This is a genomic window from Paraburkholderia sp. DHOC27, from assembly GCF_003429005.1.
Classification (GTDB): Bacteria; Pseudomonadota; Gammaproteobacteria; order Burkholderiales; family Burkholderiaceae; genus Paraburkholderia.
Map to the genome: position 1 here is coordinate 629,847 of NZ_QVQV01000003.1, position 115,343 is coordinate 745,189.

Annotated in this window: 95 protein-coding genes, 1 tRNA gene and 2 riboswitches (2 of these 98 cut by a window edge); of the genes, 54 read left to right on the top strand and 42 right to left on the bottom strand. The window is 61.3% G+C overall.

The window, feature by feature from the left end; translation table 11 throughout:
* Both gspE and gspD read right to left on the bottom strand, forming a co-directional pair.
* Positions 1–1,445 carry the 5' portion of a type II secretion system ATPase GspE gene (gene gspE / locus D0B32_RS14875; RefSeq protein ID WP_117334706.1) on the bottom strand. It extends 112 nt beyond the left edge of the window, so only the first 1,445 of its 1,557 coding nucleotides appear in the window; its start codon is at positions 1,443–1,445; its stop codon lies off the left edge, out of view.
* Entirely contained in the window at positions 1,442–3,823 is a 2,382-nt protein-coding gene (gene gspD / locus D0B32_RS14880; protein WP_117334707.1) for a type II secretion system secretin GspD, read from the bottom strand. Before gspD ends, gspE begins: the two co-directional genes overlap by 4 nt.
* Before the next feature lie 574 nt (positions 3,824–4,397).
* On the opposite strand from gspD, the gene D0B32_RS14885 reads away from it, so the two are divergent.
* Both D0B32_RS14885 and D0B32_RS14890 read left to right on the top strand, forming a co-directional pair.
* Positions 4,398–4,847, top strand: coding sequence for a lytic transglycosylase domain-containing protein (locus D0B32_RS14885; protein WP_117334708.1), 450 nt, complete (start codon positions 4,398–4,400; stop codon positions 4,845–4,847).
* A 163-nt stretch (positions 4,848–5,010) separates the two neighbouring features.
* Positions 5,011–6,330 carry a GTP-binding protein gene (locus D0B32_RS14890; protein ID WP_117334709.1) on the top strand — a complete coding sequence of 440 codons (1,320 nt, stop codon included), beginning with the start codon at positions 5,011–5,013 and terminating at the stop codon, positions 6,328–6,330.
* A 159-nt stretch (positions 6,331–6,489) separates the two neighbouring features.
* Here D0B32_RS14890 and D0B32_RS14895 read toward each other — a convergent pair whose 3' ends face one another.
* The gene (locus D0B32_RS14895; protein ID WP_074262967.1) at positions 6,490–6,768 is read right to left on the bottom strand and encodes an HU family DNA-binding protein; all 279 of its coding nucleotides are present in this window, start codon (positions 6,766–6,768) and stop codon (positions 6,490–6,492) included.
* 514 nt (positions 6,769–7,282) lie between these two features.
* Here D0B32_RS14895 and mnmC point away from each other — a divergent pair.
* Positions 7,283–9,250, top strand: a complete 1,968-nt coding sequence (gene mnmC, locus D0B32_RS14900) for a bifunctional tRNA (5-methylaminomethyl-2-thiouridine)(34)-methyltransferase MnmD/FAD-dependent 5-carboxymethylaminomethyl-2-thiouridine(34) oxidoreductase MnmC (RefSeq protein ID WP_117334710.1) — start codon at positions 7,283–7,285, stop codon at positions 9,248–9,250.
* A 463-nt stretch (positions 9,251–9,713) separates the two neighbouring features.
* On the opposite strand, the gene D0B32_RS32280 is transcribed toward mnmC, so the two are convergent.
* Positions 9,714–10,031 (bottom strand): hypothetical protein, encoded by a 318-nt coding sequence (locus tag D0B32_RS32280; protein WP_147329529.1) that lies wholly within the window; start codon positions 10,029–10,031, stop codon positions 9,714–9,716.
* Between the two features lie 117 nt (positions 10,032–10,148).
* Between D0B32_RS32280 and D0B32_RS14905 the strand changes: the two genes are divergently transcribed.
* The 6 genes from D0B32_RS14905 to D0B32_RS14930 all read left to right on the top strand — a co-directional run bounded on the left by D0B32_RS14905 (position 10,149) and on the right by D0B32_RS14930 (position 16,697).
* Positions 10,149–11,351: a cation:proton antiporter gene (locus D0B32_RS14905; protein ID WP_117334711.1), complete on the top strand. Its 1,203-nt coding sequence runs from the start codon at positions 10,149–10,151 to the stop codon at positions 11,349–11,351.
* Positions 11,352–11,450: 99 nt separating this feature from the next.
* On the top strand, positions 11,451–12,566 hold the full coding sequence (locus D0B32_RS14910) for a YbdK family carboxylate-amine ligase (protein WP_117334712.1): 1,116 nt from the start codon (positions 11,451–11,453) through the stop codon (positions 12,564–12,566).
* 621 nt (positions 12,567–13,187) lie between these two features.
* Entirely contained in the window at positions 13,188–13,826 is a 639-nt protein-coding gene (locus D0B32_RS14915) for a MarR family winged helix-turn-helix transcriptional regulator (protein WP_117334713.1), read from the top strand.
* A 133-nt stretch (positions 13,827–13,959) separates the two neighbouring features.
* On the top strand, positions 13,960–14,682 hold the full coding sequence (locus D0B32_RS14920) for a glutamine amidotransferase (protein WP_117334714.1): 723 nt from the start codon (positions 13,960–13,962) through the stop codon (positions 14,680–14,682).
* Positions 14,683–14,839: 157 nt separating this feature from the next.
* On the top strand, positions 14,840–15,952 hold the full coding sequence (locus D0B32_RS14925) for an NADH:flavin oxidoreductase/NADH oxidase (protein ID WP_117334715.1): 1,113 nt from the start codon (positions 14,840–14,842) through the stop codon (positions 15,950–15,952).
* A 259-nt stretch (positions 15,953–16,211) separates the two neighbouring features.
* The gene (locus tag D0B32_RS14930) at positions 16,212–16,697 is read left to right on the top strand and encodes an SET domain-containing protein (protein ID WP_117334716.1); all 486 of its coding nucleotides are present in this window, start codon (positions 16,212–16,214) and stop codon (positions 16,695–16,697) included.
* Positions 16,698–16,759: 62 nt separating this feature from the next.
* Here the strand turns inward: D0B32_RS14930 and D0B32_RS14935 are convergent, their stop codons facing one another.
* Both D0B32_RS14935 and D0B32_RS14940 read right to left on the bottom strand, forming a co-directional pair.
* Positions 16,760–18,256, bottom strand: a complete 1,497-nt coding sequence (locus D0B32_RS14935) for a sensor histidine kinase (RefSeq protein ID WP_117334717.1) — start codon at positions 18,254–18,256, stop codon at positions 16,760–16,762.
* A 175-nt stretch (positions 18,257–18,431) separates the two neighbouring features.
* Positions 18,432–19,118 (bottom strand): response regulator transcription factor, encoded by a 687-nt coding sequence (locus D0B32_RS14940; protein WP_074262960.1) that lies wholly within the window; start codon positions 19,116–19,118, stop codon positions 18,432–18,434.
* 117 nt (positions 19,119–19,235) lie between these two features.
* Between D0B32_RS14940 and D0B32_RS14945 the strand changes: the two genes are divergently transcribed.
* Complete coding sequence (locus D0B32_RS14945; protein WP_117334884.1) at positions 19,236–19,460, top strand: DUF3717 domain-containing protein; 225 nt, start codon at positions 19,236–19,238, stop codon at positions 19,458–19,460.
* A 164-nt stretch (positions 19,461–19,624) separates the two neighbouring features.
* Here D0B32_RS14945 and D0B32_RS14950 read toward each other — a convergent pair whose 3' ends face one another.
* On the bottom strand, positions 19,625–19,960 hold the full coding sequence (locus tag D0B32_RS14950; RefSeq protein WP_259295017.1) for a 4a-hydroxytetrahydrobiopterin dehydratase: 336 nt from the start codon (positions 19,958–19,960) through the stop codon (positions 19,625–19,627).
* A 270-nt stretch (positions 19,961–20,230) separates the two neighbouring features.
* Between D0B32_RS14950 and D0B32_RS14960 the strand changes: the two genes are divergently transcribed.
* Positions 20,231–20,722 (top strand): Lrp/AsnC family transcriptional regulator, encoded by a 492-nt coding sequence (locus D0B32_RS14960; RefSeq protein WP_117334720.1) that lies wholly within the window; start codon positions 20,231–20,233, stop codon positions 20,720–20,722.
* 90 nt (positions 20,723–20,812) lie between these two features.
* Here the strand turns inward: D0B32_RS14960 and D0B32_RS14965 are convergent, their stop codons facing one another.
* Together D0B32_RS14965 and D0B32_RS14970 are read right to left on the bottom strand one after the other, a co-directional pair.
* Entirely contained in the window at positions 20,813–21,349 is a 537-nt protein-coding gene (locus tag D0B32_RS14965) for a class IV adenylate cyclase (protein ID WP_117334721.1), read from the bottom strand.
* 224 nt (positions 21,350–21,573) lie between these two features.
* Positions 21,574–22,473, bottom strand: coding sequence for a LysR family transcriptional regulator (locus tag D0B32_RS14970; RefSeq protein WP_117334722.1), 900 nt, complete (start codon positions 22,471–22,473; stop codon positions 21,574–21,576).
* A gap of 14 nt (positions 22,474–22,487) precedes the next feature.
* On the opposite strand from D0B32_RS14970, the gene D0B32_RS32285 reads away from it, so the two are divergent.
* From D0B32_RS32285 to D0B32_RS15080, 22 genes are all read left to right on the top strand, one after another.
* A complete protein-coding gene (locus D0B32_RS32285) occupies positions 22,488–22,688 on the top strand; it encodes a hypothetical protein (RefSeq protein WP_147329530.1) in 201 nt (66 codons plus the stop codon).
* Between the two features lie 652 nt (positions 22,689–23,340).
* Positions 23,341–25,047, top strand: a complete 1,707-nt coding sequence (locus D0B32_RS14975; RefSeq protein WP_117334885.1) for a GMC family oxidoreductase — start codon at positions 23,341–23,343, stop codon at positions 25,045–25,047.
* Between the two features lie 242 nt (positions 25,048–25,289).
* A complete protein-coding gene (locus tag D0B32_RS14980; RefSeq protein ID WP_117334723.1) occupies positions 25,290–26,069 on the top strand; it encodes an ABC transporter ATP-binding protein in 780 nt (259 codons plus the stop codon).
* Positions 26,066–26,821, top strand: coding sequence for an ABC transporter ATP-binding protein (locus D0B32_RS14985; protein ID WP_117334724.1), 756 nt, complete (start codon positions 26,066–26,068; stop codon positions 26,819–26,821). Before D0B32_RS14980 ends, D0B32_RS14985 begins: the two co-directional genes overlap by 4 nt.
* A 59-nt stretch (positions 26,822–26,880) precedes the next feature.
* Entirely contained in the window at positions 26,881–28,095 is a 1,215-nt protein-coding gene (locus D0B32_RS14990; RefSeq protein ID WP_117334725.1) for an ABC transporter substrate-binding protein, read from the top strand.
* Between the two features lie 153 nt (positions 28,096–28,248).
* Complete coding sequence (locus D0B32_RS14995; protein ID WP_117334726.1) at positions 28,249–29,133, top strand: branched-chain amino acid ABC transporter permease; 885 nt, start codon at positions 28,249–28,251, stop codon at positions 29,131–29,133.
* Positions 29,133–30,104 carry a branched-chain amino acid ABC transporter permease gene (locus tag D0B32_RS15000; RefSeq protein WP_117334727.1) on the top strand — a complete coding sequence of 324 codons (972 nt, stop codon included), beginning with the start codon at positions 29,133–29,135 and terminating at the stop codon, positions 30,102–30,104. The genes D0B32_RS14995 and D0B32_RS15000 overlap by 1 nt, the downstream gene beginning before the upstream one ends.
* A gap of 3,269 nt (positions 30,105–33,373) precedes the next feature.
* Complete coding sequence (gene mnmG, locus D0B32_RS15010) at positions 33,374–35,332, top strand: tRNA uridine-5-carboxymethylaminomethyl(34) synthesis enzyme MnmG (protein WP_117334729.1); 1,959 nt, start codon at positions 33,374–33,376, stop codon at positions 35,330–35,332.
* Complete coding sequence (gene rsmG, locus D0B32_RS15015; RefSeq protein WP_117334730.1) at positions 35,329–36,021, top strand: 16S rRNA (guanine(527)-N(7))-methyltransferase RsmG; 693 nt, start codon at positions 35,329–35,331, stop codon at positions 36,019–36,021. The genes mnmG and rsmG overlap by 4 nt, the downstream gene beginning before the upstream one ends.
* A 63-nt stretch (positions 36,022–36,084) precedes the next feature.
* A complete protein-coding gene (locus tag D0B32_RS15020; RefSeq protein WP_117334731.1) occupies positions 36,085–36,855 on the top strand; it encodes a ParA family protein in 771 nt (256 codons plus the stop codon).
* Positions 36,856–36,978: 123 nt separating this feature from the next.
* Positions 36,979–37,866, top strand: a complete 888-nt coding sequence (locus tag D0B32_RS15025) for a ParB/RepB/Spo0J family partition protein (protein ID WP_117334732.1) — start codon at positions 36,979–36,981, stop codon at positions 37,864–37,866.
* Between the two features lie 12 nt (positions 37,867–37,878).
* The gene (locus D0B32_RS15030) at positions 37,879–39,027 is read left to right on the top strand and encodes an SLC13 family permease (protein ID WP_117334733.1); all 1,149 of its coding nucleotides are present in this window, start codon (positions 37,879–37,881) and stop codon (positions 39,025–39,027) included.
* A gap of 281 nt (positions 39,028–39,308) precedes the next feature.
* Positions 39,309–39,854: an ATP synthase subunit I gene (locus tag D0B32_RS15035; RefSeq protein ID WP_117334734.1), complete on the top strand. Its 546-nt coding sequence runs from the start codon at positions 39,309–39,311 to the stop codon at positions 39,852–39,854.
* A 155-nt stretch (positions 39,855–40,009) separates the two neighbouring features.
* A complete protein-coding gene (gene atpB, locus D0B32_RS15040; protein WP_117334735.1) occupies positions 40,010–40,861 on the top strand; it encodes a F0F1 ATP synthase subunit A in 852 nt (283 codons plus the stop codon).
* A gap of 84 nt (positions 40,862–40,945) precedes the next feature.
* A complete protein-coding gene (atpE, locus tag D0B32_RS15045) occupies positions 40,946–41,215 on the top strand; it encodes a F0F1 ATP synthase subunit C (RefSeq protein ID WP_007180033.1) in 270 nt (89 codons plus the stop codon).
* 138 nt (positions 41,216–41,353) lie between these two features.
* Positions 41,354–41,824, top strand: a complete 471-nt coding sequence (locus D0B32_RS15050) for a F0F1 ATP synthase subunit B (RefSeq protein ID WP_117334736.1) — start codon at positions 41,354–41,356, stop codon at positions 41,822–41,824.
* A 2-nt stretch (positions 41,825–41,826) separates the two neighbouring features.
* Positions 41,827–42,366: a F0F1 ATP synthase subunit delta gene (locus tag D0B32_RS15055; protein ID WP_117334737.1), complete on the top strand. Its 540-nt coding sequence runs from the start codon at positions 41,827–41,829 to the stop codon at positions 42,364–42,366.
* A 58-nt stretch (positions 42,367–42,424) separates the two neighbouring features.
* Positions 42,425–43,966, top strand: coding sequence for a F0F1 ATP synthase subunit alpha (gene atpA / locus D0B32_RS15060; RefSeq protein ID WP_117334738.1), 1,542 nt, complete (start codon positions 42,425–42,427; stop codon positions 43,964–43,966).
* Between the two features lie 91 nt (positions 43,967–44,057).
* Positions 44,058–44,942, top strand: a complete 885-nt coding sequence (atpG, locus tag D0B32_RS15065; protein ID WP_117334739.1) for a F0F1 ATP synthase subunit gamma — start codon at positions 44,058–44,060, stop codon at positions 44,940–44,942.
* Positions 44,943–45,044: 102 nt separating this feature from the next.
* Positions 45,045–46,439 (top strand): F0F1 ATP synthase subunit beta, encoded by a 1,395-nt coding sequence (gene atpD / locus D0B32_RS15070; protein WP_117334740.1) that lies wholly within the window; start codon positions 45,045–45,047, stop codon positions 46,437–46,439.
* 153 nt (positions 46,440–46,592) lie between these two features.
* A complete protein-coding gene (locus D0B32_RS15075) occupies positions 46,593–47,018 on the top strand; it encodes a F0F1 ATP synthase subunit epsilon (protein WP_117334741.1) in 426 nt (141 codons plus the stop codon).
* A gap of 232 nt (positions 47,019–47,250) precedes the next feature.
* Complete coding sequence (locus D0B32_RS15080) at positions 47,251–48,981, top strand: AMP-binding protein (protein WP_117334742.1); 1,731 nt, start codon at positions 47,251–47,253, stop codon at positions 48,979–48,981.
* A 907-nt stretch (positions 48,982–49,888) separates the two neighbouring features.
* Here D0B32_RS15080 and D0B32_RS15085 read toward each other — a convergent pair.
* Positions 49,889–50,704, bottom strand: coding sequence for a transporter substrate-binding domain-containing protein (locus D0B32_RS15085; protein WP_117334743.1), 816 nt, complete (start codon positions 50,702–50,704; stop codon positions 49,889–49,891).
* Between the two features lie 204 nt (positions 50,705–50,908).
* Here D0B32_RS15085 and hemE point away from each other — a divergent pair, with 204 nt between their 5' ends.
* From hemE to D0B32_RS15100, 3 genes are all read left to right on the top strand, one after another.
* Entirely contained in the window at positions 50,909–52,021 is a 1,113-nt protein-coding gene (gene hemE / locus D0B32_RS15090; RefSeq protein WP_117334744.1) for a uroporphyrinogen decarboxylase, read from the top strand.
* 486 nt (positions 52,022–52,507) lie between these two features.
* The gene (locus tag D0B32_RS15095) at positions 52,508–54,760 is read left to right on the top strand and encodes a primosomal protein N' (protein ID WP_117334745.1); all 2,253 of its coding nucleotides are present in this window, start codon (positions 52,508–52,510) and stop codon (positions 54,758–54,760) included.
* Positions 54,761–54,949: 189 nt separating this feature from the next.
* The gene (locus tag D0B32_RS15100) at positions 54,950–56,389 is read left to right on the top strand and encodes a YeiH family protein (RefSeq protein WP_117334746.1); all 1,440 of its coding nucleotides are present in this window, start codon (positions 54,950–54,952) and stop codon (positions 56,387–56,389) included.
* 370 nt (positions 56,390–56,759) lie between these two features.
* On the opposite strand, the gene D0B32_RS32560 is transcribed toward D0B32_RS15100, so the two are convergent.
* Positions 56,760–56,909, bottom strand: a complete 150-nt coding sequence (locus D0B32_RS32560) for a hypothetical protein (protein ID WP_181969810.1) — start codon at positions 56,907–56,909, stop codon at positions 56,760–56,762.
* A 299-nt stretch (positions 56,910–57,208) separates the two neighbouring features.
* On the opposite strand from D0B32_RS32560, the gene putA reads away from it, so the two are divergent.
* Both putA and D0B32_RS15115 read left to right on the top strand, forming a co-directional pair.
* Positions 57,209–61,138, top strand: a complete 3,930-nt coding sequence (gene putA, locus D0B32_RS15110) for a trifunctional transcriptional regulator/proline dehydrogenase/L-glutamate gamma-semialdehyde dehydrogenase (RefSeq protein WP_117334748.1) — start codon at positions 57,209–57,211, stop codon at positions 61,136–61,138.
* Between the two features lie 88 nt (positions 61,139–61,226).
* Positions 61,227–62,375, top strand: a complete 1,149-nt coding sequence (locus D0B32_RS15115) for a branched-chain amino acid ABC transporter substrate-binding protein (RefSeq protein ID WP_117334749.1) — start codon at positions 61,227–61,229, stop codon at positions 62,373–62,375.
* 401 nt (positions 62,376–62,776) lie between these two features.
* Here D0B32_RS15115 and D0B32_RS15125 read toward each other — a convergent pair whose 3' ends face one another.
* The 6 genes from D0B32_RS15125 to gcvT all read right to left on the bottom strand — a co-directional run bounded on the left by D0B32_RS15125 (position 62,777) and on the right by gcvT (position 71,970).
* Entirely contained in the window at positions 62,777–64,486 is a 1,710-nt protein-coding gene (locus tag D0B32_RS15125) for a thiamine pyrophosphate-binding protein (protein ID WP_117334751.1), read from the bottom strand.
* 237 nt (positions 64,487–64,723) lie between these two features.
* Entirely contained in the window at positions 64,724–66,112 is a 1,389-nt protein-coding gene (locus D0B32_RS15130; RefSeq protein ID WP_117334752.1) for an L-serine ammonia-lyase, read from the bottom strand.
* 27 nt (positions 66,113–66,139) lie between these two features.
* A complete protein-coding gene (locus tag D0B32_RS15135; RefSeq protein ID WP_117334753.1) occupies positions 66,140–67,279 on the bottom strand; it encodes an alginate lyase family protein in 1,140 nt (379 codons plus the stop codon).
* A 116-nt stretch (positions 67,280–67,395) separates the two neighbouring features.
* The gene (gene gcvP / locus D0B32_RS15140; protein ID WP_117334754.1) at positions 67,396–70,326 is read right to left on the bottom strand and encodes an aminomethyl-transferring glycine dehydrogenase; all 2,931 of its coding nucleotides are present in this window, start codon (positions 70,324–70,326) and stop codon (positions 67,396–67,398) included.
* A 74-nt stretch (positions 70,327–70,400) separates the two neighbouring features.
* Positions 70,401–70,781, bottom strand: a complete 381-nt coding sequence (gene gcvH / locus D0B32_RS15145) for a glycine cleavage system protein GcvH (RefSeq protein ID WP_117334755.1) — start codon at positions 70,779–70,781, stop codon at positions 70,401–70,403.
* 70 nt (positions 70,782–70,851) lie between these two features.
* On the bottom strand, positions 70,852–71,970 hold the full coding sequence (gene gcvT / locus D0B32_RS15150) for a glycine cleavage system aminomethyltransferase GcvT (RefSeq protein ID WP_117334756.1): 1,119 nt from the start codon (positions 71,968–71,970) through the stop codon (positions 70,852–70,854).
* A gap of 86 nt (positions 71,971–72,056) precedes the next feature.
* Positions 72,057–72,225, bottom strand: a riboswitch (glycine riboswitch).
* 45 nt (positions 72,226–72,270) lie between these two features.
* Positions 72,271–72,372, bottom strand: a riboswitch (glycine riboswitch).
* Between the two features lie 215 nt (positions 72,373–72,587).
* On the opposite strand from gcvT, the gene D0B32_RS15155 reads away from it, so the two are divergent.
* Positions 72,588–73,412 (top strand): hypothetical protein, encoded by an 825-nt coding sequence (locus D0B32_RS15155; RefSeq protein WP_117334757.1) that lies wholly within the window; start codon positions 72,588–72,590, stop codon positions 73,410–73,412.
* A gap of 114 nt (positions 73,413–73,526) precedes the next feature.
* On the opposite strand, the gene D0B32_RS15160 is transcribed toward D0B32_RS15155, so the two are convergent.
* Together D0B32_RS15160 and D0B32_RS15165 are read right to left on the bottom strand one after the other, a co-directional pair.
* Positions 73,527–73,877 carry a hypothetical protein gene (locus tag D0B32_RS15160; protein ID WP_117334758.1) on the bottom strand — a complete coding sequence of 117 codons (351 nt, stop codon included), beginning with the start codon at positions 73,875–73,877 and terminating at the stop codon, positions 73,527–73,529.
* Positions 73,878–74,051: 174 nt separating this feature from the next.
* Positions 74,052–75,104, bottom strand: a complete 1,053-nt coding sequence (locus D0B32_RS15165; RefSeq protein ID WP_117334759.1) for an oxidoreductase — start codon at positions 75,102–75,104, stop codon at positions 74,052–74,054.
* Between the two features lie 226 nt (positions 75,105–75,330).
* Between D0B32_RS15165 and D0B32_RS15170 the strand changes: the two genes are divergently transcribed.
* A complete protein-coding gene (locus D0B32_RS15170; protein ID WP_117334760.1) occupies positions 75,331–77,415 on the top strand; it encodes a UvrD-helicase domain-containing protein in 2,085 nt (694 codons plus the stop codon).
* Positions 77,416–77,522: 107 nt separating this feature from the next.
* On the opposite strand, the gene D0B32_RS15175 is transcribed toward D0B32_RS15170, so the two are convergent.
* On the bottom strand, positions 77,523–78,431 hold the full coding sequence (locus D0B32_RS15175; protein WP_117334761.1) for a cytochrome c5 family protein: 909 nt from the start codon (positions 78,429–78,431) through the stop codon (positions 77,523–77,525).
* Between the two features lie 286 nt (positions 78,432–78,717).
* Between D0B32_RS15175 and D0B32_RS15180 the strand changes: the two genes are divergently transcribed.
* Positions 78,718–78,793: transfer RNA gene (locus D0B32_RS15180), tRNA-Arg, on the top strand.
* Positions 78,794–78,883: 90 nt separating this feature from the next.
* On the opposite strand, the gene D0B32_RS15185 is transcribed toward D0B32_RS15180, so the two are convergent.
* The 11 genes from D0B32_RS15185 to D0B32_RS15235 form a co-directional block, all read right to left on the bottom strand.
* Positions 78,884–80,401, bottom strand: a complete 1,518-nt coding sequence (locus D0B32_RS15185; protein ID WP_117334762.1) for a hypothetical protein — start codon at positions 80,399–80,401, stop codon at positions 78,884–78,886.
* A gap of 88 nt (positions 80,402–80,489) precedes the next feature.
* Positions 80,490–80,852, bottom strand: coding sequence for a ligand-binding protein SH3 (locus tag D0B32_RS15190; protein ID WP_117334763.1), 363 nt, complete (start codon positions 80,850–80,852; stop codon positions 80,490–80,492).
* A 10-nt stretch (positions 80,853–80,862) separates the two neighbouring features.
* A complete protein-coding gene (locus D0B32_RS15195; RefSeq protein WP_404935552.1) occupies positions 80,863–82,377 on the bottom strand; it encodes a UbiA family prenyltransferase in 1,515 nt (504 codons plus the stop codon).
* A gap of 238 nt (positions 82,378–82,615) precedes the next feature.
* On the bottom strand, positions 82,616–83,398 hold the full coding sequence (locus D0B32_RS15200) for an FkbM family methyltransferase (protein ID WP_117334764.1): 783 nt from the start codon (positions 83,396–83,398) through the stop codon (positions 82,616–82,618).
* On the bottom strand, positions 83,395–84,234 hold the full coding sequence (locus D0B32_RS15205) for a phytanoyl-CoA dioxygenase family protein (protein WP_117334765.1): 840 nt from the start codon (positions 84,232–84,234) through the stop codon (positions 83,395–83,397). Before D0B32_RS15205 ends, D0B32_RS15200 begins: the two co-directional genes overlap by 4 nt.
* A gap of 109 nt (positions 84,235–84,343) precedes the next feature.
* The gene (locus tag D0B32_RS15210) at positions 84,344–85,066 is read right to left on the bottom strand and encodes a phytanoyl-CoA dioxygenase family protein (RefSeq protein ID WP_117334766.1); all 723 of its coding nucleotides are present in this window, start codon (positions 85,064–85,066) and stop codon (positions 84,344–84,346) included.
* Positions 85,063–86,013: a hypothetical protein gene (locus D0B32_RS15215; protein ID WP_117334767.1), complete on the bottom strand. Its 951-nt coding sequence runs from the start codon at positions 86,011–86,013 to the stop codon at positions 85,063–85,065. The genes D0B32_RS15210 and D0B32_RS15215 overlap by 4 nt, the downstream gene beginning before the upstream one ends.
* Positions 86,014–86,021: 8 nt before the next feature.
* Positions 86,022–86,681 carry an acetyltransferase gene (locus D0B32_RS15220; protein WP_117334768.1) on the bottom strand — a complete coding sequence of 220 codons (660 nt, stop codon included), beginning with the start codon at positions 86,679–86,681 and terminating at the stop codon, positions 86,022–86,024.
* On the bottom strand, positions 86,681–87,313 hold the full coding sequence (locus D0B32_RS15225; protein WP_117334769.1) for a trans-aconitate 2-methyltransferase: 633 nt from the start codon (positions 87,311–87,313) through the stop codon (positions 86,681–86,683). Before D0B32_RS15225 ends, D0B32_RS15220 begins: the two co-directional genes overlap by 1 nt.
* Positions 87,310–87,993, bottom strand: coding sequence for a WbqC family protein (locus tag D0B32_RS15230; protein WP_259295009.1), 684 nt, complete (start codon positions 87,991–87,993; stop codon positions 87,310–87,312). Before D0B32_RS15230 ends, D0B32_RS15225 begins: the two co-directional genes overlap by 4 nt.
* A gap of 16 nt (positions 87,994–88,009) precedes the next feature.
* The gene (locus D0B32_RS15235) at positions 88,010–89,140 is read right to left on the bottom strand and encodes a DegT/DnrJ/EryC1/StrS aminotransferase family protein (RefSeq protein WP_117334771.1); all 1,131 of its coding nucleotides are present in this window, start codon (positions 89,138–89,140) and stop codon (positions 88,010–88,012) included.
* A 347-nt stretch (positions 89,141–89,487) separates the two neighbouring features.
* On the opposite strand from D0B32_RS15235, the gene D0B32_RS15240 reads away from it, so the two are divergent.
* Positions 89,488–91,245, top strand: coding sequence for a methyltransferase domain-containing protein (locus D0B32_RS15240; protein WP_181969811.1), 1,758 nt, complete (start codon positions 89,488–89,490; stop codon positions 91,243–91,245).
* 89 nt (positions 91,246–91,334) lie between these two features.
* Here D0B32_RS15240 and D0B32_RS15245 read toward each other — a convergent pair whose 3' ends face one another.
* The 5 genes from D0B32_RS15245 to D0B32_RS15265 form a co-directional block, all read right to left on the bottom strand.
* Entirely contained in the window at positions 91,335–92,159 is an 825-nt protein-coding gene (locus D0B32_RS15245) for a hypothetical protein (RefSeq protein WP_117334773.1), read from the bottom strand.
* Entirely contained in the window at positions 92,156–94,795 is a 2,640-nt protein-coding gene (locus D0B32_RS15250; RefSeq protein ID WP_117334774.1) for a tetratricopeptide repeat protein, read from the bottom strand. Before D0B32_RS15250 ends, D0B32_RS15245 begins: the two co-directional genes overlap by 4 nt.
* Before the next feature lie 315 nt (positions 94,796–95,110).
* On the bottom strand, positions 95,111–95,410 hold the full coding sequence (locus D0B32_RS15255; RefSeq protein ID WP_117334775.1) for a flagellar protein FliT: 300 nt from the start codon (positions 95,408–95,410) through the stop codon (positions 95,111–95,113).
* Between the two features lie 37 nt (positions 95,411–95,447).
* Positions 95,448–97,001, bottom strand: coding sequence for a flagellar filament capping protein FliD (fliD, locus tag D0B32_RS15260; protein WP_117334776.1), 1,554 nt, complete (start codon positions 96,999–97,001; stop codon positions 95,448–95,450).
* A 162-nt stretch (positions 97,002–97,163) separates the two neighbouring features.
* The gene (locus tag D0B32_RS15265; RefSeq protein ID WP_117334777.1) at positions 97,164–98,630 is read right to left on the bottom strand and encodes a flagellin; all 1,467 of its coding nucleotides are present in this window, start codon (positions 98,628–98,630) and stop codon (positions 97,164–97,166) included.
* Positions 98,631–98,922: 292 nt separating this feature from the next.
* Between D0B32_RS15265 and D0B32_RS15270 the strand changes: the two genes are divergently transcribed.
* A complete protein-coding gene (locus D0B32_RS15270; protein WP_117334778.1) occupies positions 98,923–99,876 on the top strand; it encodes an aldo/keto reductase in 954 nt (317 codons plus the stop codon).
* A gap of 299 nt (positions 99,877–100,175) precedes the next feature.
* On the top strand, positions 100,176–100,388 hold the full coding sequence (gene rpsU / locus D0B32_RS15275; protein ID WP_074262890.1) for a 30S ribosomal protein S21: 213 nt from the start codon (positions 100,176–100,178) through the stop codon (positions 100,386–100,388).
* Between the two features lie 133 nt (positions 100,389–100,521).
* On the opposite strand, the gene D0B32_RS15280 is transcribed toward rpsU, so the two are convergent.
* Positions 100,522–100,947 (bottom strand): hypothetical protein, encoded by a 426-nt coding sequence (locus D0B32_RS15280; protein WP_117334779.1) that lies wholly within the window; start codon positions 100,945–100,947, stop codon positions 100,522–100,524.
* Positions 100,948–101,313: 366 nt separating this feature from the next.
* Entirely contained in the window at positions 101,314–101,907 is a 594-nt protein-coding gene (locus D0B32_RS15285; protein WP_117334780.1) for a DNA-3-methyladenine glycosylase I, read from the bottom strand.
* Positions 101,908–102,075: 168 nt separating this feature from the next.
* On the opposite strand from D0B32_RS15285, the gene D0B32_RS15290 reads away from it, so the two are divergent.
* Entirely contained in the window at positions 102,076–102,969 is an 894-nt protein-coding gene (locus D0B32_RS15290) for a BadF/BadG/BcrA/BcrD ATPase family protein (protein ID WP_117334781.1), read from the top strand.
* A gap of 124 nt (positions 102,970–103,093) precedes the next feature.
* Positions 103,094–103,915: a Cof-type HAD-IIB family hydrolase gene (locus D0B32_RS15295; RefSeq protein ID WP_117334782.1), complete on the top strand. Its 822-nt coding sequence runs from the start codon at positions 103,094–103,096 to the stop codon at positions 103,913–103,915.
* 153 nt (positions 103,916–104,068) lie between these two features.
* Here D0B32_RS15295 and D0B32_RS15300 read toward each other — a convergent pair whose 3' ends face one another.
* The 3 genes from D0B32_RS15300 to aqpZ all read right to left on the bottom strand — a co-directional run bounded on the left by D0B32_RS15300 (position 104,069) and on the right by aqpZ (position 106,354).
* Positions 104,069–104,350 (bottom strand): PXPV repeat protein, encoded by a 282-nt coding sequence (locus D0B32_RS15300; protein WP_117334783.1) that lies wholly within the window; start codon positions 104,348–104,350, stop codon positions 104,069–104,071.
* A 354-nt stretch (positions 104,351–104,704) separates the two neighbouring features.
* Positions 104,705–105,376: a histidine phosphatase family protein gene (locus D0B32_RS15305; protein WP_117334784.1), complete on the bottom strand. Its 672-nt coding sequence runs from the start codon at positions 105,374–105,376 to the stop codon at positions 104,705–104,707.
* 234 nt (positions 105,377–105,610) lie between these two features.
* Positions 105,611–106,354 carry an aquaporin Z gene (aqpZ, locus tag D0B32_RS15310; RefSeq protein WP_117334785.1) on the bottom strand — a complete coding sequence of 248 codons (744 nt, stop codon included), beginning with the start codon at positions 106,352–106,354 and terminating at the stop codon, positions 105,611–105,613.
* Between the two features lie 294 nt (positions 106,355–106,648).
* Between aqpZ and D0B32_RS15315 the strand changes: the two genes are divergently transcribed.
* A complete protein-coding gene (locus D0B32_RS15315) occupies positions 106,649–106,951 on the top strand; it encodes an H-NS histone family protein (RefSeq protein WP_117334786.1) in 303 nt (100 codons plus the stop codon).
* A 274-nt stretch (positions 106,952–107,225) separates the two neighbouring features.
* Here D0B32_RS15315 and D0B32_RS15320 read toward each other — a convergent pair whose 3' ends face one another.
* Positions 107,226–108,290 (bottom strand): glycosyltransferase family 4 protein, encoded by a 1,065-nt coding sequence (locus tag D0B32_RS15320; protein ID WP_117334787.1) that lies wholly within the window; start codon positions 108,288–108,290, stop codon positions 107,226–107,228.
* Positions 108,291–108,976: 686 nt separating this feature from the next.
* Between D0B32_RS15320 and flhD the strand changes: the two genes are divergently transcribed.
* The 7 genes from flhD to D0B32_RS15355 all read left to right on the top strand — a co-directional run.
* Positions 108,977–109,297 (top strand): flagellar transcriptional regulator FlhD, encoded by a 321-nt coding sequence (flhD, locus tag D0B32_RS15325; RefSeq protein WP_259295010.1) that lies wholly within the window; start codon positions 108,977–108,979, stop codon positions 109,295–109,297.
* A 67-nt stretch (positions 109,298–109,364) separates the two neighbouring features.
* Positions 109,365–109,928 (top strand): flagellar transcriptional regulator FlhC, encoded by a 564-nt coding sequence (flhC, locus tag D0B32_RS15330; RefSeq protein ID WP_117334789.1) that lies wholly within the window; start codon positions 109,365–109,367, stop codon positions 109,926–109,928.
* Between the two features lie 238 nt (positions 109,929–110,166).
* On the top strand, positions 110,167–111,027 hold the full coding sequence (gene motA / locus D0B32_RS15335) for a flagellar motor stator protein MotA (protein WP_117334790.1): 861 nt from the start codon (positions 110,167–110,169) through the stop codon (positions 111,025–111,027).
* Positions 111,028–111,051: 24 nt separating this feature from the next.
* Positions 111,052–112,050, top strand: a complete 999-nt coding sequence (gene motB / locus D0B32_RS15340) for a flagellar motor protein MotB (protein ID WP_117334791.1) — start codon at positions 111,052–111,054, stop codon at positions 112,048–112,050.
* An 81-nt stretch (positions 112,051–112,131) separates the two neighbouring features.
* The gene (locus D0B32_RS15345) at positions 112,132–112,509 is read left to right on the top strand and encodes a response regulator (RefSeq protein WP_117334792.1); all 378 of its coding nucleotides are present in this window, start codon (positions 112,132–112,134) and stop codon (positions 112,507–112,509) included.
* A 70-nt stretch (positions 112,510–112,579) separates the two neighbouring features.
* Positions 112,580–114,847 carry a chemotaxis protein CheA gene (cheA, locus tag D0B32_RS15350; RefSeq protein ID WP_117334793.1) on the top strand — a complete coding sequence of 756 codons (2,268 nt, stop codon included), beginning with the start codon at positions 112,580–112,582 and terminating at the stop codon, positions 114,845–114,847.
* A 51-nt stretch (positions 114,848–114,898) separates the two neighbouring features.
* Positions 114,899–115,343: the 5' portion of a chemotaxis protein CheW gene (locus tag D0B32_RS15355; RefSeq protein ID WP_117334794.1), read on the top strand. The gene runs 92 nt beyond the window's last position; 445 of the gene's 537 nt are visible here — the first part of the coding sequence; its start codon is at positions 114,899–114,901; the stop codon falls past the right edge of the window.

Consider the following 115,343-nt stretch of genomic DNA (forward strand, 5'->3'; position numbering starts at 1 on the left):
AGGATTTCCGCATCGGCGGCGTTGCGGTGAATCAGTGAGCGGATTGGCTCGTCGATGGTCAGCAGTTCATACACGCCGCGCCGTCCCGCATAACCCGAGTGACCGCACTTATCGCAGCCCACCGGATGCCAGTGCAGCCGGCCATCCGGATCGGGACGTTGTTCGCGGCACACGGGGCAGAGGCGCCGCACCAGCCGCTGTGCGAGCACACCCAGCAACGACGAAGCGAGCAGGTAAGGCTCGACGCCCATATCGGTCAAACGCGTGACGGCAGAAGCGGCGTCGTTGGTGTGCAGCGTCGCCAGCACGAGGTGGCCGGTCAGCGAGGCCTGCACCGCGATCTGCGCGGTTTCGAGGTCGCGGATTTCGCCGATCATGATGATGTCCGGGTCCTGCCGCAAAATGGACCGCAGCGCCCGCGCGAAGGTCATGCCGATGCGCTCGTTGACCTGCGTCTGGCCGATGCCGGACAGATCGTATTCGATCGGGTCTTCGACCGTCATGATGTTGGTCGTCGCGGTTTCGAGCCGCGACATCGACGCATACAACGTCGTGGTCTTGCCCGAACCGGTCGGGCCAGTGACGAGCACGATGCCGTGCGGGCGGCCAATCAGCTTGTCGAATTTGACGAGCGTGTCGGGCCCCATCCCGAGTGCTTCGAGATTCAGCCGCGTGGCGTCTTTCTCCAGCAGACGCAACACTGCGCGTTCGCCGTGACCGGTCGGCAAGGTGGAAACGCGCACGTCCACCGGCCGGCCGCCCACACGCAACGTGATACGGCCATCCTGTGGCAGACGCTTTTCGGCAATGTCGAGTTGCGCCATGATCTTGATCCGCGAGATCAGCGCGCCATGCAGCGCTTTCTTCGGGCGAACGACATCGCGCAACGTACCGTCCACGCGAAAGCGCACCACCGAAGCATTCTCGAACGGCTCGATGTGGATATCCGAAGCCTGTTCGCGCGCCGCCTGCGTCAACAGCGCGTTGATCATGCGGATGATCGGCGCGTCGTCCTCGGACTCGAGCAGATCTTCGACTTCCGGAATTTCCTGCATCAGGCGCGACAGATCGACTTCGCCCTCCACTTCACCGACCACCTGCGCCGCGCTGCCGTCCTGGCGCGCGTAGGCATGGTTGATCGCGAGCGCCAGTTCGTCAGCGGGCAGGCGTACGACCGTTAGCGCTCCGAAGTTACGCGCGACTTCAGCAAGCGCGGCGTCGCTGGTGCGTTCGCTGATCCAGACTTCCAGCCCCTCGGCATGCTGATGCGCGACGAGAATCTGGCCACTGCGCGCAAAGCCGTAGGGCACGAGACGCGCGGCGAGCGGCGAGGGCGCGCTGCGTTCCACATGCTCCGCGGCCACCGCCGATGGCACGGCCGTAGCGCCGGCGCGAGCGGCTGCCGACGACGCAGAACCCGACGGCGGCGTGAACGGCGTACTCACTGCTGCGCTCCTGTCGTGTTGGCCGGCGCGACGGTGACCGGGTTGGTCTGCACGGCAGCGCCGCTCGGCACGGGGTTGCTCTGGGCCGGACTACCGTTCGGCACCGGATTGGTTTGCACCGCGCCACCGTTGGTCACCGGCGCGGGCGCGCTGCCCTGCGGTGCCGCCTGCTGACGGCGCATGCGGTCGAGATCGAACAGGTTCATCGCGGGCGCGCCACCCTGACTCGGACCGATCGGCATAGGCGGCACCACCGGATCGTCGTTGTCCTTCATGATGTTGTTGTCCTGCTTGTACGCACCCTGCACGCCCTGGATGTAGTCGTAGCGATTCGCCGTCACCGCCTGCGCGGTGTTGTTATCGGCAATGATCACCGGGCGCAGGAACACCATCAGGTTCGTCTTGCTACGCGTCTTCTGCTCGGAGCGGAACAACTGGCCGATCCACGGAATATCGCCCAGCAGCGGCACCTTGCTGTTGCTGACCTGATAGTTGTCCTGCATCAGGCCGCCCAGCACGATGATCTCGCCGTTATCTGCGAGCACGGTGGACTGGATCGAGCGCTTGGTGAATTCCGGGCCGGCCGGATTGGTCGTCACGTTGGTCGTGCCGTTCACGATCGCCGAGTCTTCCGTGTAGAGCTGCAGCTTGAGAATGCCGCCGTCGGTGATCTGCGGCTTGATGTGCAGCGTCAGGCCCACGTCGACGCGGTCGTACGTATTGAAGGCCGCGCTCGTCGTGCCGCTCGTCAGGTTGGAGTACGAACCCGTCTGGATCGGCACGTTGGTACCGACCACGATCTTGGCTTCCTCGTTGTCGAGGGTGATGAGGTTAGGTGTGGACAGCACGTTCGCGTCGGCAGTCTGCGAGAGCGCCTGCAACAGTGCGCCGAGTCCCTGCACGCCGAAGATGTTGTGCACCCAGCCCACGTTCAAACCTTGCTGCAGGTTGGAACCCGCCAGCGCCGCGCCGAGACCGCCGGTCGTGCCGGCTGCCACCGCCGCCGTCGTCAGGTTGATGATGCTGTTGCCAGTGCCGGCTGCCAGATTGGTACCGGCCAGCACGGCATTCGTGCCGATCTGCCACTGGATGCCCAGATTGCCGGCCGTGTTCGAGTTCAACTCGACAATCAGCGCTTCGATATAGACCTGGGCTCGACGCGCGTCGAGCTGGTCGATCACGGCGCGCAGATTGCGATACACCGGCTCGGCCGCCGTGATGATCAGTGAGTTGGTCGCGGCGTCGGCCTGGATCATGCCGCCCGCCTGATTGTCGTCGCCCTTGCTCTTGTCGCCGCCGAGGAAATCGCTCGAATTGGAGTTGCCACTCGAACCGTAGCCGCCGCCTCCGCTGCTGCCGCCCAAGGGCGACGAGGTCGAACCGCTTCCCAGGCCACCCGATGGCAGCGGCGGCGTGCCGGACGTGCCGGCGGAGCCACCGCCGCCCGATGAACCGCCGTTCTGGTTAAACGAATTGGCCTCGTTCGAACCGGACGAAGACGATGAGCCCGAGTCGCCGCCTTTGCCGAGCATCCCGCGCAGGGTCTTGGCGAGCGTCGTCGCATCCGCATTGCGCAGCGGTACGACGTGGATATTGCCAGGCACCGCGGTGGGGCCGTCGAGTTGCTGCGCCAGCTGGACCGCGGAGGCGAGGCGCGCGCCGTTCGAGGCGCGCAGCAGCAGCGAATTCGTGCGTGGATCGGCGGTGACCGACACCTTCAGCGTCGCGTCGGTGGCGCCGATCGCGCCCGGATCGAGCATCTTCGTCATCTGCGGCGCGATGTCGAGTGCGTTGGCATTGCGCAGCGTCACCACCCGTACCTGCTGGCCGGCCGCCGTGTCGATACCGGCGATGATCTGCGCGATACGCCGTACGTTGTCGGCGTAGTCCGTGACGACAATCGTATTGTTCGCCGGATACGCGGCCACCGTGTTGTTCGGCGAGATCAGCGGACGCAGCACCGGCAGCACGTTATTGGCCGATTCGTTCCTCAGCTGAAACACCTGAGTGACCACCTGGTCGCCACGCGCCACCGGCGCATTGCCCACATAGGTGGGCACGCCCTGCAGCTTGGCGTCGGCTTCCGGCACGACCTTCAACACGCCGTGATCCTGCACCAGCGCAAAACCCTGCATCCGCAGCGCGGACTGCAAGGTCTTCAACGCCTGATCTTCAGGAACCGAGTTCTCGGACACCAGATTCAGCTGACCCTTCACGCGCGGGTCGACGATGATCGTCTTGCCGGTCGCGGCGCCAATCGCCTTGGCCACCTGATCGATGTCGGCGTTGACGAAATTGAGTGTCACCTGGGCCTGTGCAATCTGCGAGGTGATCAGACCAGCCACCAGCAGCGCCGTTGCGACGCGACGCAATGCCATACGATTTCTTCTCATGGAATGTGATGTCGATGCCGACCGCCGTGGCGACCGACTGTCAAGCGCAGCGAACATAGATGCGCACCGGCAGTGCCTGCGGCCTGCAGATGCCCGCATAGGTGGCGGCCACCCCGAGTGCCGTCCACCCTACGTCCGAAAAAAATGAACAGTAACAGTTTTTCATGTCCAATTTGTCACAAAACAACGGCTGCGGAGCGATTAGTCTAACCATAGCCCTCAGTTGTCAACCATCTGAAAGCTTGCTCAAGGACTCGGTTGCGTTCCCGGATACCCCGTGTTTTCGTGCGTCTGGCCCACGTTCGTGCCGGCTTTTGCCTCGGCGTACGCTCGCGATTTGTTCAGGCTAATGTGTCGGCTTATGTCTGTTAGCCAACTTTGACGATGAAACGTCTGCCGGTATGATACGGGCCGATAGCTCACATTGATGCGAGTTGCCCACGCGGGTTTTCCCCGATGTCCGACACAACCTTGGTGTTGGCGGGTTTGCGGCGCTTTGGTACGGCACGCTAGCGCCTTACCGCATCTTACCTTCGCTGTTATTTAGTCGTATTGACCGATGAATCGAACCCTCGTCGCCTTTTCCACGGTAATTGTCACGCTGCTCGCAGCGGGGCAGGCACACGCGGATTGTTTCGACGAGGCGGCGAAGTACCAGAAGGTCAATCCGCTGATCCTGCGGGCCATTGCATGGCAAGAGTCGCATAACCGTCCCGAGGCGCTGCACAAGAACGCCAACGGTTCGACCGACTATGGCCTGATGCAGATCAACTCGGTGCACTTGCCCGTGCTCGCGCAGTACGGCATTTCCACCAGCACGCTCATGGAGCCGTGCAAGAACGTCTATATTGCCGCCTGGCATTTGCGTCAGCAAATGAACAAGTACGGCAACACATGGCAGGCGGTCGGCGCGTACCACTCGGAAACGCCCACGCTGCGCGACCAGTACGCGCGGCAGATCGTGGCCATCCTGCAGAAGTGGAAGCTGTTGACCACCGCTTCCCGCTAGTCGGCCGCTTCGCCCGTAGATCCGGTTCCCACTCGTTCCCTGCATTGGCTGCGGCGCTCGCCGCCGGTTTTTGATGCACAATGCGGCTTCGTGCTGCCGTCTGCCGTGCGCCACATTGCACACCCGGCACGCCTCCTCAATTCCTTCCGTTTTCCGTACTGCGATGAACCAGCCGACACTGCCCGTCACCGTGCTCTCCGGTTTTCTGGGCGCCGGCAAGACCACGCTCCTGAACCATATCCTCGCGAATCGCGCCGGCCTGCGCGTTGCTGTGATCGTCAACGATCTGGCCGCCGTCAATATCGACGCGACCCTCGTGCGTGACGCCGCGGCGCTCTCGCATGTCGAGGAGCAGCTCGTCGAGATGACCAACGGCTGCATCTGCTGCACCTTGCGCGACGATCTGCTGAGCGAGATCAAGCGTCTGGCCGGCGAGGCGCGCTTCGATGCCATCCTGATCGAGTCTACCGGCATTGCGGAACCCATGCCGATTGCCGAGACCTTCACCTTTGTCGACGACGACGGCGTGTCGCTCTCCGATGTTGCCCGTCTTGACACGATGGTCACTGTGGTCGACGCGTTTAATTTCCTGCGCGATTACGGTTCCGCCGACGCGCTGTCGGAACGCGGCATTGCCGCGAACGAAGACGACGAGCGCACGCTGGTCGAATTGCTGATTGAGCAGATCGAGTTCTGCGACGTCCTCGTGGTGAACAAGGCGGATCTCGTCAGCGCGGAAGACCTCACGCGTTTGCAGCGAATTCTTGCGCGTATCAATCCGCGTGCCGTGCAGATAGTGAGCCGCTTTGGCGTCGTGCCGCTCGACGAAGTGCTCAACACTAACCGTTTCGATTTCGACGAAGCCGCAAGCGCGCCTGGCTGGCTCACATCGCTGCACGATCATCACGAGCATGAGCACGACCACGAACACAGCGGTCATGCACATCATGGCGAGGCCGACGAATTCGGCATTGGCAATTTCGTCTATCGCGCGCGCCGGCCGTTTCATCCGGAACGCCTGTGGGCGCTGCTACATGAAGAGTGGAAGGGCGTACTGCGCAGCAAGGGCTTTTTCTGGCTGGCTACGCGCAACGACATCGCGGGTTCGCTGTCGCAAGCGGGCGGCGCATGCCGTCACGGTCCGGCGGGGATGTGGTGGGCCGCTCAGGATCGCAGCGAATGGCCGGACGGTGACGATGAACTCGCGGCGGAGATTGCCGCCGACTGGTACGGCGCCGCGGACGACTTCAGCATCGGCGATCGACGTCAGGAACTGGTGATGATCGGCGTCAACATCGACGCCGAAGCATGGCGCGCAAAGTTCGACGCGTGTCTGTTGAATGACGACGAGTACGCGCTGGGACCTCACGCGTGGTCGCATCTGAATGACCCATTCCCGGCGTGGGACTTCGACGACGAACATGACCACGATCACGATCATGACCACGGCGACGGCGAGATCCTGCACGACCATCATCATTGACGATGACGCGTAACAACGCCACGGCGTACTAACTATTGTATTGAGCAGTGCCGGTGATCCGCACCGGCACTCGTCCCACGTTGCCGCACTGCTACGCGGCAAACGACGGGCGAAAAAAAACCCGCCTGTGGCGGGTGTCAACATCCAGGCAAATTGCGCTTAGCGCTTGTTGACAGCGTCCTTGAACGCCTTGCCAGCCGTGAACTTGACGGTCTTGGCTGCCGGGATCTTGATGGTCTCGCCGGTCTTCGGGTTGCGGCCCGTACGTGCTGCCCGCTTGCCCGAACCGAAGCTGCCAAATCCAATGAGTTGGACCGCATCACCCTTCGACACAGCTTTCTTGATCACTTCGAGCAGCGTATCCAGCGTCTCGCCGGTTTGAGCCTTGCTGGCGCCCGTCTGACCTGCGACGGCGTCGATCAGTTCCTGTTTGTTCATTAAGGTTCCTTTCTGGTTTAGGTTGACACGAACAGCGCGAACGCGCCGATTATACGTGCGCGGGCCGCGCCGTCGAGCAGCTCTGGCTCCGTAGTACCCCGGATAAAGCGTCAGGCAGCTCACTGCGTGACGGCCATGCTGCCGCTTTCATGGGCGGCGCTTGCTATGATAGCGCAGCGCAAACCCAATCTGGATAAGGGTTTCGCAGAAATCGCGGGGGTTGATGCGCGACCGCCACGAAAGCGCCATTTTTGTTATTTCTGGAATCGAAGCGGCACCCTAACCAGGGCTTTACATAAGCCTGGCGTTGGTTTTTGCCAACGCTCTACGCCTTGCCTGGCGTGCGGTTCAGCCGAATCGTGAGCTTGGCGTGACGCGCAGTGCGCTCCGCTCGAGCTGCTCCGGCGGTTAGTCATCGAGCGTTTGCAAGGTCACCGAGGCGCCATGTTGCGTTGCCTCAAGCAACTGCTTGGGAAGGCTAGCCGGCTCTATCCAAAGGTTTCCTTTAACTCGCATGACCGATCCGCTGATTCCTGCGACCCTGGCGTTTCGCGACAACGGCACGCCGTTCTCGCCGCGTCACGACGACATCTACCACAGCGCCGTTGGCGGTCTCGCCCAGGCTCAATACGTGTTTTTGCAAGGCAACGGACTGCCCGAGCGATGGCAAAACCGGCGCCTTTTCACCGTACTGGAAACGGGCTTCGGCATGGGCATCAACTTTCTGATGACCTGGGCCGCATGGCGCGCCGACCCGGCGCGTTGCGAGCGTCTGCATTTCGTTTCGACGGAAAAACACCCTTTTTCAAGGGTCGATCTGCTCGCTGCGTATGCTGCGGTCGTATCCGATGAATCGATCAGCGCACTCGCTCAGTCACTCGCCGATGCCTGGCCCATGCTCGTACCAGGCACGCATCGGCTCGAATTCGAGGGCGGCCGGGTGACGTTGACGCTCGCCTTCGGTGACGTCACGCAGACACTTCCCACTCTTTGGCTAAGAGCCGATGCGTTCTATCTGGATGGTTTTGCGCCTGCCAGGAATCCGGAGATGTGGTCGCCGGCGATCTTTAAATCGCTCGCACGCCTGGCCGGCGAGGGCGCGACATTCGCTACCTACACGAGCGCTGGCGATGTCAAACGCGCGCTGACCCAGAACGGCTTCGAATTTCGCAAGGTGGAGGGATTTGGCTGGAAGCGCGCCATGCTGTGCGGATACTTCGCGCCGCGCTGGCGCGTGCGACGGCATGAGCCTCCCGCACCATTGGCCGTACAGGAACGCCATGCGGTGGTGATCGGCGCGGGACTCGCGGGCTGCGCGTTGATCGAGCGGCTGGCAGCGCGCGGCTGGCGCGTGACGTCGCTGGAAAAGCATGCAGCCGTCGCGCAGGAGGCCTCAGGTAATCCCGCCGGCGTATTTCACCCGATGCTTTCGCGCGACGACAGCGTCGCATCGCGCATCACACGTGCGGGCTTTTTATACGCGCTGCAACGATGGGATGCGCTCGCCCGCAGCGGCCACCGTCTCACGCGTGGCGCGGGTGGTCTGCTGCAACTCGCCGATAACGAAGACGAAGCGCACCTGATGGCCGAGGCATTGGCGAAGTTCGGCTATCCGTCGGACTACGTCACGTCAGTTGAAAAAGCGCAGGCCGAACGGCTTGCCGGGCTAACGCTTGCGCAGAGCGGATGGTTCTTTCCGCACGGCGGCTGGATCGAACCGGCATCGCTTTGCGCCGCACAAATCGCAGCGGCGGGTGAGACTGTGGAGCGGCGCTTCGGTGTCGAAGTGGCAAAGGTTGAGCGTGCAGGCGACGAATGGAACGTGCTCGATGCCGATGGCGCGACGATTGTCCGCGCGCCGGTTGTGATCTTCGCCAACGCACATCAGGCCGCTCGCATCGCCAATCTCGAGTTCGCGCCGACGCGCAGCGTACGCGGTCAACTCACTTTGTTGCCAACCGGCAGCGTGCCTTCGTTAGGTATGCCTGTGATCGGCGAAGGCTACGCCGTACCGCTTCCCGATGGCGTCACGCTGACAGGTGCGACCTATGACCTCGACGACCCGGAGCCGTCACTCCAGGTCGCCGGACACCTGGAAAACCTCGAACGCATCACGCGCATGCTGCCTACGTTGGCAAATGCATTTGACACGCAGCACGCACAAGCACTCGCAGGACGCGTCGCGTTTCGCTGCGTGACGAGCGACCGCCTGCCGATGATCGGCGCTCTCGCCGATGAAGCTGCCGCCGTCTGCGATGCCGACAGGTTGCGTGGCGCATGGCCGCTCGATCTGCCACGCGCGCCGGGTCTTTATGGAGCCTTCGCGTATGGCTCGCGTGGCCTCGTCTGGGCAAACCTTGGCGCGGAGCTGATCGCCGCGCAGATCGAGGGCGAGCCTTGGCCCATCGAACGCGACCTTGCTGAAGATCTCGACCCCGCCCGCTTTCTGCTACGCGCATTGCGGCAAGGCACCGTGCGCTAGACGCAAAGAAGTTATCCACTCGTATCTGTGGATAACCGGTTTGCTTGCAGGTGCAATGGATGTGGACGGCATGTGGACGTAAACGGGGTAACTTCGCGGCGGTCGAAAACCGCAAAAAGTTACGCAAGGAAACGAGTCGTCCCCGCACATGCTGTGCAGCGGGTTACGCGCTCGGCAAGCTGCTGATTCAGTTAGGTAAACCGAGGTTATCCACAGAAATGAGGCGGACTTGTTAACTGCTACTACGTATACATACAGGTAAACATATAAACAGAAAGGCCAGCGGGCAACGGGGTTCATCAATCCAGCAAAAGAACCCTCTAGCCTGTTGAAGAAGACCGATGACGCATGCATATAGATTCTCTGTCTTAGTGGGAGATAGCGTCCTTACGTCCAGGATTGCAGTACGGCAAACCGGTCGGTTTTTCTCCTAAAGCCCGCAATCGAGCCCGCTTTTTACCGCTTACGGCAGGGCTTCGAGCGTATTCAGTTCCGCCCGAAAACCTATGGCACAATCGCCGTTCTTCTCGCGTCCAGGTTCCTCGTGAACGACGGACGCACAAAGGAACGGTTCTGTTCGATCTGACTCTGATTCAGGGCGATAACGTTCTTTCATCGCGCGGGATCCGTACAGACGCAGCTCACGCCGCGCCTGCACAACCGAATTCACCGCTTGCGAGTTCGCGGATCCGGCGCGTTCAGATTTCACCCGATCGATGACATTTCGCAATGCTGGTCGGCGCAGAGCAAACCGGGCAATGAAGAGATTGCGCGTTTGCACGCTCGCGGGTCTTATCCCCGAGTCCGTGCTGCTGGTCGTTGCTGAAAGCAATCATCTTGCTTGGAACCGGAGCAGGCGCGAAGGCGCGCTCCGGTCGACAAAGGAGACAGCACCACGATGAAGTCGGCGTTTTCGTTTTTCCCCGGCTGGCCACTTTCGCCCGATGCCATTTTTTGGGCAGGGCTCGCATTGCTCGCTGCAGGTTTATGCGGCGAACTTTGCTACCGCGCATGGCGTCTGCCGCGCATTTCCGGTTATGCGGTAATCGGCCTCGTGGCCGGCGCGGCCGGTTTTGGCGTGATCGACACCACTTCGGCCACGGCCGCGCGGCCTTTGATGGACGTCGCGCTCGGCCTCTTGCTGTTCGAACTCGGCAGCCGGCTCGATTTGCGCTGGATGGGCCGCAACCCCTGGCTGATCCTGTCGAGTATCGCTGAATCCACATTGACGTTCGTGCTGATCCTGCCCGTGCTGTTATTCCTGCACGTACCGCTGATCGTTGCGCTGGTGGTCGCCGCGATTGCGATGGCCACGTCGCCCGCAATGGTGATCCAGTTGAAAACGGAGTTGCGCGCGGAAGGCCAGGTCACGCAGCGTCTCATGAGCCTGACTGCACTCAACAGCATGTATGCGGTAGTGATAGAAAAGCTCGTCTCGAGCTGGATTCATCAGGAAGCCTACGGTAATGTTTTTGCCACGATTCTGCAGCCGCTGTATCTGCTGATCGGCTCGCTGATTCTCGCGTTCGTACTCGCCCGCACCTGCATCTTTTTCTATCGCCGCATGAACATGCAGGACGAGCATTCGTTCGTCGCACTGTTCGGTCTCGTGCTGCTGGCCATCGCCGTGGCGCACCTGTTCAAGCTCTCGACCATTCTCAGCCTGCTGGTGGCGGGCATCATCGTCAAGAACCTCGAAGCCCGTCCGCAATTGTGGCCGCAGCATTTCGGCACGGCGGGCTGGTTGCTGACGGTGATCCTGTTCGTGCTGACGCTGACGTCGTTTGAATGGAAAGACATCGCCATTGGCGGACTGGCCGCACTGGGTCTGATCGTTGCGCGTCTGGTGGGCAAGCTGGTCGGTGTGCTGGCTTTTGCCAAACCGAGCGGCTTGAACTGGAAGCAGGGTGTCGCGCTGGGTCTGTCGTTATCGCCCATGTCGGCGCTCGCCTATCTGCTCGTCGACGACACGTACTCGCTCTACCCGACCTTCGACCCGGCTTTGCGCGCCATCACCATGTGCGCGATCGTGGTGTTGCAGATCGTCGGGCCGTGGCTGGTGTATCGCAGTCTCGCGTGGGTCGGCGAACGCCGCGAATGAAAAGGACTATTGCGCGAGGTGCATGCATCGCGCGTAATCGATGTTTGAAAACGGCTGGGCCGGCGCGCTCCGCCCAGCCGACTTGAATCAGGAAACGTTATGTCACTGGAACGCTTCGTCGATTCGAAACCGTTCACCTTCGGTATCGAACTCGAGATGCAGATCGTCAACACACATGACTATGATCTGACCAAAGCTGCGTCCGATCTGCTGCGACTCATCAAGGATGAACCCATCCCCGGCAACATCACGCCGGAAATCACCGAGAGCATGATCGAGCTCTCAACCGGCATTTGCACGTCACACGAGCAGGCGCTGGCTGACTTGCGCAAGATTCGCGACACGCTGGTGGCCGCGGCCGATCGTCTCAACGTCGGACTCTGCGGTGGTGGTACACACGCCTTCCAGCAATGGAGCGACCGGCAGATCGTCGATACGCCGCGCTTTCAGTATCTGTCCGAGTTGTATGGCTACCTTGCCAAGCAGTTCACCGTGTTCGGACAACACGTGCATATCGGCTGTCCCGATGCCGACAGTGCTCTGTATCTGCTCCATTCGATGTCGCGCTTCATTCCGCATTTCATCGCGCTTTCGGCTTCGTCGCCGTTCGTGCAGGGTGTGGATACGGGTTTTCATTCCGCCCGGCTCAATTCTGTTTTCGCCTTTCCGTTGTCGGGACGCGCGCCGTTCGTCCTGACGTGGGACAGCTTCGAAGAATATTTTTCGAAGATGGTTCACACGGGTGTCGTGAACAGCATGAAAGACTTTTACTGGGACATCCGTCCGAAGCCGGGCTTCGGCACCATCGAAGTTCGTGTGATGGATACGCCGCTTTCCGTCGATCGTGCCGCGGCGATTGCCTGCTACATCCAGACTCTCGCGCGTCATCTGCTGCTCGACAAGCCGTTGCAACCAAAGGAAGACGACTACCTGGTCTACACCTTCAACCGCTTCGAAGCATGCCGCTTTGGCCTCGCCGGCACCTGCATCGATCCGCAGACGGGCGAGCGCAAGACGATTTCCGAGGACATCATCGAAACGCTCGAGCGCATTGCCCCCCACGCCGACGCGCTCGGTTCAGGCAAGGCGCTGGCCGAAGTGGCGTCGATCGCACGCGGTCAGGTCAACGACGCCACCTGGGTGCGTACCGTGTTCGAACATGAGAAATCGTTGCACGAGGCCGTACGGCAGCAGTGTCTGCAATGGCGCGCGTAGCGAAGAAGGCTTGCAAGCGTTGTCGGAAGCCCGCAGAACTGAGGTTGTGCGGGTTTTTTTTTGTGTTGGAAAATCCAGATCGGGCTTCCTTAGATGTTTCCAATATTTACGTATACAAACGTAATAGTAGTTAACAAGCCTTGCATTAGCCTGTGGACAACTGAATAATTTGCTGCAAACTCAAAGCCCTGCCAAAAGGATAAGTGGTGGGGTGGCGGGTGCATCGCGGCGGGAAAGTGCGGACAACCAGGTGGGCGAAATGGCGGCAGGCTGGCTTATCAAGAATCGATGCACAGGCCGCTAGAAGTGTTTTCCTATGGTTATCCACAGGGAGCGTTGGATAAGTTAGCTGTACGATTCTCTCGTCTCGCATAGAATGTCGGTTTTGCAGCTCCGATGCCGTAGCCTCACCTGCCAGTTTCATGACAGGTACGAAGTTGGAGTAAGCAAAAAAATGTTGTGGGGCATGCAAAATCTGGGTGCCCTTGGCAGTACATTTTCGAGATAGTAGATTCAGTCCGTCCTTGAAGGGACGAGACTGCCCCCATACAGGCTGCCGGCGTGTTTGGCACCCGACGGCCAGCTACGCAGCGGCAAGCTGTCATTAACGAACGAAAGATTATGAGCGAAGGCGTATACGGAGAGCAGGCAACCGGGCGAGTCACCCACAGCCTATTGCGACTGAGCACGGCCATGCGAAGCCAGGCATGGGAGTGGGCGGAAGGCGCGGGTCTCACGCCCACCCAGGGCGAAATCCTCGTGCTGCTGATGCAACGCAAGGGCCCGATGCGTTTGGGCGAGATCGCACGTGAAACGGCTTTGACCGCCGCTACCACGAGCGATGCGGTGAGCACGCTCGAAAGCAAGGGGCTCGTCGAAAAGCGCCGCGCGCTCGACGACGGCCGCGCGCTGGCAGTGCGTCTGACGACCAAGGGCCGCACGGCCGCCAAGCGCGCTGCGCAATGGCCGGACTTCCTGGCTAAGGCCGTCGGCACGCTGAAGGACGACGAGCAAGCCGTGTTTTATCGCACGCTGCTGAAGACGGTTCGCCAGCTCGAAACGCAGGACGATATCCCGCCGCACCGCATGTGTCTGACGTGCACGCACTTCGAACCGAGCAAGAATCCGAAGAAGACGCCGCATTACTGCAAGCTGCTCGACCTGAAAATGTCGGACACGGCAGTGCGTCTCGATTGCTCGGTGCACGAAACCGCTGACGTCGCGACCCAAAAGAAAATCTGGAAGATCTACGCTGCGTAACGCGAGGCTCCAGAGTTCGCTACACTGCCAGCTCATTGCCGAGCCGGCCTGGGCAGCCGCTTCATGCGGCCTGCCGGGCCGGTGTTGCGCCGTCTGGAGGCGTGTTTTTGACCATTGATGCTGGGGTCTGCTGATGAATCACGAAGTTCTGGCCATTCGCCATGTGCACTTCGAGGATCTAGGCAGTCTCGAACTGGTGGCGGGTACACGTGGCTTGCCGGTGCGCTATCTGGACGTCGGTTTCGCCCGTATCGAGGCGCCGGATCCGCTTGCGGCGTCGCTGATGGTGGTGCTGGGTGGACCGATCAGCGCCAGCGACGATGAGCACTATCCGACGCTGATGCCGCTGTTGTCGATGATCGAAAAGCGCATCGCAGCCGGCCTGCCCACCCTCGGCATCTGCCTTGGCGCCCAACTGATTGCGCGCGCCCTCGGTGCGCGGGTCTATCCCGCCGGCCATACCGAACTCGGCTGGACCCCTCTTACCTTGACGGATGCCGGCCGGGCGTCACCGCTGCGTCATCTGGACGGCAGCCTTACCTCCATGCTGCACTGGCATGGCGATACCTTCGATCTACCTGTCGGTGCGACGCGGCTCGCTTCCACACCGGCTTGCGAAAACCAGGCGTTTGCGTGGGGCGATCACGTGCTCGGTCTGCAATGCCACCCGGAAATTCGCGCTGATCGCTTCGAACCCTGGTTGATCGGCAATGCCGGCGAAATTGCCGGTCACGGTATCGACGTGCGCGAGTTGCGCGCTGACACGGCCCGCCTGGCACCGTGTCTGGAAGAGGCGGCGCAGCGGATGTTCGGCGAATGGCTGGATCAGGTCGAACAGGTTGGCAAGAAGCCGTAATTGCTGCCGGCATTGCTGCCCGCATTGCTCTAGGCGCCGAAGCGGCAAACAGTACGCAGTGCCAGGTGCCTGCCTCCCACCGTGCTGACACAAGTCCTGCAGCGAATCGAACGCAGTGCTATTCTCGTCTGCTCTCCGTCTATCCAGGACGTAATCCATGAGCGCGCTTTTCTCCCCGCTCACGCTGCGTAGCGTGACGCTTGCCAACCGTATAGTCGTCTCCCCCATGTGCCAGTATTCCGCCGAACGCGGCGAGGCGACGGCGTGGCACATGATCCATCTGGGCACAATGGCGCTGTCCGGCGCCGGCATGCTGTGCATCGAGGCCACGGCCATCGAACCCGATGGTCGCATCACCCCCGGCTGTCTCGGCCTTTGGGACGACGTCACGGAAGCGGCGCTTGTGCCCGTGCTGGCAGCCATCCGTCAATATTCGTCCATTCCGGTGACCATGCAACTCAATCACGCCGGTCGCAAGGCGTCGAGCCAGGTGCCGTGGGACGGTGGCCAGTTGATTCGCGTGGCGGATGGCGGCTGGTTGGCGCATGCGCCGTCGGCACTGCCGCACAAGGAGGGTGAGGAACCGCCGCTCGCACTCGACACCGCTGGCCTCAACCGCATCCGCGAGGCCTTTGCTGCTTCGGCACGGCGCGCGGCGCGTCTTGGCATCGACGGGCTGGAAGTGCATGCGGCGCATGGCTATCTGCTGCATCAGTTTCTTTCGCCCATCGCGAATCAGCGTACTGACGAATACGGCGGCTCGCTCGAAAACCGCATGCGGTTCCCGCTGGAAATCTTCGACATCGTGCGCGCGAACTTCCCCGCCGACAAACCGGTTGGCGTACGCGTCTCGGCAACGGACTGGGTGGACGGCGGCTGGACGCTCGAAGACACGATCGCGTTCGCGCAGGAACTCAAGAAGCGTGGCAGCGACTGGATCGACGTGTCGTCAGGCGGCGTTTCGCCGCTGCAGAAGATTCCGCTCGAGCCTGGCTATCAGGTGCCGTTCGCACACGCTGTCAAAAAGGCAACCGGTCTCACGACGATTGCGGTGGGCCTGATCACGGACCCGCTGCACGCCGAGCAACTCATCGAAGAGGGCGACGCCGATCTGATCGCCTTGGCGCGTGGCTTGCTGTACAACCCACGCTGGCCCTGGCATGCCGCCGCGCAACTCGGCGCGACCGTCGAAGCGCCGCCGCAGTACTGGCGCTCGCAACCGCGCGATCAAAAGGCTTTGTTCGGCGACATCTCGTTCGGCCAGCGTTGAACGGTCAATGTGGTCTGCAACGCGGTCAGCACTGCAATCAACACCGTGCAGTCAATACCGCAATGACTTTTTGACGGTTGAACGAAGCCATATCAAGCGTGTACGATGCCGGATGTGACGCACCTGCGTTGCAAGTCGACGCGGCGCCCGCAAGGCGCCGCGTTTGTTATTCGCGCCAGAAAACTGGCAGGCGTCGTCAACCGCTCGTGCTGGCGATCGTTGCGATGTTCACCCCTCGCTCTTCAGAAGGATTCATTCAATGAGTTCACGCAGGATCGTCGTGCGCCGTTCGGGAGTGCATGGCAAAGGCGTGTTTGCTGTCGAACCGATTGCGGCCGGTGAGCGCCTGATTGAATACAAGGGCGAACGGATTTCGTGGAAGGAAGCCCTGCGGCGTCATCCGCATAATCCGAAAGAACCGAATCACACGTTCTATTTCGCGCTCGATGGCGGCGGCGTGATCGACGGCAAGGTAGACGGCAACAGCGCGCGCTGGATCAACCATTCGTGCGCGCCGAACTGCGAAGCCGAAGAGATCGACGGTCACGTGTATGTGCATGCGTTGCGCGATATCGCCGCCGACGAAGAACTGTTTTATGACTATGGTCTCGTGATCGACGCACGTCAGACCAAGAAGCTGCAAAAGGAATACGAGTGCCGCTGCGGCGCACGTAAATGCCGCGGCACGATGCTGGCGCCGCCGGAGAAAGCGGGCAAAGGCAAGAAAAGCAAAAAGAAGAAATGAGGTGAGGGCTGCACGGACGCAGCCCTGTGAAACGCCATTAACGAGGCGTTAATTCTGCGGAATCAAAGATCGATCGGCGCCTGGTGCGCCGATTTTTTTGGCGCGCGCCGCGCGTCGATTGCGCGTGGCGTAGCAGCGGTGATGAGCGGAATGCGGACGATGAAGCGTGCGCCCCCATCCGGCGCGTCTTCGTAATGCACACTGCCGCGATGCAAGACCATGATGTCGTGGACGATGGCGAGACCGAGACCCGCGCCACCGTCGACGCCGCTGTCGGCCTGACCGTCACCGCGGAAAAAGCGCTTGAAGAGGTCGGCCTGCTGCGCGAGTGGTACACCGGGGCCGTTGTCTTCCACGATGATCTCGGCCGTCGGCGCGTCGTCGATCACGCTTTGCGACACCGTGACCGTGATACGCCCACCGTCGAAGCGCGACGGCGGCACGTACTTCAGCGCGTTGTCGAGTAGATTGGCGATCACCTCATGCAGCAGCACCGGGTTGCCACGTGCGGTCAATGGACGATCGTTCTCGGGGTCGTCCAGACGCTGAAAGCCGAGGTCCACGTGCACGGCCAAAGCCCGCGGCACCCACTCGGCGCCGGTTTCGAAGGCAAGCGCGGCCATGTCCACGTTGACGAAGCGCGCGGCCTGCTCGCCAGGCTCGGCGCGTGCCAGCGACAACAACTGGTTCGACAACCGCACCGCACGATCCGCCGCGGCGCGCAGTTCGCGCACGGCGGCGAGCGTGACTTGCGGATCGCGCGCAGTGGCTGCCTGCTCCGCGTGCAGCTTCACCGCAGTCAACGGCGTGCGAAGTTGATGGGCGGCGTCAGCGATGAATTTGCGCTGCGCGTCGAGCGCGCTTTTCAGGCGGTCGAGCAGGGCGTTCAACGCACCTGTGAGTGGCCGGATTTCGACCGGCACGAAGGTTTCGTCAACCGGTTCGAGCGAGGTGTGGGTTTGCCGGTTCAGCGAATCGGCGAGATCCGTGAGCGGATTGAGCTGCTGATTGACCACCCGCCACACGATCACCCATCCCGCGAGCAGCAGGAGCAGCAGCGGCATCATGATGGCCACCAGAAACTCCGCGGCAATCTGGAAGCGATGCTGCACCGGCTGACCCACTTCGACCACGATCGGATTGCCCGTTGGCTGGTCCACGCGTACCTGAGCGACGCGCACGGCCACGCCGTTGTGCTGCGTCTCGAACACGTACGCGTAGTGCATCAGACGCACGCTTTTGCCTTGTAGCGGCAGGTTCGGGTCGCCGGCGATTTCCGTATCGCCATTGCTTATCCGGTAGACGAGTTTTTCAACCGGATCGGAGAACATGGCCTGTGCCAGCGGCGGAACGTCGACCTTGGCATTCGGACCCGCAATCTGGATCTGCTTCGAAATGGCGGTGGCGAGATCGGCGAGCGAACGGTCCACGACGTGCTGCGTGTATTGCCACGCGAGCCAGTACGCGATCAGCCCACTCATCAGAGCGAGCAGTGAAAGGGGAGCAGCGAGGCGCCGCAGCAGCGTGCGGCGCAGGCTATTCGCGGCCGGGTGGGGCATGGTCGAACGCGCGAGAAAAGGAGGGGCGGCAAGCACTCACCGCAAAAGCCACCCGGCGCCGGCAAGGCGCGCGTTGCTGCCACGAAGGCATTGAACGTGTGATGCCGGCTCGGGCGCCGTCAGGTTGCTGGGCGCGGCAGCTAGCGAGCGGGCGCGGCCCCAACCTTCATGGCCATTATGCGGCCTGACGGATTTCCTGCAACAGGTAGCCGAAGCCACGCACCGTGACGATTTCGACACGGCAGTTTTCGAGCTTTTTGCGCACCCGGTGCACGTACACCTCGATCGCCGTATCGCCGAGGTCGCCGCCGAAGTGCGTCAGATGATCCTGCAGTTGCGCCTTGCTGACCACACGGCCGTGGCGCAGCAACAGCATTTCGAGCACGGCGAATTCACGCGGTGACAGTTCGAGCGGCTTGTCGTCGTTGAAGATACGACGGTCGACGCCCGACAGACGCACGCCGCCCAAGGACACTTCCGGACGCGGCATGTCGCCATGCGGTCCGCTGCGGCGCATCACGGCGCGAATACGCGCTTCGAGTTCAGCCGGTTCGAACGGTTTGAGCATGTAGTCGTCGGCGCCGGAATTCAGCCCCTGGACACGGTCGTTCAGCTCGTCGCGCGCGGTCAGCACGATCACCGGCGTGTGCCGGTTGCTCTGACGAAAACGCGAGAGCAGCGTCATGCCGTCGATGCCGGGCAAGCCCAGATCGAGGATCACGAGTTCGTGGCGATTTTGCGTGAGGGCCTGTTCGGCGAAAATGCCGTCGTGGACCATGTCGACCGTGAAGCCGGCTTGTTCGAGACTGCTTTGGATGCCGCGCGCGATAGGGCGGTCATCTTCGATCAGAAGGAGTCGCATGGGTTTCGCTCAAGTACAATGGGTTTAGGCTTTGGCACGCGGTTCGCCAGGGCGCCTGCTGCACAGGATGCCGGGCGGCACCACCTTGCCTGCGGCCATCCGGCGATCACGCACATCATGTCCGATATAACCATCCACGAACTCGAAGACGCGATCAACTTCTGGCGCGCCCGCTCACCTTCGAGCGGCGACGAACTTGTTCTGTGCAAGGAGGCAAGCGCGCTCTCCAAGCCGTATGCGCTGCTGATTGTACAGCGTCAGACCTCGCTATCACCGGAAGCTTTGGACGGGATTGCGCGGCAAGCGTGGGATTCTTACGTTCGCCTTAAGAATGCCCTGTAGAAGTGAAGGATTGAGCGCAAATTGGGTTGCAACGGGCTTTCAGCGAACTTTTGGTAACGCGTTGTTGCCCTGATGCTTGCCCTCTTTCATCCGGTTTCTTCGCTGCCGCGTGAGTGTTGCATTGCGCCGTTCGACGCTCCCGCCGTTCGCAACTAGCCCTGCATCTAGCCCTGCTCGGCGCCTTTCGCGGCTTCGTCGATAAAGCGGGCCAGGGCAATATCGCGCTCGGTGATACCGCCTGCTTCATGCGTCGACAAGGTGATCTCCACTTTGCTGTAGACGTTGAACCATTCCGGGTGATGATCCATTTCCTGCGCCTTGATGGCCACGCGCGTCATGAATCCAAAGGCCTCGTTGAAATCGGCAAACTTCAGATGCCGCTGGATCGCGTCGCGTCCGGACGCGGCAACCCAGCCGTCGAGTTGCGCAAGTTGCGTGGCACGCTCTTCCGAAGTGAGTTTATGAATCATCGAATTCCTCGCTGAGTGGTGTGCGTGAATGGGCCGCCTTGCTGATGATGCTCGCGTGCAAGGACGGCGCCGCGCGCGGTCCGGGCCTCGCTTTTGGCGGGCAGGGTACGCTACGCATCAGGCTATTTTTCCACGGATCGGAATGGGCCGCTTTGGGCCTTGGCCCTTTTCAGCACGGATTGGACTTCGCTGCGTGTGCGGCGCACGCAAACCTCAGACGAGAGGCGGCAGTCAGGGCGTCAATGCTGACGTGTGTGCAATAATTTTGCATAAAGTAGTTAATTTATGCGGAGATTCGCCATGCTGGAACTCGATCACTTCGATCTCGCGCTGCTGGACGTCCTACAGCGCTTCGGGCGCGCCACGCATCAGCAACTGGGCGAACAGGTGCCGTTGTCGCCGTCGCAGATTGGGCGACGGTTGCAGCGTCTCGAGCAGATCGGGGTGGTGGATGGGTATCGTGTGGTGCTGCGTCCCGAGAAGCTAGGCCTAGGCGTGACCGCTTTTACCAGCCTGAAACTCAAGCATCACGGCGACTCGATCGTGGAGCAGTTCCAGCAGCAGATCGACATGCTGCCCGAAGTGCTGGAATGTCATGCCGTGGTGGGGGATGCGGATTACCTGCTGCGCATCGTTGCGCCGGATCTGAATGCGCTGTCGTCGTTCGTGATGAAAAAGCTGATGCGGGTGCCCGGTGTGGACAGCGTGCGTTCGAACATCGTGTTGACCACGTTCAAACGCAACGGACCGCTGCCGCTCGGGCATCTCGCATCGGGCGCGGCCGCTGATTGATGCCGCTGGTTGGTGCCGTAACGTGGGCGGCCGCATTTCATAAGGCCAACGTGACCCGCGCGATAGCCGCAAGCACGTCGGCCGCGTCATTTACGCCGTCTGCAACGGCTCGGCATCGGGGCTCAGCAGGTCCACATACGCCACCGCGACCAGATCCGTTTCCGGCACGCCGAGCTTGGCGAACATCTCATGGGCCTCGGCGTGACCGCCTTCTTCGTCGTCGTCCTGCGCCAATACCACTTCCAGTTCAACGAAATCACCCAGCCCGTCCACCCGGTCGAGGTGGATGCGCGTGCGTCCGGTGATATACACGTGCCGCTCTTTCGTGACGATGCCGCGCGTGGTCAGGGCGGTCGCGAGCAGCGAGTGCATGGCTTCCGGGTTGGTGACGGGGCTACGCGTGTAGTAGGACGCCTTCGGGCCGTCGCGATCGTCGCGCTGATAGAAGATCAGCTCAGCGGGCGTGCCGTCGTCGAACTGGCGCAGCTTCAGACGCCCGCGCGGCACGTCGTAGAAGAAATCCTGCTGACGAAAGATGAGCGGAGCCTCGGGCGAAAGTTCGGCAGCGCGTTCGAGAAGCTGATCGAAGTGCCGGGCGCGAGCTTTGATTTCGATGTTGCGTGCCATGTCAGGTTCCTGTCGAGAGATAGATAGAGCGGCGGCCGCAGATAGGGCGTGATGCGGGTTGAGGCACACCGGGAAGAACAAACCAGGATCAAACGCAAGCGAAGGCGGGGCGCGGGGAATCGAGAGCGCGCGCAAACCCTGAATCTAGCAAAAAGCGCGTGACGTTGCTGTTAAGCCGTGCGCAGTGGGTTCGCGGGAACCCACGAGCATGTCATGAGTGTGCCTCATATCGCCCATTGTTGTTCGATGAGCTTGAGCGCGGCGGCGATGGTGGGGTCGTCCTGGCGGGCGGCGAGCGTGACGAAGCTCAACTGCGTAGGCACCGTGACGCCTTCGACGATGGTGAGGGCATGCGCGTGGGCCTCGGCGATGGCGATGGCATCGCGGGCGAGCGTCAAGCCCACACCCGATTTCACCAGATCCAGCATGGACGGCTCCTGATCCACCTCAGCCACTTTCACTGGCTTCACGCCGGCTTCGGCGAAGCAGCGTGACAGCAGCCGGTTATGCGCCGAGGCGGGTGGCGTCCAGATCCACGGCAGCGCAGCGAGCGAGCGCCAGTCGCGCGCACCTTTGACGCGGTCTTTCCAGCCGGCCGGCGCGAGGACGCGATACTGGAAACGGGTCAGCGTGACCGCGTGGAAGGTGGCGCTATCACGGGCGTCGTGCTCGGCGGGTTGGCCGATGTAGTAGCCCACGTCGAGCTCACCGGCGCGGATCTGGTCGAGCACCCAACCTGACATGCCATGCCGCAGCGCGGTTTCGATGTGTGGCCAGGTTTCGACCAGTTGCTTGAGAAAGCCGCCCAGGCGCAGAAATTCCGGATCGAGGATGGTGCCGATGCGCAGCCTGCCGCGGACTTCGTGACGCAGCGAGGCGGCCGCGCGCTGGACATCGCTGGCGGCACCGAGGGCACGCTCAGCGTGAGGGAGGAGCGCCTGACCGTCGCGAGTCAGGGCCAGGCCGTGCGAGGTTCGTGTGAACAGCGTGAGGCCAAGCGTTTCCTGCAGATGTTTGATTTGCAGGCTGACGGCGGGTTGAGTGAGGTGCAGTTGCACTGCAGCACGGGTCAGGTTGCCCTCGTGGGCGACAGTGACGAATGCTCGTAGCAGGGTTAGATCCATGATGTGATATTAGCGTGGCTTATTTCTTCGTTTTGGTTTTTTCATTGGATTGTGGTTGGGGTTTGGGGTTATTTTTGGTTTTCTTGTTTTTGGCGGTTTTTGGTTTCTTGGGCTTTTTTGGTTTCTTTGCCTTTCCTTGTTTTCTTATCGGTCTATTTGCGTTGCCCCTGTGCGGGGCGGCACCTACTTTTCTTTGCCGCCGCAAAGAAAAGTAGGCAAAAGAAAGCGGGCTTAAACCGCCAGCTCGTAGGTGTCCGCCTCGCCGCTCACGCGGCATTGGTCCGAGACGAGTTCGTCTCCCACTTACCCAGCGTTAGTGGCACAGCAGTCATTCATCCCGTCAACGCACGATGTGCGTGACGGAGCGGTCTGCCAGGGAGTGGTAAAAGATTTGTGTGGGATGGTCTTGGGAGAGAACGGTTTGTTAGCAAGCAGTGCAGACGAATGCGAGAAGGGAGCAGAACTCACGCAACGGGGCCGGAAATCTAGCAATGAAGATTGACGAAGGGTGTTATGCCTTTCGGCGGGGCGCGAAGCGCGACGCTGGAGCGGATGATGGCTTTGTCACGGGAGTGGGTGGTGCGAGAGAGGATCTCGTCTCGGACCCATGCCGCGAGAGTGGCGAGGGAGACACCTAAAAGCTGGCGGTGTGAGCCGCTTTCTTTTGCCTACTTTTCTTTGCGGCAGGCAAAGAAAAGTAGGTGCTGCCCCGCACAGGGGCAACGCAAATAGACCAATAACAAAACAAGGAAAGGCCAAGAAAAAAGCAAGGAAAGGCCAAAGAGAATGCAAGGAAAGGCCAAACCGAAAAGCGAACCAGAAAAGCAGCCGCAGGCAAAGAGCAAAGATCAGAACGGAGACAAAACCATGCATCCACGCAGTGAACCAAACCCAACTCCAGAATACGACTACATCATAGTAGGCGCAGGCACAGCCGGCTGTGTCTTGGCAAACCGTCTTAGCGAAGACAAAAACACCTCAGTACTACTACTGGAAGCCGGCGGCAAGGATGACTACCACTGGATCCACGTACCGGTAGGCTACTTGTATTGCATCGGCAATCCCCGCACAGACTGGCTCTACAAAACCCAGGCAGAACCCGGCCTGAACGGCCGCTCTCTCTCATATCCACGCGGCCGTGTACTCGGCGGCAGCTCCTCTATCAATGGCATGATCTACATGCGTGGTCAGCGCGAAGACTACGATGAATGGGCCCGTGTCACCAACGACCCCGCATGGTCATGGAACAACGTCCTGCCCATCTTCAAACGCAGCGAGGATTACTACGGCGGCGCCAACGAATCGCACGGTTCAGGCGGCCCCTGGCGTGTGGAGAAACAACGCCTCAAATGGAAGATCCTCGAAACGTTCTCGCAAGCCGCGCAGCAAACCGGCATCCCCGCCACGGATGACTTCAATCGCGGTGACAACAGCGGTGTCGGCTACTTCGACGTCAACCAGAAACGCGGCATCCGCTGGAACGCGTCCAAGGCTTTCCTGCGCCCTGCGCTCGATCGCGCGAACCTCACCGTCCTGACAGGCGCGCTCACGCAGCGCCTCGTGTTCGAGGGGCGCCGCTGCGTCGGGGTCGCCTATCGCGGCAACGACGTGGACTACGTGGCCAAGGCCCGCTGTGAAGTCATCCTGTGTGCGGGCGCGGTCAACTCGCCACAATTGCTCGAACTGTCCGGCATTGGCAACGGCGCGCGTCTGCAAAAGCTCGGCATCGAGGTCGTGCAGGATCTGCGTGGCGTGGGTGAGAACCTCCAGGACCATCTGCAATTGCGAATGGCTTACAAGGTGAATGGTGTACGCACGCTCAACACGGCTTCCGCGCACTGGTGGGGCAAGCTGATGATCGGTCTGCAGTACGCACTGTTCCAGAGCGGCCCGATGTCGATGGCGCCATCGCAACTGGGGGCGTTCGCGAAGTCCGATCCAGATGACCGCTCCCTCACGCGGCCCGACCTCGAGTATCACGTTCAGCCGCTCTCGCTCGACAAGTTCGGCGAACCGCTGCATCGCTTCAATGCGTTCACCGCGTCGGTGTGTCATCTACGTCCGGCTTCCCGGGGCAGTGTGCATATCGTTTCGCCCGAGGCGAGCGCGCCGCCGCAGATTGCGCCCAACTATCTCTCGACGGATTACGACCGTCACGTTGCCGCCAACGCGCTGCGTCTGACACGGCGTATCGCTGCCGCGCCCGCGCTGGCACCCTATGGACCCCAAGAGATCTTGCCAGGCATCGAGTTCCAGACCGAGGAAGAGTTGCAGCAAGCCGCAGGCAAGGTCGGGACGACGATCTTTCATCCGGTCGGCACGTGCCGCATGGGCACTGCGGACGATCCCGCCGCCGTGGTCGATCAGCGTCTGCGTGTAGTCGGGATCGAAGGTTTGCGTGTGGTCGATGCGTCCGTCATGCCCAACATCACCTCGGGCAACACCAACTCGCCGACGCTCATGATTGCTGAGCGTGCCAGCGACATGATCCGCGAGGATCGTCGCGCGCGTTCAGGCGGTCTCAATGCGGCTACACCCACCACGACCAGCGCGGCGTCAGTGACTATTGCGTGACGTGCAAGGCTGATGCGCGTCCCGGCGGCGAGACGTGCATCGGATACTAAGTGCAAATCCCAATGAATGCGCTGCATCATTGGCGAGACAATGAGGCGATGCTGCGTGATGCATGGTGGATACCTGTCCGCATGATTGCGCCACGCCAACGACAGGCACGGGGGTGCCGTCGTCACCATTTGTCGCGCAGCCGTTCGCGCGGAAGATCATAGTGTTTCGCCTCATTTCGCATGGAAGGGAACATGATTTTCGGCGACACGATTCTCGAAACGCGCGGGCTAACCAGAGAGTTCAAGGGTTTCGTCGCCGTGAATGGCGTCAACCTGCGCGTGCGCCGGGGGTCGATCCATGCGCTGATCGGTCCCAACGGTGCAGGCAAAACCACCTGCTTCAATCTGCTGACCAAGTTTCTCGAGCCCACCTCGGGTCAGATCGTCTACAACGGCATCGACATCACGCGCGAGCGGCCCGCACAGATTGCGCGGCGCGGCATCATCCGTTCGTTTCAGATTTCCGCGGTGTTTCCACATCTGACAGCATTGCAGAACGTGCGGATCGGCCTGCAACGTCCGCTCGGCACCGCTTTCCACTTCTGGAAGAGCGAGCGCACGCTGCGTCAACTGGATGACCGTGCGATGGATCTGCTGACGCAGGTCGGTCTGACCGATTTCGCCGATGTGCTGACCGTTGAATTGTCGTATGGCCGCAAGCGTGCGCTGGAAATTGCCACGACCCTTGCGATGGAACCCGAGCTGATGCTGCTCGATGAACCCACCCAGGGCATGGGTCACGAGGACGTGGACCGCGTCACCGCGCTGATCAAGAAGGTTTCGAGCGGCCGCACCATCCTGATGGTCGAGCACAATATGAACGTGATCGCCGGCATCTCGGACACGATCACGGTCCTGCAACGTGGCGAAGTGCTGGCCGAAGGCACGTACGCCGAAGTGTCGAAGAGTCCGTTGGTCATGCAGGCCTATATGGGCAGCGCCGATGCTGCGCTCGCCGGAGCCCACGCATGAATACGCTGGCGGAGCGCGAGAACGTCGAGGTGAGCGGGGTCGCGGCGGAGCCTGCGCTGGAGATCGCCGGTTTGCAGGCGTGGTACGGCGAATCCCATATATTGCATGGCGTGAATCTGACGGTGAACCGCGGTGAAGTGGTGACGCTGCTCGGTCGCAATGGCGCGGGCCGGACCACGACGCTGCGCGCCATCATGGGACTCACCGGGCGTCGCACCGGCTCGATTCGCGTGGGTGGACGCGAGACGATCAATATGCCCACGCATCGTATCGCCCACTGCGGCATCGGATATTGCCCGGAAGAGCGGGGCATTTTTTCGAGCCTTTCGTGCGAGGAAAATCTGCTGTTGCCGCCGCCGGTTGGTGACGCCGCGCACATGATGTCGCTCGATGAAATCTACGCGATGTTTCCTAACCTGCAGGAACGCCGTGCCAGTCAGGGCACACGTCTCTCGGGCGGTGAGCAACAGATGCTGGCCGTGGCGCGCATCCTGCGCACGGGTGCGAGTCTGCTGCTGCTCGATGAAATCTCCGAGGGTCTCGCACCGGTCATCGTACAGGCCCTCGCGCGCATGATCGTCACGCTCAAGGCGCGTGGCTACACGATCGTGATGGTCGAACAGAATTTCCGCTTCGCTGCGCCGCTCGCCGATCGCTTCTACGTGATGGAACACGGCGGCATCGTCGAGCACTTCAATGCAGGCGAACTCGAAAGCAAGATGCCGGCGCTACACGATTTGCTCGGGGTATAGATGCGGATCGGTGCCGATTGCCTCTGATAACCACAAGCTCGGAAACCAGGAGACAGCAAATGAAAATGACGACCCTCGCGCGGCTTTCGGTGTTCTGTTTTGCCGCGACGGCCAGCGCGGCGCTGACCGTGGGCAGTGCGCGAGCCGCTGACGACGCAGTGAAGATCGGTTACATCACCGACATGTCGGGGCTGTATGCGGATATCGACGGGCCGGGCGGGCTCGAAGCGATCAAGATGGCCATTGCCGACTTCGGCGGCAAGGTCAACGGCAAGCCGATCGAACTGGTCTACGCGGATCACCAGAACAAGGCGGACATTGCTGCGTCGCGCGCACGGGAATGGTTCGATCGCGATGGCGTCGACATGCTGCTTGGCGGTACGAACTCGGCGACGGGTCTGTCGATGAATCAGGTGGCGGCCGAAAAGCACAAGCCTTATATCAACGTTGGCGCCGGAGCCGACACGATGACTAATGAGCAGTGCACACCCTACACCGTGCACTACGCGTACGACACGACCGCGCTCGCCAAGGGCACCGGCTCGCAAATCACCAAACAGGGCGGCAAGACGTGGTTCTTCCTGACCGCCGATTACGCGTTCGGCAAGGCGCTGGAAAAAGCCACCTCGGACGTGGTGAAAGCCAACGGCGGACAGGTGCTCGGCGATGTGAAGCATCCGCTGTCGGCCTCCGACTTCTCGTCGTTCCTGTTGCAGGCGCAGGCCTCGAAGGCGCAGGTGCTTGGTCTCGCGAATGCCGGTGGCGACACCGTCAACTCGATCAAGGCCGCCAAGGAATTCGGCATCACCAAGACGATGAAGCTCGCGGCGCTGCTGATCTTTATCGACGACATCCACAGCCTGGGGCTCGAGACGACGCAAGGCCTCACGCTGACCGATAGCTGGTACTGGAACAAGGACGCCACCACCCGCAAGTGGGCCGAGCGCTACTTCGACAAGACCAAGAGGATGCCGTCGAGCCTGCAGGCCGCGGACTATTCGGCCGTCATGACCTATCTGAATGCAGTCAAGGCAGTCGGCTCGACCGATGGCGACAAGATCATGGCCCAGTTGAAGAAGACGAAGATCGACGACTTCTATGCGAAGGGCTATATCCGCGAAGACGGCAGCATGATTCACGATATGTATCTGATGCAGGTGAAGACGCCGGCGGAATCGAAAGAACCTTGGGACTACTACAAGATCATGGCGACGATCCCGGGCGACCAGGCGTTCACGACCAAAGCAGAGACGCGCTGCGCGTTGTGGAAGTAAGCGCTGGCGAGGACCGTCTGCTGGTTTGCAATCTGCTGGCAGAGCGCTGCCGGTAGACGAGAGGTTTTTCACGCCAGGCGTGCATTGGGGTCGTCCGCATTTTGCAACGCCGCGGACTGCTCGATCTCTCCTTGACGATAGCTTAAGGATTCAATGGAAATCTTTGGCATTCCGCTGTCGGCGATGCTGAGCCAGTTATTGCTCGGGCTCGTGAACGGCTCCTTCTACGCAATCCTGAGTCTGGGGCTGGCGATCATCTTTGGACTGCTCAATGTGATCAACTTCGCCCACGGCGCGTTGTTCATGCTGGGCGCGATGCTCACGTGGATGGGTCTGGCGTATTTCAACCTGCCGTACTGGGTGATGTTGCTGGTCGCGCCGCTGGTGGTGGGCGCGTTCGGCATCGTGATCGAACGTTCGATGCTGCGCTGGCTGTACAAACTCGATCATCTGTATGGACTGCTGCTGACGTTCGGCGTGACGCTGGTGGTGGAGGGTGTGTTCCGCTCCATCTATGGTTCGTCCGGGCAGCCCTACGATGTCCCCGAGGCGCTTTCCGGCGCGACCAATCTCGGCTTCATGTTCTTGCCGAACTATCGCGCGTGGGTGGTGTTGGCCTCGCTGGTGGTGTGCTTCGCGACGTGGTTCGTCATCGAGAAAACGCGGCTCGGCGCCTATCTGCGCGCGGGCACGGAGAATCCGAAACTGGTGGAGGCATTCGGCGTCAACGTGCCTTTGATGATTACGCTGACGTATGGCTTCGGCGTGGCGCTCGCGGCCTTCGCCGGCGTGCTGGCCGCGCCGGTGATCCAGGTCTCGCCGCTGATGGGGCAGCCCATGATCATCACCGTGTTTGCGGTGGTGGTGATTGGCGGGATGGGCTCGATCATGGGCTCGATTCTGACTGGGCTGCTGCTCGGCGTGATCGAAGGATTCACGCGGGTGTTCTATCCGGAAGCGTCGGCGACCGTGGTGTTCGTCATCATGGCGCTGGTCCTGCTGGTGCGGCCAGCGGGTCTTTTCGGCAGGGAAAAATAATGCAAAGGAAAGTGCTCTACGGGCTGCTGCTGCTCGCGCTTATCGCGGTGCCGTTTATCGGCATTTATCCGTTGTTCGTGATGAAGGTGCTGTGCTTCGCACTGTTCGCGGCCGCGTTCAATCTATTGATCGGCTACACGGGGTTGCTGTCGTTTGGTCATGCGATGTTTCTGGGCATGGCCGGCTACACCACCGGTTATGCGATTCAGTCTCTCGGCTATTCGCCCGAGCTGGGCGTGCTCGCGGGCACAGCGGCGGCAACGCTGCTTGGTTTCGTCGTTGGCCTGTTCGCCATTCGTCGTCAGGGCATTTACTTCGCGATGGTCACGCTCGCACTCGCGCAGATGGTCTACTTCGTGTTCTTGCAGGCGCCATTCACGCATGGCGAGGATGGGCTGCAAGCGGTGCAACGCGGCAAACTGTTCGGCGTGCTCGATCTGTCTTCGGATATCGTGCTTTATTACGTCGTACTGGTCGTGATGGTGCTGATGTTCCTTCTGATTGTGCGGATCGTTCACTCGCCCTTTGGGCAGGTGCTGGTAGCGATCAAGGAGAACGGGCCGCGTGCGGTTTCGCTGGGTTACGACACCGATCGTTTCAAGCTGCTTGCGTTCGTGCTGTCTGCCGGCATCGCGGGATTGGCGGGTTCGCTGAAGGTGCTGGTGCTCGGCTTCGAAACCTTGAGTGACGCGTACTGGACCATGTCCGGGCTGGTGATTCTGATGACGCTCGTGGGGGGCATGGGCACGCTGTTTGGCCCGCTGCTGGGCGCGGCGTTGATCGTGGCGCTGGAGGATCGACTCGGCGACATTGGCGGCGCGCTGGCTTCGTGGACGGGCGTGCAATGGTTCAATTCGCTCGGCGAGTCGGCGACCATCGTGACGGGTCTGATTTTTATTGCCTGTGTGCTGGCGTTTCGACGCGGCATCGTGGGGGAAATCGTCGCGCGGGTGCGACCACTGCGAGCTTGATGCATATGATCGAGGTTGGTATTTAGTTCGGTATCCGATACAAATTTAGCGTGATGACGAGAGCTGGACGAGAAGAGCATGATGCTCTGGATGCCCCAAATATGTGCCCCATTACAGTGCTGCGATGCACCACTAGGGTAAATGCTAGTTGTCCCAAATGGGGGGGTTGTTTAATCTTCCACCAGTTCTGATGAACACCGAATTTGCAGGTGGAGAACGAGGAGACAATGAGGCGCTAAGCGCCCAGACGAAAGCGCTGTTGGATTGATATCCAACAGCGCTTTTTATTTGTGCGTCGGAAATTGCATTGCGGTTTTTTAATCGACTCTGCGTTGCGTCTTTGTCTGCTTTCTTTAGTCGGGCGGTTTGTTTCCGGGATGTGTGATGTGTCTGGATGCGCCGTTCCGCGGGGTCTTTGGGGCTCTTGGTTCAACGTCGTCATCTGATTTGCGGATCACGCGTTTCCTTCTCTTCCTTTAAAGCTGGTCGGTCGATCAGCGCGCCGACAAACTCTACTAATTTTTAGCCAAGTAAATCGGGCCGCCGTTTATTTGCCCAATGGGCGGGCATTTGCCAAATCAGCAAAACGTGAATTGGACTGGTTATCGGTTGGTATTAACCGGTCGCGTTTTGCCGCGTATTGCAAACGGTGTGACCTGAATGAGTTATGGCTAAGGTGAATGTATCTGCGGCTTGATGCGAACCATAAAATCCGGCTGGTGAATACGCGAGGGCGGCCTTTTTGAACCTGATCGAGCGGCCCGGTTGGCTAGCGCTGCGCGTGGTTTTGCGGCGGAGAAGGGCGTGTTTGGCGCTTCGGCATCGAGTCGCTGGTTTCACACGCTGTGTTCGCGTGCCGGGCAAGCGGATGGCTGTAGGCGTTTGGAGGCAGGGAATAAGCGCAGATGGGCCTACAGACGTTCGGGTATGTGAAAGTCGAGGTGCCAGTGTGGGCGACGAGGCAGGTTGCATCGCTCGGGATTCTTGAGAAGAACCCACACTCCTGCCGCTTGGAGATTTGCCGTGGAGAGCGTGCGGTGCATCGCGCTCCCGAGGGCAACGCATCTGAGTAAGGCGCGTGTTGAACGTGGGTAAGCCGATCGACGATGACTGTTTGTGTACTGTCAGCGGTTCGAGCATCACGTGGAGGGCGCTCGACGCGACGGATCCCGTCTCCAGGGGTAACGCACCGATGATTCTGATGGTCGCGTGGCCACGGCCATTGCAATTTAGCCTCAAGAGCGCTCGTGGGCTTTGGAGAGGCCGTAGACCGATAGCGTGGCAGCGTATGGGAAGTGCCCTTCATGGTCTCGCCAATGCCACGGGTGCCAAGTGGTATGCCGTCCTTCACGGCGGGGTCTCCACGCATCATCTGACGCTGCTCGCGAATGAGTGCGACGTTTGCACGGACTCTTCGACGACGGAGCAGAGGCCGACACAACGGCGCTCGTAATCACGCAATAGGGCGCGTCTCTGTGGCTGGCAACGATCTCGTCGTGCTGCTGACGGCTTTGGTTGCGGCGCTTCTCGTTGTCGTGGCGTTGCGACCAATGAGCCATTTTCTGTTGCTACGCGCGATCGCGTGAGGTTTGACGTTGTTCTACCGATTTCGGAATTTCGCGCCGTGACCGCGTTCGAGGTTATCAGTGGAATTGCGACGCGCGAGCTGTCCGGGATTCCGTCTGGAATCGGGGTGCCATGTCTATTTGCCGGATCTGGCTTGTATCGATGGCGCCGTGTGATGTCTGTTCAAAAGTTGCTTAATAAGCTGCCGAAGCGGGCGGCTCGGGCGCTGCAGTTAGATCCTGGGGCAGGCGGTGGGCGTCAACATGGCGTGGATGCGGTTGGCAACTATTGTTTGCATGACGGCTTTGAAAACGTTGCCATTTGATGCGCTTGTTCGGTCGCGAAAGTGTTTGGGGAGGCGCCGGGCGGCCTTATGGTGCAGAAGAACCAAAGGATGCGAAAGGGGAAGCGGTGCCGCACATTCGCTACCTCAGTCACGAAGCCATAGGTACAACGATGCTGACGGGCCGGCGCCGGGTCGGCACTGCATTTTTGGAATAGGCGGTGCTTTTTGTTGCTATCCGAGGCTCTAGTTGCAGTTGCTCACTGGACTCGATCCACCGGCATGCATTATCAGGGCAAGGAAGTGCACAGCGGCCACGTCGCGCTGCGTGAAAGGAGAAGGGAGAAGGGAGAAGGGAGAAGGAATAAGCGTGTTTGCGGTGGAGCACGATATTTGACTTCGCCATGAGTCTTACCGGTCACAAAAGGTAAAGAAGATGTTCCGGCTGTCCTCGGAGCGCATCTCGAACCGGTGCGCGAGGATAACAACGAAATTCCGCCAAGTGGACCTCGAATGGGAAGGGCTTGTGTTCGGTGGGAGAAACGAACCGCGGTATTCTGCTGGAGTCATTGAACGCCTCGAGCAGGTTGTCTCGGTAGTCGGACAAAAAGGTGCGGGCGAATCCGAGTTTGTAATTACGATCATGGGCGTCCTACTCGCGTGTTGGGCCACGCTCAAGAGGTGCCTACGTACAAAGACGAGAACGTCTGCGGTTCGCGTCGAGCGGGAGGCATATGGCACATGCCTCGACCCGAGCTAATGTGAATTGCCCGCAACGATGAGCGACGAAGACAACTCGACACTCCGCATCTGTCAACGTAGACAGAGAGGGGAGCGTACTTTTACCGATCGGCTTGAATCGGGCTCCACGCTCCTGCGGCACCGCGCATCACAAGCGAGCGTTCGACGCGCTTGCAGAGCAGAGCCGCGAACGCGGACTATCGGGCGACTGTCAGGGTGAGGCTGAAATATTGGTGCTCGGTGCGTGTGCTGGTCCTCTGCCGGGCACCCATACATTGCGAAGAAGATCCACGCGGCCCGCACGCCGCGCGAAGCGGATGTAGCGGTCGTCTAAATCGGTGGACCCTGAAAAACGACTCTGCTGCGCGTGATTGATCCCTCGCTCCACGGCTACCCACTTTGGACCTGATCAATCGCCGTTGCACTGGAGACGGCGAAGGCGGAGCCGACACAAAATCCGCGCTCTATAGAGACATTGCTCAGACTGAGCGAAAAGAATCGCAGCGCTCGCCTTGGCAAGGCAGGGTGCCGCTTTAGCCGCCATGTTCCACGTGAAACACACCGCTTTTTTTACGGCTTGGCCATTCGGACGAATTCGGGCCAAAAGCGAACCCGCTATAATCGGCCCTACATTTTCCTTTTGAAGGTTCACGCGCGGTGTCCTGGCGTGAAATCCGCGATGCTTTTTCCCACAGAATTTGACGTAATTGTCGTCGGCGGCGGTCATGCCGGCACGGAGGCCGCCTTGGCGTCCGCGCGCATGGGCAACAAAACGCTCCTGCTGACTCACAATATCGAAACCCTCGGCCAGATGAGCTGCAATCCGTCCATCGGCGGCATTGGCAAAGGCCATTTGGTCAAAGAAGTCGACGCGCTCGGCGGCGCGATGGCCGCTGCCACGGACGAGGGCGGCATCCAGTTTCGGATCCTGAACTCGTCCAAGGGGCCGGCCGTGCGGGCGACGCGCGCGCAGGCAGACCGTCTGCTCTACAAGCAAGCTATCCGCCACCGGTTGGAGAATCAGCCCAACCTATGGTTGTTCCAGCAGGCAGTGGATGACTTGATGGTGGAAGGTGACCGAGTCGTGGGTGCCGTGACGCAGGTGGGAATTCGCTTCCGCTCGCGCGCAGTCGTGCTGACCGCCGGGACCTTTCTGGACGGCAAGATCCACGTCGGTCTCAATAATTACACGGGTGGGCGCGCTGGCGATCCGGCCGCGGTTTCGCTTTCCTCGCGCCTGAAGGAGTTGAAGCTGCCGCAAGGGCGACTGAAGACGGGAACGCCGCCGCGTATCGACGGCCGCACGATCGACTTTTCGAAGCTCGAAGAGCAGCCAGGCGATCTCGATCCTGTGCCGGTGTTCTCCTTCATGGGCCGCGTCGAGCAACATCCGCGTCAGGTGCCGTGCTGGGTTACGCACACGAACGAACGGACGCACGACATCATTCGCGGCGGCCTGGATCGGTCGCCGATGTACACCGGCGTGATCGAGGGGGTGGGGCCGCGTTATTGCCCGTCAATCGAGGACAAGATCCATCGTTTTGCGTCAAAAGAGTCGCATCAGATCTTCCTCGAGCCGGAAGGCCTCACCACCAACGAGTTCTATCCCAACGGAATCTCCACCAGCCTGCCGTTTGACGTGCAGCTGGATCTGGTTCGTTCAATGGTCGGGCTCGAGCATGCGCACATCCTGCGCCCCGGCTATGCGATCGAGTATGACTACTTCGATCCGCGTGGACTGAAAGCCTCGCTGGAAACCAAGGTTATCAACGGGTTGTTTTTTGCGGGCCAGATTAACGGTACAACGGGCTACGAAGAGGCTGCCGCGCAGGGATTGTTGGCAGGTATCAATGCTGGCTTATTCGTGCAAGGCCGCGACGCCTGGTGCCCGCGGCGCGATCAGGCATATCTTGGCGTGCTGGTCGACGATCTGGTTACGCGTGGCGTATCTGAGCCTTACCGCATGTTTACAAGCCGGGCCGAGTATCGACTCAGTCTGCGGGAAGACAATGCGGACATGCGCCTGACCGAGATCGGCCGCGAGTTGGGAGTGGTGGACGACGTACGTTGGGACGCGTTCAGTCGGAAGCGTGACGCTGTTTCACGTGAAACAGCGCGTCTCCGTACGACGTGGGTGAATCCCAAGACGCTGTCCTCGGAAGAAGCGACCGCACTGTTGGGCAAAGCAATCGACCACGAATACAGTCTGGCCGATCTTTTGCGGCGTCCTGGTGTGACGTACGACGGCGTATGCGGGCTGCGCGAAGGCGCTTGTGGTCCCGCCGAAGCCTTGGCTGACGACGAAGTTCTGCTGGCGCAGATCAAGGAGCAGATCGAGATCGGCATCAAGTATCAAGGCTACATCGAGCGTCAGGCTGGCGAAATCGAGCGCAATGAGTCGCACGAGAACACCCGCTTGCCGGATGGCCTCGACTACGCCGAGATACGCGGCTTGTCATTCGAAGCGCGTCAGAAGCTCACCCAGTTCCGCCCTGAAACGATCGGTCAAGCCTCGCGTATTTCCGGCATTACGCCTGCGGCGATTTCGTTGCTCATGGTGCATCTGAAGCGCGGCTTGGGACGTCGTTCGGTGAAACCGTCCGAGCCCGGTGCCGACTCGACGCCGGTGGCGCAATGACGGTTCGGCAGAAAAGTAACAGCGGTGGCGACAGGGAAGCGCTGTCGTCTTTGTTAGTCGAAGGGGTGGAGGAGTTAGGTCTTGACCTGAGTCAGTCCCAACTCGATAAGCTGCTCGACTACGTCGCTCTGCTCGGCAAATGGAACGCCGTGTACAACCTCACGGCCATTCGCGATCCGCGGCAGATGCTGATTCAGCACATTCTGGATTCGCTTTCTATCGTGCCGCATCTGGCCGGCCGCGGGCCGTCGTCGGTACTAGACGTCGGGTCTGGCGGCGGCTTGCCGGGCATCGTGTTGGCGATTGTTTTACCGGACTGGACCATCACGGTAAACGACATCGTCCACAAGAAGACGGCGTTTCAATCGCAAGCCAAAGTAGAACTCGGACTTGGCAACCTGTCGGTCGTGACGGGGCGTGTCGAGTCGCTGCAACCCGGCGTTGAAGTGCCGGCTAAATTTGACGTGATCGTCTCGCGCGCATTCGCAGAACTCGCGGATTTCGTTACACTGGCCCGTCATCTGGTTGCGCAGAACGGAGCGATCTGGGCCATGAAAGGCGTCCGTCCGGATGGCGAGATCGAGCGCCTGCCGGCGGGTGCGGAGGCCAGGCAGGTGATCCGGCTCAAGGTGCCGTCCCTCGACGCGGAACGGCATCTCATCGAAGTCGTCCTTGCTCCCATTTCTTGAATCAGATTTATCAGACATAAACGCATTCCGACTCATCCAGGCTGCATAAGGGACACACCAACGATGGCAAAAATCTTCTGTGTTGCGAACCAGAAGGGCGGCGTCGGCAAGACGACGACGACAGTCAACCTCGCCGCGAGCCTCGTATCGCAAGGACAGCGTGTTCTCCTCATCGACCTGGATCCGCAGGGTAACGCCACGATGGGCAGCGGCATTGATAAGGCAGCCTGCACCAACACCGTCTACGAAGTGCTGGTGGATGGCGTGGCAATCGCAGACGCACGCACGCGGCCGGAAGCCGTGGGCTACGACGTGTTGCCCGCCAATCGTGAACTCGCCGGCGCCGAAGTCGAACTGGTCAGCGTAGAGAACCGCGAGCGCCAGCTCAAGGATGCGCTGGCCGCCGTGGTGAATGAATACGATTTCGTCCTGATCGACTGTCCGCCGGCATTGTCCCTGCTGACGCTCAATGGTTTGTGCGCGGCGCATGGTGTGGTGATCCCGATGCAGTGCGAGTATTTCGCACTCGAAGGGCTGTCGGATCTGGTCAACACCATCAAGCAGGTGCATGCCAACCTGAACCGCGATCTGAAGGTCATCGGCTTGCTGCGCGTCATGTTCGATCCGCGCATCACGCTGCAACAACAGGTTTCGGACCAGCTGAAAGAGCATTTTGGCGACAAGGTGTTCGACGTCGTCATCCCGCGCAATGTGCGTCTGGCGGAGGCGCCCAGCTACGGCTTGCCGGGAGTGGTGTTCGACCGGGCATCGCGCGGCGCGCAGGCCTATGTGCAATTCGGCGCGGAAATGATCGAGCGGGTGCGCGCGATTTAACGCGCAACTGAATAGCCGAATCAGGCTAGATGCGTGTCACGCCATGCACAGAAAGGGCGGTCACGGGACAGCAGCAGAACGGAACCATTGAAGCGAGCCGGCGTTTTCATGAAAGGAAGCACGATGAATGCAGTAGCGAGGAAGAAGGGTTTGGGCCGCGGGCTGGAGGCCTTGCTCGGCGGCAGCGCGGACATCACCGAGGCGGTGAAGATCGAGGGCGCCCCGAACGTCTTGCCGCTCGGCAAGTTGCAGGCCGGCAAATATCAGCCGCGCACCCGCATGGACGAGGGCGCGTTGCAGGAACTCGCCGCGAGCATCCGTGCGCAAGGTTTGATGCAGCCCATCCTCGTGCGACCTGTCTCCGCCGACAAGTACGAAATCATCGCGGGCGAACGCCGTTTCCGCGCGGCCCGCCTGGCCGGACTCGATGAAGTGCCGGTGCTGGTCAGGGACGTACCCGATCAGGCAGCCGCCGCGATGGCGCTGATCGAGAACATCCAGCGCGAAGACCTGAACCCGCTTGAAGAAGCACAAGGCATCCAGCGGCTGCTCGATGAGTTCAGCTTTACGCATGAACAGGCGGCCGAGTCGGTGGGGCGCTCGCGCAGCGCCGTTTCCAACTTGCTGCGCCTGCTGAATCTGGCCGCCCCCGTGCAAACCATGTTGCTCGCCGGTGACCTGGACATGGGCCACGCGCGTGCGCTGCTGGCGGTCGACGCGGCCACGCAGATCACGCTGGCTAACCAGGTGGTCAACAAGCGCATGTCGGTGCGCGAAACCGAAAAGCTGGTGACATCCACCACCAAGGCCGCGCCCGCCGTGAAGGCAAAGGCAAACAACGATGGCGGCCGTGATACGCGCCGTCTGGAAGAAGAACTGTCGGACTTGCTGGCCGCGACGGTCAAGATCAAGCTTGGCCGCCGTGGACGTGGCCAGGTGCTCGTGGATTTCGGCGACCTCGACGCACTGGAGGGCATTCTTGTCCGCCTGCGCGGCAGCGCGACCGCCTGACCGACGGTCGCCGTGACGAGCGCCGGGCACGACACCCAGACATCCAGCCACCCAGTACGCAAGCTCATCTCGTATGCGGCGAAGGAACCGGTACTGTCGGTTCTCGTCGTCGCGCTGATTGCGCTGCAGTGGCTGCATCCACGCCCCTGGCTTTCACTGCCGGGCCTGATAGACTGGCAGACGGTCCTGACATTGGCAGGACTCCTGATCTTGACCAAGGCAGTGGAATTGTCAGGATTCCTGATGTGGATGGCGCACCGCGTGGTCCATCACATCCGTTCGGAGCGCAGCCTCGCGTTTCTGCTGATTGGTCTCGCGGCCGCGCTTTCCACGCTGCTCACGAACGACGTCGCGTTGTTCGTCGTCATTCCGCTGACGTTGTCGCTTCACAAGCTCACGCCGTTGCCTTTGAAGCGGCTCGTGATTTTCATCGCGCTTGCGGTGAATGCAGGTTCGATCCTCACGCCGCTCGGCAATCCGCAAAACCTGTTTCTGTGGCAGACCAGCGGTGTTTCGTTCGGCAGTTTCGTCTGGGCGCTGGCACCGCTGTGCGCGGCATTGATGATCATGCTGTATGCGCTGACGGCCGTGAGCTTTCGCGGCAAGGCGCTCGATCTGTCTAAAGACGCCGAGCCGCATCCTGTCGACCGCACGCTGGTTGGCGTCGCCGCGGTGCTGTTCGTAGGTTTCGTTCTGCTCGCGGATTCGCATCGTGCGGGCATCGGACTCGCGGCCATCATGCTCGGCTTCCTGCTGTGGCGACGCGAGATCGTCCTCAAGATCGACTGGCTGCTGCTGCTGATCTTCGTCTTCATGTTCATCGTGCTGCGCAGTGTCGCGGCGCTGCCGTGGGTGCATCAGACCGTCGGCCAACTCGGGCTTGCTACGCCGTTGCGCGCCTACGCCGCCGGGGCGGTGCTCTCACAGGCCATCAGTAACGTGCCGGCCGCGATCATGCTGGCCGAGTTCACCAAAAACTGGCGCGCGTTGGCGTTCGGCGTGAGCGTGGGAGGGTTTGGCATTGCCATTGGCTCATTGGCCAATCTCATCGCCGTACGCCTTTCAAATGAACGCGGCATGTGGCTGAAGTTTCACCTCTACGCCGTGCCATTCTGGCTGGTCGCCGGGGTGGTCGGCGGGTGGCTTTTGTTGCATATATGACACGGACGCGGAAGCGTCATCGTGGTACGTCGCGAGCACCAGGTCGGGCCAACGCCAATTGCATTTTTAGCCGTCCCCCGACAGTCTTACAGTTGACGTCCGTTACCGTCCAAAAGCCGTTCTTCCGCATGATGGGGTGGCGTTTCACGCGCTTTATTGAACGGCCTAAAGTCTTGAATTGCCTGCAACTATCGCTTACAATCGCCCGGATTTAATTGCACGGCAACCCCGTAAGTACTGCGTAAGCTGACGGGCTGGAATACGACTTTCGGAACACTGCGATGGCGGTCAAAACGTCGAATCAAGCGCCGGAAAATGGGCACGACGAACCCCGCGAAGCGCACCACGTTTCCGCCGTCACCTCCGGTCAGTCGTCCACGCGCGAAGAGGCGTGGGACGCCGAGCAACAAGATAACAATATCGTTCCGCTCACGCGGGCTGAAGCGGAAAAGCTCTTCGGTCCAAACGTGAGTCGTCCATCGCGTGTCACGCCTTTCAAGGTCGTGGCGGCGCAAATGGTTTTGTCCCTGGGTGCTACGCTGGTGTGGTGGCTGTTCTACAAGCCGCCGGGCGCTGCTGCGCTGTCCGCGTTCCTGGGGGGAGCAATTTGCTGGGTGCCAGGCGCGCTGTTTGCGGCGCGCCTAAGAACACTGAGCGGCGCCGAAACAGTCATGAGCTGGATGATCGGCGAAGCGCTCAAGATGGGGACAACGATTGCGATGTTCGTAGCCATCGCATTCTGGTATCACGACGTACGCTGGGTGCCGCTGCTCGTGACCTACCTCATTGCTTTGAAGACGTACTGGATCGCGCTCGCGTGGCGATGACGCCTGACGCGGATGCAACGAGATACTGGCTGGCGCGAGGCGCCGGCAAAAGGCGCGCGAGTATGACATGACTCGCGCCGGCGTGTTCCCGCAATACAGCATTGCGGCGGGAGCAGCCCGGACCGATTTTCGACAATTTGGGTGGCATTAACGATATGGCAGCTAGCGAAGGAACGCGCGCGATGGATCCGTCCGAGTACATCGCGCACCACTTGCAGAACTTCTCCACCGCGCACCAGACGTCGATTTTCGATATTCACGTCTGGAATCTGGATACGCTGTTTTGGTCGATCCTCTGCGGCCTGGCCACGATCTTCATCCTGCATCTCGCCGCCCGCAAGGCAACGTCGGGCGTGCCGGGGCGTTTCCAATGCGCCATCGAAATGCTGGTCGAGATGGTCGAGGATCAATCCAAGTCGATGATCCACGGCAGCCGCACCTTCATTGCGCCGCTCGCACTCTTCGTGTTCGTCTGGGTTGCCCTGATGAACTCGCTCGACTTCATCCCCGTCGACCTGCCGGGCCGTGTCATCGGCTGGCTCGGTTTGTCGGAAGTCATCCCGCACCATCGCATCGTCCCGACGGCCGACCTGAACGGCACCATCGGCATCGCGCTTGGCGTGTTCGTGCTGATGATTTACTACAACTTCAAGATCAAGGGCGCTGGCGGCTTCATCCATGAACTGCTGTCCGCTCCGTTCGGCGCGCATCCGCTGCTGTGGATCCCGAACCTGGCACTGAACATCATCGAGTTCGTCGCAAAGACGGTCTCGCTCGGCATGCGGCTGTTCGGCAACATGTACGCGGGCGAACTGTTGTTCCTGCTGATTGCCCTCTTGGGCAGCATCTGGAGCTTCGGCGCGGACACGACGGTGCTTGGCTTCATCGGCCACGTGATCGCCGGCAGCGTGTGGGCCATCTTCCACATTCTGATCGTGCTGCTGCAGGCGTTCATTTTCATGATGCTGACGCTGGTGTATCTCGGCCAGGCACACGACAAGCACTAACCTGCTCTGTCGACAAAGAATCGCTTTAAATTTTCAAATCCCAGTTCCAACCAGTTCTAAAAGACTTTTCACAAAGGAGTGATCATGCAAGCTTTCATCGCCAACATCCAGGGTCTGACCGCCATCGGTATCGGCATCATCATCGGCCTGGGTGCAATCGGCGCCTGTATCGGTATCGGTCTGATGGGTGGCAAGTACATCGAAGCATGCGCTCGTCAGCCTGAACTGATGAACCCGCTGCAAACGAAGATGTTTCTGCTGGCTGGTCTGATCGATGCGGCGTTCCTGATTGGCGTTGGTGTGGCAATGCTGTTTGCGTTCGCGAACCCGCTGCTGTCGAAGCTGGCAGGCTGAGGTTCCTCGGAAGTTTGCGCCTGAGCTATAACTGGTAAGGGCGCAGGGCGGAACGGGCACTCGGGCGCTGATCGAATACAGAATCGATGAGCGCCTTGCCGTTTCACTTTCCGAACTAGCAACGTTTAAGGAAACACCGTGAATCTCAACGCAACCCTGTTTGCGCAAATGGTCGTGTTCCTGATCCTCGCGTGGTTCACGATGAAGTTCGTGTGGCCGCCGTTGGTCAACGCCCTCGACGAGCGCGCAAAGAAGATCGCCGACGGTTTGTCTGCCGCTGAAAAGGGCAAGGCTGAACTGGAAGCGGCTCACAAGCGCGTCGACCAGGAACTGGCGCAGGCACGCAACGACGGCCAGCAACGCATTGCCGACGCCGAAAAGCGCGCAGTCGCGCTGGCTGACGAAATCAAGGCGCAGGCGCAAGCTGAAGCCGCCCGTATCCTCGCGCAAGCGAAGGCCGATGCAGATCAGCAGGTCGTGAAGGCGCGTGAAGCGCTGCGCGGCGAAGTGGCTGCGCTGGCGGTCAAGGGCGCTGAACAGATCCTGAAGCGCGAAGTCGACCAGGCGGCACATGCCGACCTGCTGAATCAACTGAAAGCCGAGCTCTGATCATGGCCGAACTTGCAACCATCGCCCGTCCGTACGCAGAAGCGCTGTTTGGCGTGGCCGAAGCTGGTGACGTCGCCGCCTGGTCCTCGTTCGTGCAGGAATTGGCACAGGTTGCGCGTCTGCCCGAAGTGCTGTCTATCGCCACGAGCCCGAAGGTAAGCCGCGCCCAGGTCAGCGATCTGCTGCTGGCTGCGGTCAAGTCGCCGCTCAAGGACAACGCGCAGGCGAAGAATCTGGTGCAAATGCTGGTGGACAACCACCGTCTGCAATTGCTGCCCGAAATCGCCGAGCAGTTCGAAGCGTTGAAGAACGCCCGTGAAGGCGCGGCTGACGCGTTGATCGTCAGCGCGTTTCCGCTCGAAGGCGCCCAGCTGGATGAACTCGTCGCCAGTCTCGAACGCAAGTTCAAGCGCAAGCTGAAGCCCGTGGTCGAGATCGACTCGTCGCTGATCGGCGGAGTGCGCGTGACGGTCGGCGATGAAGTGCTCGATACCTCGGTCCGCGCGCGGCTTGCCAGCATGCAAACGGCTCTGACGGCCTGAAGCGCCGCAAGCGCTTAAGCGGCTGGCACGCAACAGAATTGACTATCAGGAGCGAATAATGCAACTCAATCCCTCTGAGATCAGCGAGCTGATCAAGAGCCGGATCCAGGGCCTTGAAGCGAGCGCAGACGTTCGCAACCAGGGCACCGTGATCTCCGTGACCGACGGTATCGTGCGTATTCACGGCCTGTCGGAAGTGATGCAGGGCGAAATGCTCGAATTCCCGGGCAACACCTACGGTCTCGCACTGAACCTCGAGCGCGACTCGGTCGGCGCCGTGATTCTGGGTGAGTACGAACACATTTCGGAAGGCGACATCGTCAAGACGACGGGCCGCATTCTCGAAGTGCCGGTGGGTCCGGAACTGCTCGGCCGCGTCGTCGACGCACTCGGCAACCCGATCGACGGCAAGGGCCCGATCAACGCGAAGAAGACCGACGCAATCGAAAAGATTGCACCGGGCGTGATCTGGCGTAAGTCGGTGTCGGAGCCGGTCCAGACCGGCCTGAAGTCGATCGACGCAATGGTGCCGGTTGGCCGTGGCCAGCGCGAGCTGATCATTGGCGACCGTCAGTGCGGCAAGACCGCCGTTGCGGTTGACGCGATCATCAACCAGAAGGGCAAGAACCTGTTCTGTATCTACGTCGCGATCGGTCAGAAAGCGTCGTCGATCATGAACGTGGTGCGCAAGCTCGAAGAAACCGGCGCGATGGAATACACCATCGTCGTGGCGGCTTCGGCTTCGGAATCGGCTGCGATGCAATACCTCGCACCGTACGCCGGCTGCTCGATGGGCGAATACTTCCGCGACCGCGGTCAAGACGCGCTGATCGTGTACGACGACTTGACCAAGCAAGCGTGGGCATACCGTCAGATCTCGCTGCTGCTGCGCCGCCCGCCGGGCCGCGAAGCGTATCCGGGTGACGTGTTCTATCTGCACTCGCGTCTGCTGGAGCGTGCTGCACGCGTTTCGGAAGAGTACGTCGAGAAGTTCACCAACGGTGAAGTCAAGGGCAAGAGCGGTTCGCTGACGGCACTGCCGGTCATTGAAACGCAGGCTGGCGACGTGACCGCGTTCGTTCCGACGAACGTGATCTCGATTACCGACGGCCAGATCTTCCTGGAAACCGACCTCTTCAACGCAGGTATCCGCCCGGCTATTAACGCCGGCGTGTCGGTGTCGCGTGTGGGCGGTGCCGCTCAGACGAAGGTCGTGAAGAAGCTGTCGGGCGGTATCCGTACCGACCTCGCGCAGTACCGTGAACTGGCTGCGTTCGCGCAGTTCGCTTCCGACCTCGACGAAGCCACCCGCAAGCAGCTGGAACGCGGCCGCCGCGTGACGGAACTGCTCAAGCAGCCGCAGTATCAGCCGCTGCAGGTGTGGGAGCTGGCGGTTGCGCTGTTCGCAGCGAACAACGGCTACCTCGACGATCTGGAAGTCGCGCAAGTGCTGCCGTTCGAAAAGGGCCTGCGTGAGCAACTGAAGTCGAAGCACGCTGACCTGATCAAGCGCATCGAAGACACCAAGGAACTCTCGAAGGACGACGAAGGCCTGCTGCATACGGCTATCAAAGACTTCAAGAAGTCCGGCGCTTATTGATCCGCGAGTGACCCGCAAGGCATAAACGGACCTTGAAGCGGCGCGGGCCGCATGAACATGCCCCCGCGCTGCTTCGATGAAGGAGCAAGCAATGGCTGGAATGAAGGAAATTCGCGGCAAGATCAAGAGCGTGCAAAACACGCGCAAGATCACAAAAGCGATGGAGATGGTGGCCGCATCGAAGATGCGCCGCGCTCAGGAGCGCATGCGCGCTGCTCGCCCGTATGCCGACAAGGTCCGCGACATCGCTGCGCACATGAGCCGTGCGAACCCCGAGTATCGTCACCCGTTCATGGTGTCGAACGAGGGCGCGAAGACGGCCGGCATCATCCTCGTCACGACCGATAAGGGTCTGTGCGGCGGGATGAACACCAACGTGCTGCGTGCGTCGCTGCAGAAGTTCAAGGAACTGGAAGGCAAGGGCCAGACGATCGAAGCAACGGCGATCGGCAGCAAGGGTCTGGGTTTCCTGAATCGTCTGCGTGCGAAGGTTGTGTCGAACGTCGTGGCGCTGGGCGACACGCCGCACCTCGAGAAGTTGATCGGCGCGGTGAAGGTGCAGCTCGACATGTACTCGGAAGGCAAGATCTCGGCGGTGTACCTGGCGTACACGCGCTTCGTCAATACGATGAAGCAGGAGCCGGTGATCGAGCAACTGCTGCCGCTGTCGGCAGAGCAGTTCGAGCGCACGGAAGAAGATGGCACGACGCCGAACACGTCGTGGGACTACATCTACGAACCGGACGCGCAGGCCGTGGTGGACGAGTTGCTCGTGCGTTATGTCGAGGCGCTGGTGTACCAGGCCGTGGCGGAAAACATGGCGTCGGAGCAGTCGGCCCGTATGGTCGCCATGAAGGCCGCTTCGGACAATGCGAAGACGGTCATCAACGATCTGCAGCTCGTGTACAACAAGAGCCGCCAGGCAGCGATCACGAAAGAACTGTCGGAAATCGTCGGTGGTGCAGCGGCCGTCTGACCGTCAAGGTCGGGCATACCGCTTCGTGTGCGCCTCGTTGGCGCACCTCACCGAAACTGCGCCTTTGCGCGAGTGAAGAATTGAGTATCTAAAGGAAAAGCGATGAGTACTACTGCTTTGGTAGAAGGCAAGATCGTACAGTGCATCGGCGCGGTGATCGACGTGGAATTCCCGCGTGAGCACATGCCGAAGATTTACGACGCGCTCATTCTCGACGGTTCGGAATTGACGCTCGAAGTCCAGCAACAGCTGGGTGACGGCGTGGTTCGTACCATCTGTCTGGGTGCTTCCGACGGGCTGCGCCGCGGCACGATCGTGAAGAACACGGGTGCGCCCATCAGCGTGCCGGTCGGCAAGCCGACCCTCGGCCGCATCATGGACGTGCTGGGCCGTCCGATCGACGAAGCCGGTCCGATCAACTCGGACGTCACGCGCGGTATTCACCAGAAGGCGCCGGCGTTCGACGAACTGTCGCCGTCCACGGAACTGCTCGAAACCGGCATCAAGGTTATCGACCTGATCTGCCCGTTCGCCAAGGGCGGTAAGGTGGGTCTGTTCGGTGGCGCCGGTGTGGGCAAGACCGTGAACATGATGGAACTGATCAACAACATCGCTAAGGAACACGGTGGTTATTCCGTGTTCGCCGGTGTTGGCGAGCGTACCCGCGAAGGGAACGACTTCTATCATGAAATGAAGGATTCCAACGTTCTCGACAAGGTCGCGCTGGTGTACGGCCAGATGAACGAGCCGCCGGGCAACCGTCTGCGCGTTGCGCTGACCGGCCTGACGATGGCTGAGCACTTCCGTGACGAAGGTCTGGACGTGCTGTTCTTCGTCGACAACATCTACCGTTTCACGCTGGCCGGTACGGAAGTGTCGGCACTGCTCGGCCGTATGCCGTCGGCAGTGGGCTATCAGCCGACGCTGGCTGAAGAAATGGGCAAGCTGCAAGAACGTATTACGTCGACCAAAACTGGCTCGATCACGTCGGTGCAGGCCGTGTACGTCCCTGCGGATGACTTGACCGACCCGTCGCCGGCTACGACCTTCGGCCACCTGGACGCAACCGTCGTGTTGTCGCGTGACATCGCTTCGCTGGGTATCTATCCGGCCGTGGACCCGCTCGATTCGACCTCGCGTCAGATCGACCCGAACGTGATCGGCGAAGAGCACTACTCGATCACGCGCGGCGTGCAGCAAACGCTGCAGCGCTACAAGGAACTGCGCGACATTATCGCGATTCTGGGTATGGACGAACTCGCGCCGGAAGACAAGCTCGCCGTGGCGCGCGCTCGTAAGATCCAGCGTTTCCTGTCGCAGCCGTTCCACGTTGCTGAAGTGTTCACGGGCTCGCCGGGCAAGTACGTGCCGCTGAAGGAAACGATCCGCGGCTTCAAGATGATCGTGGGCGGTGAATGCGATCATCTGCCGGAGCAGGCGTTCTACATGGTCGGCACGATCGACGAAGCCTTCGAAAAGGCCAAGAAGATCCAGTAACGGTCGGGTGTAACGAGGTGGGCGTCGGTTCGTCAGCGTTGACTGTCTTTTGGGTAGTCTTCCGCGAAGCCGCCGCCTCGCAATACGCTCAACCCGCCTTACATGGGACGAGAGTGGGTGCGAAAGCGCTTACCCTCGTCGACAGGAGTCGATATGGCAACCATTAAAGTAGACGTCGTCAGCGCGGAAGAGCAGATCTTCTCGGGTCAGGCGAAATTCGTAGCGCTGCCGGGCGAAGCGGGTGAACTGGGCATTCTGCCGGGTCACACGCCGCTCATCACGCGGATTCGTCCGGGTGCGGTGCGCATCGAAGCGGAGAACGGCGACGAAGAGTTCGTGTTTGTCGCCGGCGGCATTCTGGAAATTCAACCGGGTGCGGTGACGGTGCTGGCTGACACGGCCATCCGTGGCAGCGACCTCGACGAAGCCAAGGCCGAAGAAGCCCGTAAGCGCGCTGAAGAGGCGCTGCAAAACACGGGCTCGAACCTCGAGTACGCTACCGCTCAGGCGGAACTCGCGTACGCGACGGCTCAGCTCGCGGCAATCCAGCGCCTGCGCAAGCTGCGCGGTCAGCAGTAAGCTCCAGGCCACGAGCGCAGTCAGCAGCAAATGAAAAGCAGCCCTAGTGGCTGCTTTTTTTTCGCCTTCAATTTGACGTTTACGGAAAGGTGAGCAGAAATGCGTCGGATGCGCAGCGGTGCGTTGGGCGCGTCGGTTTGCGGGTAACACTTGATGCCGCGTCGCCCAGCGCCGATGCACAATCGGCCTCAAATTCGTTCGACTGAGCGGGCAAAACTCACGGAGACACACCATGTCGACCAAAACGTCAGGTGAAGACGCGCTCATCAAACCGAAAGACGGACTTTCCTACGTGCGTGGCTCGACGCAAACACCACTCAGCGACGCGACGGTTGCGCAATTTCTGCGTGAGACGATGGAGCGTTTTCCGGATCGGCCAGCCGTAGTGTTCCGCGAGCAGGGTATCCGCTGGACGTGGCGGGAATTTGCGCTCGAAGTCGACGTGTTTGCGGCGGGCCTGGCCGCACTCGGCATCGTCAAGGGGGATCGAGTCGGCATCTGGTCGCCGAACCGGGTCGAATGGCTGCTGACGCAGTTTGCCACCGCGCGGATCGGGGCGGTGCTGGTCAACATCAACCCGGCCTACCGGTTGACCGAGCTCGACTATGCGTTGAACAAGGTGGGCTGCAAGGCCCTCGTGACGGCGGACTGCTTCAAGTCATCGAAGTATCTGGCGATGCTGCAGGAGCTCGCCCCGCAGCTCGCGGATCACGCGCCCGGCGATCTGCATGCACCACGTTTGCCTAACCTGCGGATCGTGATTCGCATGGGCGACACCGAAACGTCCGGCATGCTGACGCTCTCAGAGGTCATCGAACTGGGCCGGACCACACTCGACCCGCTGGCGCTCGATGCAATCGGTGCGGACCTGCGCGCCGACGATCCCATCAACATCCAGTTCACCAGCGGCACGACCGGCAGCCCCAAGGGCGCCACGCTCACGCATCGCAACGTGGTCAACAACGCGCGCTTTATCGCGATGGCCATGCGTCTTTCGGAACAGGACGGGTTGTGCATTCCCGTTCCGCTTTATCACTGCTTCGGCATGGTGCTGGCCGTGCTGGCATGCGTTTCAGTGGGCGCCGCGATGGTGTTCCCCGGCGAAGGCTTCGATCCGGCCGCGACGCTCGCCGCCGTGTCGGAGGAGGGTTGCACGGCGTTGCATGGCGTCCCGACCATGTTTATCGCGGAGCTCGATCATCCCGCGTTCGCCTCGTTCGACTTCACCCGGCTTCGGACCGGCATCATGGCGGGTTCGCCGTGTCCGATCGAAACCATGAAGAAGGTGGTGTCGCGCATGCATCTGGCCGAAATCACGATCGCCTACGGGATGACGGAGACAAGTCCGGTGTCCTTCCAGAGTTCGACCTCGGATCCGCTGGACAAGCGCACCTGTACGGTCGGACGCGTCCAGCCGCATCTCGAAGTGAAGATCGTGGATGCGCTCGGGCAGATCGTGCCGATAGGCGAGACTGGCGAGTTGTGCACAAAGGGCTACTCGGTGATGCAGGGCTATTGGGGCGACGAAGCAAAAACGCGCGAAAGCATTGTCGACGGCTGGATGCACACCGGCGATCTCGCGACGCTCGATGCCGATGGCTACTGCAACATCGTCGGGCGGCTCAAGGACATGTTGATCCGCGGCGGCGAGAACATCTATCCGCGTGAGATCGAAGAGTTTCTGTTCCGTCACCCCAAGATTCAGAGCGTGCAGGTGTTTGGCGTGCCCGACCCGAAGTACGGCGAGGAGATTTGCGCGTGGATCGTGTTGCGGGCGGGCGAGCAGGCGAGTACCGAAGAGATTCAGGCCTTCTGCCACGGTCAGATCGCGCACTACAAGGTGCCGCGGTACATCCGTTTTGTCGACGAACTGCCCATGACCGTCACCGGCAAGGCGCAGAAGTTCGTGATGCGCGAACGGATGATTCGCGAGCTGAATCTGCAGCAGAACGGGACGGCTTGATCACCCGACCGGGGACCGGCGCAGGGAAGCAAGGCGTTTTGAACGGTGTTTGAATGCAACAACGGCGCAGCGCAAAAACGCGCGCCGCGCCGTTGAAGAACAGACGTAGTCAGAACACCTGGCGCGCCGGTTTGTAACAAGACCGACAGACAAAACCGACAACGCGCAAACGTTTGGCTAGGGAAAAAAAAAGCGGGCCTGGAGCCCGCTAAAAACCACACGCTACGGGGTTAGCGCGAGGAGACCATTGGAGGAACCGACTGGGTAGACGCCCTAAGCGTCAGCCACGGCCCCAGCAGGGATGCCCCTTTCCAGGGCTTCGGCTAACGCCGACCGGCAAGTGCATCATGTCCGCTCACACCACGCACCCAGCCACATCCGTGTTGAAACCGTTGAGGGCATTGTGGGCGAATAAGTCTGGAGGCGCGGTAACAAAGTGTTTCAGGTTGTAACGCCCACCAGACAAGGCTTTCGGGGATTTCTTGCCGTTGAAAGCTGTTTAAAACGTAATTGTTTCCGATGTGAAATTTCGTGTGAACACGGGTTCAATTGATGCTTGGCACGCACCACAGGAAGCGCTTCCACTTTTGTCGGCGCTATATGGGAACCTTACAGACTTGCTGGGATTTCGGCCAATCGCCCACTACGCCTGCGTAGGCGGGCGATGCTGACCTTTCTAATTGCCTTATCGGTTCGCAGATCGCGCAGTGGAATGATCGCCAGCGGTGCTATCGGAAACACACCGATAAGCGGCCCACATTGGCACCTCGGTCCGCCAACTCTGTAGGCACTTATTGGCGCGGCGGCGGTTACAGATTGCGGGGCACCAACCTGCCCGTTGTGTGGTCACGGCTCTGCCTTTGGCTTCAGCCACGTGCGCCGAGTACACGTGGCACCTACTTCAGAGTCACTTTAGCCACTTGTCTGAGATCGCCTGATACTCGCCTGTTGCACGAGCAAGGTGCAACCACTGATCCACGTATTGCTGAAACACCACGTCCCCACGCGGCAGTAGCCACGCTTTCTCACCGTACTGAAACGGCTTGTCTGGATGCACCGAGCATAAGCCTGGGTTCAGCTTCTGCTGCAGGAGAGTTTCCGATGCGTCCGTCACCATCACGTCGGCCTTGCCCGTCAGAATCTGCTTGAAGACCGTGACGTTGTCGGGAAACACCGTCAGATTCGCGTGCGGGAAATACTGTCGGGCAAAGCGTTCGTTCGTGCCGCCGGGATTGACGATCACCCGTACCGACGGCTGGTCGATCTGCGCGACTGTCTGATACTTCTCCGCGTCGTCACAGCGCACGATCGGTGTCTTGCCGTCGATCATGTAAGCCTGCGTGAAGAATGCGCGCCTTTGCCGCTCGAGCGTGGGTGACACGCCGCCAATGCCGATATCGCACTTCGCCACGAAGTCGTTCATCAGATTGGACCACGACGTCTTGATGTATTCCGTTTTCACCCCGAGCGACTTCGCCACCGATTCGGCCATATCAATGTCGATGCCTTCGAAATGCCCGTCGCCCTTATCGAAGGAATAAGGCTTGTAGTCGCCGGTCGTGCAGGCCCGCAGCGTGCCCCGCGCCACGATTTCGTCGAGCCGCGACGGCGCGCCAGTATGACCGTCAGGCGTGGAGGGTGCGCCTTGAGCGTGGGCGAGGCTGGCCACGCCGATCAATGCCCACAACCATGAGCTCACCAGTAGCCGCGCAGCCTTGATCATCGAATCTCCCGGGTAGTTGTTCGGCTTGGATATCGCGGCTGATCATAGCCTGCCGCTTCGACGGTGAATATCGGCCAGACGGCCAGGGCCAGGCGCGGCACATCCCGGAACAATGCCGCCGGTTATTAGCCCGATCGGCCAAGATGCACGTTTGACGCGAGCCGGGTCCGGTAAAATGCCCCTTTGCCCTGAGTCGTATGCAACGTGGCCCATAACCTTCTGAACGACACCTTTCTGCGCGCGCTGCTGCGCCAGCCGACCGACTACACGCCGATCTGGCTGATGCGTCAGGCGGGCCGCTACCTGCCGGAGTACAACGCTACGCGCAGCCGGGCTGGCAGCTTCCTTGGCCTCGCCAAGAATCCCGCGTACGCCACGGAAGTCACGCTCCAGCCGCTCGACCGCTATCCGCTCGATGCCGCCATTCTGTTCTCAGACATCCTCACCGTGCCGGACGCAATGGGGCTCGGCCTCGAATTCGTGGCGGGCGAAGGGCCGAAGTTCGCGCGCCCGGTGCGTACCGAGGCCGATGTTGCGCGCCTCGCCGTGCCCGATATCGACGCCACCTTGCGCTACGTCACCGACGCCGTTCGCGAAATCCGCACGGCCCTGAAAGACGCGCAAGGGCGTCAACGCGTGCCGTTGATTGGTTTTTCCGGCAGCCCGTGGACGCTCGCCTGCTACATGGTGGAAGGCGGCGGTTCGGACGACTTCCGCACCGTGAAGTCCATGCTGTACGCGCGTCCGGATCTGATGCATCGCATCCTCGAAGTGAATGCGCAGGCGGTTGCGGCGTACCTCAACGCGCAGATCGAAGCCGGCGCACAAGCCGTGATGATTTTCGACACGTGGGGCGGCGCGCTTGCAGATGGCATCTACCAGCGGTTCTCGCTGCATTACATCGCGCAGGTGGTCAGCCAGCTCAAGCGCGAGCACGAAGGCGAAAAGATCCCGGTGATCACTTTCACGAAGGGCGGTGGACTGTGGCTGGACGAGATTGCCTCGACCGGCGTGGACGCGGTGGGCCTCGACTGGACGGTGAATCTCGCCAGGGCGCGCGAGCGCGTGGGCGACCGGGTGGCGCTGCAAGGCAACATCGACCCCTCCGTGCTGTTCGCGCCGCCCTCGGCAATCCGCATGGAAGCGCGGGGCGTGCTCGACAGCTTCGGGAATCATCCCGGCCACGTTTTCAATCTCGGCCACGGCATTTCGCAGTTCACGCCGCCAGAAAACGTCGCTGAACTGGTGGACGAGGTGCATCGCCACAGCCGGGCCATTCGCGCCGCTGGAGCGGGCGAAAACATGCAAAAGGCATAACGCACTTGCTGCATTGCAGCGAACTGGGCTCTCAGGCTAAGGAAAAAAGTCGCGCAGCGACGCCGTCGGATGGCCCTTCCACCGTTGTCAAGACTTGACTTATACACATTGTTAACGCTGCGGCGCGGTAGAGGCTTTATTTGCGCCCAAGCCCTTGCAAGTTGCGTGCGCATCTGATCAAGTCCTTGTCTGGCAAGGGTTTCAGCGGTTTTTTTCGCAATGTGCGGTAGTCCACATAACGTAGTAGTGGCGCGCTTTTCGGGGCGATCGGGCGGAGTTCTCAACAAAGTTATCCACAGGATGTGCGGGTAAATAGCAATTGTTCAGTACAATCCAAAACTTAGCGCAGAAAGTGAAGTTTTACTTTAACTTCGCCGCGCTCATCACCTTCTTACCGAACGTTGAGGTCGCGCGTCCTCCGCTGATCGCGTCCACGACGCGTCCATCGCGCTGCTGACCCCTTTTCGACCGGACCCAGACACACACGTGAGCCCTGTTTTCGTCCGCGTTGCGCTCGATCATCCGTTGCCAACCCTGTTCGACTACCGTTGCGACGCCGCTGAACCGGCGCAGCCCGGCATGCTCGTCAGCGTGCCGTTCGGAAAGCGGCAGGTGGTGGGGCTCGTGCGCGAAGTAACCGCTCACAGTGAGGTTCCGGCAGACAAGCTGCGTGTGGCCGGAGCGCTGTGTGAAGCCTGCCCGCCGCTCTCCGAAGCGTGGCTGGAGTTGGCGGAGTTTGCCGCGGACTACTACCAGCGTGGCGTCGGCGAAGTGGCTCTGCCGGCGCTGCCGCAGGCGCTGCGCGATGCTTCGCGCTGGGACCGTTTGCTGGCGCCGGTGGAGCGCTTCCAGTTGTTGCCGGCCGGCCGCGCGGCGTTGCCCGATGCGCTGCCTGCGCGGGCCAGCGCGCTACGGCGGCTCGCGCAGGCGCTCGTCGACAACGAAACACTCCTCGCTGCCGACGCGCGTGCAATCCATCCAAAGGCAATCGCCACGCTTGCAGCATGGCAGGCAGAAGGATGGGTTTCGCTAGAAGTGACCGAGGCAGCCGAACTCGCCGCGCTGCCAGCGCTGCAGGGCGACCGCTTGCCCGCGCCGGTCTTGCCCACGCTCACCGGCGAACAAACCGCAGCCGTCGAAGCGATCCGCGACGCGCAGGGTTTCGCCCCGTTCCTGTTGCACGGCGTGACCGGCAGCGGCAAGACCGAGGTGTATCTGCGCGCGCTTGCCGCGATCCTCGAGGCGCGGCCGGATGCGCAGGCGCTCGTGCTGGTGCCCGAAATCAATCTGACGCCACAGTTCGAAGCCGCGTTTCGGGCGCGTTTCGCAGCGCTCGACGGCACCTCGATCGTGACGCTGCACAGCGGACTCGCCGAGGGCGAGCGCGCCCGCAACTGGTTCGCCGCCCACAGTGGACGCGCGCGGATCGTCCTCGGCACGCGTCTCGCGGTGCTCGCGTCGCTGCCGAAGCTCGCGATCATCGTGGTCGACGAGGAGCACGATCCCGCCTACAAGCAGCAAGAGGGGCTGCGCTATTCGGCGCGCGATCTCGCCATCTGGCGCGCGAAGCAATTGGGCCTGCCGGTGGTGCTGGGTTCTGCCACGCCGTCGCTGGAAAGCTGGTGGCAGGCCGATCAGGGGCGCTATACACGGCTGACCCTGTCGCGCCGCGCCGTGGCGGAAGCCGTGCTGCCAACCGTCAAACTGATCGACCTCGAGGAAGAACGACGACGCGGACGCGCATCCGTGGAAGGGCTGTCGGGCCCGCTGATCGCGGCGTTGAAAACGCGCCTCGAACGCGGTGAGCAAAGCCTGGTGTTTCTCAACCGCCGTGGCTACGCGCCGCAACTCGCCTGCGATGCCTGTGGCTGGGTGGCCGGTTGTCCGCGTTGCAGCGCCTACGTGGTACTGCATAAGCCGGAACGGAGCCTGCGCTGTCATCACTGCGGCTGGGAAGCACGCATTCCGCGCGCGTGCCCGGACTGCGGCAACGTGGATATCGCGCCGCTCGGCCGTGGCACCCAACGGGTCGAGGAAACGCTTGCGAGCGCGGTGCCGGGCGCGCGCGTGCTGCGCATCGACGCGGACAGCACGCGGCGCAAAGGCAGCGCGCAGGCGCTGTTCTCCGACGTGCACGCGGGCGACGTGGACATCCTCGTGGGCACGCAGATGATCGCGAAGGGCCACGACTTCCAGCGGGTTTCGCTGGTGGGCGTGCTGAACGCAGACACCGCCTTGTTCTCGCACGACTTCCGCGCCAGTGAACGCCTTTTCGCCCAGCTCATGCAGGTGAGCGGCCGTGCGGGCCGCGCCGGATTGCCCGGCGAAGTGCTGGTGCAGACGCGCTATCCACGTCACGCGCTGTATCACGCGCTGGCGCGTCACGACTACGTGGGGTTTGCCAATTCCACGCTGGCCGAACGCCGCGACGCGCATTTGCCGCCGTTCGTGTATCAAGCCTTGCTGCGAGCGGAAGGACGCACGCTGGAGGCGGCCATCGCCTTCCTGCAGCAGGCTGCCGCGGAGCTTTCGCAGATTCCGGCCGCCGAGCGCGTGACGGTCTATGACGCCGTGCCGCTCACCATCGTCAAGGTGATGCACGTGCATCGCGCGCAGTTGCTGATCGAAAGCGCGTCGCGCGCCGCGCTGCAAGCCACGCTGCGCGCGTGGCAACCGGTGCTGCGAACCCTGAAGGGTGTGCTGCGTTGGAACCTTGAAGTCGATCCGTTGGATATCTAGCGGCGTTCCGGCCTGCCTGGTGCGTCCGCGCATCGTCCGGCGTGCAAATCCCTTTCAGTCATATTCATAGTCCGAAAGGTCGTTTCGTTTCCCAGCCGCGCTCGACTATATTTCGCCGAATCGGCGCAGTTTTTAACAACAATCCCAACTCCTTCCGCGCCGACGCACCTCAACTCTCGGGGCTTTGCGATGAGCGATACCAATCACAGCCTGCCGGCGGGCACTGCACCGGCCAAATCCGATTCGAGCCGCGATACGTCCGTCAAGCGCGGCGGCGGCCTGTTTGCCACGGAAGACTGGTGGGCCGTATGGATCGGTCTGCTGGTCATTGTCGTCGCGTGGGCGCTGTTCGCGTCGGGCAGCAGCATCAAGTGGCTGGCGGTGGCGCCGGTCAAATGGTCGGACCCGGGCGCAGCGGCACAGGATCTCGTCAAACACATCCCCAACTACGCCGCGCTGTTCGTCGTGTTCGCGGTGCTGTTCGGCGTGAGCCTCGCGGCGTTGAAGCATCGGCTTGCGCATTTCCTGCCGTCGTTTTTGATCCTGTTCATCGCTTCGGTGCTGATCTTCACGCTCGGCGCCTGGGTCAACGCCTCGAAGTACAACCTCGAACCGCCGCTGGTCGCGCTGGCGCTCGGTCTCGTGATCTCCAACGTGTTTCGCTTGCCGGAGTGGTTCTCGGCCGGCTTGCGCGTCGAGTTTTATATCAAGGTGGGCATCGTGCTGCTCGGCGCGACCTTGCCGCTGACCCTGCTGGTGTGGGCCGGTCCCGTGGCGGTCGGACAGGCCAGCATCGTTTCGCTGGTGACGTTCTTCGTGATCTTTTTCGTCGCCAAGGCGTTCGGTCTCGACCGGCGTTTTGCCGCCGTGCTGGGCGTGGGTGGAGCGGTGTGCGGCGTCTCGGCGGCTATCGCCATTGCTGGCGCCGTGCGCGCCAAACGCGAACAGGCGTCGGTGGCCATCACGCTGGTGATCCTGTGGGCCATCGTGATGATCTTCGTCTTGCCGTTCGCCTCGCGCTCGCTGGGTCTTTCAACGGCGGTGGGCGGCGCGTGGATTGGCACGTCCGAGTTCGCGGACGCGGCGGGCATTGCCGCCGCGCAGGCCTACGGCGATTTCGCCAAACACGCGGGCGGCGCCATTGCGGGTGCGCCGGAAGCGTCGGTGCAGGCGTTCACGCTGATGAAGGTGGTGGGCCGCGACATCTGGATCGGCATTTGGGCGTTCGTGCTGGCGATTGTCGCCTCCACCCGCTGGGAAAGCCAGGACAGCGGCGTCAAGGCCAGGGCCGATGCAGGCGAAATCTGGGCGCGTTTTCCGAAGTTCGTGATCGGCTTTGTGATCGCGTCGGCACTCGTGACGTGGATTGCGAGCCACTACTCACTGGCGGATTACCGCAAGGTGGTGATGCCCGAGTTCGTTGCGCCGATTACCGCGCTGCGCACGTGGGCGTTCATCTTCTGCTTTCTCAGTATCGGATTGACGACGCGGTTGCGCCTGCTGACGGCGACCGGTCTGAAGCCATTCCTCGCGTTCACGGCCGGTGTGGTCGTCAATGTCGCCATCGGCTACGCGCTGTCCGCGCACGTGTTCGCATCGTATTGGAATAGCTTGGGGCAGGGCTCGTGACCGACGCCGCGCTCCGCCCGGACGGGACCACGCGCGCGGCGCGTGCGTGCCGGCCCAGTTGCGCCGGCTGCCGGTTCCGCGCCGACGATCGACAAACACTTGAGCAGCGCATTCCAGGCCTCACCGTATTCAGTTCTGGGTATGGAGCCAGCGTGGCGGCGACCCGCCTGTGCCTGCTGCACGATCAGCTCGTCTCACCGGACGACACGTGCGACCGGTTTGCGCCGCGCGCCTGACAGGCGTGAGCGTGCGCAGCCTGGATCAGGCCGTGCAAATCCTTGCTTGCCGGAGTTTTGCCGTCGCTTGCCGAGCCGCCCGCTGCCGTGTGCCGGGCCATCGGCTCACGCATCGATGCAACTGACGCCCACGTTCAATCGCGGATCGCGCTGCTCACATGGTCGCCGGAGGACAACCCTTCCGCCGAATCCCGCGCAACGGAGCACGTCGCGCCACGGATGAACAGCACCGCGCACGTCGCGCACATCGACCAGATTCCCGCTACCACCAACCACTTTTCCATAGCAACCGCCTCGTTATAGCCCCGTATCGTGCGCTGGTGCGCATCATGTGTTTGTATTAACGGCGCAATTCCGGATTCGATAAGGGTTGCGGCAAAAGAAATTTATAAGGGAAAGTACTGAGCCGCGGTTGCACCGGCGCGGCGCGTGGTGATCCGCCGCAAAGCCCGCTGCGACAAGGGTTTAACGTTGGTGCAACCAGACTTTCTGGAAGGTTGCACCTTTTTATTGGGAAGCGTACGATTCGGCCAACTTTTTAGTCTTTTGGCCGGCGCGGGTTGGCTGGCATATAGAAGGAAACATGGCTAGCACCACCCTTGGCGTCAAGGTCGACGACCTCCTGCGTTCCCGGCTGAAAGATGCCGCCACCCGTCTCGAACGCACTCCTCACTGGCTCATCAAGCAGGCCATCTTCGCGTACCTCGAACGGATCGAGCATGGCCAGTTGCCTGCTGAGCTGTCCGGCGCCCAGGGTTCGGCCGATCTCGCGGACGGCGCGGCCGTGGATAACGAAGAAGACGGCGCGTCGCACCCGTTCCTCGATTTCGCCCAGAACGTGCAACCGCAATCCGTGCTGCGCGCGGCGATCACGGCGGCCTATCGTCGTCCCGAGCCAGAATGCGTGCCGTTCCTGCTGGGTCAGGCGCGCTTGCCGGCCAACCTCGCAAACGACGTTCAGGCCATGGCGGGCAAGCTGGTTGAAACGCTGCGCGGCAAGAGCAAGGGCGGCGGCGTCGAAGGTCTGATTCACGAGTTTTCGCTGTCGAGCCAGGAAGGCGTCGCGCTGATGTGCCTCGCCGAAGCGCTGCTGCGCATCCCCGATCGCGCCACGCGCGACGCGTTGATTCGCGACAAGATCAGCAAGGGCGACTGGAAATCGCACGTCGGCCAGGCGCCGTCGCTGTTCGTCAATGCTGCAACGTGGGGCTTGATGATCACCGGCAAGCTGGTCACGACCAATAGCGAAACGGGCCTGTCGTCGGCGCTCACGCGTTTGATCGGCAAGGGCGGCGAACCGCTGATCCGCAAGGGCGTGGACATGGCGATGCGCCTGATGGGCGAGCAGTTCGTCACCGGCGAGAACATCTCCGAGGCGCTCGCCAACAGCCGCAAGTTCGAAGCGCGCGGTTTCCGCTACTCGTACGACATGCTCGGCGAAGCCGCCACCACCGAGGCCGACGCGCAACGCTACTACGCCTCGTACGAACAGGCGATTCACGCCATCGGCAAGGCGGCCGGCGGACGCGGCATCTACGAAGGCCCGGGCATCTCGATCAAGCTGTCGGCGCTGCACGCGCGTTACTCGCGCTCGCAGCAGGAACGCACGATGAGCGAACTGCTGCCGCGCGTGCGGTCGCTCGCCATCCTCGCGCGCCGTTACGACATTGGCCTGAACATCGATGCCGAGGAAGCGGACCGCCTGGAAATCTCGCTGGATCTGCTCGAAGCGCTGTGCTTCGATCCGGAGCTGGCAGGCTGGAATGGCATCGGCTTCGTGGTGCAGGCGTATCAGAAGCGCTGCCCGTTCGTGATCGACTACATCGTCGATCTGGCGCGCCGCAGCCGTCACCGCATCATGGTGCGTCTCGTGAAGGGCGCGTACTGGGACACCGAAATCAAGCGCGCCCAGGTGGACGGTCTCGAAGGCTATCCGGTCTACACGCGCAAGATCTATACGGACGTGTCGTACCTGGCCTGCGCGAAGAAGCTGCTCGGCGCGCCGGACGCGGTGTACCCGCAGTTCGCCACGCACAACGCGCACACGCTCTCGGCGATCTATCACCTCGCGGGTCAGAACTACTACCCTGGTCAGTACGAATTCCAGTGCCTGCACGGCATGGGTGAGCCGCTGTATGAAGAAGTCACCGGCCGCGACAAACTGAACCGGCCGTGCCGCGTGTACGCGCCGGTCGGCACGCATGAGACGCTGCTCGCGTACCTCGTGCGGCGTCTGCTGGAGAACGGCGCAAATACGTCGTTCGTGAACCGCATCGCGGATGAGAATGTCGCAATCAAGGACCTGGTAGCCGATCCGGTCGAGGAAGCGTCGAAGGTCGTGCCGCTTGGCGCGCCGCATGCCAAGATTCCGCTGCCGCGCAATCTGTATGGCGCGGAGCGCGTCAATTCGATGGGGCTGGATCTGTCGAACGAGCATCGGCTCGCGTCGCTTTCTTCAGCGTTGCTGGCGAGTGCGCATCATGCGTGGCGTGCCGCTCCCATGCTGGAGGGCGACGAGATTGCCGCTGGTGCACCGCGTGATGTGCGTAATCCGGCCGATCATCGTGACCTCGTCGGCACCGTGGTCGAAGCCACCGCAGAGCACGTGAGCGCCGCGCTCTCGCATGCCGTAGCAGCCGCACCGATCTGGCAGGCGACGCCGGTCGAAGCGCGCGCCGATTGCCTCGCCCGCGCCGCCGATCTGCTCGAAGCGCAGATGCACACGCTGATGGGTCTGGTGGTGCGCGAAGCGGGCAAGTCGCTGCCGAACGCGGTCGCGGAAATCCGCGAAGCGATCGACTTCCTGCGCTACTACTCCGCGCAGATTCGCAGCGAATTCTCCAACGACACGCACCGTCCGCTGGGCCCCGTGGTGTGTATCAGCCCGTGGAATTTCCCGCTGGCCATTTTCATGGGTCAGGTCGCGGCGGCGTTGGCTGCGGGCAACACCGTGCTGGCCAAGCCGGCGGAACAGACGCCGCTGATCGCCGCGCAAGCGGTGCGCATCCTGCGCGAAGCCGGAGTGCCGGCGGGCGCGGTGCAACTGCTGCCGGGTGATGGTGAAACGGTGGGCGCAGCGCTCGTCGCCGATGCGCGCACGCGGGCGGTGATGTTCACCGGTTCCACGGAAGTAGCGCGCCTCATCAACAAGACGCTCTCCGGGCGTCTGGACCCGGACGGCAAGCCGATTCCGCTGATCGCCGAGACGGGTGGCCAGAACGCGATGATCGTCGATTCGTCGGCGCTGGCCGAACAGGTCGTCGCCGATGTGCTGAACTCCGCGTACGACTCCGCCGGTCAACGATGTTCCGCGCTGCGCGTTCTTTGTTTGCAGGACGACGTGGCGGACCGCACGCTCGAAATGCTGACCGGTGCGATGCGCGAACTTGCGGTGGGCAATCCGGATCGCCTTTCGGTGGACGTGGGTCCGGTGATCGACGTGGACGCGAAGCGCGGCATCGACGCGCACATTGCCGCCATGCGTGAAAAGGGCCGCAAGGTCGAGCAATTGCCGATGCCGGAAGGTGGCGCGCAGGGCACCTTCGTGCCGCCGACGCTGATCGAACTCGACAGCATCGACGAGCTGAAGCGTGAAGTGTTCGGGCCGGTGCTGCACGTGGTCCGTTATCGTCGCAGCGCGCTGGACAAGCTGCTCGAACAGATCCGCGCTACGGGCTACGGGCTCACGCTCGGCATCCACACACGCATCGACGAGACCATCGCGCACGTGATCGGCCGCGCGCACGTTGGCAACATCTACGTGAACCGTAACGTGGTGGGTGCCGTGGTGGGCGTGCAGCCGTTCGGTGGCGAAGGCTTGTCGGGCACGGGACCGAAAGCGGGCGGCGCGCTGTATCTGCAACGCCTGCTGGCCACGCGTCCGGCGGGATTGCCGAAATCGCTGGCGTCGTCGCTGGTCGCCGACGCCCCGCAAACGGCTGAAAACAGCGACAATCCGTCCTCGGCGCTCACCACGCTGCGCGACTGGCTGATCGCGGAACGGCAACCGGCGCTGGCCGCGCGCTGCGATGGTTACCTGTCGCAAGGGCTCGCCGGTGCCACGGCGGTACTGCCGGGACCGACCGGCGAGCGCAACACCTACACGCTCGGCGCACGCGGCACGGTGCTGTGTGTGGCATCGACGGCAAGCGGCGCGCGCGTGCAGTTTGCGGCGGTGCTGGCCACCGGCAATCGCGCGCTCTTCGAGGGCGCTGCCGGCGAGCAGTTGATCTCGACGCTGCCCGCCGCGCTCAAGCCGTTTGCCAGCGTGAAGAAGAGCGCCGATACCCCGTTCGACGCCGTGCTGTTCGAAGGCGATAGTGACGAACTGCTGGCGCTGGTGAAGGAAGTCGCGAAACGTCCGGGACCGATCGTATCGGTGCAGGGCGTGGCGGCGGGCGCGTTGGACAGCGGCGACGAAGACTACGCGCTCGAACGTCTGCTCACAGAGCGTTCGGTGAGCGTGAATACCGCTGCGGCAGGCGGCAATGCGAATTTGATGACGATCGGTTGAGCCAACCTTTAACGGTCGATTCAATACAACGGAAGCGGTACGGCGACCCCGAAATCGCTCCATTCACACCTGGTTTCAAGGAGAAGCTATGCAACACAAGATGAAACAGCTGGCTGGCGCGGCACTGGTCGCCGCTATGTCGGTGGCGGGGACAGCACATGCGCAGCAGGCCGAAGACGTCAAGGTGGGTTTCGCTGGTCCGATGACGGGCGAACAGGCTCACTACGGCAAGGACTTCCAGAACGGCATCACGCTGGCTGTGGAAGAAATGAACGCCACGAAGCCGGTAATCGGCGGCAAGCCGGTGCACTTCGTGCTGGATTCGGCGGACGACCAGGCTGACCCGCGCACCGGTACGACGGTTGCGCAGAAGCTGGTGGACGACGGCATCAAGGGCATGCTCGGCCACTTCAACTCGGGCACCACGATCCCGGCTTCGCGCATCTACGCGAACGCAGGTATCCCCGAAATCGCGATGGCGACGGCGCCGGAATACACGCAACAAGGCTTCAAGACGACGTTCCGGATGATGACCTCCGACACGCAGCAAGGCTCGGTTGCCGGCACGTTCGCGGTGAAGAACCTCGGCATGAAGAAGATCGCCATCGTGGATGACCGCACGGCCTACGGCCAGGGTCTGGCCGATCAGTTCGAGAAGGCAGCCAAGGCTTCGGGCGCGACGATCGTCGATCGTGAATTCACGAATGACAAGGCCGTGGACTTCAAGTCGATTCTGACCAAGCTGAAGTCGGTCAATCCGGATCTGATCTATTACGGTGGCGCGGATTCGCAAGCTGCACCGATGGTCAAGCAGATGAAGACGCTGGGCGTGAAGGCTCCGTTGATGGGTGGCGAAATGGTCCACACGCCGACGTTCCTGAAGCTGGCTGGCGATGCGGCTAATGGTACGGTGGCGTCACTGGCTGGTCTGCCGCTGGAGCAAATGCCGGGCGGCGCGGATTACGTGGCCAAGTACAAGAAGCGCTTCAACGAAGACGTGGAAACGTATTCGCCGTATGCCTACGATGGCGCGATGGCGATGTTCGACGCGATGAAGAAGGCGAATTCGACGGATCCGGCGAAGTATCTGCCGATGCTGGCGAAGACGGATATGCCGGCTGTGACGACGACTCACCTTGAATATGATGGCAAAGGTGATCTGAAGAATGGTGGCATCACGCTGTATAAGGTCGTTGATGGGAAGTGGACGACTTTGCAGAGTGTTGGAGGGAAGTAATTCTTTTTTGCCTCCCGGCGGGTAGCTCTCTTTCGCCGGTGGCTGATTTTTTCATTGCCTCGTGGGCCGGTTTTTTTGCGGCTCGCGGGGCTTTGTTGTTTTTGGCCTTTCCTTGTTTTGTTTTTGGTTTGCTTGTGTTGCCCCTGTGCGGGGCGGCACTTACTTTCTTTGCCGCCGCAAAGAAAGTAAGCAAAGAAAGCGGGCTCACACCGCTAGCTTGTAGGTGTCTCTCCCTGTCTGCTTTGCTTAGTGGTCCGAGACGAGTTGTGCCCTCGCATTTTCTGCGCTCGTGACACAGCCGTCATTCATCCAGCGTTGCGCTTCGCGCTCCGCCGATGGGCATAACCTTTTCTTTGCGCACGCCTTCATGCAGGGCGCCTGCGCGCCCTGCATTCCGTGCGTTACGCCGTCTCCCCGCGCAGCTTCCTTCCCTGTTCCCGGATCTGCTCCAGCGTCGCGCCTGGCGTGCTGGCCTCCTGCGGCAAGCGAATCTCTATCAGCGCGGGTCGCTTTGCTGCGATCGCGCGTTGCAACGCCGGCAGAAAATCTTCCGTCCGTTCTACGAGCTCGCCATGCGCGCCGAACGATTTTGCGAATGCTGCGAAGTCCGGATTTGTCACTGCCGTGCCGTGCACACGATTCGGATAGTGCCGCTCCTGGTGCATGCGGATCGTGCCGAACTGGCTGTTGTTCACCACGATGAACAACACGGCCAGGTCGTAATGCACGGCGGTCGCCAACTCCTGCGCCGACATCATGAAACAGCCGTCACCCGCCAGGGCCACCACCGTGCGCTCCGGATACATCGACTTCGCTGCGATCGCCGCCGGTACGCCATATCCCATCGCGCCACTCGTCGGTGCCAGCTGCGAACGGAAATGCTTGTACGAGAAGTGGCGGTGCAGCCACGTCGCGTAATTGCCTGCGCCATTCGTCACGATGGCATCCGTCGGCAAGTGCGCGCGCAGTTGCCGGATCACTTCGCCCATCTGCACATCACCTGGTATCGGTCGTGGCGTGCGCCATTCCAGATACGCGCGGTGAGCGTCTTCTGCAGTGCCAGCCCATGCCGGTTGCGTGGTCGGCTTCAGCTCGGCGAGCATCGCAGTCAGTTCGGGCATGCCGGATACGATCGGCAAATCCGCTGCGTACACGCGGCCTAGTTCCTCGGCGCCCTGATGCACATGCACCAGCGTTTGCTTTGTCTTCGGAATGTCGAGCAACGTGTAGCCGCCCGTCGTCGATTCACCCAGGCGTGGCCCGAGCACGAGCAGCAAATCGGCATCGCGGATGCGCGCCGCCAGCGCCGGATTGATGCCGAGGCCTACGTCGCCAGCGTAATTCGGATGGTCGTTGTCCAGCGTGTCCTGAAAGCGGAACGCGAGACCAATCGGCAATTGCCATGCTTCGACAAAGCGCTGTAGATCCGCACACGCCTCCGGCGTCCAGCCACTGCCACCGGCGATCACCATCGGACGCTTCGCGGTTCCGAGCAGTTGCCGCAATTGGTCGATCTGCGCCGCCGACGGCGATGCCGCCACGCGGTGATACGCAGGCGCGCCCGGCACCACTGGACACACATCGCTCAGCACGTCTTCCGGCAGCGACAACACTACCGGGCCCGGTCGTCCCGAGGTTGCGGTGTGAAACGCGTGGCTCATGTACTCGGGAATGCGGCGCGGGTCGTCGATCTGCGCGACCCACTTCGCCATCTGTCCAAACATGCGGCGATAGTCGATTTCCTGGAACGCCTCGCGGTCCAGATGTTCGCGCGCACATTGGCCGATCAGCAGGATCATCGGCGTCGAATCCTGGAAGGCGGTGTGCACGCCGATCGAGGCATGCGTTGCGCCCGGTCCGCGCGTCACGATGGCGATGCCCGGACGGCCGGTCAGTTTGCCCACGGCTTCCGCCATGTTCGCGGCGGCGGCTTCATGGCGGCAGACGACGGTCTGGATGCGCTCCGTCTCGTCGTGCAATGAATCGAGCACGGCGAGGAAGCTCTCGCCGGGCACGGAAAAAACGCGCTCGACGCCGTGCGTCAGCAGCGCGTCGACCAGTAGACGCGCACCGGTCGTGGTGGCAGGTGCAGGGGTGGGAGTCGATGCCATTACAGTGATGTCTCCAAACAGGTCGGTCGTGCGAATGAGCTGGAACGTGTGCCCATTCTGCCGCCGGTTTCACGGGTTGGAATGCGGTGCCGCTCTACCGCGCGGCACCGCGGGAAGGGAGCGCGTCGCGTGCCACACGCACTCTCCACATATACAAAACTCGCTACGAAAATCTGCGGCCCATAGCGTGCTCCAACCGGCGGCGCTCGCAGCAAATGCCCAAAACGTCGAACCGCCTCAACATTCGACGATGTTCACCGCTAGTCCGCCACGCGATGTCTCTTTGTATTTGGTCTTCATATCCGCGCCGGTTTCGCGCATGGTCTTGATCACCGAATCCAGCGAAACGTAGTGGCTGCCGTCGCCGCGCAGCGCCATGCGCGCTGCGTTGACGGCCTTCACCGAGGCCATTGCATTGCGTTCGATGCACGGAATCTGCACCATGCCGCCCACCGGATCGCAGGTGAGCCCAAGGTTGTGTTCCATGCCGATCTCGGCGGCGTTCTCGACCTGCTCCGGCGTGCCGCCCATCACGGCAGCAAGCGCGCCGGCGGCCATCGAACAGGCCACACCTACTTCACCCTGGCAACCCACTTCCGCGCCGGAAATCGAGGCGTTCAGCTTGTACAGAATGCCGATCGCCGCGGCGGTCATCAGGAAGTCGATCACGCCCTGTTGATTCGAACCCGGCATGAAGCGCGTGTAGTAATGCAGCACCGCGGGGATGATGCCGGCCGCGCCATTGGTGGGCGCAGTAACGACGCGCCCGCCGGCCGCATTCTCTTCGTTGACGGCGATCGCATAGAGATTGATCCAGTCGACCATCGACAGTGGATCGCGCAGCGCCAGTTCAGGATTGCCCGACAGCGAACGATACAGTTGCGGCGCGCGCCGCTTCACCTGGAACGGTCCCGGCAACGTGCCGTCCGCATCCGGATTATTGATGCCGCAACCGCGCGCCACGCATGACTGCATCACCGCCCAGATTTTCAGCAGACCGTCGCGCGTTTCGGTTTCGGTATGCCAGACGCGCTCGTTTTCCCACATGAGTTGCGCAATGCTTTTGCCGGTGGCCTTGCACATGGCCAGCAGCTCGTTGCCGCTGCGAAACGGATGCGGCAGTTGATCCACCGCGCTCAGCACTTTCGTGTTCGGCGCGCCGGCCGTCACCACGAAGCCGCCGCCCACGGATAGATACGTGGCCTCGCGCAGCACCGCGCCTTGCGCGTCGAACGCACGCAACGTCAGGCCATTTGGATGCTCGGCGAGTGCCTGGCGGTAAAACGAAATGTGTTCCTTCTGCACGAACGGCACAGCGTGTGTGCCGAGCAGCGGCAGTGAGCGTGAGCTGCGCACCGCTTCCAGACGTTGCGCGATCGTATCGGGGTCGACCGTGTCCGGCGCGTCGCCCATCAGGCCGAGCATCACGCCGCGATCAGTGCCGTGGCCTTTGCCGGTCGCACCGAGCGAGCCATACAGATCCACCTTGACCGAAGCCGTGGCCGGCAGCAGCGCATCGCGTTCGAGCCCCTGCGCAAACATCAGCGCCGCGCGCATCGGACCCACCGTATGCGAGCTGGATGGACCAATGCCAATTTTGAAAAGATCGAACACGCTGACTGCCATTACTGCTCCTGCAAGTTTGAAATCGGATTACCGCGCCGGCAACGGCAGGCACACGGCCAGCCACGCGGGCGGGGTGGGCGCGAGACGCAGCGCGATCGGCGCATAACGGCCATCGAGCCGCGCGGCGAGGTGAAACAGTTCCGTTGCGTTCTTCGGATCCCACTGGCCGGTATAGCCAGGCAGACCCGCTTCACGACGTTTGACATCGAACGGCACGTCGGAGTGCACGAATTCTTCGTGCGTTTTTGTACCGAGTGCGTAAGGCGTTAGCCAGTTGAGCGCCGCCGCCAGCGTCGCGCCATTGGTGGCCTTTTCCGGCAGCCAGTTGCGGTTATGACGGCGCGCCGCGAGCGCTGCGGTAACGAGCGGCTGCAGATCGTAAGTGACGTAACGCAGCGCGTCGCGTTCCTTGAAGTCCACCGTGGATCCATCCGGCGCAATGTTGTCGCCGATATGCTCGGTGAACAGGCGCTGCGCCGTGAGGATCATCTTGCGGTTATCGAGCGTGAACGCGGCCATTGCGATCAGCTTGATGCGGTGACTCTGCCAGTTGTTGCGAAAGTTGCCCGTCAGTGGGCGCGGCTGCGCATCGACCTGCGCGATATAACCGTTGCCCAGTCTGGTCAGAAACGCCATGGCCGCGTTGCGCGTTTTTACCGGCAACGCGCTGGCGGTCATGTCATAGGCGAGGATCAAGCCTTCCAGTTGAGTCTCGTCGATCGGATTGAAACTCGGTTGATACGTGGTCACCCATGCGTACAGCAAGCGGTCCACCAGCTTAAGGTAACGGTCGTCGCTGGTGGCGCGCCAGGCCAGCGCGGCGTCGCGCATCAGGTCGAGATCTTTCTCGGCTTCGACGCTTTGATCGTAGATGCCTTCGTGCGGCAATGTGCCTTCGGTATGCAGCTTCGCCACCGCATGCGCGGGGTCGTCCAGATGGGCTTCCACGTTGCTGACCAATGCTTTCACGCCGGGATCGGCGTTGGTGCGTTCGCTGGTTTGCAGCGCGGGCGCCGCGCAGAAATTCATCGCTGCGCGTGCCTGACGCGCCGGCAGCATGGCCGCACCGCATACCAGCAGCACGGCGAGCGGGGTGCCCGCTGCCTGCCACGACAACATGGGCCTCGAGTGGCTCCGGCTTTGCATCGTTAGCACCTTATGCGCCATGCGAAACTCCTTCGTTAGGCTGATTCGGTGTGTGATGTTAGCCGTTCCCGGGCGCGAACGACAGGACCGCGCGCGCCCATCGGATGCAGCGCGGTTTTCCTAAGGCTGTGGCGGCGTTACGCGTAATCCGCGATCGGCACGCACGAGCAGAACAGATTGCGGTCGCCATACACGTTGTCCGCACGGCCAACCGGCGGCCAGTACTTCTTCGCGATCAACGACGGCAGGGGATACGCCGCGGTTTCGCGCGGGTAAGCGTGCTTCCAGTCATCCGCGATCACCACGGCTGCAGTGTGCGGCGCGTGCTTGAGCGGATTGTCTTCGCGGTCCGAGCGGCCTTCTTCGACGGCGCGGATTTCCTCGCGGATCGCAATCATCGCCTCGATGAAGCGATCGAGTTCTTCCTTCGATTCCGATTCGGTCGGCTCGACCATCAGCGTGCCCGGCACCGGGAAGCTCATGGTCGGCGCGTGGAAGCCGTAGTCGGCGAGACGCTTGGCGACGTCGTCCACGGTGATGCCGCTCGTGTCCTTGATGGGACGCAGATCGAGAATGCATTCGTGCGCCACCAGTCCGCCCGGGCCCGAGTACAGCACCGGATAGTGCGGCGCGAGCTTGTTGGCGACGTAGTTGGCGTTGAGGATGGCCGTTTCGGTCGCTGCGGTGAGGTTCTTCGCGCCCATCATGGCGATGTACATCCACGAGATGGGCAGGATCGACGCCGAGCCGTAAGGCGCGCCCGAGACCGCGCCGATACCTTGCGGCGAGCGCTCGTAACCCGACGACGTCTGATTGGGCAGGAACTGCGCGAGGTGCGCGCCCACCGCCACCGGACCGACACCTGGGCCGCCGCCGCCGTGCGGAATACAGAAGGTCTTGTGCAGATTCAGGTGCGACACGTCACCGCCGAACTGGCCCGGCGCGGTGAGGCCGACCATGGCGTTCATGTTGGCGCCGTCCACGTAGACCTGACCGCCGTGCGCGTGCACGATTTCGCAGATCTCACGCACGTTCGCCTCGAACACGCCGTGCGTCGACGGATACGTGATCATGATCGCCGCGAGCTTGTCCGCATGTTGCGCGGCCTTCTTCTTCAGGTCTTCGATGTCGACGTTGCCTTGCGTATCGCACGCAACCACGACCACCTGCATGCCGGCCATCTGCGCCGACGCGGGGTTGGTGCCGTGAGCCGAAGCCGGGATCAGACACACGTTGCGATGACCTTCGCCGCGCGACGCGTGGTACGCGTGGATGATCAAGAGACCGGCGTATTCGCCTTGCGAGCCCGCGTTCGGTTGCAGCGAGACCGCCGCGTAACCGGTAGCGGCCACCAGCATCTGTTCGAGCTGGTCGATCATCTCGCGATAGCCGACGGTTTGCTCAGCGGGCGCGAACGGGTGAATCTGGCCGAACTCGGGCCACGTGACCGGCAGCATTTCGGAAGTCGCATTCAGCTTCATCGTGCACGAGCCGAGCGGGATCATCGAGCGGTCGAGCGCGAGGTCCTTGTCGGAGAGGCTGCGCAGGTAGCGCAGCATTTCCGTTTCCGAATGGTGACGATTGAACACGTGATGCGTGAGGTACGCGCTGGTGCGTTCGAGCCCTGCGGGCAGCGTGCTGTGCGCCGAGACTTCGGCGTCGAGCGCGTCGATCTGCGGCACGTCGTTCACAAACGCGGCTTGTGCGAAGACGGCGAGCAGATCGGCCAGATCGCGACGCGAGGTGGTTTCGTCTATCGAAATACCGACGCGCGTGTCGCTCACGCGGCGCAGGTTGATGCGCTGCGCCGTGGCCGCGTCATGCAGTGCTTGCGTGCGTGCGCCGGTTTCGAAGGTGAGCGTATCGAAGAAGGTGTCGTTGACGAGCGTGTAGCCCAGTTGCTTCGCACCTGCCGCGAGCAGCGCGGCGATGCGGTTCACGCGCAGCGCGATGGTCTTCAGGCCCTGCGGGCCGTGATACACGGCGTACATGCTGGCCATGATCGCGAGCAGCGCTTGCGCGGTACACACGTTCGACGTGGCCTTCTCGCGGCGGATGTGCTGTTCGCGCGTTTGCAGCGCGAGACGCAGCGCGGGCTGTCCTTGAGCGTCGATGGTGACGCCGACCAGACGCCCCGGCATCTGACGCTTGAACTCGTCGCGCACGGCAAGGTATGCCGCGTGCGGACCGCCGAACCCTACCGGCACGCCAAAGCGCTGGGTGTTGCCAACGGCCACGTCCGCGCCCCATTCGCCCGGCGGCGTGAGCACGGTGAGCGCGAGCAGATCAGCCGCGGCGACCACATGGCCGCCCGCTGCGTGGATCGCGTCAGCGAGCGCACGGTAGTCGCGCACGTCGCCATTCGCGCCGGGGTATTGCAGCAGCACGCCGAACGCGTTGGCGCTGGCGGCGTCCGCAGCGGGACCCACTTTTACTTCGATGCCCACCGGTGTGGCGCGTGTCTTCACCACTTCGATGGTCTGCGGCAGCACGTCGTCGGCGACGTAGAACACGTTCGACTTCGGCTTGCCCACGCGTTGCAGCAGCGTCATCGCTTCGGCGGCGGCCGTCGCTTCGTCGAGCAATGAAGCATTAGAGATGGCGAGACCCGTCAGGTCGATCACCATCTGCTGGAAATTCAGCAGCGCTTCCAGACGGCCCTGCGAGATTTCCGGCTGATACGGCGTGTATGCCGTGTACCAGGCCGGATTTTCCAGCACGTTACGCAGGATCACCGTCGGCGTATGCGCGTTGTAATAGCCCTGTCCGATGTACGAACGGAACACCTGGTTCTTGTCCGCCAGTTCGCGCAGCGCGGCGAGTGCTTCGGCTTCGCTCTTCGGTTGCGCGAAGGGGCCGAGCGGCAGCGCTTCGCTGCGGCGGATCGTCTTCGGAATCACGGCATCGATCAGCGCGGCGCGCGACGCGAAGCCGAGGGCTTCGAGCATCGCTTGCTGGTCGGCCGAATCCGGGCCGATGTGCCGTTCGGCGAAGGCGTCATGCACTTCGAGCGCGGCGAGCGAGAGAGGAGTGCGGTTCATCAGACGATCCGGGTGTTCGAGCTTCATGGGTAATCCTGGTGGTGCGGCCAGCCGGGTTTGCCATCCGGTCTACCGGCGGCCGCACCTGTCGGTTTAAAGAGTTAGGCGCCGATGGACTTCGTGTAGGCGTCGGCGTCGATCAGACGGTCGTGCGTGGCGTCGGCGGCCGGCTTGATCTTGAAGAGCCAGCTTTCGTACGGCGTGCTGTTCACGGAGTCCGGCGTGTCGGCCACGGCCGTGTTCGCTTCGATGATTTCGCCCGAGACCGGCGCGTAGATATCCGAAGCGGCCTTCACGGATTCGATGACGGCCACGGTGTCGCCTGCCGTCACGGTCTTGCCCAGTTCCTGGACTTCGAAGAAGACGATGTCGCCGAGCGCTTCCTGCGCGTGGTCGGTGATGCCGACCGTCAGCGTGCCGTCGGCTTCGGTGCGGACCCATTCGTGCGATTCGGTGTATTTCAGATCGGCCGGGATGCTCATTGGATGCTCCTGTGCGGTGTGTTCGGTAATGACTTAAAAGTCGGGAGAGAGGGACGCACGCGCTGGCTGCTTAAACTGCGAGCACTTTGCCGTTGCGCACGAACGGCAGTTTTACCACGCTCGCGGGAAGGGCTTTGTCACGGATTTGCACGTGAACGATATCGCCCGGCTGGACGCCCTTCGGTACGCGGGCGAACGCAATGGATTCCTGCATGGTCGGTGAGAACGTGCCGCTGGTGATTTCGCCGTCGCCGTGCGGCGTGACGACCTTCTGATGCGCGCGCAGCACGCCGCCCGCCTTGCCGTTTTCCTTCTGCAGGATCAGGCCGACGAACGACGCCTGCGAGCCGTTGGCTTCCAGCTTCGCGCGGCCGACGAAGTCGCGCGGCGCGGTCAGGTCCACTGTCCAGGCGAGGCCGGCGTCGAGCGGCGAGACGTTGTCGTCCATGTCCTGGCCATACAGGTTCATGCCGGCTTCGAGGCGCAGCGTGTCGCGCGCGCCGAGACCCGCCGGACGCACGCCTTGGCGTTGCAGCGCGTCCCAGAACTCGCATACGGCCGTGGCCGGTAGCACGATTTCAAAACCGTCTTCGCCGGTGTAGCCGGTGCGCGCAATCATCAATTCGCCAAACGGCGTGTTGTCGATGATGGCCGCGTTGAACGGCTTGAGCAGTTCCGTGGAGGTGCGTGCGGACGGCGCGACTTGCCAGACCTTGTTGCGGGCGTTCGGGCCCTGCACGGCGACGATGGCCAGATCGCGGCGCGGCGTGACGGTGAGACCGTGGTTGCCCTCGGCGTTGAGCTGGCCGAACCAGGCGATGTCCTTGTCGGCGGTGCTGGCGTTGACCACCACGCGGAAAAAGTCCTCCGCGAAGAAGTAGACGATCAGGTCGTCAATCACGCCGCCATTCGGGTTGAGCAGACAGGTGTACAGCGCCTTGCCGGCGGCTTGCAGCTTGCCGACGTTGTTGGCAATGGCGTGTTCGAAGAAGGCGCGTACGCGCTCGCCGCGGAAGTCGACCACGCACATGTGCGACACGTCGAACATGCCCGCGTCGGTGCGCACCGCGCGGTGTTCGTCGATCTGCGAGCCGTAGTTGACGGGCATGTCCCAGCCGCCGAAATCGACCATACGGGCATTCAGCGCGCGATGGGTGGCGTGCAGCGGGGTGTGTTTGAGTTCGGTCATCGGGGCCTCAGGCAAATCTCGACGGAAACAAAAAAGGCCATGCGGCTCGATCCCTCGCGGCGTGAATGCCTGCGAGCGATGCCTTGCATGACCCCTCTGTCCTCGATACCTGAGAGATTGCGCTGCCGCGCGAACGTGCATTGCGTACCACGCTTGCCGTTCGCCCGGTGAAACGCGCGCCCCTTCGGTGGGCAGCCTGCCTGGTTCGATGGGAGTCGAAGCCGGTGGCTACTGCCGCTCTCCAGAGTGCGAAAAACCGGTGTCTGCTTAAGTCCGGACGAAGCCGGTTCAGACGGGTTTCTCGACGCGTTCGGTCCTTTTGCCTGAGAGTTTGCGGGTATGCCCCTTCGGCGGCGCGGCCTGCTCGATACAGCGGCCAGCGCGCTCTCCCGACGCGTGCGGCGAATGTACGCGAGGGCCGGAGGCTTGTCAAATTGAGACGGCGCGCGGCGTGGGGGCGGGCGGCGGCGGTGAGTTCGCGCCAAAAAAACGCTGGCACGGCGGGGGCAAGAACTGTTTACGAATCTATGTGTTTTTAAGAATCGCCCCGCTGCGGCGGACGTTGCGGCCCGAATATACTGCCCACCACCCAACCTTTCTATTCGGCTTCAGTTTTCATGCAACAAGCTCAGATTCACCAGATCTTCTATTCGGAGGAGACGCGGCTCGCACTCGATCCCGGTTTCATTCCGCTGGATAACGTCGGCCAACGTCCGGACTGGTGTGAATACTGGCCGATGCGAAATTTTCTTACCGGCGCGGCGCTGGACGAAGAGGCGTTTTATGGCTTCCTGTCGCCGAAATTCAAGGATAAAACCGGGCTGACAGCCGCCGACGTCCATCAGTTTCTGGGCGCCATCGACACTCCGTCTGACGTGGACATCGTCACGTTCTCGCCGTTTTTTGATGCCGGCGCGCTGTTTCCGAGCATCTTCGCGCAGGGCGCCGACGGACATCCGGCAGCGTGGCCGGTGTTCGTGGAATGTGTCCGCTTACTTGCGCCACAAGTGAATCTGGAAGCGATGGTCATGGATTCGCGGCACACAGTGTTCTGCAATTACTTCGTCGCCAAGCCGCGCTTCTGGCGGCACTGGTTGAGCCGGGCGGAAGTGGTGTTCAAGATCGCGGAAGAGAACCGTTCGCCGCTGGCCGAAGCATTCAACAGCACAATCGACCACAGCAGCGGCGCGACAGCCATCAAGGTCTTCGTCATTGAACGGATTGTGTCCCTGCTGCTCGCAACCGAACGACATTGGCAAGTGCGCGCCTTCAATCCTCTGGCGTTGCCGCTGCTTTATCCGGGCGCCGAGCGAGTCGGCGAGACGCTGCTGGCGCTGGATGCGCTAAAAGTCGCGATGATCGAGACAGGGCGTTCGGAATATATGGCGGCATTTGTCGAGATTGTTTGTCATGCGCGGCAGGCGATGAAGTCGGACCAGTAAGCGGCGCGCTGTCATAGAAGGCGGGGTTACGCACTTTCGTCCGGCTATTCAGGCGCAAAAAAAGGCGCGGGAGTGATCCCGCGCCTTTTGCCATTCAAACCACTGCAGACGAGCTTATTCGCCGATTGCGTGCGCGGCGCCGTCCAGTTCCTGGTTCAGCACGCGCTGCTCTTCGCCGGACAGACCGCCGCCATGCTGTGCCGCCATGTCGTGCGCTTCCTGACGAATCACGTCGAGGCGATGATGCAACGCGTCGCCTTGCGGCGGCGGGTAGAAGCCCTTGTTCACGTGATTGTCGATGCGGTGACCCAGGTTGTCGGCGCGACCGTCGACCTGGCGAAGACGTTGTACGGCGATTTCGTGCGCGTCCGGATGTGCCGGCGGCGGGGGCGGGGGCGAGACCACACAGGCAGCCAGCGAGGAAACCAGCGCCAAACCTGCCAGCGCACGGGTGAAACGTTGCATACCTACTCTCCTTGTCGTCGTCTTTTTTGATCGATGGTCAAATCGATACCGTGTAGCAACGCGGATGCGTCGCCACACGATGACCTCAAGACGGGAATATATTGTAACGAAACGTTCCTTTCGGAACTGTTAGCAGCAGTTCGCGTCGTGTAAGACACGAATTGAAAGGGGATATCAGCGGATACGTTCGAACGGCAAACGCAGGCCTTCCGCCTGGCTGCGGGCGGCCAGTTCGATGATGGTCATGACGTCGATCGCGTCCTGCGGCGTGACCGGGAACGGCTCGCCGTCCTGAATCGTCGCCGCCAGTGCGCGGTAGAAGCCGATGTAGTCGCCATCGAGGGTCGGCAAGCTGCGCTCGGCTTCCTGACCCGAGGCGTCGAGCACGCGCAGCGTCCCTGCCGGGTTGCCGCCCGCAAAACCGGCGTCGCCTGGCCGCAAACCGGCCCGCAGCTGATCTTCCTGTGTATCGAGATCGCGCTTGATGTAGCTGCCGCGCGTGCCATCAATGGCAAAACGCGGCGGGGCGAGTGCGGTAAGCGCGGTAGCATGCAATACCACGTCGAGATTCTCGTAGCCAAGTTGTAGATGCACGTAATCGGGCGCGCCGCCGCCGTCGCGATGCGTCTTGACCGTTGCCGATACCGTGGCTGGCGCGCCGAACAGCGTCAGCGCCTGATCGATGAGGTGCGGCCCCAGATCGAACAGCAGACCGCCGCCGCGCGATGCCTCCTCGCGCCAGCGCGGCCGCACGTCGGGACGGAAGCGGTCGAAGTGCGATTCGTAGTGGGTGACGCGTCCCAGTTCGCCGCTCGCGAGGAGGGCGCGAACGGTGAGGAAATCGCCATCCCAGCGACGGTTGTGAAACGGTGCGAAGGTGAGCCGGCGGGCCAGCGCCAGGTTGGCGAGCGTGAGCGCTTCGGTCGAGGTGAGCGTGACCGGCTTGTCGACGACCACGTGCTTGCCGGCTTCGAGCGTGCGCTTGGCGAATTCGAAATGGGTGTCGTTGGGCGTGGCAATGACCACGCATTCAATGTCGTCGAGCGCGAGCAGCGCGTCGAGGTCAGGTACGACGGTGGCACGCGAATAGTCCGCATGGGCCTGATCCGCTTTGCTGGTCGCAATCGCGGCGACGGTGGCACGGCCGCAATGCTCGATGACCGGCGCGTGGAAGGTCGCGCCAGCAAAACCGTAACCCATCAATCCTGTTTTCAGCGGGGCAGACATATGAGTTTCCTGCGAAAGTGACGCGCCGCTTTGCCACCGCGGCGGCGGCGCGTGGCCTGTCATTGTGGCACGCCAGGCGCGCGGCCTGGGCGCGGGCGGCTTCGAAGATCGTTGCCAGGAGCGACGGGTTTCTTCGTGTTAACATCGCTGCTCTCGCGCGGGGACGCTTCATTTGATACGACCCCGCAGCGCCCCGCCGTCAACCGCAATACCCATCCCACACACGATGTCCGCAGGCCTGAACCCCGCCCAGAACGAAGCGGTGCGCTATCTCGATGGTCCCTGTCTAGTGCTCGCCGGCGCCGGCAGCGGCAAGACACGCGTGATCACGCAGAAAATCGCGCATCTGATCGAAGTGAAAGGCTTCGAGCCACGCCACATCGCCGCCGTCACCTTCACCAACAAGGCGGCCGCGGAAATGCGCGAGCGCGTCGGCAAGCTGCTGGAAGGCAAGACGCTGACCACGCCAGGCAAGGAAGGCCGCAAGGTGCCCGTGAATCAGCTGACGGTGTGCACCTTCCACTCGCTCGGCGTGCAGATTCTGCGGCAGGAGGCGGAACACGTCGGCCTGAAGCCGCAGTTTTCGATCATGGATTCGGACGACTGCTTCGGCATGATCCAGGAGCAGGTGGGATCGACGGACAAGGGTTTTATCCGCAAGATCCAGTCGATCATCTCGCTGTGGAAAAACGGCCTGATCATGCCGGAAGAGGCGATAAGGATTGCGTCGAACGAGGACGAGCATCAGGCCGCAATCGTCTACCGCAATTACGTCGCCACCTTGCACGCCTATCAGGCGGTGGATTTCGACGATCTGATCCGCTTGCCGGCCGAGCTGTTCGCGAAGAACGAGCAGGTGCGCGAACGCTGGCAGAACAAGCTGCGCTATCTGCTGATCGACGAGTATCAGGACACCAACGCGTGTCAGTACGAACTCGTGAAGCTCCTCGCCGGGCCGCGTGCGGCCTTTACAGCGGTGGGCGACGACGACCAGGCCATTTACGGCTGGCGCGGCGCGACGCTCGAAAATCTCGGGCAGCTCAGCAAGGACTTTCCGAAGCTGCATCTGATCAAGCTGGAGCAGAACTATCGCTCGACGGTGCGTATCCTGACGGCGGCCAACAACGTCATCGCGAACAACCCGAAGCTGTTCGAGAAGAAGCTGTGGTCCGAGCACGGCATGGGCGACACCATCACCGTGACCGGCTGCAACGATGAAGAGCATGAAGCGGAATCCGTGGTGTTCCGGCTGTCTGCGCACAAGTTCGAGCGGCGCGCGCAGTTTCGCGACTACGCGATCCTGTATCGCGGCAATTTCCAGGCGCGCATCTTCGAACAGGTGCTGCGGCGCGAGCGGATTCCGTATGTGCTGTCAGGCGGCCAGTCGTTCTTCGACAAGGCCGAGATCAAGGACATCTGCGCGTATCTGCGGCTGATCGCCAATGCCGATGATGATCCCGCCTTCATCCGCGCCATCACCACGCCGCGGCGCGGGGTGGGCAATACCACGCTGGAGGCGCTCGGGTCGTTCGCGGGACAGGCGAAGGTGTCGCTGTTCGAGGCGGTGTACATGGGCGGAATCGAGGCGCGGCTGTCGGCGCGTCAGGTCGAACCGCTGCGCACTTTCTGCGATTTCATGCAGCGTCTGACGGATCGCGCGGACAAGGATCCCGCGAGCGAAGTGCTCAACGACCTGATGGACGCGATCCACTACGAAGCGTATCTCTACGATGCGTTCGACGAGCGGCAGGCGCAGTCGAAATGGCAAAACGTGCTGGAGTTTATCGAGTGGCTCAAACGTAAGGGCACGAAGCCCGAGCCTGAAGCGGGTTCCGAGGCCACCGGCTACGACAATGCCGACGGCCTTGCCGATACCGGCAAGAATCTGCTCGGTCTGATCCAGACGGTGGCGCTGATGTCGATGCTCGAGGGCAAGGAGGAGGACCCGGATGCGGTGCGGCTCTCCACCGTGCATGCATCGAAGGGGCTGGAATACCCGCACGTGTTTCTGGTGGGCGTCGAGGAGGGCATCATGCCGCATCGCGGTGGCTCGGACGACGCACCGATCGACGACGCGCGCATCGAGGAAGAGCGGCGCCTGATGTATGTGGCGATCACGCGGGCGCAGCGCAGTCTGCATCTGAACTGGTGCAAGAAACGCAAGCGGGCGCGCGAGACCGTGGTGTGCGAGCCGTCGCGTTTTATTCCCGAGATGGGCCTGGACGAAGCGCCGCCGCCGACGGCAGAAGAAGCGCCCATGTCGCCAAAGGACCGGTTAGCCAGCTTGAAAGCGTTGCTGCAAAAACCCTGAAAAAAGGTGACGGGCCAGCCCGGTCATAAAGCAAAAAAAATCCCTGTACGCGGTTTGGCGCGACAGGGATTTTTGTTTGCGGGCCGCGTTTGGATGCGGCTAGTGGCTTATTTCGCCGCGCTCACCATGTAGTCGACGGCGGCCTTCACGTCTGCGTCCGAGGCGTTCGAGCCACCCTTGGGCGGCATTGCGCCCTTGCCGTGCAGCGCGTAGTTGTAGACCACGTCCATCGGGTCTTTCAGACGCGGCGCCCAGTCGTCCTTGTTGCCGAACTTCGGCGCGCCGAGCACGCCCGCTGCGTGGCAAGCCTGACAGACCTGCGTGTAGAGCGCCTTGCCGGCCTGCGAGGCGTCCGCGCTCTGCGCGCCACCCGCCGGAGCGGCAGCGGGCACGCTGGCGATGGCGGCCAGTGCTGCGGCGGCCTGCGACGCCGCGGCACCAGCGTCAGGAGCGGAGCCGGACGCGGGTGCGGCCGCCGCTGCCGTCGCACCCGAAGCGGCTTGTCCCGGTGCCGGCGCGGCCGGTTCAGGGAAGCTGCCGCCTGAATTGTTGGCCATATACACAACGGCGCGGGCGATCTCGTAGTCGCTGTAGTCGTCTGGGCTGGTGCCGCCGCGCGGGGGCATCGCGCCCTTGCCGGTCAGCGCGGTATGCCACAAGGTATCGAAGCCCTGCGCGATGCGCGGGGCCCAGTCAGCGGTGTTGGTGAATTTCGGCGCACCTGCCGCCCCGCTGGCGTGGCAGGCAGAACAGACCGCTTTGTAGACTTCCTCGCCGGTCTTGTAGACGCGCGGCGCGTTGGCGTCGCGAATGTCGACCTGGGCGAGTGGCGCGATGCGGGCGTTGACTTCGGCATCGGCCAGACTGTCGGTGCCGGCGCCGGTGCGGATCCAGTTATCCGCATAGGCCGCGAGCAGAACGATGATGACGACGGGGACAGCAAAACCGGCAATGATGGCGGCGATGAGCTGTGCGGGGGTTTTGATTGGGGCTTCGTGTTCTGGTGCTTCGCTCATGCTTGTCTCGTCTCCCGTGGGTATTGTGAGCGGTACAGCGTGACGGCAACGACCTTTGTTTCTTTTGTTTATGAGCCACGGACGATTATAGACGCAACGTTTCAGCGGCGGCGAGCCTGGGCGGGGGCTCTTCAGCGGGCGTTTACCCGAATCGGCGGGGCCGTCTGGCGGGCGGGCCGCCCGCGCGGGACGGGGCCCGGACGGCCGCCCGGTGGACGGGCACCCGGAAACCGGGTATCCTCTCGGTCTCGCTTTAGCGCCGCTTTCGTGGCGCTTTCGTGTTGAAGCGCCCGTAGCTCAATGGATAGAGTACTGCCCTCCGAAGGCAGGGGTTGCTGGTTCGATCCCAGCCGGGCGCGCCAAGAAATCAGAAATGCATCCCCTCCAGTGACCGGTTCCGGTTACCGCGCAACGTCAGGCGTAGCCTGAGTCAGCCACATCTACCGCGCTCGTTACACCGGCGTGGGGACCGAATAAGCCTTTCGAGAATCACCGCGTGTGATCCTATGCCACGAGAGCGCCATGCCGCAGATCAGCGCAAACATAATCGACCAGCCGGCAATACCACCTACACGTGATTTTTCGATTAGACGAGCCGTCCAGATATCCGGGAAACGGCGCGCCAGATCCTGTTCGCTGATCTGCGGATCCGATTTGGCGAAGTGCAACATCTGACCGTGGATTCCCTGCCCGAAGCCGTCCCAGATACCTTGCCACGCATAAGGCGTGGCAGTTTCGCTGACATCCGCGCCGGGATACTCTGCGCCGACGACCCCCCAGTTCGTCGTCGCCGGCGCGACATTCAATGCCGCCGCGGCGACGATCACAGCGGCCGCCGCATAGCGCGCGCGTTTGCGCAATTCGACCAGTACAGGCGCAGCCGCCACAAACCAGATCGGCAGGATTGGCAGTAGATAACGCGGCCCCCAGCCAAACGCTCCCCAGTTGACCATCTTCGCGATCAGCAGGATGTACAGGACCGAGCCGACCATTGAGGCCGCGATCAGGCTTCGCTGGGTGGGTGGCAGCCGCCGCCAGATGAACGGTAAGCCGAGTAACAGCAGGAGCGTCGGCGCGTACAGCAGCAGGCCATGATTACCGCTGAAAAACAGGCCCGGCAGGCCGTGCAGGATATTGCCTTCCAGCGAGTTGTTGCCGTTCATATAGAACGGCGTTGCCGTGGCGGGTCGGAAAGGCGAGCCGGTGCGGACCTGGTTGTAGATGAAAGTCGGCACCATCAATACGAGAAAGGTTGCGCCCAGCAGGACGTATTTTGGCCACTGCGCCCGGCGCGGCCACGCCATCAACGCGAGCGATATCGCCATGAACGGCGCCAGGGAATAACGAAACGAGCAGACCAGCGCGAGCGCCAATCCCGCGGCCGCGAAGGCACTGGCGCGTGCATCGACACGTAGCGTCGCGTTCGCATAGTAAAGGAATACGCACATCATCGCCGTGGCGGGCAGCACATCCCATGTCACTTTGGCATAGGGGAGAAAGTACGTCCCAGCGGCAAAGAGCAAACTGAGCACGAATGCGTATTTGCCTTCGGCGTACTCGCTGAACAGCAGGAAAAGGAAATAGCATCCGATCGCAGCGACGACTGCGTAGGTCAACGCGGTTCCTACTTTCGCAAGCAAGGGCGGTGCCTTGAACAGCTCATCAGGAGATGCATGGCTCAGCTTCGTGGCGACCCACGCATTGGGGAGCATCAGCACGAGGGCGCCGAGATCGTGAGCTTCGTAGACACGGCCGTTCGGGCTTGGTACCCAGCCTAACGTCGCGGCCGAGTTTGCCGTGCCGAGGGTGCCGGTGGTTGCAAGGAGCGTGGCCGCAGCGAGTTGGCCACCCGCGTCGTTGCTACCCAACCTGCCACTTGAAAGCAGAACGAAAAAGCAGAGGAAAAAAGTGAGGACCCAGCCGCGTGAAGACGCTGTCCGCAATGTTTTGCTTTCCGAAGGTTTCTTCATCTTTCGTTCCTTATCTACGACAGGAGCGCGACAAGCTGAGAGTCAACGAACGGCTGCCGTGCGACACGCGACGTCGTGCTACACCGTATCAGGCAGATACAGGCTTTGCCGAGTAGAGAAACCAGATGCCGGCCATTAGCAGCGCGGCTCCGCCCACCGTTCTCGGGCTCAGACCGGCGCCGCTCATGAGACTGAACAGGAACAGAAGGATTACGGTGGTACCCACCATCAACGGGTACGCCACGCTGAGTTCGACTCGCCTGAGCGCTATGGCGTAAAGCACGAAGCCGATGCCGTATGCGCCAAGCGCGCCGACTCGCATCATCGTTGGCCGGGAAAGCACGAGGTCGGCAAGGTCGCCATGGACGGCCCCATACTGGCTGGCCATCCGCAGCAGAACGCTAGCAAGCGCACTACACAAACCGCTGACAAAGAGCAGGAAGATCGGCATGAGAAGGCAGTCAGATAGCTAGCATGACAGCGGCCACGCACAGGCCGACGGTAATCAGGCTCGTCCGGTCTTTCACGGCGAAAACGATCGGATCGTCGTTCATCTGTCCGCGAAAGGCGAGCATCCAGACCCGGCTGATCCAATAGAGCAGTAATCCGAATAGCACCCACAGCGGCGCCTGGTGACGGTATAGGACATTTACTTCAGCGGAGTTCATGTAAAGCGCGAGCACCAGCACGGCCGCGTATGCAGCAGCCGTGCCAAACGCACACAGAATCATGATGTCCTGCGCGATGTAGCCACGGCCAGCCGCAGCGGTCTTCCCATTGCGGACGAGCGCGTCGAGTTCGGTGTACCGCTTGACCATGGCGAGACTCAGGAAAAGCAGTCCTGAGAAGAGCACGAGCCAGTATGAGAGGGGGATACCGTCCGCCGCGCCGCCCGCGACGATGCGCGCCGTATAAAGCGCACCGAGCGTGAAAACATCGATGAGCATGTGGCGTTTGAGGAATAGCGAATAACTCAGCGTCGCGACGAAGTATCCGGCAAGCACGTACGCGAACGACATCGGCAAGAGCGCGGTTAGTGCGGCACTCGCAACGAGCAGGGCCCCGGCCAGATTGATGCCGAGCGACACCGACAACTGGCCGGACGCGAAGGGACGCTTGCTTTTGCGCACGTGACGGCGATCGGCATCGAGATCCAGCAGATCGTTCATCAGGTAGACGCACGACGCGCACAGGCTGAACGAGACGAATGCGATGGCTGCAGCAATGATTGATTTGACGTCTGTAAAGCGGTGCGAAGCCAGCAGCGGGACGAAAATCAACAGGTTCTTGACCCATTGGTAAATCCGCATTTCTTTCGCGATCAAACGCAGCAGCGGTCCTTCTTTTTCAATAAGTACGACGTTGGGGTTGACCCTGCGCGCGGCTGAGGCCATGCGCTTGTCGCCGATCACCATCGCCCGACGCGCGAGCGCCCAGACGGGTAGATCGGCTTTGGAGTCGCCGCAGTAATCGAACCCCCTCCGACCGAACTTGTTCACCAATGCCGCCGCCTTGTTCGGACCGGCAAGATTGAGCGAATCCGAACTGGCCAGCACCTCGGTGAAAATCCCGAAGTGATCGGCGATTGCCTGCGCGAGGCCTGCGTTCGTGGCAGTACACAGATAAAGCGTACGGCCACGAGCCTGTTCCGCACGAAGATATTCCAGCAACGCGACGTTATACGGCAGCACGCTGACGTCCAGATTGATGCGCACAGCAATCTGCGATTTCAGCCAGGCTTTGCCTTTCAACCTCCAGGCAACACACAGGAAAATATAAAGGGGGTTCTTTTTGACGAGTACCAGGAACGATTCGAACAGCAAATCCGTATGGGTGAACGTCTTGTCCAGATCGACGCACAACGGCAATAGATCGGAATCCTCGGGGATTCCGGCATCGATTTTCACCGGCTCTGCATCGACTCGCTCGCGCTCGTAAGCCAAGGGCAGGTCGATCGCGATCGCATCCTTTTGCACTTTTCGCTCCCCTGAAAGCCCGGAAACAGTTTGGGGGAGTGGATCGGCCGTGTATGTGCGCTAGCGGACGATTTTTGTCTGCTTACCGGGTGGTACGGGGGGCGGGCGCCGCGTAGCATTGCGCCGAAGTCACGTGGGGCTGAAGGATCCACGAAGCCCCGAGGAGGCTGGGCTAACGGGTTCGGCGTCTGCGACGTTTCAGCGAGGCCGACCATCGGCGTCGATACGCCCCCGGCGGTCAGTGAGCGAAAATGCAGTTCCAGAGTCCTTCGTATTTTTGAACCTGATGTTTCGCTATCAACTTGAAGCCGAGTTGCTCGAACCTGGCGCTCAACTCCGCCATTTTCGCCTCTTCGATCTCGATGAACACTTCTTTGCAGCCGCGAAGCGATTCAGTCGCACCGTCGATTGCCGGCGTTTCGTGACCATCCACATCGATCTTGATGTACTTGGGTGCAGGTAGCCCAAGCTGCTTGATCCACGCGTCGAAATGCACGAGCTGGATTGTATGGACGTGCTGCGGAACGAACGACTCGCCCGACACGGTCAAGGGCGCGTCAACGATTTTCTCGTGCGTGCCTAGATCCATGTTGTGGATATACAGCTTGCCGACGGAAAACCGATCCGACACCGCGACGTTGAAGGCGGAAATATCGACGTCATCGCCCCGGTTCAGAAAGGCGTTTTGTGACAACAGAAAATAGTTCGATGGGTCAGGTTCGATGGCGACGACCTTGAGCTTCCGCTTGGCCGCATAGAGCGCGAAAATGCCGTTGCTCGCGCCGAAATCGTAGTAGTTCGAAGATTCCGGAATCTGGTCGATCCAGTCCAGCAGCTCAGGCTCGATATGCTCGATGCCCGCCGCCATCCAGAGAAGTCGTTTGCTCAGCGCAAGCCAGCGAAAGTTCAGGCCACGAACCTGGCTTTCGTACGTGTACTTCCCAAGCGCGAATTGTTCTGCCTGCGCCAGCACGTCGGCACTTACGAGGCTTTCAACGGGAACGTGCTTCCATGTTTTCATGCTGATACTCCGTTGCTGCGATAGCCCGCTACATTCGTTTTCAATTGATCATGTCCCGTCTTCATGTCGGGGCGTTCCATTTCGTCGCGCGGAGGAAGCGAACAATAGCCAAGGACCGCTTTTTCGTCATCGGTTAGTTGCTCGTAAATTCCCTCGGGCAATGTGCCCGTGATGTCGAAGTTCTGCTTCATCCACCAACGGACAAACGTCGCGATGAGAGACCAGCGGCTCGCGCCAGTACTGTTGCCCAAAGCTCCGTGCCAGAGCCGGCTGTCCCAGATCACAATATCCCCGGCCTGTGTTTGAATGGGAACGGCAACCGCCAGCGCCGACTGATCAGCGTATTCGTCCGAGAGATGCGACCCAGGTACAGCCAGCGTGCAACCGCGCTCGGGCGTCTGGTCTTCGAGGACGACAGCGACCTGGCAAGCGATGCAATGCTTGCCGTTACTCGGAACAAACGAATCAATGTGTAACGGCATCGGCTTGGGGCCACTGCTTCGCCCGGACAGCGAGCGCAAGATAAAGTTTGGACGGTCTTGCGGAATCTGCTTGTACCAGGAATCGTTTAACAGCCCGCGAAGAACTTCCATCACAAGAGGCTTCTCTGTGAACGCGCGCGTATAACGCACATCCTCTCGCTGCAGGTTGTACAACGTGTCGTGACCACGGTTCAGGAAAGGCTGATCGATCTCGGCAGCGTGCGCCCTGCTGGCATTGAGGCGTCGTATATCTGCGAGCAGCATTTGCACTTCGTCCTCAGTCACGGCTTGACGAAGAACGGTGTAGCCCGTGTCGGTCAGCGCCTTCAAATGGTCAAGTGCGGTTTGATTCATGTCGATTTGACTGGTTTAGCAATAAGTAGTGCAACAGTGCAATGGGACCGACGTAAGCGCGACAAAACGTGAATACAAAATCGAGCGTCCTGGCTGGCGCGTCAACGCGTCATGATTGACCTGAGAGATAGACTTGCCGGTCAACCGTTGTCTTGTAAGCACTGACGAAGTTTCGTTTGTCCCATTCGCTGCATTCAAGATCGTCGAACCGGCACGAGAGCGAAAGTTTCCAGTCTGGAGCACTGGACGTTCGGGTTTTGTGCACCAGAAAGGGCGACATAAGCAGGATGTCTCCGGCTTCGATTTCCAGGTCAAGGAAGCCCTCGATCTCCTGCTGGTGCAACACGTATCCACTCTCTGTCTGATCTCCTGGCCACAGGCCGAGACTTTGACTGCCTGGAACGATCCGCAAGCCCGGGCCTTGCTTGCCCACATCAGTGATCGAAGTCCAGGCGATGACGCCGTTCGACGATGTGCCCATGCTTGGCCAATCCTGGTGGTACGGCAGCCCGTAGTTGTTTCCGGTCGTATTGCTGGACGTGTAGTGCGTGACAATCGGACCGGTCTGGATAGGGTCGACCATCCTGAGACGATCTTTCAATGCGTCGATCAGGTCCGGCGCGCAAAAGAAGCGCTTGACCTCAATATCCTCAGCAAGCAGTTTGATGAGGTTTCTGTTGCGGACTGGGTTGTCGGCGAACTTCGCTAACACGCGGTCTTCGAATTTTCTGCGGACCGTTTTCACCTGTTCACGTGACGTCGGGGACGTGATGATCTCAAAGCCGAGGCGTCGAAAATCACCCGCAACAACCTGGATTTCCCGTTCCATCATGCCTCGCACAAAGCTTCGGCATACCCAAAGCCGGTGGATCCAAACCCGTTGCCGTTGTATAGCATGTACAGGCGCTCTTTCACCTGGAAGACTTCCGGATAGGCCACCATGAACGAATCCCAGCCTGACGCACTCACGTCGATTCCTGCGCGGTCATCCAGCCTTTCCCATTTGATTCCGTCCGATGACTCGGCGTATCCGATCCGATAACTCGCTGCGCGATTTTCCCGGTAGCCCGCACGGTCGCGGTACGAATACCACATCTTGTATCCGTTGCCTTCTTTATGGACGGATGCACGCACGAGACCGCCTTCGTTCACGTCGGCGTAGTCGATCGCAACGAGTGCCTGGCGTTCCCAGTGAATCCCATCGCGCGATTCGGCATATTTGATGTTGTAGCGCGGCTCCGCGATCCCATCGATATGGTCCCATCCCGTACACGACAGATACCAGTTTCGCCAGATGCCATTTTCGATTCGCACGCAGGTGGTCGCGCAGAAATAAGGCTCCTCGGCGGTACGGTCCATGATTGGGCCATCGAACAACCGGCGATATGACTGTCCGCCGTCTTCACTGATCGCGAGTCCGACTGCATTGTGATAAGGCACCGTGTTGCGAACGTTCCAGCCGATGTAGTAAAGGTAGAGAAGGCCGTCGTTCTCGACCACACAAGATGGCATTGTTCCGCAGTCGTCGAACGTACCGGTTTTTCCCAGGTCCAGCACGGGAGCCGGTTGAACGCTCAGCACTTCGGTCAGATCGTTGCTGTTGACGTCGAGCCGTGCAATGCGGCTGCGATTTTGCGCGTCGCGGCTACTAAAGAGAATTTGCAACACGTCACCACTGAGTTGCGCCACGGTCGGAATTTGCGCGTGCGAGCTAGCCCAGGGCAGACGGTTATCGGGGGCGTAGATTAGCCCGCGCTTTAGCCACTGAATGGTCGACATCTCGTGCTCTAGAACTTCAGATCGGTGCTTGGCATAGCGAGCTTTACCGCTGGATTGCCTTTGTAGACAGACCACGGTTCCGTGCTTTTCATCACTGCGGACGCCATCGCGACAAACGTGCCTTCACCGATCTGGATGCCGTCGCGCAACGTGGCGTTCACGCCAAGAAAACTATAAGCGCCGATTTCGCAGTGACCCGACATGACGACGTGCGAGGTCATCGTGACGTGATCGCCGATATGTCCGTGGTGCCCGATATGATTGCCGCTCCACAGCACGACGTTGTCGCCGATACTCGTAAAAGGCTGGAGCGTGTTGTCTTCCAGGATGAAGCAGTTTTCGCCGATCGGGTTATCGAAGCGAGTCGCACGTGAACTGACGTAGCTGATCATCGAATAGCCTTTGGCCTTGATGTCATTGAACACGTGCTCGCGATCCCGGTTCATATGTTTGGGGGACATTGGCGCGAAAAACTCGAATTCGCCTGGCGGGTAGGCATTTTCGATGCCTTCAAACGCAACCACCGGCACGCCCTTGTATTGACCGTCTTCGGGCAGATAGTCGCGGTTTACGCAAAATGCGACGACGCTGTGAGCCGAGTCGTGCTCAAGGTAGTAGTGGGCCAGCTCAGCGTAATCCTGCAGCCCAAAGATAACGACGTTAGCCATTAGTTACGTTCCTTGTACACGTAGACGGTGTACTCATACAAGCCGTAATCGTTTCGCACCACGTAGTGCCGAGAAAGGCTCTTGGCGATGAAGTCGGTCAGGTCGCCAATCGGCATGTGGAACAGGTCATCGCGTTCCCAATCCACCTGTTTGGACATTACGTTAAATGCGATCCCGCAACGAGCCTTGTTGAACACCAGCGTCACGATTCGTCGCAGATGCTCAAACATCGCTTCAAAGCTCAATTCGCGCTTTTCCGTGAATACCCCGTTCATAACGACGTAGTCGAACTCCTCGAGGCCCTCAGGCTCGGCGAGCACGTCGATGCAGAAATATTGATTGTGCGGATACTTTTGCTGCGACAACGAACAGAAAGCGGCGGACGCATCAAGGCCCGCATATTGCAAGCCCGGCACGTGGTGCTCGAGCATGTATTGATACAGATGGGACGCGCCACACCCGAAGTCCAGAAGTGTCTTGTCCGTAGCCGAAGGGCGCACGAGATCGAGCATGACCTGATAGCGTCTCTCTGCATCTGCCGCGTTAGGCCAGTCTACGCCGCGATGCGAGTCGCCGAACTGTGCCAGGCAGTCCTCGTAGTGGCGGACAATGGAAAGATAGTCGGCGGTCATGCCAGAACTCCGGCTTGCAATTGATCGGTCACGGCAAGCGGATCGTTGTGCATGAGTACGTCAATGATCGACAGGCCAGGCAAGAACGCAGAGCTTTCCTCCGAGTGAGGGCGCAACGTGGGCGTGAGAAACGACAGCTTCGTGCCATGTGCGTCGAACGCGGCGCGGTCATACAGTTCGACGCCACCGATGGCATTGATGTAGTCATCAGCGCCTTCTATCCGGCAGATATCGATGATTCTGTCCTGTCCTTTGAGCGTCGCGTTTCCGTAGCGACGTGACGTGGGGATGATTTCTGTCTTCAAACCAAGGTGATCGCGCAGCGCAATCAGGCTGTGTGACAGATAAACAGCGAGATTGTCAGCCGGATAGCGGATGATGCTTTCGACAAGGGGGAATACGCGGGAAAACTGTGAAGAGCGCGAATACGCTTGCTGAATCGACTTGAGCGTGCGGTTGCGCCAGGTCGTATCGTCGCTGATGTCGATGTCGCAGATAAGCCGGTTCTGGCTGGCTCGTGCCAGAGGAACGGTCAGCATATGCGCCGAGCCTTGAATATTGATGCGGTTCCGGTTGATCCAGCCTCGGTTGATGAAGGCGACGTCGTCGTAAAGCACGAACGCGTCGACTTTCGCCATGAGCTGGAAGTACCCGAGATACGGCAGAAAATACGGCTGCATGATCGCGAGGCTGCGCTTAGCTTGCATGCTGATTCAGACCTGCCGCAGTGAGCACGATATCAATGATGCTGTCCTGTGTTTTTACGTCCAGCGCAGGGTAAATGGGCAGGCAGAGTACCTGCTGGGAGATTTCGCTTGCTACGGGCAGGTTGGAGCGCGATGCGGATGGCAGCCCACGATACGTCGGAAACTCACTAATCAGCGGATAGAAATACCGGCGTGCCCATATGCTCCTCTCTCGCATCGCATCATACAAAGCATCTCGCGTAATCGGGAATTCACGCGTGATCCGGATGGGAAAGTATGAATTGTTTCGCGTGCTGTGTGCTGGCACTTCGTGCAAGATCAGACCATGAACATTTCGGAATGCAGATTGATAGCGTTCCGCAATCCGCGCGCGGGCAGCCATGACGTGATCCATGTGCTGAAGCTGCAGCAGACCGAAGGCGGCCTGTACTTCATTCATCTTCCCGTTGATACCGGGCCCTATCACGGTCACTTCGTCGACGAAGCCAAAGTTCTTCAAGTTGTCGATTCGACGCTTCGTTTTCGCGTCCTGGCAAATGATGGCGCCGCCCTCGAAGGTGTTGAAGATTTTGGTTCCGTGAAAGCTCAGTACGGACATGTCGCCGAACTGGAGCACGGAGCGCCCATTCTTCTTCACACCAAATGCGTGTGCCGCGTCATACAGAACCCGCAGGCCATACGTATCCGCAATTCGCTCGATCGCTTCCACCTCGCAGGGGTTGCCGTAAACATGCACGGGAACGATTGCGGTTGTCTGAGGCGTGATTGCCGCTTCCACTTTCTCGGGATCCAGATTCATGCTACGCGGGTCGATGTCCGCGAAGACCGGACGTACTCCATTCCAGTGAAGTGCGTGAGTCGTGGCAACGAAGCTGAATGGCGTGGTGATCACCTCGCCGGTTATCTTCATCGCCTGCAGGGCGGTGATCAGCGCGAGCGTGCCGTTGGAGAACAATGAGAGATGTTCGACGCCGAGGTAGTCGCAGAGCGCTTGTTCAAGCTGGGCGTGAAAGGGGCCGCCGTTGGTGACCAGTTTGCTGTCCCAGATTTTCTGCAGATAGGGCAGAAATTCTTCCAGTGGGGGCAGGTACGGTTGCGTGACGGGTATGAACTTATCCATATGGACCTTTCGTCTCAGGGCTGGCCTTGCCCGATTGGGCGTGACGTTGGGCCGTATGCGTACGCCCGGCCACTATTTCGCACAGTGTTACATCGGGGCCACTCGTCCTATCGGTCAATCAAGTGCCGGAAAGACGGCCAATTCCACCAAATGAGGCAGGTCCTGGGCGCGCTCTCGGCGTTAAATTGACCCGGAAATCTCCCACTGTTCTGCAGATCAGTGGGAGCGACGCGCCGTTAAGCTAACCATCTCGACAAGTACGCAGCACGCGCGTGATGCGGGGTGCGCACGCATCCAGTCCCGGCGGGGCGGCACGGCGTTGGTTATTTCAAGGAAAGATCCGCTCTATGGCGACCGTCAGCATCCTCATACCCGCATTCAAGGCCGACTTTCTGGTGAAAGCGTTGGCGAGCGCGCAAACCCAGACGTTCAAGGATGTCGAGATTCTGATCGGTGACGATACCGCCGACGGCCATCTGAAGGACATCGTGGCGCGCTTCGACGACCCGCGCATTCAGTACTTTCATCATGGCTTCCAGGATGGTTTCCGTAATTCGCAGCGGCTTTGGGAGCGTGCCAGCGGAACGTACGTGAAGTGGCTGTTCGACGACGACATCCTCATGCCGACGTCGGTTGAAGCGCTGGTCAACGCGTTGCGCAAATTTCCCGAGTCCGCGCTTGCGTTTCACGACCGCGCGTTCATTGATGGCAATGACAAGGTCATCAGCGTCCCGCCGACACTCATCACAGAAGGTGAGATGGCGTTGATCGATCGCCCGCTGCTCGCACGGGAGATGGTCGCAAAGCTGGGCAATTTCGTCGGCGAACCAAGCAACATCTTGCTGGTGCGCGAAAAGGTCGATATTTCGACGGTGATGAACTACCGCGACCAGAAACTCGATTTTCTGGCGGACGTCGGCATGTATCTGAATCTTGCGGAGCGTGCGCCGCTGGTCGCGGTGCGCGGCCACCTGAGCTGCTTCCGGCAGCACAGCGGACAGCAATCCGGCCAGAGCAGCCCGATCATGAGTGCCGGTTTCTACGAGTGGGAGATGTTCGTCCGCGGCGAAGCGGCGGCCGGCAATCTTCCCGAAAGCATGCTGCCCGAGGCGAGAGATCGTATCAAGGTGTTTTACACGCACGCGTTTGGGAACCTGCAACTCAAGGAAATTGAGCCGTTACTGGCGAACCTCGATGAGATCACGGATCGGCCGGCGGCCGGGTTGTTCGAATCGGCCCGCTTCCAGGCGGATATCGCGAATGCCCGTGCAATAGTGGATGCGCGCAGACGCGCGGCACGCGTGTCTAATTTCTGCGCGGTGTGCGAGCAGACCGTTGGCGCATGGCTACCGCATCCGCTGGCCGGGACCTTCGATGTCGAGTTCCTTACCCAGGTCGAAGGTGTAGGTTCGCGGCTCGACAAGCATATTTGCCCCAAGTGCCATTGCAACGATCGCGACAGGCACCTGTGGCTCTACCTGACCCGATCAGGCGTGCTCGACAACCTGCAACATAAACGTGTGCTGCACCTCGCGCCAGAGGGGATGATCGAGCCGCGCATTCGCGCGTTGCAACCGCTCGACTACATTGCAGGCGACCTGCACCCGCGTCTTCCCCATCACCGCAAGATCAACGTCGAAGCGCTGGACTTTCCGAATGGCCGCTTCGATCTGATCATCTGCAATCACGTGCTTGAACACGTCGACGATCCCGAACGCGCGCTGGCCGAGTTTCGTCGCTGCCTTGCGCCTGACGGCCATCTCGTGGCGCAAACGCCGTATTCGCCGGTGCTCAAATACACGTTTGAGCTGAACCGCCCGCCAACCACGCCATTCGCGATCCGTTACTTTGGCCAGGATGACCACGTGCGGCTGTTCGGCGCCAACATGCCCGATCTGTTCCGCGCCGCCGGGTTGAATGGCGACCTGTATCCGCACGCCACGGTGCTAGGTGATACCGATCCCGAGAAGTTCGGTGTGAACGGGCAGGAGCCGTTCTTTCTCTTCGTGAATGGCGTTGCGCCACGATTCGAGCAGGCTGCTGACAATGCATCGGCTGTGAGCGTGGAGAGCGAAGCGGCTGAGACGCCGCACCTCCTGGCGTAAAAACAGCAAGGGCACCGCCGGAATTTCCGGCTGGTGCCCTTGCTTCGTGAGAACAGGTGGGACTGCTGGCGGCTAGCGCCCATTCACGATTAAGCGCTGCGAGGCAATGTCTTCAGCTTCTCATTCACCGCACTGCGCAGCTGCAAATACGCCGTCACATATTGCGGAAACCCCGTTGCATTCGCAGCGAACTTCAACGCATCCAGCGCGACCAGATCAGCGCCGAAACGGCTGAGCGGCTCGCTTGCAATGGGCAGCGTCATCGGGTTGAAGTTGCGGACTTTCCATTGACGCTGCGTGCCCAGAATCAGCGACGGAATGCGTTCGATGACAAACACCTTGGCCGGCGCGCGTTGCTGCTCGTACTTCACTTCCGCGTTGAGGCGCAGCGCGAGTTCCGTGTCACGCGCTTCGGCGGCGTTGAAAATCACTTCGCACTTTTGCAGCCACTCTTGCCAGAACGCAGGCTTCGCGATCAGGTAATTGCAGAACACGGTCTGCACCGAGCTCATGAACGTCGCGGTCATGTCCAGATCCGGGGCGATCAGACGCAGTGCTCCATTGATTGCATGCTCGATGCCGGGATGGCAAGCGGCCGCATGGTGGAACACGTTATCGAAGAAGGCGGCCTGATCGAAGAACGGCGAAAACGTGATGACGTCCACGTCATCCGGCGTGCTGTCGACGAACTCCCTGGCTTGCGCCGACGTCAGTCGCGTCTTCAGCGTGAACTTCGGTGAGAAGAAACCGTAGCGCGCTTCCGGGTCCAGCGTGTTTTCGAGGAAAAACCGCCGCATCGGCCAGTATTCGCGCCAGTCGGGACGCTGTCCGCTGTTGTCGAGCGGGATGAAGTCCGGCGCAACCATGCGGCGCGTTTCATCCGAGTAGAAGATCTGATAAATGTCGTTCTTCACGAATGGTCCGCGCTCAAGGGTTGGTCTTCTGCGATGTCGAACGATTCTGCGGGCAGGCCGTCGCACCAACGCCGCCAGATCACGCGCAATGCGCGGCTCATGCCGTCGGCGATGCGCTCCGGGCGGAACATCGGCGATTGCTCGCAACGTTCGCGCAGGCTGGAACGCAGCGCGGCGAGCGTTGGGAGGTCGGCGGCGAGGCTCGCGGCCCGGCGCACGTAGTCGTCCTTGTCGGTCGCTACGAACTGCGGCAGTCCAACGTGCGACATCGCGGTAAAGCCGCTGCGGCCGGGTACGGTGTCCGACGGCAGCGTCAGTGAGGGCACGCCCATCCACAGCGAGTGCAGCACGGTCGTGAGACCGGAGAACGGGAAGCTGTCGAGGCAGATGTCCACGTGATGATGCTGTTGCAGATAAACCGCTACGCTCGCACGCGAGCGGAAGTCGAGCCGCTCGCGCGTGATGCCTTCCTCGGCAAACCATTCCACCAGTTCGCCCAGACCGCCATCGCGCGGCATCGCGCCAATCAGCAAACGTGAGTTCGGCACTTCGCGCAGCACGCGCGCCCACAGCGCGATTACGTCACGCTGCAGTTTGTCGAGGCGGTTGAAGCTGCCGAACGTCACGTAGCCGTTATGCAGCGCCGGCAACGAATTGAGCGGCGGGCAATGCCGGTCGGCTTCGAATGGAGCCACGGCGGGAATGTAGGCGATCTGCTCGGAGAACTGGCTGCGGAACTGTTCGGGGACCCAGTAACGGTCGGCAAAGAAGTAGTCCACCGCATCGAGGCCGGTCGTGCCCGGATAACCAATCCAGCTCGCCTGCAGCGGTGCCGGTTTGCTCGCCATGCAGCGCAGGCGGTTCTCAGCGGTGTGGCCGGCAAGGTCGATCAGAATGTCGATACCGTCCGCGCGAATCATCTCGGCCACGGCCTTATCGGTCATGCCGACAATGTGATGCCAGTGCGCGAACATGCCGCGGAAACGATCGGTGGTCGCGTCGTGAATCTGCGTGTTCGAATAAGCGTGCAGCGAGAGGCTGGTGTCGCGCGCAAGATGCACGAGCACCGGCTCGAAGAAGTTGGCCATCGCATGGCGGCAGAAATCGCCTGAGATGAAACCGACCCGCAACTGGCGATTCGGCTCGCGTGTGTTGTGATGCGTCGGCCAGTGCGCCTTGAGCGGCGCTTCGAAGCGTTCCGCGAAACGTCGATGCTCCCTGAAGATTTCTGCGGGCGTGGCGTGGTCGCTGTGCGTCACGCAGAAGGCCAGATTGCTGTAGGCGAGTTCGCTGTCCGGGTCGGCTTCAATCGCCTGACGGAACACGTCCGCGGCTTCCTTGAGGCGTCCCATCTTCATCAGCGTCACGCCGAGCGGATTGCACGTAATGCCCGATGGTCCGGCCAGTTCGAGTGCCCTGCGGCAGAACTTTTCTGCTTCGGCATACTGCGCCGTATAGCTCATCAGAATGCCCATGATGCGGTGCGCTTCCGCATAGTCGGGGCGTAGTTCCAGCAGTTGACGGGCGAGCTTCTCTGCCTGCTCGTAGCGGCCTTTCGACAGCAATACGCCGGCCGCGATCTGCACGACGTCGGTATCGTGGGGGGAAAATTCGAGCGCGGTCAGCGCGTGGGTGAGGGCTTCGTCGTACTGCCCCAGCTTGTGCAACGACGCCGACAACACTTTCCAGCCAAAGCCGTGGCGTGGGAAGCGTGCGGTGAAGGTGCGGGCGCTGGCAATGGCTTTCTGCACTTGCTGGCCGTTATACAGTTCACCAAGGGCGCGCATTTCCTGCTCGCTGGGTAATGCATTACCTGCGTGCTCTGCCTGGCTGGTGCTATTCGACGCGTTGCCGGCCGGTGCCAAAGCCGCCGTTGCCGTGGCTTCGGCTGAAGGACTCGAGAGTGCGATAGTGGGCGTTGCCGTTGCAACACTCCCTGCCTGCACGGCGATCTTGCTGGTCTTCTGCGTCGTCACATGCGTCATGATGCCGATCAGCCGGTCGATCACCGGTCCCGAAAGGCCACGCTGCTGAGCCATTTCCAGCACGACCCACGCCGCTTTCAGGTTGTCCGCCTGCAACAGGCCGTCGATGTAATTGGCCCAGTACTGCAGATTGTTCGGATTGCCGCCCAGCGCCTTCTCCAGATACGGCAGCGACGCTTCGGGTTGCTGCAGACGTATCGCAATCACGCCGAGCCGGTGGTTCGCGTCCGGATGGTCGGGGTACGTGGCGAGCACGGTCTGATAACACGCGCCTGCTTCAGCATATTCGCCGCGGGCGTCTGCCGCGAGACCGTTGCGCATCGCGAGCGCGGCGTTCAGATGAAGCTGCACGGTGGCATCGTCGGGCAACAGGGCGGCGGCGTTTTGCAGCGGGATGGCCGCGCTCGCCAGATCGCCGCGCCGCAGATGCGCGTAGGCCAGCGTTTTCCAGCCATAGCCGTGCTGCGGCACGATCTGCACCATCTGCTGCGCAAGCGCTTCCGCGTTGTCATGCAGATTACTGGCGGACAGGGATTCGATGGTCGCGACAAATTCGTTCGCCAGCGCGTCGAGTTCGTCAGGTAGCGCGGCAGCCACCGCCTGGGTCAGGGGATCAGGTACGAGCTGCTGCAATTCGACATCGGTAGTCATGGGTGTCCTTGGGTGCCTGGCAACGCGCGCGGGCCCCGCACCGCCTGGCTGGAGCACGGACGAAAGGCGGACGCATTGACCTTGCGATAGTCTAGCGGCGCCCGTTCTGGTCGATTGGCGGAGTAAAGGCCTGATTTCCCTCCATTTCGCCGCGCCCGCTGCGGCCCCAATGCAAAAACAGTGGCAAAAAAAAAGCCCGCTATGAGCGGGCTTGAGGCGAACGAGCGCGCCTGTACGCCGGCGCGTTTCTTGTTATTCGGTACTGTTCAGTGCTATCCGGTCTCGCAACCGGCAGATTTCATCAGCTTTAAAACATCAGAACATGGCAACCCGGTTGTACTGCTGCGCGGATTTGATGCGCCGCGTAGCGAGTTCGTATTCCGCGGTCAGTTCAGCTTGCGTCGTGCGTGCGTCGTCAATGAGCGAGCGGTCCATTGCCTGAATGCGACGGATCATCGCCAGTGCCACCGGCGCCTGTTCCCGCTGGATCGAACGCACGAGCGGCGAACGTTCCTGCGCGAGGCGGGCAGCCTTTTGCCAATCGGCGATCTGTCCGGCCTCGGCGATAGCCTGGGTCATTTCGAATACGCGTTCGACGAGCTGTGTCTGGTCCATGTTGCCGTGCTCCGTGATGATGTCTTAAAGGCTCTCGTCAGGACTTGCCTGAGGCCAGTGCGCCGGCGCTGTTTGCGCCGCCGAACAATTGGGTCAGGTACTGCGTGTCGTTTTCCGTTGTGGCCATCAGCGAGTCCAGTGCAGTGAACTCGTTGGTGTATTGCGTGGTCAATTGCGACGAATACGCCGTGAGCGCGGTTGCCTGGGTCTTGACGTTGGTCAGGTCGGCAGAATAAACCGCCGTGCGCTGATCCAGAATGCCGCCCGTCGACGCGAAGGTGTTGATGCTGTTGTTCAACTGCGCGCCGACACCGTTGGTCAGGTTGAACAGCGTCGAGACCTGGTTCGGGTCGTTTTGCAGCGCCGTGGTGAGCGTGGACGTGTCGAGCGTCAGCGTGCCGTCGGCATTCAGGCTGATACCTACGTCTGCCAGCGTGGCCGAGACGCCACCTGAAGTCACCGAACTGCTGACAATGTTGCCGAGCGCGTTCTGGATGATGTTGGTCGTCGTGTCGCCCAAGAGCGGGCCGCCTTGCGAACCTGCCGATTGCGTCGAGTCGAAAGCGGTCAACGAGGCGATCGTGCTCACCACCGAGTTGTATTCGCTGACGAAGTTCTCGATGTCGGTGGCCTGAGTGGTCGTGTCCGCGGCCACCGTCAGTGTTTGCGGCTTGCTGCCGGTGCTGTCGATCGCGTCGGCCGTCAGGTTCAGCGTTACACCGGTCAGTGCCGTGGTCACCGTGTTGGTCGAGCTGGTTGCCGCGGTGCCGTTGATGGTGAATTCGGCATCCTGAGCATAGGCGCTCTGGGTCCAGCCGTTGCCGGTGCTGATGGTCGACGTGCTGCCGGCGGTGCTGTCGCTTGCGGCGGTGGTCGTCACACCCAGGCTGTTCAGCGGCGACGTGCTCGACGCGGCGTTCGACACGGTCACGTTGATCGTGCTGGCCGCGCCGGTCGACTTGGAGTTCAGCACCAGGTGGGTGCCGTCCGAGCCGGTGATAACGGAGGCTGAAATCCCCGGATTGTTATTCGCGGTGTTGATCGCGGAGGCGATATCGCTGAGCGTGTCATTCGACGACGTGACGTTGATCGTCATCGAATTGCTGCCCACCCCGACGGTCAGCGTGCCGGTGCCGAGCGCGCCGGCGTCGGTGGTATTGAATGCTTTCGACGTCACGCTTTGCGCCGTGGCGATCTGCGATACGTCGACCGAGTAAGTGCTGGCGACGGCGCCCGCACCGGCAGTAGCGGTCAGGCCGGTGCCGCCGGTCGCGGTGGCGGTGAACGCCGTCAGCAGCCCGCCGCCATACAGCGGCGCGAGATCGACCTGCAACGCGGACAGGGCAGCGGAGAGCTTGCCGAGCGCGGAGATCTGGGTGTTGTCGTTAGTGGCTTCGGTGGTCAGCGCAGCCTCGGTACCAGCGGTCTTCGAGGCGACGAGAGCGGTCACGAGCGACGATACGTCCAGCGAGCTATTGCCAGTCGCGCCAGAAATGATGGACTGGGCTGCTTCCTGCAGCGCGGATTGCGTCTCCGCCTGTACCTGGGCAACTGATGTACTTGCTGAAGCCGTTCCGGAAACTGTCGACATATACGCTCCGTGCTTGCTCTGGACCGCGCGACCGAAGTCGTCACTGTTGTATCGGGTCCGAACGTGTTGACGGGAGGTCGAGCCTCCCGGTAAGAAAATTTTTACGCGGATGAGCCGTCGATACTGCGCTACGGCCCATCCGCTTTACTGCTCGAAACTACCTTATTGCAGCAGCTTCAGAACTTGCTGCGGGTTTGAGTTGGCTTGCGCCAGAACCGAGATACCTGCTTGTTGCAGCACTTGAGCCTTGCTCAGGTTCGCCGATTCCTGTGCGAAGTCTGCGTCGGTGATCTGCGATTGTGCGCTCGACAAGTCGGTGGACTCAGCTTGCTGCGACGTCGCGATACCCGTCAGGCGGTTTTGTGCTGCACCCAGCGTTGCCTGAATGTTGTTGATCGTTGCCAGCGCGTTGTCGACCGACAGCATCGCCAGGTTTGCGCCTGCCGTGGTGCTGACGTTGACGTTCGCAACCGAAGTCGGCTGGTTGTTGTAGTTGATCAGGTTGAGCGACGTTGCGCCTGCTGCTGAGCTTGCCGTGCTGACACCGTTTGCACCGATCGTGCTGACCGGCGTAGCGCCCGTAGCGAATGCGAGCGTACCGCTGCTCGACGATGCTGCGAACAGGCCGCTCGTTGCGCTGGTCGACAACTGGTTGCCGTTCTGGTCGAGGTACTTGAAGCCGCCGCTGCCGTTCGATTCAACCGTGATCGACGTAACCGTGTTTGCACCGCCCGTTGCTGCTGCGAGGCCGGTCGTCGGATCGATGCTCAGACCCGACAGCGTGCCCAGCACCGTGCCCGACGTAGCCGTCGAACCGAAGCCAGTTTCAGCCGAGTTGATCGATGCCAGTTCGTTAGCGATCGTGAGGCCGCCACCGCTGTTCACCGAAATGCCGTCGATGCCGCTCGGCGTGCCGGTGATCGTGAACAGGTTTGCTGCTGCCGAGCTCGAGATCGCCGAACCGTTCTGGTCGGTGAACGAGAAGCCGCCCGTGCCGTTTGCCACGACGTTGATCGAGGTGATCGCGCCCGTGCCGCCAGCCGAGTTTGCTGCGCCAGTCGACGTCAGGTCCAGACCCGTGATCGTGCCAACCACCGTGTTTGCTGCAACCGGGCCGCTACCGAGCGACGATGCCGACACGCCTTGGCTCAGGTTGATGGTGATCGTTTGACCGACGCTTGCGCCGACCTGAACGCTCACGTTGCCTGCGGTGCCGTTCAGCAGGTTGATACCGTTGTACGAGGTTTGCGATGCCAGGCGGTTCACTTCAGCAACTTGCTCAGCCACGTCCTGTTGCAGAGCTTGCTGGTTCTGCGTCGACATCGAACCACCGGCGGCTTCAGCAGCCAGCGAACGGATGGTTTGCAGCGATTGCGTGATCTGGCTCAGACCCGTGCTGGCCGTTTGCACCATCGACACGCCGTCGTTCGCGTTCGACACGCCCTGGTTCAGGCCGTTGATGGCCGTTTGCAGGGTCGTCGAAATTGCCAGGCCAGCGGAGTCATCTGCTGCGCTGTTGATGCGCTTGCCCGAAGACAGGCGGGTGATGGCTTGCGAGAGCGCTGCGCCCGAAGAGTTCAGGTTTTCCTGCGCGGTCAGCGACGAGATATTACTGTTAATGCTGAGCATGAAATTCTCCCAAGAGGCTGTTGCCCTGAAGTTACTGTCACGTTGACATGGGCGGAGCACTCGTTCATTGCTGGCCGCCTCTGAGCAGGTTTTCGGCGCAGGAAAAAAAAACTTGAGGGACTTTATTCAATTGGGACGCAATCGTTTTACCAGGTTTTACGGCGCACGGAAGCGCGCTACCTGGCGCCCCACCTTATGGGACGGAGGCAAGGGCGCTGCGGACCTCGACGCAGAGCTTGGAAAGTCGCGTTATTCTGTTTCTCTCTGACTAAGCGCAAATGCTGGAGAAATCATGCAAAAACGCAGGATTGGCAATTCGCACCTGGAGGTCGCGCCGCTTATGTTTGGCGGCAATGTGTTTGGCTGGACCGCGGACGAAGCGACGTCATTCAACATTCTTGACGCATTCGTGGACGCGGGACTGGATTTCATCGACACAGCGGACGTCTATTCGGCCTGGGTGCCGGGCAATCAGGGCGGTGAGTCGGAAACCATCCTCGGCAAGTGGTTCAAGCGCAGCGGCAAGCGCGACCAGATCGTGCTGGCGACCAAGGTGAGCAAGCATCCGCAGCGCGAGGGTTTGTCGACGACCAACATTCAGGCCGCGGTCGAAGATTCGCTGCGCCGTCTGCAAACCGATTACATCGACGTATATTTTTCGCACGCCGATGACGAGAAAACGCCGCTCGCGGAGACGCTCGGGGCCTATCAGCGCCTGATCGAAGCCGGCAAGGTGCGGGTGATCGGCGCGTCCAACTACAGCGGCGCGCGGATCAAGGAGGCGCTGGCGGTCTCTCGCGAAAACGGGCTGCCCGAGTACCAGATCCTGCAACCCGAATACAACCTGTACGACCGTGAAGCCTATGAAACGGATATCGAACCGGTCGCGCAGGCCGAGCATCTCGGCGTGGTCGTGTTTTACAGCCTGGCCAGCGGGTTCCTGTCCGGCAAATACCGCTCAGCTGCGGATCTGGGCAAAAGCGCACGCGGCAGCCGGGTCGAAAAGTATCTGAACGAACGCGGTACCCGCATCCTTGCGGCGCTTGATACGGTGGCCGACCAGCACGGCAGCACCCCGGCGACGGTGGCGCTGGCCTGGTTGATCGCGCGTCCGAGTGTAACGGCCCCAATTGCCAGCGCCACGTCAGTCGAACAGTTGCAAAGCCTCACCGCCTCCGTCGAACTGATGCTGACAGGCGCCGACATGCGTCTGCTGGATGACGCAAGTGCCTGGCGCAATGGCTAAATTGGTGGTAGGCACGTTATTTTCCTGATATCATCGGGAGTGAATTGAGATCTTTGCCTGTTTCGTTCGCCTTGGGTGGGCGGAGCGGCAACAGACGCGGCGCTTGTGATGTGCGTCTGGCCGCGTTAAGCGGTGACTCCCCAGCTCTCTTTTCCGGCCTCCGCGGCCGCTTGCCTCTCGCTTCGTGCATGGTTTCGTTTTCCTGTTATTGGCCATGAAATCGAAGCGACCGGAGGACCGGCGCGTGAGCGGCAACCCGCCACGCAATTACCCGTATCTAGCGATTTGTTAGGAATTACATGACGACGATTCTTCTGAAGGAAAACGAGCCGTTCGAAGTGGCGATCCGCCGCTTTCGTCGCGCAATCGAAAAGAATGGCCTGATCGCAGAACTGCGTGAACGCCAATCGTACGAAAAGCCGACGACGGCTCGCAAGCGCAAGAAGGCTGCTGCTGTGAAGCGCCTGCACAAGCGCCTGCGTAGCCAGCAACTGCCGAAAAAGCTGCACTAAGCACGCTTTCAAGCACGGCCAAAACGGCGGTGTGAGCTTCGAAAGAAGCCACACCGCCGTTTTTATTTGCGCGCGGTATCTCGTTGGATTGGCCGTGGCGGCCCGCATGCAGCGGGCCGCCCACTAACAAAGCTCAGGCGGCGTGTTTAACGCGCGCCGCCGAAAGGCCGAACTGGCGCGCAATCGAGACGAGCCGCTCGCGCCATTCCCACGTGCCGAACACGTCGTGCACGTTTTGCAGGCAACTGAGCAGATCGACGGTTGCCGCATCGTAGACGTTCACGCGCGAGCGCAGCAGCGCCCGTTTGAGCGCCGCAATGCCGACATCCATATAGGCGGGCACTTCGACCGGAGGTTTGTTGATGAACCGGACGGGTATGCCTTCCATCGCGGTCATGTAGTCGCGGGGTTTGATGTAGCTGCCGACCGGGCAACCGCCGCAGTATCCGCGATAGGCACCGCCGCCGCGCGGCAGCAAGGCCGCACGCCCCTGGCCGTCGAGATGCGCGACAGCGCGGTCGAATATCTCCTGATGGGTCAGGAAGTTTAAACTTTTCATGGTCTTCTCCTCTGCGCGAGGGGCGCAGCGGTCGTTCTGGTATTCAGTCAATAAGTTCGAAACCGCGCGCCGGCAGCGCCAGATACCCCGCCAGATCGCACCTGGCGGCTGCCCGTGGGCGGCGTTGAAAGGTAAGAGCGCATCAATGCAGCGTTTCGCAGGACGATGCCGCTACAGATCGCGCACTCTGCCCCTTTGCTAGGTATAACGACCGTAGCCGGTAAAAACCGTAGTGTCAGTGTGCGCGGGCACGCAATTTTGACATGGCAGCGTGTGATCTGCAGCCGCGCGGACGGCGGAAAGCCTTGCCAGACAAGGCTCTGCCGGTTTAGACCTGCATGGCTAAGGACTTTCCCGAGGGCAGGATCAGGCCGTCTTATTGCGTCCCTTTTTGCCGAGCGCCGCGCAGCGGGCGTAGCAATGGCAGTCCGTTTGATGGTCGTTGACCATGCCGACTGCCTGCATGAACGCGTAGCAAATCGTGGTGCCGACGAATTTGCAGCCGTATTGCTTCAACCCCTTGCTGAGCGCGTCCGAGACCTCGGTGGACGCCGGCGCGTGTTGATACGACTCCCATTTGTTCTGGATTGGCGTCTGGTTGACGAACGACCACACGAAATTGGCGAGCGATCCATGCTCGGCGCGAATCTGCTGGACCGCGCGCGCATTGGCGATAGCTGCTTCGATCTTGCCGCGATGCCGGACGATCGACTCATCCAGCACGAGTTTGTCCACGTGCTTGGGCGTGAAGCGCGCCACGGCGTCGATATCGAAGTTAGCGAACGCCCGGCGATATCCGCTGCGTTTGTTCAAGATCGTCGACCACGACAAGCCGGCTTGGGCGCCTTCGAGCACGAGCATCTCGAATAGGTGCTGATCGTCTCGCGATGGCACGCCCCATTCGCTGTCGTGGTAGTGTGCGAGCGCTTCGCTCGAGGCCCAGTTGCATCGCTGTGTCACGGTCCGGCTCCTGCTGTTGATGTGAATCGAAAGCCCGGCTGCCCGGGCTTCGCCAGCATAGCGGAACGGATCGCCGCCGCAACCAGGCCGTTCGGCCAGTTGCCGGATCGAAGCGGACCTGCCACGCTATACGCCATCAACGAACCCCTTCATGCAGATACACATTTGATGAATACGGAACTCTTTCTGGTTGGTATCGACGGCGGCGGCACCGGCACGCGTGTGGTGCTGGGCGATGCCGAAGGACGCGAACTGGCCCAGGCAGCGAGCGGCCCCTCGGGCCTGGGTCTTGGCATCGAGCGCGCCTGGCAGGCCATTCAGGCGGGGTGTGAGCAAGCATTCAGCCGTGCGGGCGTCGCACTTGACTGGTCGCGCTGCGTAATGGGCTGCGGGCTGGCGGGCGTCAACAATCCCGACTGGCTGGCCGCATTTCAGGCGCAGGCGCCGAAACTGGCGGGCCTTGCCATCGAAAGTGACGCCTATACCACCTTGCTCGGGGCGCATGGTGGTGGCCACGGCGTGATCGTCGCGCTCGGCACGGGCAGTGTTGCCGCTGTGCTCGACGGTGGAGATGAATGGCGCCTCGCCAGTGGCTACGGATTTCCTTCCGGCGACGAGGCGAGCGGCGCCTGGCTCGGCTTGCGGTTAATCGTGCATGCGCAGCAGGCGCTCGACGGCCGTGTGCCTTTCGACGATCTGGCCCAGGCGCTGCTTGACCGGGTAGACGCGCGGGATCGCGACAGTCTGGTCGTCTGGCTGTGCGCCGCCAACCAGACCGCCTACGCAAGCCTCGCGCCGCTGGTGTTCGAACACAGCAACCACCCGCACGCGGCGCATCTGCTGAGTGCGGCCGGCATTGAGATCGGCAAGATCATTGCTGCGCTCGATCCCGCCGGGGCCTTGCCTATCGCGCTATGCGGCGGATTGGGCGTGCCGCTGAGCAAGTATGTGCCGCAGCAATACCAGGCAAGATTGCGCGCGCCGCTGGCCGACTCCGCGCACGGTGCGTTGCATCTGGCGCAAAGGGAAGCAGCGCGGATGGCGGCCAGTTCAGCGCGATAAAAGCAACAAGCCGCGCCGCAACCTGCCGCCAGAACACGTATCGCTACTGCCGACGCCATCTGTCACGGCTGAAGCGCCAAGCAACGATAAAATACGTGCTTTGACGTTCCCGGCTGCTCAAACCATGTACAAAGTTATCGCCACCGATCTCGACGGCACCCTGCTCAACGGCGACCATCAGGTCGATCCGTTCACCGTCGCGACGGTGCGCCAGCTGGAGGCGCAAGGGCTGCATTTCATCATCGCGACGGGGCGCCACTATCGCGACGTGGCAGGTATTCGGGACCTGCTCGGCATCCGTCCGTACCTGATCACGTCGAATGGCGCGCGCATTCACGCCCCTGGCGATGCAATGATCTTCGCTGACAATCTGCCGCCTGCCGCCGTGCATCGCCTCGTGCATCCCGAAATCATCGGCACGCACGGGCGCGTGATCGTCAATCTGTTTGCCGACCAGCAATGGCTGATCGACCGCGACGCACCAGAACTGTTGCGTCTCCATCAGGATTCCGGTTTCACTTATGAAGTGACCGATCTGAAGCAGCACGACGGCAACGGTATCGCAAAGACGCTGTACATCGGCGAGCCGGCCGACCTTGCCGAGATTGCAGCCAATCTGCAACGCGAATTTGGCGACGCGCTTTACGTCACCTATTCGCTGCCGGATTGCCTCGAAGTGATGACGTCGAATGTATCCAAAGGACGCGCGCTGAAGCAGGTACTCGAGCGTCTAGGCGTGGACGCGTCACGCTGCGTCGCGTTTGGCGACAACATGAACGACATCGATCTGCTGGAAACCGCAGGCCATCCATTCATGATGAACAACGCGAATCCCGACCTCGTGGCTCGCTTGCCAGGCGTCACGCGCATTGGCAACAACTTCGAAGCGGGTGTGGCGCACCATCTGCGCAAGCTGTTCGCGCTGGATGGCGAACTGGCGTCTTGAATGGAGCGCAGCGGGGAAGGGGGAGTGGAAAGTGGCTAGCGGGCCAACCACTGATACTCGTCCGTGATGACACTGGACGAGTATCAGGGTGCCTGGACCGCTGCGCCGCCAGTATTTACAGTCGCGGCGTAGCGCTGATCAAGGCTTTATCAATTACCCGTGCCAACCTTGGCCGCGATGATCGTCCCGGTGATCGTAGCCTCCGTGGCGATCACCATGATCCCAGCCACGGTGATCCTGGCCATAGTAACCGCGGTCCCAACCCGGGTGAGCGTAGTAGACCGGTTGGGCGTAGGCCGGCTCAGGTGCCACATACACAGGGGCGGGCACGCCGAGCGACAAGCCGACGCTCAGATCCGTATGGGCTTGCGCGACGCCACATGCGCCGGCGGCGAGACCTGCTGCTACAAGCAAATGAGTGACGATGCGTTTCATGTTGACTCTCCTGGTGCCATCCTGCGCGGTTATCTGAACCTGTGGCGCCGAACGCTCACTTTGTTCTCACGCTGGATGGTTGCTGTTGAGGACGTGTTGTCCCACGCCTTCAATCTACGCGTCGCGGCGCGCCGGAGTGCGACCAGATGTTACGGTCTGCAAGCATCAATGTTGCAGATAGCTGCGTCGCCAATCGCCATTCAGACGGGATGAAATCGAGGCCGTTTTCGTTGGATCGCCCGCCGCATGGCCGTTTTCGGGCCATTGTGCAGAGCGGAAAAGCGCGTCTCTAAGGGCGCGATCGCCGCTGCAAAAGAGGACGTGGTAAGCGTCCCTTACATCTGTGTTAGCTATTTAATGTGCCGCGCTGGCGGCGGCGTCGGGTAAGGACGCACAGGGGCAATCGGCGGAGCGGTCATTCAGACCCTCGTGGTCGTGCACGAACGTCACGCGCGGCGAACTGCCCTGCCAATCCAGCTTCACCACGTAAATACTGTCGAAATCGTCGCTATGCCATTTGGGGACGTCGGCGGCGTTGCCGCCGTGGGCGGCCACCATCTGCCGCACCAGCTTCTCGATCTCCTTGTGTTCCCACGCAATGACGACGAGCTTGTGGTGATACGCGGGGTCGACGAGCGCGCTGCCGAGTTGATCGATCTGCGCGAATCCGTACGGCGTCTGCACTGGCAGCTGAAACTGAATAGCCGTTGGCTCGATGGTCGCTAACGGCCGCACATAGTAATAAGGATGGCCACCGTCGTTCTTTTGCTGGCCAGGATCGGGCGCGAAGATCACATCGGGCTTGCCGAATTTGGCTGCAATCACCGCCGGCAACGCGAGCGAGCGGTTGAGGCCCTTGCAGTCCAATTGCCCGAGACCCTCGGCCGGTTTCTCGCCGTGCCGAACGAATATCAGCGTTTCGGTGATGTTGTCGGCCGCATGGGCGACCAACGGTGCGAGGGCGCCGACGCAGCATGAGGCGAGCGCGAGCACAACGCGTTGAAGGAGTCTGCGGGAACCATTCATCGGGAGATCCCTTCGGGCCGTATGAGAGTCGGACGATTCTAGCAGTGAGGGCGCCGATTCCAGTGCGCCGGGGGGAGCCGGTCGTGGAGACGTCTGGAGAGACTTCGCGCCGGCTACCCGGTGGCGCAAACTGACCGCGCATGCGCCAGCCAGACCCGCACCGATGAAACACGCGTTTTAAATGCAAAAACGGGCGCCGTCGCGCCCGTTTAAAACACTATCGCTCTTGCGAGATCAAGCGTCGGACATTGCCGCTGCCAAACTCTTGCGACGATCGGTCGAGACGATCGGGTACAGGAAGCCTGCGATCACCGCGCCGATGATCGGTGCAACCCAGAACAACCACAGTTGATCGACCGCTGCACCGCCGACGAACAGCGCCGGACCCGTCGAGCGTGCCGGATTTACCGAAGTATTCGTTACCGGAATCGAGATGAGGTGAATCAGCGTGAGGCACAGGCCGATGGCGATGGGTGCGAAGCCTGCCGGTGCGCGCTTGTCAGTGGCGCCGAGAATCACGAACAGGAAGAAGCCGGTCATGACCACTTCGCAGATGAATGCGGCTGCCAGCGTGTAGTGGCCCGGTGAGCGGTCGCCGTAACCGTTGCTGGCAAAGCCGCTGGCGACGAGGTCGAAGCCCGGCTTGCCGCTCGCGATCAGCGAAAGCACGAAGGCGCCGAGAATCGCGCCGATGACCTGAGCGACGATGTACGGCACCAGATCGCGGGCCGGGAAGCGGCCGGCAACCGTCAGGCCGACGCTGACCGCCGGGTTCAGATGGCAGCCGGAAATGTGGCCGATGGCATAGGCCATGGTCAGCACAGTAAGGCCGAACGCGAACGACACGCCGACGAAACCAATGCCCAACCCATGAACCGGGCCGGCGAAGTTGGCGGCGAGGACGGCGCTGCCGCAACCCCCGAGGACGAGCCAGAAAGTGCCGAACAACTCGGCAACGAGGCGTTTAGACAGCTGCATGATACGTAATCCTAAAAAATTAACTTGATTGAAGCAGGCAACGGAGATTCGGATGCATACCTTCAAACGCGAGATTCTAGGGAAGTCGGATCGAATTGAGTGTGAAGAATTGTCAATCTTCGGATCTGGCGGCCGGATTATTTCGCGATAAAGCGCGGGTCATTTAACAATCCAACAACCATTAATAAAATTATCAGACGATACCTTGCATATGCGGGTATTAATGGCCATTGCGAAATTCGCTAATTGCAGCTAGTCTCCGAGGCAATACGTTCTACAAAAAGGGAGAACCATATGTCGCAATATGCTGAACTCAAGGCGCAAATCGCCAGATTGCAGGCGCAAGCCGATGAAGCGAGACGCACTGAACTCGGTAATGTGATCGAGGACATTCGCAACAAGATCGCTGAATACGGACTGACCGCCCAGGACCTGGGCTTTGCCGCCGCCGCGCGCCGGGGCCGGCCGCCCAAGAAGGCGCCGCTGCCGCCGAAGTATCAGGATCCGAAATCGGGCAATACATGGAGTGGCCGCGGCAAGCCGCCCAATTGGATTGCCGGTAAGAACCGTGATCGCTTTTTGATCGATCAGGCTTAGTTGTTCAGTAGATTATCAGGGTGAAAGCTTTCTGAAGGTCGCTGCGCATGGCAACTGAATCTGCTGCGTAACTCATCTCCGATTTGTGCCGCCTTTACGCCAATCACGGCAGAAAAAAAGCCACCTGTGACAGGTGGCTTTTTTTGAAGATTGCTACTAACTCCGTGCAATTCCGCTCGCGCAAACGATTCACATTGCAAACCTGTTCGGAATTGGCCTGTCTTAAGACCAATCCGAAAAGTGACGCGAAAAGTGGCGTTTGCGCATTTCAGGCTTAGCCGACTGCGACTTGACGCAGCATCGGACGGCGTTCAGCTTCAATTAGCGCGGTGTAGCCATCCACGTAGTTTTGCGCCATCGTCTTTGCGCTGAAGCGGCGTTCGAACTGGGCGCGGATTTCCGTACGCGAAAGCTGATCGAGCTTCTGCAGCGCGGCGACTGCACCCTGCACGTCTTCCACCACGTAGCCCGTCACGCCGTGGTCGATCACCTCCGGCACTGAGCCGCGGTTGAACGCGATCACCGGCGTGCCGCACGCCATCGACTCGATCATCACGAGGCCGAACGGCTCCGACCAGTCGATCGGGAACAGCAGCGCCTTCGCGCCCGAGAGGAACTCCGGCTTCTGCGCCTCGTTGATCTCGCCCACGAACTCCACGTGCGCCATCGACAGCAGCGGTTCGATCTCGGCCTTGAAGTAGTCCATGTCGACCTTGTCCACCTTGGCGGCGATCTTCAGCGGCAGACCGCTTTGCGCAGCGATCTTGATAGCTGTATCGACGCGTTTTTCCGGACAGATGCGGCCGAGGAACGCCAGATACTCAGGCTTCTTGTGCGTCTGCGGCGTCAGCAATTGCTCCGGCAGACCGTGATAGATCGTGTTGAGCCAGTTGGCCTGCTTCAGCGGCAGCCGTTGCGAGTCGGAGATCGACACGACCGGCGCCTGCGAGAAGGCGTCGAACACCGGTTGCAGTTCCGGCAGGTCCAGACGGCCGTGCAGCGTCGTCACGAACGGCGTATCGAGCGTCGAGAACAGCGGGAACGGCAGATAGTCGAGGTGGAAATGCAGCACGTCGAACTCATGCGCCACACGGCGCACGCGTTCCATCAACAGCACGTGGGGCGCCATCCAGTCGCGCACCGTCGGGTCCAGACGCAGGGCGCGCGGCCAGGCCGCCTCGAGCGTGGCGGACGTCACCGAATCGCCGCTCGCAAACAGCGTGACATCGTGGCCCAGATCGACCAGCGCTTCAGTCAGGTAGGACACCACGCGCTCAGTGCCGCCATAAAACTTCGGCGGAACAGCTTCATAAAGCGGGGCAATTTGTGCGATTCGCATGCGTACTCTCCTTGTTCATAGAGGCTTCGCACGACGGCGCTCGGTAGAGCGAGGGGCGAATGCCTGGCGGACGGTCGGGCGCGGTAGGCCGCCGCCCGGGAGGCAACCCGAAAAGCTCATCGGGTTATCCCTTAAGGCCATTATCGGGATCGGCGAGCCTAATTCGAGTCATTTTTCAAACGCTTAATGTTGTTACAGCGCGAAACATGCTGCGTTACAACCGGCAAAAACCGGCGAAATCGCCGTCCCAGCAAGCACTACAGCTTCACTTTCAAACACCTCACGACCTGCACAGGGCACTTCAACGACGTCTGGCTGGCCCCAAAAACACCTTCAAAAAACTGTCACAAAGAGAAGGATGTTGCGGCGGCGAGAAACGCTCTATAATCGCCAGAACCGCTTACGGTGCAAAAAAAGTCTCAATCCTTCGCACCGTTCACAGGTCAAACGACCACTCTCACGGCTTACATCTCACTTTCACCCGCCATTTTGTAGGAAAAACTCCTACACGATTAATGGATTAATCCGGCGCGCAAGCAGGGTGTCTGTCCGATTTCCCTTCCCTTTTGCATTCGACACAATGCTGCCAAGACCATAAACGGGCCGTTCGTGCGGTATGTAGGGCGCGCGCTCGAGCAAACGTTTCCGCAAACGGCCTGACCAGCCAGATCGACATCGGGGGAATCATGAGCACCACAAGTGACATGCTCAATGAGATAAGAGAAGTCAACCTGTCTTACCTCCTGCTCGCCCAGCGCCTGCTACGCGAGGACAAGCCGATGGGCATGTTCCGCATGGGCATCTCCGACCAGCTCGCCGACGTCATTGCCAATCTTTCCCTGGCGCAGACCGTCAAACTGGCTGCGTCCAGCCAGGTGCTTTGCCGTTTCCGCTTCGACGACCACGCGGTCCTGACCACGCTCGCGGACAAGGGCAAGAACAGCGCGATCGCCCAGGCACACTCCGCGATCCTGATGGCGAGCCAACCCGTCGAACAGGTCGGCTAACGCCCGCTTGCGCAGACAGGAACACCGACCCGTATCAGCAAGATCAGTACCCGGGGAATCCGAGCGGATGGCAACGAAGAGCGTAGTGCTCGAAGTCAGGGAGATCACCCTGGCTATCGAGCTGATTGAACTTGGCGCGCGTTTGCAGTTGCTCGAGGCCGAGACCAGCCTCTCGCGCGACCGACTCATCAGGCTTTACAAGGAACTGAAGGGCGTGTCGCCGCCCAAGGGCATGCTGCCGTTTTCGACGGACTGGTTCATGACCTGGCAACCGAACTTCCACTCGTCCCTGTTTTACAACATCTACCGCTTCATGGCGGATCACGGCGGCTGCGCGACGATCCAGTCCATCATCAAGAGCTACCGGCTCTATCAGGAACACGTGCAGTTACATGCCGACGAGCCCGTGCTGAGCCTGACCCGCGCATGGACACTGGTACGCTTCTTCGACTCCGGCATGCTGCAGATGACGCCCTGTTGCCGCTGCGGCGGTCATTTCGTGGCGCACGCGCACGACCCGCAGCGCGGCTTTGTGTGCGGCTTGTGCCAGCCGCCGTCGCGCGCCGGTAAGACGCGGAAAGTCGCCGAAGCCAAACTGCGCGCGAGCCAGCTCGACGCGCTCGCCGTTTAGGACGCGGCGCGCCAGCGCCCGTCCCGTCCACCAGAAGGCCCGGGCCCCGGCGGCCCAGCGACCACATGGCCCAGCGCCACGGTGGCCACGCCCGGCGCCCCCGTGCCGAAGCCCGCCCGGCGCCGTGAACCCGTGTTTACACCGGGCCACCGAGAAGCTATTCCACCAAAGTTTTCTCCTTCCTTGCCGTAAACCAGTTTAACGACGGTCTCCGTCGCTTCCTTGTGAGGGCTCGGCCGTGCTGATTTTTGTTGGAACACTCGTGACTCTGTTGTGCGTCTTTGGCGGTTACGCCATGGAAGGCGGGCACTTGGGCGCGCTGATGCAGCCAGTCGAACTGCTGATGATTGGCGGTGCCGGCGTGGGCGCGTTCGTCCTCGGTAACGGGATGAAGACCATCAAGTCGACGCTGGCCGTGCTGCCTACCCTGTTCAAGGGCTCCAAGTACAACAAGGATGTCTATATGGAGCTGATGGCGCTCCTCTACGTCCTGCTGGCGAAAGCGCGCAAGGAAGGCACGCTGACGCTCGAAGCCGATATCGACGATCCGTCGAAGAGCCCGATCTTCACGCAGTACCCGAAGATCCTGGCCGACCATCACATCATCGAATTCCTCACCGACTATCTGCGCCTGATGGTGGGCGGCAACATGAATGCGTTCGAGATCGAAAGCCTGATGGACGAGGAAATCGAAACGCATCACACGGAAGGTGAAGCGCCGGCGCACGCGCTGGCCAAGGTTGGCGATGCCATGCCGGCGTTCGGGATCGTCGCAGCGGTGATGGGCGTGGTGCATACGATGGCCTCCGCCGACAAGCCGCCCGCGGTGCTCGGCGAGATGATCGCCCAGGCGCTGGTCGGCACCTTCCTCGGCATTCTGCTTTCGTACGGGCTGATCGGGCCGCTCTCGAGCGTCGCAGAACAGCGCGTCGCCGAGTCGACCAAGATGTTCCAGTGCATCAAGGTGACGATCCTCGCGAGCCTGAATGGCTACGCGCCGGCCATCGCGGTCGAATTCGGCCGCAAGGTGCTCTTCTCGACCGAACGTCCGTCGTTCGCCGAGCTGGAAGAGCACGTGCGCCGCGTGAAAGCCAAGTAAGCGCGCGCCAGGAGACAGTTTTCCATGAGCAAGGACAAAGACCGCGCGATTGTCGTCAAGCGTGCCGCGCCGAAGAAGGCGGGGCATCACGGCGGCGCGTGGAAGCTCGCCTACGCGGACTTCATGACCGCGATGATGGCGTTCTTCCTGCTGATGTGGCTGCTGAGTTCGGCCACCACGGTGCAGTTGCGCGGCATTGCCGACTACTTCAACCAGCCGCTGAAGATCACGCTGTGGGGCGGCGACCGCAGTGCCGAAGATTCGAGCGTCATGAAGGGCGGCGGCCGCGACGTCACCACGGATGCCCAGGGCATCACGCGCCAGAGCGAGGGCACGATGACGCGCGCCCAGCGCACTGCCGCGAAAAACGACGAAGAAGCCGTCAAGCAGATGCAGGGCGAGCTGGAACGGCGCGAGCAGGTTCGCCTGCACGACCTGCAGGTCAAGCTGATGGCCGCGATCGAAGCGAACCCGGTGCTGCGCCAGTTCAAGCAACAGATTCGCATTGATTCGACGCTCACGGGGCTGCGCATCGAAATCGTCGATTCGCAAAAGCGGCCGATGTTCGCGACCGCCCGCGACGTGGTCGAGCCGTACATGCGCGACATCCTGCGCGAAATCGGCCACACGCTGAACGACGTGCCGAACCGCATCATCGTGCAGGGCCACACCGACGCCGTGCAGTACGCCGGTGGCGAGAAGGGCTATAGCAACTGGGAACTGTCGGCGGATCGTGCGAACGCGTCGCGTCGCGAACTGATCGCGGGCGGCATGGATGAATCGAAGGTGATGCGCGTGATCGGTCTGGCGTCGACGCAGAACCTGAACAAGGCCGACCCGCTCGATCCGGAGAACCGGCGCATCAGCATCATCGTCATGAACAAGAAGTCGGAGGAGGCGTTGATGCACGACGACTCGACCACCACGACCTTGTCCGACGACGCAGCGGGCTCGGCCCAGCTGCAAAAAATCACGCAGCCGGCAACGGTTGCTCCAGCAGCGCCCAACGTGGCGCCGAAGTAAAAGTAGCGTTTCGTTGGACCGGTGCCGCCGCAGTGACGGCGCACCTTCCGGCGATTCATTGTGAGCGCAGCGAGGGTTTCAATGATCAGGCACATTCTGGCAGTCGACGATTCGGCAGCGATGCGGGAGATCCTTTCCGCCACGCTGACGACAGCCGGCTATGAGGTGACGGTCGCGGCCGACGGCAACGAAGGTCTGGAAAACGCGCTGGCGGTGCCGTTCGACCTGGTGTTGACGGACCAGCACATGCCGGGCAAGACCGGCCTCGATCTGATTGCCGCCCTGCGCGGCAATCCGGCCTATCAGGTGACGCCGATCCTCGTCCTCACGACGGAATCCGGCGAGCCGTTCAAGGCAGCGGCACGGGCCGTGGGGGCGACAGGCTGGATCGAAAAGCCGCTCGACCCCGACATGCTGACCGAGCTGGTCGCGGTGCTGGCCGAGTCGAACCCATCCTGAGCTCATCCACCATTCATACAAGCGGCACGGCAGCCCAAGCCTAGACAGGACCTCTCGCGGTGACCCAGGCATGACACTCGACATCACTCAGTTCTATCAGACGTTCTTCGATGAAGCGGACGAGTTGCTCGCGCAGATGGAGCAACTGCTGCTCAATCTGGACATTGGCCATCCCGATCCGGAAGACCTCGCGGCCATTTTTCGCGCCGCGCATTCGATCAAGGGCGGCGCAGCCACGTTCGGCTTTACCGCGCTGACCGAAACCACTCACATTCTCGAATCGCTGCTCGACCGCGCGCGCAATAACGAACTCGTGCTGCGCAAGGACATGATCGACACGTTCCTCGAAACCAAGGACGTGCTGTCGGGTCAGTTGACGGACTATCGCGCGAGCGCCGAGCCGGATGCGGCGGTGGCGGCCGCGATCTGCGCGAAGCTCGAACGGCTTTCGGCGGAGAACCGCCCTGGTGCAGCAGCGCCGGCAGCGGCCCCGGCCGCACCGGCCGCAGCCGCTGTGGTTTCGCAAGACGGACGGGCACCAGAGCACGTTGTTGAACAGGCAGTACAGGCGGCCGGTGAACTGGCAGGCGGGACCTCGGCACAGACCGGCTCAGCCGGCACAGAAGCCGGGGAAAGCGGCCCGCATCTAAAAATTACGCTACGGGGAGTAGGTGAGAAGGACCAGGCACTGCTGGCCGAAGAGCTCGGCAACCTGGGGCATATCGTCGGACAGGTCAAGTCAGGCGGCGACCTGACGCTGTGGTTGCAGACCGATGTTACGTCCGACGACATCATCGCCGTGTGCTGTTTCGTGATCGACGACAGTCAGATCACGATCGGCCGCGGCACGGCACCGGCCGAGGAATCGGAGCAAGGCGAACCTGGAGCGCCAACTGCTGCGGAATCCTCACCGGCGCCTGCAATGGCACCAGCAGCGGCGTCGGCAAGTGCGCCGGCGCCGCGGCATGGCTTGTTTGAGGCGCCTGACCAACCGACGGCGCCCGTGGCCGCGCCGGCTGCGGCTGCACCCGCACCGGCGCCCGTCACGACGAATACGGCAACGCCCGCAGCCGCCAGCAGTTCGGGCGCTGCGGCAGCGGCCAATACGGAGACCGACCGCAAGGCGCGTCCCGCAGCGGCAGCCGCCGCCGAAGGCAGTTCGATTCGGGTGGGCGTGGAGAAGGTCGATCAGTTGATCAACCTGGTGGGCGAACTGGTGATCACCCAGGCCATGCTGGCCGAGACCACCAGCGCGTTCGACCCGGCGCTGCACGACCGGCTCTTCAACGGCATGGCGCAACTGGAGCGCAATGCCCGCGATCTGCAGGAAGCGGTGATGTCGATCCGCATGATGCCGATGGATTACGTGTTCAGCCGGTTCCCGCGTCTCGTGCGCGATCTGGCGGCGAAACTCGGCAAGGAAGTCGAACTTGTCACCTTCGGTCAGGCAACCGAGCTCGACAAGAGCCTGATCGAGCGGATCATCGACCCGTTGACCCACCTCGTGCGCAACAGTCTGGATCACGGCATCGAAACGGTGGAAGCACGCCGCGCGGCGGGCAAGGATTCGACCGGTCAACTGGTGCTCTCGGCAGCCCATCACGGCGGCAACATCGTGATCGAAGTGAGCGACGACGGCGCCGGTTTGCGCCGCGACAAGATTCTCGCCAAGGCCGCCAAGCAAGGCATGCAGGTCAGCGACAGCATGACCGACGAAGAAGTGTGGAACCTGATTTTCCTGCCCGGCTTCTCGACCGCCGAGCAGGTGACGGACGTCTCGGGCCGTGGCGTGGGCATGGATGTGGTGAAGCGCAACATCCAGTCGATGGGCGGTCACGTTGAAATCACCTCGCACGCCGGCAAGGGCAGCACCACGCGCATCGTGTTGCCGCTCACGCTGGCGATTCTCGATGGCATGTCGGTGAAAGTGGGCAGCGAGATTTTCATCCTGCCGCTGAACTTCGTGATGGAGTCGCTGCAGCCGCAAGCCGAGGACATCTACACCGTGGCTGCCGGCGAACGCGTGGTGCGCGTGCGCGGCGAATATCTGCCGCTCGTCGCGCTGCACGAAGTGTTCTCCGTCACCGACGCCAAGTCCGACCCGACGCAAGGCATCGTCACCATCATGCAGACCGAAGGACGGCGCTTCGCGATGCTGATCGACGAACTGGTCGGCCAGCAACAGGTGGTGGTGAAAAACCTCGAGACCAATTACCGCAAGGTGCACGGCATTTCCGCCGCGACCATTCTCGGCGACGGCAGTGTGGCGCTGATCGTGGATGTCGCCGCACTGAACCGCGAAACGCGGGCCGCGCACGGCGCCATGGCGCTCGCGTAAGCCCTTTGCTTATTACTTAACTCATTTCATCCCAACCGTTTGGGGGCTAACGTGGCAGAAGTCCAATCCATCAATTCGAGCGTGGCAAACGCGAGCGGTACGAATGGCCGCCGCGACGCGCAGTCGGCCGACGCCGGCGGCCAGGAGTTCCTCGTCTTCACGCTCGGCGCGGAAGAGTACGGCATCGACATTCTCAAGGTGCAGGAGATTCGCGGTTACGACAACGTCACGCGCATCGCCAACGCGCCCGAGTTCATCAAAGGCGTGATCAATCTGCGCGGCATCATCGTGCCGATCGTGGACATGCGCATCAAGTTTCGTCTTGGCCGCGTCGACTACGACCATCAAACCGTCGTGATCATTCTGAACGTCGCGCATCGCGTGGTGGGCATGGTGGTGGACGGCGTGTCGGACGTGCTGACGCTCGCCACCGACCAGATCATGCCGGCGCCGGAATTCGGCGCCACGCTGACCACCGAGTACCTGACGGGGCTCG

Excerpts from the sequence above, each read along its gene's own strand:
- D0B32_RS15235 (WP_117334771.1), bottom strand. The coding sequence starts at position 89,140 with ATGGATAAGTTCATACCCGTCACGCAACCGTACCTGCCCCCACTGGAA.
- D0B32_RS15320 (WP_117334787.1), bottom strand. The coding sequence starts at position 108,290 with ATGCGAATCGCACAAATTGCCCCGCTTTATGAAGCTGTTCCGCCGAAG.
- D0B32_RS15225 (WP_117334769.1), bottom strand. The coding sequence starts at position 87,313 with ATGACCGCCGACTATCTTTCCATTGTCCGCCACTACGAGGACTGCCTG.
- D0B32_RS15190 (WP_117334763.1), bottom strand. The coding sequence starts at position 80,852 with ATGCCGATCTTCCTGCTCTTTGTCAGCGGTTTGTGTAGTGCGCTTGCT.
- D0B32_RS15265 (WP_117334777.1), bottom strand. The coding sequence starts at position 98,630 with ATGCTCAGCATTAACAGTAATATCTCGTCGCTGACCGCGCAGGAAAAC.
- D0B32_RS15205 (WP_117334765.1), bottom strand. The coding sequence starts at position 84,234 with ATGAATCAAACCGCACTTGACCATTTGAAGGCGCTGACCGACACGGGC.
- rsmG (WP_117334730.1), top strand. The coding sequence starts at position 35,329 with ATGACGGTTCGGCAGAAAAGTAACAGCGGTGGCGACAGGGAAGCGCTG.
- aqpZ (WP_117334785.1), bottom strand. The coding sequence starts at position 106,354 with ATGCAGCTGTCTAAACGCCTCGTTGCCGAGTTGTTCGGCACTTTCTGG.
- D0B32_RS14980 (WP_117334723.1), top strand. The coding sequence starts at position 25,290 with ATGATTTTCGGCGACACGATTCTCGAAACGCGCGGGCTAACCAGAGAG.
- D0B32_RS15025 (WP_117334732.1), top strand. The coding sequence starts at position 36,979 with ATGAATGCAGTAGCGAGGAAGAAGGGTTTGGGCCGCGGGCTGGAGGCC.
- D0B32_RS15175 (WP_117334761.1), bottom strand. The coding sequence starts at position 78,431 with ATGAGCGAAGCACCAGAACACGAAGCCCCAATCAAAACCCCCGCACAG.
- D0B32_RS14885 (WP_117334708.1), top strand. The coding sequence starts at position 4,398 with ATGAATCGAACCCTCGTCGCCTTTTCCACGGTAATTGTCACGCTGCTC.
- D0B32_RS15170 (WP_117334760.1), top strand. The coding sequence starts at position 75,331 with ATGTCCGCAGGCCTGAACCCCGCCCAGAACGAAGCGGTGCGCTATCTC.
- D0B32_RS14985 (WP_117334724.1), top strand. The coding sequence starts at position 26,066 with ATGAATACGCTGGCGGAGCGCGAGAACGTCGAGGTGAGCGGGGTCGCG.
- atpB (WP_117334735.1), top strand. The coding sequence starts at position 40,010 with ATGGCAGCTAGCGAAGGAACGCGCGCGATGGATCCGTCCGAGTACATC.
- cheA (WP_117334793.1), top strand. The coding sequence starts at position 112,580 with ATGACACTCGACATCACTCAGTTCTATCAGACGTTCTTCGATGAAGCG.
- D0B32_RS15000 (WP_117334727.1), top strand. The coding sequence starts at position 29,133 with ATGCAAAGGAAAGTGCTCTACGGGCTGCTGCTGCTCGCGCTTATCGCG.
- D0B32_RS15270 (WP_117334778.1), top strand. The coding sequence starts at position 98,923 with ATGCAAAAACGCAGGATTGGCAATTCGCACCTGGAGGTCGCGCCGCTT.
- D0B32_RS14940 (WP_074262960.1), bottom strand. The coding sequence starts at position 19,118 with ATGCGACTCCTTCTGATCGAAGATGACCGCCCTATCGCGCGCGGCATC.
- D0B32_RS15020 (WP_117334731.1), top strand. The coding sequence starts at position 36,085 with ATGGCAAAAATCTTCTGTGTTGCGAACCAGAAGGGCGGCGTCGGCAAG.
- D0B32_RS14975 (WP_117334885.1), top strand. The coding sequence starts at position 23,341 with ATGCATCCACGCAGTGAACCAAACCCAACTCCAGAATACGACTACATC.
- gspD (WP_117334707.1), bottom strand. The coding sequence starts at position 3,823 with ATGGCATTGCGTCGCGTCGCAACGGCGCTGCTGGTGGCTGGTCTGATC.
- D0B32_RS15155 (WP_117334757.1), top strand. The coding sequence starts at position 72,588 with ATGCAACAAGCTCAGATTCACCAGATCTTCTATTCGGAGGAGACGCGG.
- D0B32_RS14895 (WP_074262967.1), bottom strand. The coding sequence starts at position 6,768 with ATGAACAAACAGGAACTGATCGACGCCGTCGCAGGTCAGACGGGCGCC.
- flhC (WP_117334789.1), top strand. The coding sequence starts at position 109,365 with ATGGCAACGAAGAGCGTAGTGCTCGAAGTCAGGGAGATCACCCTGGCT.
- D0B32_RS15345 (WP_117334792.1), top strand. The coding sequence starts at position 112,132 with ATGATCAGGCACATTCTGGCAGTCGACGATTCGGCAGCGATGCGGGAG.
- D0B32_RS32560 (WP_181969810.1), bottom strand. The coding sequence starts at position 56,909 with ATGGAAAAGTGGTTGGTGGTAGCGGGAATCTGGTCGATGTGCGCGACG.
- D0B32_RS15220 (WP_117334768.1), bottom strand. The coding sequence starts at position 86,681 with ATGGCTAACGTCGTTATCTTTGGGCTGCAGGATTACGCTGAGCTGGCC.
- D0B32_RS15165 (WP_117334759.1), bottom strand. The coding sequence starts at position 75,104 with ATGTCTGCCCCGCTGAAAACAGGATTGATGGGTTACGGTTTTGCTGGC.
- D0B32_RS14925 (WP_117334715.1), top strand. The coding sequence starts at position 14,840 with ATGAGCGCGCTTTTCTCCCCGCTCACGCTGCGTAGCGTGACGCTTGCC.
- D0B32_RS14970 (WP_117334722.1), bottom strand. The coding sequence starts at position 22,473 with ATGGATCTAACCCTGCTACGAGCATTCGTCACTGTCGCCCACGAGGGC.
- gcvP (WP_117334754.1), bottom strand. The coding sequence starts at position 70,326 with ATGAAGCTCGAACACCCGGATCGTCTGATGAACCGCACTCCTCTCTCG.
- D0B32_RS15215 (WP_117334767.1), bottom strand. The coding sequence starts at position 86,013 with ATGTCGACCATTCAGTGGCTAAAGCGCGGGCTAATCTACGCCCCCGAT.
- D0B32_RS14890 (WP_117334709.1), top strand. The coding sequence starts at position 5,011 with ATGAACCAGCCGACACTGCCCGTCACCGTGCTCTCCGGTTTTCTGGGC.
- D0B32_RS15280 (WP_117334779.1), bottom strand. The coding sequence starts at position 100,947 with ATGAAAAGTTTAAACTTCCTGACCCATCAGGAGATATTCGACCGCGCT.
- mnmG (WP_117334729.1), top strand. The coding sequence starts at position 33,374 with ATGCTTTTTCCCACAGAATTTGACGTAATTGTCGTCGGCGGCGGTCAT.
- D0B32_RS15255 (WP_117334775.1), bottom strand. The coding sequence starts at position 95,410 with ATGGACCAGACACAGCTCGTCGAACGCGTATTCGAAATGACCCAGGCT.
- D0B32_RS14945 (WP_117334884.1), top strand. The coding sequence starts at position 19,236 with ATGTCCGATATAACCATCCACGAACTCGAAGACGCGATCAACTTCTGG.
- D0B32_RS15230 (WP_259295009.1), bottom strand. The coding sequence starts at position 87,993 with ATGCAGCCGTATTTTCTGCCGTATCTCGGGTACTTCCAGCTCATGGCG.
- D0B32_RS15055 (WP_117334737.1), top strand. The coding sequence starts at position 41,827 with ATGGCCGAACTTGCAACCATCGCCCGTCCGTACGCAGAAGCGCTGTTT.
- D0B32_RS15135 (WP_117334753.1), bottom strand. The coding sequence starts at position 67,279 with ATGGCGCATAAGGTGCTAACGATGCAAAGCCGGAGCCACTCGAGGCCC.
- D0B32_RS15315 (WP_117334786.1), top strand. The coding sequence starts at position 106,649 with ATGTCGCAATATGCTGAACTCAAGGCGCAAATCGCCAGATTGCAGGCG.
- D0B32_RS14990 (WP_117334725.1), top strand. The coding sequence starts at position 26,881 with ATGAAAATGACGACCCTCGCGCGGCTTTCGGTGTTCTGTTTTGCCGCG.
- D0B32_RS15210 (WP_117334766.1), bottom strand. The coding sequence starts at position 85,066 with ATGATGGAACGGGAAATCCAGGTTGTTGCGGGTGATTTTCGACGCCTC.
- D0B32_RS15080 (WP_117334742.1), top strand. The coding sequence starts at position 47,251 with ATGTCGACCAAAACGTCAGGTGAAGACGCGCTCATCAAACCGAAAGAC.
- D0B32_RS14920 (WP_117334714.1), top strand. The coding sequence starts at position 13,960 with ATGAATCACGAAGTTCTGGCCATTCGCCATGTGCACTTCGAGGATCTA.
- D0B32_RS15130 (WP_117334752.1), bottom strand. The coding sequence starts at position 66,112 with ATGGCAGTCAGCGTGTTCGATCTTTTCAAAATTGGCATTGGTCCATCC.
- D0B32_RS15290 (WP_117334781.1), top strand. The coding sequence starts at position 102,076 with ATGAATACGGAACTCTTTCTGGTTGGTATCGACGGCGGCGGCACCGGC.
- mnmC (WP_117334710.1), top strand. The coding sequence starts at position 7,283 with ATGACCGATCCGCTGATTCCTGCGACCCTGGCGTTTCGCGACAACGGC.
- D0B32_RS14915 (WP_117334713.1), top strand. The coding sequence starts at position 13,188 with ATGAGCGAAGGCGTATACGGAGAGCAGGCAACCGGGCGAGTCACCCAC.
- D0B32_RS14935 (WP_117334717.1), bottom strand. The coding sequence starts at position 18,256 with ATGCCCCACCCGGCCGCGAATAGCCTGCGCCGCACGCTGCTGCGGCGC.
- D0B32_RS15300 (WP_117334783.1), bottom strand. The coding sequence starts at position 104,350 with ATGAAACGCATCGTCACTCATTTGCTTGTAGCAGCAGGTCTCGCCGCC.
- atpD (WP_117334740.1), top strand. The coding sequence starts at position 45,045 with ATGAGTACTACTGCTTTGGTAGAAGGCAAGATCGTACAGTGCATCGGC.
- D0B32_RS15035 (WP_117334734.1), top strand. The coding sequence starts at position 39,309 with ATGGCGGTCAAAACGTCGAATCAAGCGCCGGAAAATGGGCACGACGAA.
- D0B32_RS15295 (WP_117334782.1), top strand. The coding sequence starts at position 103,094 with ATGTACAAAGTTATCGCCACCGATCTCGACGGCACCCTGCTCAACGGC.
- rpsU (WP_074262890.1), top strand. The coding sequence starts at position 100,176 with ATGACGACGATTCTTCTGAAGGAAAACGAGCCGTTCGAAGTGGCGATC.
- D0B32_RS15085 (WP_117334743.1), bottom strand. The coding sequence starts at position 50,704 with ATGATCAAGGCTGCGCGGCTACTGGTGAGCTCATGGTTGTGGGCATTG.
- D0B32_RS15075 (WP_117334741.1), top strand. The coding sequence starts at position 46,593 with ATGGCAACCATTAAAGTAGACGTCGTCAGCGCGGAAGAGCAGATCTTC.
- flhD (WP_259295010.1), top strand. The coding sequence starts at position 108,977 with ATGAGCACCACAAGTGACATGCTCAATGAGATAAGAGAAGTCAACCTG.
- gcvH (WP_117334755.1), bottom strand. The coding sequence starts at position 70,781 with ATGAGCATCCCGGCCGATCTGAAATACACCGAATCGCACGAATGGGTC.
- D0B32_RS15240 (WP_181969811.1), top strand. The coding sequence starts at position 89,488 with ATGGCGACCGTCAGCATCCTCATACCCGCATTCAAGGCCGACTTTCTG.
- D0B32_RS14910 (WP_117334712.1), top strand. The coding sequence starts at position 11,451 with ATGTCACTGGAACGCTTCGTCGATTCGAAACCGTTCACCTTCGGTATC.
- fliD (WP_117334776.1), bottom strand. The coding sequence starts at position 97,001 with ATGTCGACAGTTTCCGGAACGGCTTCAGCAAGTACATCAGTTGCCCAG.
- putA (WP_117334748.1), top strand. The coding sequence starts at position 57,209 with ATGGCTAGCACCACCCTTGGCGTCAAGGTCGACGACCTCCTGCGTTCC.
- D0B32_RS14995 (WP_117334726.1), top strand. The coding sequence starts at position 28,249 with ATGGAAATCTTTGGCATTCCGCTGTCGGCGATGCTGAGCCAGTTATTG.
- D0B32_RS15305 (WP_117334784.1), bottom strand. The coding sequence starts at position 105,376 with ATGAATGGTTCCCGCAGACTCCTTCAACGCGTTGTGCTCGCGCTCGCC.
- D0B32_RS15160 (WP_117334758.1), bottom strand. The coding sequence starts at position 73,877 with ATGCAACGTTTCACCCGTGCGCTGGCAGGTTTGGCGCTGGTTTCCTCG.
- D0B32_RS15200 (WP_117334764.1), bottom strand. The coding sequence starts at position 83,398 with ATGAAAACATGGAAGCACGTTCCCGTTGAAAGCCTCGTAAGTGCCGAC.
- D0B32_RS15100 (WP_117334746.1), top strand. The coding sequence starts at position 54,950 with ATGAGCGATACCAATCACAGCCTGCCGGCGGGCACTGCACCGGCCAAA.
- D0B32_RS15185 (WP_117334762.1), bottom strand. The coding sequence starts at position 80,401 with ATGAAGAAACCTTCGGAAAGCAAAACATTGCGGACAGCGTCTTCACGC.
- atpE (WP_007180033.1), top strand. The coding sequence starts at position 40,946 with ATGCAAGCTTTCATCGCCAACATCCAGGGTCTGACCGCCATCGGTATC.
- D0B32_RS15115 (WP_117334749.1), top strand. The coding sequence starts at position 61,227 with ATGCAACACAAGATGAAACAGCTGGCTGGCGCGGCACTGGTCGCCGCT.
- D0B32_RS14965 (WP_117334721.1), bottom strand. The coding sequence starts at position 21,349 with ATGGCACGCAACATCGAAATCAAAGCTCGCGCCCGGCACTTCGATCAG.
- D0B32_RS15125 (WP_117334751.1), bottom strand. The coding sequence starts at position 64,486 with ATGGCATCGACTCCCACCCCTGCACCTGCCACCACGACCGGTGCGCGT.
- atpG (WP_117334739.1), top strand. The coding sequence starts at position 44,058 with ATGGCTGGAATGAAGGAAATTCGCGGCAAGATCAAGAGCGTGCAAAAC.
- gcvT (WP_117334756.1), bottom strand. The coding sequence starts at position 71,970 with ATGACCGAACTCAAACACACCCCGCTGCACGCCACCCATCGCGCGCTG.
- D0B32_RS14930 (WP_117334716.1), top strand. The coding sequence starts at position 16,212 with ATGAGTTCACGCAGGATCGTCGTGCGCCGTTCGGGAGTGCATGGCAAA.
- D0B32_RS14905 (WP_117334711.1), top strand. The coding sequence starts at position 10,149 with ATGAAGTCGGCGTTTTCGTTTTTCCCCGGCTGGCCACTTTCGCCCGAT.
- motB (WP_117334791.1), top strand. The coding sequence starts at position 111,052 with ATGAGCAAGGACAAAGACCGCGCGATTGTCGTCAAGCGTGCCGCGCCG.
- D0B32_RS14960 (WP_117334720.1), top strand. The coding sequence starts at position 20,231 with ATGCTGGAACTCGATCACTTCGATCTCGCGCTGCTGGACGTCCTACAG.
- atpA (WP_117334738.1), top strand. The coding sequence starts at position 42,425 with ATGCAACTCAATCCCTCTGAGATCAGCGAGCTGATCAAGAGCCGGATC.
- D0B32_RS15250 (WP_117334774.1), bottom strand. The coding sequence starts at position 94,795 with ATGACTACCGATGTCGAATTGCAGCAGCTCGTACCTGATCCCCTGACC.